The sequence below is a fragment of the Azospirillum brasilense genome, from assembly GCF_005222205.1.
Classification (GTDB): Bacteria; Pseudomonadota; Alphaproteobacteria; order Azospirillales; family Azospirillaceae; genus Azospirillum; species Azospirillum brasilense_G.
Genome location: NZ_CP032346.1, coordinates 1702880 through 1817103, shown reverse-complemented (window position 1 = coordinate 1817103; position 114224 = coordinate 1702880). Strand labels below are relative to the sequence as shown.

Annotated in this window: 99 protein-coding genes, 1 tRNA gene and 2 pseudogenes (2 of these 102 running past the window's edge); 59 read left to right on the top strand and 43 right to left on the bottom strand. The window is 69.4% G+C overall.

Features of this window, described 5'->3' with window-relative positions; translation table 11 throughout:
- The 10 genes from D3869_RS22205 to D3869_RS33205 all read left to right on the top strand — a co-directional run.
- Positions 1-1219 carry the 3' portion of an ATP-binding protein gene (locus tag D3869_RS22205; RefSeq protein ID WP_137141938.1) on the top strand. It extends 143 nt beyond the left edge of the window, so 1219 of the gene's 1362 nt are visible here — the last part of the coding sequence; the start codon falls outside the window, past its left edge; its stop codon occupies positions 1217-1219.
- A 17-nt stretch (positions 1220-1236) separates the two neighbouring features.
- A complete protein-coding gene (locus D3869_RS22200) occupies positions 1237-1569 on the top strand; it encodes an HNH endonuclease (protein WP_137141937.1) in 333 nt (110 codons plus the stop codon).
- 117 nt (positions 1570-1686) lie between these two features.
- A complete protein-coding gene (locus D3869_RS22195; protein WP_137141936.1) occupies positions 1687-2865 on the top strand; it encodes an NAD(P)/FAD-dependent oxidoreductase in 1179 nt (392 codons plus the stop codon).
- Positions 2866-2931: 66 nt separating this feature from the next.
- On the top strand, positions 2932-3099 hold the full coding sequence (locus D3869_RS33210) for a hypothetical protein (RefSeq protein WP_175426549.1): 168 nt from the start codon (positions 2932-2934) through the stop codon (positions 3097-3099).
- Positions 3100-3199: 100 nt separating this feature from the next.
- Positions 3200-3451 (top strand): hypothetical protein, encoded by a 252-nt coding sequence (locus D3869_RS22190; protein WP_094303270.1) that lies wholly within the window; start codon positions 3200-3202, stop codon positions 3449-3451.
- A gap of 105 nt (positions 3452-3556) precedes the next feature.
- A complete protein-coding gene (locus D3869_RS22185; protein WP_035677092.1) occupies positions 3557-3871 on the top strand; it encodes a hypothetical protein in 315 nt (104 codons plus the stop codon).
- An 80-nt stretch (positions 3872-3951) separates the two neighbouring features.
- The gene (gene treZ / locus D3869_RS22180; protein ID WP_137141935.1) at positions 3952-9591 is read left to right on the top strand and encodes a malto-oligosyltrehalose trehalohydrolase; all 5640 of its coding nucleotides are present in this window, start codon (positions 3952-3954) and stop codon (positions 9589-9591) included.
- Between the two features lie 129 nt (positions 9592-9720).
- Entirely contained in the window at positions 9721-12489 is a 2769-nt protein-coding gene (gene treY / locus D3869_RS22175) for a malto-oligosyltrehalose synthase (protein WP_137141934.1), read from the top strand.
- 5 nt (positions 12490-12494) lie between these two features.
- The gene (locus tag D3869_RS22170) at positions 12495-12974 is read left to right on the top strand and encodes a cupin domain-containing protein (RefSeq protein ID WP_247895842.1); all 480 of its coding nucleotides are present in this window, start codon (positions 12495-12497) and stop codon (positions 12972-12974) included.
- Between the two features lie 192 nt (positions 12975-13166).
- Positions 13167-13325 carry a hypothetical protein gene (locus D3869_RS33205; RefSeq protein WP_175426548.1) on the top strand — a complete coding sequence of 53 codons (159 nt, stop codon included), beginning with the start codon at positions 13167-13169 and terminating at the stop codon, positions 13323-13325.
- Between the two features lie 77 nt (positions 13326-13402).
- Here the strand turns inward: D3869_RS33205 and D3869_RS22165 are convergent, their stop codons facing one another.
- Positions 13403-13891 carry a response regulator gene (locus D3869_RS22165; protein ID WP_137141932.1) on the bottom strand — a complete coding sequence of 163 codons (489 nt, stop codon included), beginning with the start codon at positions 13889-13891 and terminating at the stop codon, positions 13403-13405.
- 213 nt (positions 13892-14104) lie between these two features.
- Between D3869_RS22165 and D3869_RS22160 the strand changes: the two genes are divergently transcribed.
- Positions 14105-14323: a hypothetical protein gene (locus tag D3869_RS22160; protein ID WP_035683641.1), complete on the top strand. Its 219-nt coding sequence runs from the start codon at positions 14105-14107 to the stop codon at positions 14321-14323.
- A 10-nt stretch (positions 14324-14333) separates the two neighbouring features.
- Here the strand turns inward: D3869_RS22160 and D3869_RS22155 are convergent, their stop codons facing one another.
- A complete protein-coding gene (locus D3869_RS22155; protein WP_137141931.1) occupies positions 14334-14516 on the bottom strand; it encodes a hypothetical protein in 183 nt (60 codons plus the stop codon).
- 167 nt (positions 14517-14683) lie between these two features.
- On the opposite strand from D3869_RS22155, the gene D3869_RS22150 reads away from it, so the two are divergent.
- On the top strand, positions 14684-15385 hold the full coding sequence (locus D3869_RS22150) for a glutathione binding-like protein (protein WP_137141930.1): 702 nt from the start codon (positions 14684-14686) through the stop codon (positions 15383-15385).
- A 47-nt stretch (positions 15386-15432) separates the two neighbouring features.
- Here the strand turns inward: D3869_RS22150 and D3869_RS22145 are convergent, their stop codons facing one another.
- The 3 genes from D3869_RS22145 to yddG form a co-directional block, all read right to left on the bottom strand.
- Complete coding sequence (locus D3869_RS22145) at positions 15433-15996, bottom strand: histidine phosphatase family protein (protein ID WP_247895841.1); 564 nt, start codon at positions 15994-15996, stop codon at positions 15433-15435.
- Positions 15997-16119: 123 nt separating this feature from the next.
- Positions 16120-17892, bottom strand: coding sequence for an ABC transporter ATP-binding protein/permease (locus D3869_RS22140; protein ID WP_349017885.1), 1773 nt, complete (start codon positions 17890-17892; stop codon positions 16120-16122).
- Between the two features lie 81 nt (positions 17893-17973).
- Entirely contained in the window at positions 17974-18927 is a 954-nt protein-coding gene (gene yddG / locus D3869_RS22135; RefSeq protein ID WP_137141928.1) for an aromatic amino acid exporter YddG, read from the bottom strand.
- 138 nt (positions 18928-19065) lie between these two features.
- On the opposite strand from yddG, the gene D3869_RS22130 reads away from it, so the two are divergent.
- The gene (locus D3869_RS22130; protein WP_137141927.1) at positions 19066-19914 is read left to right on the top strand and encodes a DMT family transporter; all 849 of its coding nucleotides are present in this window, start codon (positions 19066-19068) and stop codon (positions 19912-19914) included.
- 19 nt (positions 19915-19933) lie between these two features.
- Here D3869_RS22130 and D3869_RS22125 read toward each other — a convergent pair whose 3' ends face one another.
- From D3869_RS22125 to D3869_RS22110, 4 genes are all read right to left on the bottom strand, one after another.
- A complete protein-coding gene (locus D3869_RS22125; protein WP_137141926.1) occupies positions 19934-20749 on the bottom strand; it encodes an FkbM family methyltransferase in 816 nt (271 codons plus the stop codon).
- Positions 20750-20809: 60 nt separating this feature from the next.
- Entirely contained in the window at positions 20810-21526 is a 717-nt protein-coding gene (locus D3869_RS22120; protein WP_137141925.1) for a hypothetical protein, read from the bottom strand.
- A 155-nt stretch (positions 21527-21681) separates the two neighbouring features.
- On the bottom strand, positions 21682-23391 hold the full coding sequence (gene ade, locus D3869_RS22115; protein ID WP_137141924.1) for an adenine deaminase: 1710 nt from the start codon (positions 23389-23391) through the stop codon (positions 21682-21684).
- Between the two features lie 105 nt (positions 23392-23496).
- Positions 23497-23766: a hypothetical protein gene (locus D3869_RS22110; protein ID WP_137141923.1), complete on the bottom strand. Its 270-nt coding sequence runs from the start codon at positions 23764-23766 to the stop codon at positions 23497-23499.
- 235 nt (positions 23767-24001) lie between these two features.
- On the opposite strand from D3869_RS22110, the gene D3869_RS22105 reads away from it, so the two are divergent.
- The 6 genes from D3869_RS22105 to D3869_RS22080 all read left to right on the top strand — a co-directional run bounded on the left by D3869_RS22105 (position 24002) and on the right by D3869_RS22080 (position 31782).
- The gene (locus D3869_RS22105; RefSeq protein ID WP_137141922.1) at positions 24002-25693 is read left to right on the top strand and encodes a methyl-accepting chemotaxis protein; all 1692 of its coding nucleotides are present in this window, start codon (positions 24002-24004) and stop codon (positions 25691-25693) included.
- A gap of 320 nt (positions 25694-26013) precedes the next feature.
- Positions 26014-27177 carry a hydrogenase small subunit gene (locus tag D3869_RS22100; protein ID WP_175426547.1) on the top strand — a complete coding sequence of 388 codons (1164 nt, stop codon included), beginning with the start codon at positions 26014-26016 and terminating at the stop codon, positions 27175-27177.
- Between the two features lie 9 nt (positions 27178-27186).
- Entirely contained in the window at positions 27187-28257 is a 1071-nt protein-coding gene (gene hybA, locus D3869_RS22095) for a hydrogenase 2 operon protein HybA (protein ID WP_137141921.1), read from the top strand.
- Positions 28258-28269: 12 nt separating this feature from the next.
- Entirely contained in the window at positions 28270-29424 is a 1155-nt protein-coding gene (hybB, locus tag D3869_RS22090) for a Ni/Fe-hydrogenase cytochrome b subunit (RefSeq protein WP_137141920.1), read from the top strand.
- A gap of 18 nt (positions 29425-29442) precedes the next feature.
- Positions 29443-31149, top strand: coding sequence for a nickel-dependent hydrogenase large subunit (locus D3869_RS22085; RefSeq protein WP_137141919.1), 1707 nt, complete (start codon positions 29443-29445; stop codon positions 31147-31149).
- Between the two features lie 153 nt (positions 31150-31302).
- The gene (locus D3869_RS22080; RefSeq protein ID WP_137141918.1) at positions 31303-31782 is read left to right on the top strand and encodes a HyaD/HybD family hydrogenase maturation endopeptidase; all 480 of its coding nucleotides are present in this window, start codon (positions 31303-31305) and stop codon (positions 31780-31782) included.
- A 25-nt stretch (positions 31783-31807) separates the two neighbouring features.
- On the opposite strand, the gene D3869_RS22075 is transcribed toward D3869_RS22080, so the two are convergent.
- From D3869_RS22075 to D3869_RS22065, 3 genes and pseudogenes are all read right to left on the bottom strand, one after another.
- Positions 31808-32812 (bottom strand): MBL fold metallo-hydrolase, encoded by a 1005-nt coding sequence (locus D3869_RS22075; protein WP_137141917.1) that lies wholly within the window; start codon positions 32810-32812, stop codon positions 31808-31810.
- 179 nt (positions 32813-32991) lie between these two features.
- Positions 32992-33351, bottom strand: a pseudogene (locus D3869_RS22070) (MBL fold metallo-hydrolase); the annotation flags it as partial.
- Positions 33352-33584: 233 nt separating this feature from the next.
- Complete coding sequence (locus D3869_RS22065; protein ID WP_094304822.1) at positions 33585-34187, bottom strand: HupE/UreJ family protein; 603 nt, start codon at positions 34185-34187, stop codon at positions 33585-33587.
- A gap of 237 nt (positions 34188-34424) precedes the next feature.
- Between D3869_RS22065 and D3869_RS22060 the strand changes: the two genes are divergently transcribed.
- The 10 genes and pseudogenes from D3869_RS22060 to D3869_RS22015 all read left to right on the top strand — a co-directional run bounded on the left by D3869_RS22060 (position 34425) and on the right by D3869_RS22015 (position 44135).
- Complete coding sequence (locus tag D3869_RS22060; protein ID WP_137141916.1) at positions 34425-34697, top strand: HypC/HybG/HupF family hydrogenase formation chaperone; 273 nt, start codon at positions 34425-34427, stop codon at positions 34695-34697.
- On the top strand, positions 34694-35395 hold the full coding sequence (gene hybE, locus D3869_RS22055; RefSeq protein ID WP_137141915.1) for a [NiFe]-hydrogenase assembly chaperone HybE: 702 nt from the start codon (positions 34694-34696) through the stop codon (positions 35393-35395). Before D3869_RS22060 ends, hybE begins: the two co-directional genes overlap by 4 nt.
- Positions 35392-36591 carry a nickel-dependent hydrogenase large subunit gene (locus D3869_RS22050; protein ID WP_137141914.1) on the top strand — a complete coding sequence of 400 codons (1200 nt, stop codon included), beginning with the start codon at positions 35392-35394 and terminating at the stop codon, positions 36589-36591. Before hybE ends, D3869_RS22050 begins: the two co-directional genes overlap by 4 nt.
- A gap of 3 nt (positions 36592-36594) precedes the next feature.
- The gene (gene hypA / locus D3869_RS22045; protein WP_137141913.1) at positions 36595-36936 is read left to right on the top strand and encodes a hydrogenase maturation nickel metallochaperone HypA; all 342 of its coding nucleotides are present in this window, start codon (positions 36595-36597) and stop codon (positions 36934-36936) included.
- On the top strand, positions 36936-37907 hold the full coding sequence (gene hypB / locus D3869_RS22040) for a hydrogenase nickel incorporation protein HypB (protein ID WP_137141912.1): 972 nt from the start codon (positions 36936-36938) through the stop codon (positions 37905-37907). The genes hypA and hypB overlap by 1 nt, the downstream gene beginning before the upstream one ends.
- A pseudogene (gene hypF, locus D3869_RS22035) lies at positions 37856-40170 on the top strand (carbamoyltransferase HypF). Before hypB ends, hypF begins: the two are co-directional and overlap by 52 nt.
- Positions 40143-40397: a HypC/HybG/HupF family hydrogenase formation chaperone gene (locus tag D3869_RS22030; protein ID WP_137141911.1), complete on the top strand. Its 255-nt coding sequence runs from the start codon at positions 40143-40145 to the stop codon at positions 40395-40397. Before hypF ends, D3869_RS22030 begins: the two are co-directional and overlap by 28 nt.
- 28 nt (positions 40398-40425) lie before the next feature.
- Positions 40426-41472: a hydrogenase expression/formation protein HypE gene (hypE, locus tag D3869_RS22025; protein WP_137141910.1), complete on the top strand. Its 1047-nt coding sequence runs from the start codon at positions 40426-40428 to the stop codon at positions 41470-41472.
- Positions 41473-41646: 174 nt separating this feature from the next.
- Positions 41647-42369, top strand: a complete 723-nt coding sequence (locus tag D3869_RS22020) for a sugar transferase (protein WP_137141909.1) — start codon at positions 41647-41649, stop codon at positions 42367-42369.
- A gap of 317 nt (positions 42370-42686) precedes the next feature.
- Complete coding sequence (locus tag D3869_RS22015) at positions 42687-44135, top strand: S41 family peptidase (protein WP_137141908.1); 1449 nt, start codon at positions 42687-42689, stop codon at positions 44133-44135.
- Between the two features lie 221 nt (positions 44136-44356).
- Here D3869_RS22015 and D3869_RS22010 read toward each other — a convergent pair whose 3' ends face one another.
- Together D3869_RS22010 and D3869_RS22005 are read right to left on the bottom strand one after the other, a co-directional pair.
- On the bottom strand, positions 44357-44926 hold the full coding sequence (locus D3869_RS22010) for a cold-shock protein (RefSeq protein WP_094304834.1): 570 nt from the start codon (positions 44924-44926) through the stop codon (positions 44357-44359).
- Positions 44927-45169: 243 nt separating this feature from the next.
- Complete coding sequence (locus tag D3869_RS22005; protein ID WP_137141907.1) at positions 45170-45667, bottom strand: YchJ family protein; 498 nt, start codon at positions 45665-45667, stop codon at positions 45170-45172.
- A 168-nt stretch (positions 45668-45835) separates the two neighbouring features.
- Between D3869_RS22005 and D3869_RS22000 the strand changes: the two genes are divergently transcribed.
- From D3869_RS22000 to D3869_RS21985, 4 genes are all read left to right on the top strand, one after another.
- Positions 45836-46612 carry a cyclic nucleotide-binding domain-containing protein gene (locus D3869_RS22000; protein WP_247895840.1) on the top strand — a complete coding sequence of 259 codons (777 nt, stop codon included), beginning with the start codon at positions 45836-45838 and terminating at the stop codon, positions 46610-46612.
- The gene (locus D3869_RS21995; RefSeq protein ID WP_137141905.1) at positions 46609-47283 is read left to right on the top strand and encodes a ribonuclease HII; all 675 of its coding nucleotides are present in this window, start codon (positions 46609-46611) and stop codon (positions 47281-47283) included. The genes D3869_RS22000 and D3869_RS21995 overlap by 4 nt, the downstream gene beginning before the upstream one ends.
- 90 nt (positions 47284-47373) lie before the next feature.
- Positions 47374-48459: a site-specific DNA-methyltransferase gene (locus D3869_RS21990; RefSeq protein ID WP_041812428.1), complete on the top strand. Its 1086-nt coding sequence runs from the start codon at positions 47374-47376 to the stop codon at positions 48457-48459.
- 133 nt (positions 48460-48592) lie between these two features.
- On the top strand, positions 48593-48976 hold the full coding sequence (locus D3869_RS21985) for a dihydroneopterin aldolase (protein WP_247895839.1): 384 nt from the start codon (positions 48593-48595) through the stop codon (positions 48974-48976).
- 4 nt (positions 48977-48980) lie between these two features.
- Here the strand turns inward: D3869_RS21985 and D3869_RS21980 are convergent, their stop codons facing one another.
- The 3 genes from D3869_RS21980 to mutY all read right to left on the bottom strand — a co-directional run bounded on the left by D3869_RS21980 (position 48981) and on the right by mutY (position 53541).
- On the bottom strand, positions 48981-51500 hold the full coding sequence (locus tag D3869_RS21980; protein WP_137141903.1) for a PAS domain-containing sensor histidine kinase: 2520 nt from the start codon (positions 51498-51500) through the stop codon (positions 48981-48983).
- A 158-nt stretch (positions 51501-51658) separates the two neighbouring features.
- Positions 51659-52420, bottom strand: coding sequence for a DUF1194 domain-containing protein (locus D3869_RS21975; RefSeq protein ID WP_137141902.1), 762 nt, complete (start codon positions 52418-52420; stop codon positions 51659-51661).
- Between the two features lie 38 nt (positions 52421-52458).
- Complete coding sequence (gene mutY / locus D3869_RS21970; RefSeq protein WP_137141901.1) at positions 52459-53541, bottom strand: A/G-specific adenine glycosylase; 1083 nt, start codon at positions 53539-53541, stop codon at positions 52459-52461.
- Between the two features lie 156 nt (positions 53542-53697).
- Between mutY and D3869_RS21965 the strand changes: the two genes are divergently transcribed.
- The 3 genes from D3869_RS21965 (at position 53698) to D3869_RS21955 (ending at position 58455) form a co-directional block, all read left to right on the top strand.
- The gene (locus D3869_RS21965) at positions 53698-54177 is read left to right on the top strand and encodes a DUF721 domain-containing protein (protein WP_137141900.1); all 480 of its coding nucleotides are present in this window, start codon (positions 53698-53700) and stop codon (positions 54175-54177) included.
- A gap of 107 nt (positions 54178-54284) precedes the next feature.
- The gene (locus D3869_RS21960; protein WP_247895838.1) at positions 54285-54968 is read left to right on the top strand and encodes a DsbA family protein; all 684 of its coding nucleotides are present in this window, start codon (positions 54285-54287) and stop codon (positions 54966-54968) included.
- 25 nt (positions 54969-54993) lie between these two features.
- Entirely contained in the window at positions 54994-58455 is a 3462-nt protein-coding gene (locus D3869_RS21955; RefSeq protein ID WP_137141899.1) for a chromosome segregation SMC family protein, read from the top strand.
- Between the two features lie 13 nt (positions 58456-58468).
- On the opposite strand, the gene D3869_RS21950 is transcribed toward D3869_RS21955, so the two are convergent.
- On the bottom strand, positions 58469-59488 hold the full coding sequence (locus D3869_RS21950) for an endonuclease/exonuclease/phosphatase family protein (protein WP_137141898.1): 1020 nt from the start codon (positions 59486-59488) through the stop codon (positions 58469-58471).
- A gap of 244 nt (positions 59489-59732) precedes the next feature.
- Here D3869_RS21950 and D3869_RS21945 point away from each other — a divergent pair, with 244 nt between their 5' ends.
- The 4 genes from D3869_RS21945 to D3869_RS21930 all read left to right on the top strand — a co-directional run bounded on the left by D3869_RS21945 (position 59733) and on the right by D3869_RS21930 (position 62821).
- On the top strand, positions 59733-60878 hold the full coding sequence (locus D3869_RS21945) for an NAD(P)/FAD-dependent oxidoreductase (RefSeq protein ID WP_137142052.1): 1146 nt from the start codon (positions 59733-59735) through the stop codon (positions 60876-60878).
- Between the two features lie 26 nt (positions 60879-60904).
- Positions 60905-61366, top strand: a complete 462-nt coding sequence (locus tag D3869_RS21940) for a hypothetical protein (protein ID WP_247895837.1) — start codon at positions 60905-60907, stop codon at positions 61364-61366.
- A 160-nt stretch (positions 61367-61526) separates the two neighbouring features.
- Positions 61527-62225, top strand: coding sequence for an OmpW/AlkL family protein (locus D3869_RS21935; protein ID WP_137141896.1), 699 nt, complete (start codon positions 61527-61529; stop codon positions 62223-62225).
- A 161-nt stretch (positions 62226-62386) separates the two neighbouring features.
- Complete coding sequence (locus tag D3869_RS21930) at positions 62387-62821, top strand: CBS domain-containing protein (RefSeq protein ID WP_137141895.1); 435 nt, start codon at positions 62387-62389, stop codon at positions 62819-62821.
- Between the two features lie 91 nt (positions 62822-62912).
- Here the strand turns inward: D3869_RS21930 and D3869_RS21925 are convergent, their stop codons facing one another.
- The 5 genes from D3869_RS21925 to D3869_RS21905 form a co-directional block, all read right to left on the bottom strand.
- Positions 62913-63557, bottom strand: a complete 645-nt coding sequence (locus D3869_RS21925; protein WP_014198344.1) for a response regulator — start codon at positions 63555-63557, stop codon at positions 62913-62915.
- 448 nt (positions 63558-64005) lie between these two features.
- Entirely contained in the window at positions 64006-65796 is a 1791-nt protein-coding gene (locus tag D3869_RS21920; protein ID WP_137141894.1) for an acyl-CoA dehydrogenase C-terminal domain-containing protein, read from the bottom strand.
- Between the two features lie 17 nt (positions 65797-65813).
- Entirely contained in the window at positions 65814-68147 is a 2334-nt protein-coding gene (locus D3869_RS21915; RefSeq protein WP_137141893.1) for a 3-hydroxyacyl-CoA dehydrogenase/enoyl-CoA hydratase family protein, read from the bottom strand.
- 27 nt (positions 68148-68174) lie between these two features.
- Complete coding sequence (locus D3869_RS21910) at positions 68175-69338, bottom strand: thiolase family protein (RefSeq protein WP_137141892.1); 1164 nt, start codon at positions 69336-69338, stop codon at positions 68175-68177.
- Positions 69335-69817, bottom strand: coding sequence for a MerR family transcriptional regulator (locus D3869_RS21905; RefSeq protein ID WP_137141891.1), 483 nt, complete (start codon positions 69815-69817; stop codon positions 69335-69337). The genes D3869_RS21910 and D3869_RS21905 overlap by 4 nt, the downstream gene beginning before the upstream one ends.
- Before the next feature lie 321 nt (positions 69818-70138).
- Here D3869_RS21905 and D3869_RS21900 point away from each other — a divergent pair, with 321 nt between their 5' ends.
- On the top strand, positions 70139-70321 hold the full coding sequence (locus D3869_RS21900; RefSeq protein ID WP_035678585.1) for a hypothetical protein: 183 nt from the start codon (positions 70139-70141) through the stop codon (positions 70319-70321).
- A 90-nt stretch (positions 70322-70411) separates the two neighbouring features.
- On the opposite strand, the gene D3869_RS21895 is transcribed toward D3869_RS21900, so the two are convergent.
- The 5 genes from D3869_RS21895 to D3869_RS21875 all read right to left on the bottom strand — a co-directional run bounded on the left by D3869_RS21895 (position 70412) and on the right by D3869_RS21875 (position 79391).
- Complete coding sequence (locus tag D3869_RS21895) at positions 70412-75277, bottom strand: alpha-2-macroglobulin family protein (protein ID WP_137141890.1); 4866 nt, start codon at positions 75275-75277, stop codon at positions 70412-70414.
- Between the two features lie 186 nt (positions 75278-75463).
- Positions 75464-77092 carry a sensor histidine kinase gene (locus D3869_RS21890; RefSeq protein WP_137141889.1) on the bottom strand — a complete coding sequence of 543 codons (1629 nt, stop codon included), beginning with the start codon at positions 77090-77092 and terminating at the stop codon, positions 75464-75466.
- A gap of 146 nt (positions 77093-77238) precedes the next feature.
- Positions 77239-78402, bottom strand: coding sequence for an aminotransferase (locus tag D3869_RS21885; protein WP_137141888.1), 1164 nt, complete (start codon positions 78400-78402; stop codon positions 77239-77241).
- A gap of 107 nt (positions 78403-78509) precedes the next feature.
- A complete protein-coding gene (locus D3869_RS21880) occupies positions 78510-78827 on the bottom strand; it encodes a hypothetical protein (RefSeq protein WP_137141887.1) in 318 nt (105 codons plus the stop codon).
- 105 nt (positions 78828-78932) lie between these two features.
- A complete protein-coding gene (locus tag D3869_RS21875) occupies positions 78933-79391 on the bottom strand; it encodes a hypothetical protein (RefSeq protein ID WP_137141886.1) in 459 nt (152 codons plus the stop codon).
- Between the two features lie 156 nt (positions 79392-79547).
- On the opposite strand from D3869_RS21875, the gene D3869_RS21870 reads away from it, so the two are divergent.
- Both D3869_RS21870 and D3869_RS21865 read left to right on the top strand, forming a co-directional pair.
- Positions 79548-80399: a fumarylacetoacetate hydrolase family protein gene (locus D3869_RS21870; protein ID WP_137141885.1), complete on the top strand. Its 852-nt coding sequence runs from the start codon at positions 79548-79550 to the stop codon at positions 80397-80399.
- A 32-nt stretch (positions 80400-80431) separates the two neighbouring features.
- Entirely contained in the window at positions 80432-81703 is a 1272-nt protein-coding gene (locus tag D3869_RS21865) for a hypothetical protein (protein WP_137141884.1), read from the top strand.
- A gap of 148 nt (positions 81704-81851) precedes the next feature.
- Here the strand turns inward: D3869_RS21865 and D3869_RS21860 are convergent, their stop codons facing one another.
- The 3 genes from D3869_RS21860 to D3869_RS21850 are packed head-to-tail and all read right to left on the bottom strand — an operon-like array spanning position 81852 to position 84750.
- The gene (locus D3869_RS21860) at positions 81852-82865 is read right to left on the bottom strand and encodes a TRAP transporter substrate-binding protein (protein WP_094304861.1); all 1014 of its coding nucleotides are present in this window, start codon (positions 82863-82865) and stop codon (positions 81852-81854) included.
- A 30-nt stretch (positions 82866-82895) separates the two neighbouring features.
- Positions 82896-84176 carry a TRAP transporter large permease gene (locus tag D3869_RS21855; RefSeq protein ID WP_137141883.1) on the bottom strand — a complete coding sequence of 427 codons (1281 nt, stop codon included), beginning with the start codon at positions 84174-84176 and terminating at the stop codon, positions 82896-82898.
- Between the two features lie 34 nt (positions 84177-84210).
- Positions 84211-84750 (bottom strand): TRAP transporter small permease, encoded by a 540-nt coding sequence (locus tag D3869_RS21850; RefSeq protein WP_137141882.1) that lies wholly within the window; start codon positions 84748-84750, stop codon positions 84211-84213.
- A 458-nt stretch (positions 84751-85208) separates the two neighbouring features.
- Between D3869_RS21850 and hexR the strand changes: the two genes are divergently transcribed.
- Positions 85209-86093 (top strand): transcriptional regulator HexR, encoded by an 885-nt coding sequence (gene hexR / locus D3869_RS21845; protein ID WP_137141881.1) that lies wholly within the window; start codon positions 85209-85211, stop codon positions 86091-86093.
- Positions 86094-86177: 84 nt separating this feature from the next.
- Here the strand turns inward: hexR and D3869_RS21840 are convergent, their stop codons facing one another.
- Complete coding sequence (locus D3869_RS21840; RefSeq protein WP_137141880.1) at positions 86178-87404, bottom strand: metallochaperone AztD; 1227 nt, start codon at positions 87402-87404, stop codon at positions 86178-86180.
- 229 nt (positions 87405-87633) lie between these two features.
- On the opposite strand from D3869_RS21840, the gene dusA reads away from it, so the two are divergent.
- Positions 87634-88623 (top strand): tRNA dihydrouridine(20/20a) synthase DusA, encoded by a 990-nt coding sequence (gene dusA / locus D3869_RS21835; protein ID WP_137141879.1) that lies wholly within the window; start codon positions 87634-87636, stop codon positions 88621-88623.
- Here dusA and D3869_RS21830 read toward each other — a convergent pair.
- Positions 88604-89062 carry a DUF3429 domain-containing protein gene (locus tag D3869_RS21830; RefSeq protein WP_137141878.1) on the bottom strand — a complete coding sequence of 153 codons (459 nt, stop codon included), beginning with the start codon at positions 89060-89062 and terminating at the stop codon, positions 88604-88606. The genes dusA and D3869_RS21830 overlap by 20 nt on opposite strands.
- Before the next feature lie 4 nt (positions 89063-89066).
- The gene (locus tag D3869_RS21825; RefSeq protein WP_137141877.1) at positions 89067-89693 is read right to left on the bottom strand and encodes a glutathione peroxidase; all 627 of its coding nucleotides are present in this window, start codon (positions 89691-89693) and stop codon (positions 89067-89069) included.
- A gap of 179 nt (positions 89694-89872) precedes the next feature.
- On the opposite strand from D3869_RS21825, the gene D3869_RS21820 reads away from it, so the two are divergent.
- On the top strand, positions 89873-91024 hold the full coding sequence (locus tag D3869_RS21820) for an MFS transporter (protein ID WP_137141876.1): 1152 nt from the start codon (positions 89873-89875) through the stop codon (positions 91022-91024).
- A gap of 350 nt (positions 91025-91374) precedes the next feature.
- Positions 91375-91608, top strand: coding sequence for a hypothetical protein (locus D3869_RS21815; RefSeq protein ID WP_137141875.1), 234 nt, complete (start codon positions 91375-91377; stop codon positions 91606-91608).
- A gap of 3 nt (positions 91609-91611) precedes the next feature.
- Here D3869_RS21815 and D3869_RS21810 read toward each other — a convergent pair whose 3' ends face one another.
- Positions 91612-94260 carry a DUF3772 domain-containing protein gene (locus D3869_RS21810; protein ID WP_247895836.1) on the bottom strand — a complete coding sequence of 883 codons (2649 nt, stop codon included), beginning with the start codon at positions 94258-94260 and terminating at the stop codon, positions 91612-91614.
- 268 nt (positions 94261-94528) lie between these two features.
- Between D3869_RS21810 and D3869_RS21805 the strand changes: the two genes are divergently transcribed.
- A complete protein-coding gene (locus D3869_RS21805; RefSeq protein WP_109068907.1) occupies positions 94529-94711 on the top strand; it encodes a hypothetical protein in 183 nt (60 codons plus the stop codon).
- A 440-nt stretch (positions 94712-95151) separates the two neighbouring features.
- On the opposite strand, the gene D3869_RS21800 is transcribed toward D3869_RS21805, so the two are convergent.
- Positions 95152-95331 carry a hypothetical protein gene (locus D3869_RS21800; protein ID WP_247895835.1) on the bottom strand — a complete coding sequence of 60 codons (180 nt, stop codon included), beginning with the start codon at positions 95329-95331 and terminating at the stop codon, positions 95152-95154.
- A 213-nt stretch (positions 95332-95544) separates the two neighbouring features.
- Here D3869_RS21800 and D3869_RS21795 point away from each other — a divergent pair, with 213 nt between their 5' ends.
- From D3869_RS21795 to D3869_RS33975, 3 genes are all read left to right on the top strand, one after another.
- On the top strand, positions 95545-95751 hold the full coding sequence (locus D3869_RS21795; protein WP_247895834.1) for a hypothetical protein: 207 nt from the start codon (positions 95545-95547) through the stop codon (positions 95749-95751).
- Positions 95748-96059 carry a hypothetical protein gene (locus D3869_RS21790; RefSeq protein WP_137141872.1) on the top strand — a complete coding sequence of 104 codons (312 nt, stop codon included), beginning with the start codon at positions 95748-95750 and terminating at the stop codon, positions 96057-96059. Before D3869_RS21795 ends, D3869_RS21790 begins: the two co-directional genes overlap by 4 nt.
- A gap of 194 nt (positions 96060-96253) precedes the next feature.
- Positions 96254-98386 carry a hypothetical protein gene (locus D3869_RS33975; protein ID WP_247895833.1) on the top strand — a complete coding sequence of 711 codons (2133 nt, stop codon included), beginning with the start codon at positions 96254-96256 and terminating at the stop codon, positions 98384-98386.
- A gap of 101 nt (positions 98387-98487) precedes the next feature.
- Here D3869_RS33975 and D3869_RS21775 read toward each other — a convergent pair.
- Positions 98488-98574: transfer RNA gene (locus D3869_RS21775), tRNA-Leu, on the bottom strand.
- Between the two features lie 479 nt (positions 98575-99053).
- Between D3869_RS21775 and D3869_RS21770 the strand changes: the two genes are divergently transcribed.
- The 7 genes from D3869_RS21770 to D3869_RS21740 all read left to right on the top strand — a co-directional run bounded on the left by D3869_RS21770 (position 99054) and on the right by D3869_RS21740 (position 106766).
- Positions 99054-99746 carry a FadR/GntR family transcriptional regulator gene (locus D3869_RS21770; RefSeq protein ID WP_137141871.1) on the top strand — a complete coding sequence of 231 codons (693 nt, stop codon included), beginning with the start codon at positions 99054-99056 and terminating at the stop codon, positions 99744-99746.
- 44 nt (positions 99747-99790) lie between these two features.
- Positions 99791-100795, top strand: coding sequence for a zinc-binding alcohol dehydrogenase family protein (locus D3869_RS21765; protein WP_137142049.1), 1005 nt, complete (start codon positions 99791-99793; stop codon positions 100793-100795).
- A gap of 221 nt (positions 100796-101016) precedes the next feature.
- A complete protein-coding gene (locus D3869_RS21760; RefSeq protein WP_247895937.1) occupies positions 101017-101925 on the top strand; it encodes a C4-dicarboxylate TRAP transporter substrate-binding protein in 909 nt (302 codons plus the stop codon).
- 58 nt (positions 101926-101983) lie between these two features.
- Positions 101984-102454 carry a TRAP transporter small permease gene (locus D3869_RS21755; protein ID WP_137141869.1) on the top strand — a complete coding sequence of 157 codons (471 nt, stop codon included), beginning with the start codon at positions 101984-101986 and terminating at the stop codon, positions 102452-102454.
- Complete coding sequence (locus D3869_RS21750; RefSeq protein ID WP_137141868.1) at positions 102451-103725, top strand: TRAP transporter large permease; 1275 nt, start codon at positions 102451-102453, stop codon at positions 103723-103725. The genes D3869_RS21755 and D3869_RS21750 overlap by 4 nt, the downstream gene beginning before the upstream one ends.
- Positions 103726-103776: 51 nt before the next feature.
- The gene (locus D3869_RS21745) at positions 103777-105264 is read left to right on the top strand and encodes a UxaA family hydrolase (protein WP_137141867.1); all 1488 of its coding nucleotides are present in this window, start codon (positions 103777-103779) and stop codon (positions 105262-105264) included.
- A 32-nt stretch (positions 105265-105296) separates the two neighbouring features.
- The gene (locus D3869_RS21740) at positions 105297-106766 is read left to right on the top strand and encodes a tagaturonate reductase (protein ID WP_137141866.1); all 1470 of its coding nucleotides are present in this window, start codon (positions 105297-105299) and stop codon (positions 106764-106766) included.
- 77 nt (positions 106767-106843) lie between these two features.
- Here the strand turns inward: D3869_RS21740 and D3869_RS21735 are convergent, their stop codons facing one another.
- The 6 genes from D3869_RS21735 to D3869_RS21705 form a co-directional block, all read right to left on the bottom strand.
- A complete protein-coding gene (locus D3869_RS21735; protein WP_137141865.1) occupies positions 106844-107269 on the bottom strand; it encodes an NUDIX hydrolase in 426 nt (141 codons plus the stop codon).
- 129 nt (positions 107270-107398) lie between these two features.
- On the bottom strand, positions 107399-108412 hold the full coding sequence (gene dgcN / locus D3869_RS21730) for an N-acetyltransferase DgcN (protein ID WP_137141864.1): 1014 nt from the start codon (positions 108410-108412) through the stop codon (positions 107399-107401).
- 34 nt (positions 108413-108446) lie between these two features.
- On the bottom strand, positions 108447-110522 hold the full coding sequence (locus D3869_RS21725; RefSeq protein WP_137141863.1) for a TRAP transporter permease: 2076 nt from the start codon (positions 110520-110522) through the stop codon (positions 108447-108449).
- A 236-nt stretch (positions 110523-110758) separates the two neighbouring features.
- The gene (locus D3869_RS21715) at positions 110759-111745 is read right to left on the bottom strand and encodes a TAXI family TRAP transporter solute-binding subunit (protein WP_137141862.1); all 987 of its coding nucleotides are present in this window, start codon (positions 111743-111745) and stop codon (positions 110759-110761) included.
- A 135-nt stretch (positions 111746-111880) separates the two neighbouring features.
- The gene (gene fghA, locus D3869_RS21710; protein WP_137141861.1) at positions 111881-112732 is read right to left on the bottom strand and encodes an S-formylglutathione hydrolase; all 852 of its coding nucleotides are present in this window, start codon (positions 112730-112732) and stop codon (positions 111881-111883) included.
- A gap of 7 nt (positions 112733-112739) precedes the next feature.
- A complete protein-coding gene (locus D3869_RS21705; RefSeq protein ID WP_137141860.1) occupies positions 112740-113858 on the bottom strand; it encodes an S-(hydroxymethyl)glutathione dehydrogenase/class III alcohol dehydrogenase in 1119 nt (372 codons plus the stop codon).
- A gap of 131 nt (positions 113859-113989) precedes the next feature.
- On the opposite strand from D3869_RS21705, the gene D3869_RS21700 reads away from it, so the two are divergent.
- A protein-coding gene (locus D3869_RS21700; protein WP_137141859.1) for a LysR substrate-binding domain-containing protein crosses the window boundary here: on the top strand, positions 113990-114224 show its 5' end (the start). The gene runs 668 nt beyond the window's last position; the window shows 235 of its 903 coding nt (coding positions 1-235); the start codon lies at positions 113990-113992; its stop codon lies off the right edge, out of view.

Here is a 114224-nt window from a genome sequence, read left to right as displayed (position 1 = left end):
CACCTGGATCTTCTACGACCGGCACTGGGACACCATGACGAACCGGCTGGCCTTCGCGGTGGCCGGCGACATCGCCATGGTCATCGGCATGCTGGAGCACGACCCGACCCCGGAGGGACGCAACTGGACGCTGGCCGCCACGGCGCGCAGCACCGACCTGATCGTGACTCTGGAACCCGGCAGCACCCTGCCCGAGCATCCGCAGAAGCTGCGCGGGATGCTGGAGAACACGCTGAGCAAGGCGCTGCACGAGCGGGTGCGGCGGCCCTTCGCCATCAACACCCGGATCACCCGCGAATGGTACGAGATCCGCGTGCAGATGCCGGACGGCGTGCTGTCGGTGATGTCGCCGGAACGCCGCCTGTTCAGCCCGACCAGCTACATCTTCATCCTGTGGATGGTCGGCTCGGCCCTGGTGCTGTTCACCGTCGCCATCATCTTCATGCGCAACCAGATCCGCCCCATCAAGCGGCTGGCCGCCGCCGCGGACGCGCTGGGCAAGGGGCGCGACGTGCGCAACTTCAAGCCGGAGGGAGCGACCGAGGTGCGGCAGGCCGCCGTCGCCTTCCTGCGCATGCGCGAGCGCATCCACCGCCAGATCACCCAGCGGACGGAGATGCTGGCCGGCGTCAGCCACGATCTGCGGACGCCGCTGACCCGCATGAAGCTGGCGCTGGACATGATCGGCGACGGGCCGGAGGTCGAGGAGCTTCTGACCGACGTCACCGAGATGGAGACGATGATCGAGGGCTATCTGGCCTTTGCCCGCGGCGAGGGGACGGAGACCGTGCAGCCGACCGACCTGACGCGCATCCTCAACGAGGTGGTCTCCGGCGTCCGCCGCGAGGGGGCGGAGGTGGCCCTGGCGGCGCCGGACGGGCTGACCCTGCCGCTGCGCCCCAACGCGACGCGGCGCTGCCTCGCCAACCTGCTGTCCAACGCGCGGCGCCACGGCGACCGCATCTGGGTGCGGGCGGAGCGGGAGGACGGCTTCATCGACATCCTGGTGGACGACGACGGGCCGGGTATTCCCCAGGCATCGCGCGACGACGTGTTCAAACCCTTCTTCCGCTTGGACAGCTCCCGCAACCAGGCGACCGGCGGCGCCGGGCTGGGGCTGACCATCGCCCGCGACGTCGCCCGCAGCCACGGCGGCGACATCACGCTCAGCGACAGCCCCTACGGCGGCCTGCGCGTGCTGATCCGCCTGCCGGTGTGAGCCTCACAGGAGACACCATGCCCGTCAGCTCCGACGAATACCGCCTCATGGACGTTCTGCAGGGCGGGCGCTGCTTCTATTGCGGGGAGCCGATAGGAGCCAAGGCGACCTTCGACCATCTGATTCCGCTGGCCTATGGCGGCCTCGACGCGGCGCCGAACGTCGTGCTGGCGCACCGCCGCTGCAACCAGCGCAAGGCCGACCGCCTGCCGACGCCGGAGGAGATCGACCGCTTCGTCACCGAGCGCCGCCGCAGCCAACTGGGCGTCTGGCCGCCGCTGCTGGCCCTGCGCGACGCCGAACCCGGCGACGAGTGGATGACCGTCGCCCGCGCCATCGCCGGGCTGTGAGCGCCGGGCTGTGAGCGCTGGGCTGTGAACGCCTGCCCTCCTGAGCCCTCTTGACGGCGGCCCCGCCTTCTGGCCCGATCACCGGAACGATAAACATAGTTAATTCGGGAGCGTTCGATGGCGGATCGGTACGACGTCGTGATCGTCGGCGGTGGTGTGATGGGCTGCGCGGTCGCCTATTTCCTGGCGAACGACCCCGGCTTCGGCGGCACCGTGGCGGTGGTGGAGCGGGACCCGACCTACCAGCGCGCCTCCTCCGCCCTGTCGGCCAGCTCGATCCGTCAGCAGTTCTCGACCCCGGCGAACATCGCCCTGTCGCAATTCGGCCTGTCCTTCATCCGCAACGCGACGGAACATCTCTCCGTGGAGGGCGACCCGGTGGACCTGGGCCTGCGCGAGCCGGGCTATCTCTATCTGGCGACCGGGGCCGGGGCGGACATTTTGCGCCGGAACAACGCCATCCAGCTCTCCTGCGGCGCCGACGTCGCCCTGCTGTCGCCGGAGGAGCTGGCCGCCCGCTTCCCCTGGCTGTCGGTGGAGGGGATCGCGCTCGGCTCGCTGGGCCTGTCCGGGGAAGGCTGGTTCGACGGCTACAGCCTGATGCAGGCCTTCCGCCGCAAGGCCAAGGCGCTGGGCGTCGCCATGATCGCCGGGGAGGTCGCGGGCATCGACACCGCCGACGGCAAGGTCGCCGCGGTGCGTCTGGCCGACGGCCGGCGGCTGTCCTGCGGGGTGGCGGTCAACGCCGCCGGGCCGCAGGCCCGCCGCGTCGCCACCATGGCCGGGGTGGACCTGCCGGTGGCGGCGCGCAAGCGCTGCGTCTTCGTGTTCGACTGCCGCGATGAGCTGCCCGGCTGCCCGCTGGTCATCGACCCATCCGGCGTGTGGTTCCGGCCCGAGGGCAAGCAGTTCATCTGCGGCGCCCCGCCGCCCGCCGACCGCGACCCGGACACCGACGACCTGACGGTGGAGCACGACCTGTTCGAGGAGATGATGTGGCCGGCGCTGGCCGAGCGCGTGCCCGCCTTCGAGGCGATCAAGGTCACCAACGCCTGGGCCGGATTCTACGAATACAACGAGATCGACCAGAACGCCGTCATCGGGCCGCATCCGGAGCTTCGCAACTTCCTGTTCTGCAACGGTTTCAGCGGCCATGGGCTGCAACAGGCGCCGGGGGCCGGGCGCGGGCTGGCGGAGCTGATCGCGACCGGCGCCTATCGCAGCCTGAACCTGTCGGCCTTCGCCTACGACCGTCTGGTGGAGAACCGCCCCCTGCTGGAGACGAATGTCATCTGAGGGAACGGGCGCGAGCCCGGCCGGTTGTTGGGGGTGACCTTTCCGAACGGAGCATGAGGCCCCCCAATGAAGCAGCCCCACACCGAAGAGACCGTCAAGCACACCGACGACCAGCAGAACACCGGCAACCACAAGAAGCCGGACGCCCCCGACGCCAAGGGCGCCGACCGCTTCGGCGGCACCCGCAAGGGCGCGGAGAACGTCGAGCCGACCAAGGACAACGCTGGGGACTGACGCTGGGGACTGACCCCGGCCCGAAGGGCTTGCACCGGCGGGGATGGACGTGCCACATCCCGTGGCGCGTCCATCCCCATCCAGGCCGGGAAACCCTCCCATGGCTCACGCCATGTTCAAACGCTACAAGGTTCTGTTCACCCGCCCCCTGCCCGGCCTGCGTCCGGGCCGGCCCGAACGCGACGCCATGGTGGAGCGGGTCAAGCGCTTCGCCAGCCAGAACGGGATGGCCGGCGACCTTCACGCGATCGCGCCCAACGCCGGCTTCGGCATCCTGGAAATCCAGTGCACGGACAAGCTGGCCCGCCGCCTGAGCGACCTGTCCGAGGTCGAGTCCGTGTTGGAGGCGTAAGCGCCTCTACCTCCCGTTCAGTTGACGGGGCATCGGCTTGCGGCGGCGGCACAACGGGCCATTTTCAGTGTTTTAAAGCACAGATGCCGTCAGGAGCGTGCCTTCATGAATCCCCGGTTGCTCGCCGAGGTGCTGGAACCCGTGCTGAACGCCGCGGAGAAGGATGACGCGGCGATGCTCGACGCCGTGAATCTGTCGGCGGAGGCGCTGGCCGCGCTCGGCGCGGTCATCCTCGACCGCGACGGGCGCCCGGCCGACGGCGTGTCCGACGAACGCGCGGTGGTCGCCGCGCTCAACACCCACGCCCACACGCTGATGCAGTGCGGGCGGCTCGACGACGTGGTCGAGGCGCTGCAACTGGCCGAACGGATCGGCCGATTGGGCCGCCTGCCCCACCATCCGCGCATGTCCGACGGCTAGCCACCTACGGTTAGGCGGGAGGAACACCGAACCGCCCCGGTTGTTGTGCGAGCCGTGCCGCCCAACAGGGGAGACGTGTCTTGCCGACAGCGCCCAAATCGAACGCTTTTTCCGGCCCCATCGAGGGCGAGGCCCTGTCCCTGCTTCAGGACAAACTGCTTCCGGGCTTCCTGACCGGACGGCGTTGGTACGCCGCAAAGGACGCCGGCACGCCCACCGTGCGCATCGTCGATGCGCTGCCGCTTCCGCTGGCCTCCGGCTCCGCCCAGCTCTGCCTGCTGCGGGTGGAGGCCCCGGGGCGCGAGCCGCAGCTCTACCAGCTTCCCCTGGTGCTCGACCGCGACGGCAAGGCCGACGGCGCGGACCCCTTCGTCATCGCCGGCCCCGATGCGCTCCCCTGGACGGGCAGCCTGCGCGACGGCTACGGCGACGAGGAGGTGGTTCGCGCCTTGCTCGACGGCATCCGCAAGGGCGGTGAGAACGGCGGCCTGCGCTATGGCCGCAGCCGCGCCTTCGACTCCGTGAAGGGCGCGCTGGACGGCGGCGCCCCGCTGCGCTGGACCGGGGTGGAGCAATCCAACACCTCCGTCCGCGTCGGCGACGCGGCGATCCTGAAGGGGCTGCGCAAGCTGGAATCCGGCACCCATCCGGAGCTGGAGGTCGGGCGCTTCCTGACCGAGGTCGCCAACTTCCGCAACACCCCCGCCCTGCTCGGCTGGGTGGAGCGCACGGGTGACGGCGAGGCCGCCACCCTGTGCATCCTGCAGGAGCTGGTCCCCGACGCCCGCGACGCCTGGAGCCACGTCACCGCCGCCCTGGCGGAGCGCGTCGAGCGCTTCGACGACGACAAGGCGGACGACGTCGCGCTGATGACCGTCATGCGCCGGCTGGGCCGCCGCACGGCGGAGATGCACCGGGCGCTCGCCACCCCCGGCGGCGGTGACGCCTTCACGCCGGAACCCGTCACCCCCGCCATGCTTTCGGGCTGGGCGGACGGCGTGCGCAGCCTCGCCCGCCGCGTGCTGGGCCAGCTGCGCGAGGCCGCCCCGCGGCTGAACGCCGACATCGCCCCCTACGCCGCCTCCCTGGCCGACAGCGAGGCCACGGTGATGCGCCAGATCGCGACGCTGACGCCCCGGCGCGGCGACTTCCACGCCATGCGCCTGCACGGCGATTATCACCTGGGGCAGGTGCTGGCCGGCAAGGACGACCTGTTCATCGTCGATTTCGAGGGCGAGCCGATGCGCCCGCTGGCCGAACGGCGGGCCAAGCACTGCATCCTGCGCGACGTGGCGGGAATGCTGCGCTCCATCACCTACGCCGCCGCCGGGGCGCGGGCCGCCCTGCCCGACGGCCTGGACGAGACGGCGCGCGGCGCCCGCACCGCCTGGCTGAACTGGTGGGAGGGGGAAGCCGCATCCGCCTTCGTCGCCGGCTACCGCGAGGCCATCGGCGATTGCCCGGGCTGGCCCGCCGACGCGGCCACCGCCACGCAGCTTTTGAAACTCTTCCTGCTGGAGAAGGCGCTCTACGAGATCGGCTACGAGCTGGCGAACCGGCCCGACTGGCTGGCCATCCCGCTGGCCGGCGCCATCGGCATCCTCGGCGCCGACGCCGGGCCGGAGGTCGCCGACCGCGCGTCCGGCCCGGTCGGGCTGGCCGCCCCCGGCGCCACCCGTATTGGCGAGGCGCGGGCCCATGCCATGCCCTTCGGCGCGCAGGTGCAGCCCGACGGCTCCGTCCGCTTCACGCTGTGGGCGCCGGGGACCGAGCAGGTCTCGCTGTGGCTGGAGGACACCCAGGCCCTGCTGCCCATGGTGCGGCGGGCCGACGGCTGGTTCGAATGGACCACCGCCCAGGCCCAGGCGGGCAGCCGCTACCAGTTCGAGCTTCCCGACGGGCTGCGCGTGCCCGACCCGGCCTCCCGCCACCAGCCGGAGGACGTGCACGGGCCGAGCGAGGTGATCGACCCCACCGTGTTCCACTGGTCCGACGCCGCCTGGACCGGGCGCCCCTGGCACGAGACGGTGCTGTACGAGCTTCACGTCGGCACCTTCACCGAGGAAGGCACCTTCCGCGCCGCCATCGACAAGCTCGACCACCTCGTGGAGCTGGGCGTCACCGCCATCGAGCTGCTGCCGGTGGCCGATTTCCCCGGCGCCCGCAACTGGGGCTATGACGGGGTGCTGCCCTACGCCCCGGACGCCGCCTACGGCCGGCCGGAGGACCTGAAGGCGCTGGTCGACGCCGCCCACGCCAAGGGGCTGATGGTCTTCCTCGACGTCGTCTACAACCATTTCGGGCCGGACGGGAACTACCTCCACGCCTACGCCAAGGCCTTCTTCACCGACCGGCACAAGACGCCCTGGGGCGACGCCATCAACGTCGACGGGCCGCGCAACGCCACGGTGCGCGACTACTTCATCCACAACGCGCTCTATTGGATCGAGGAGTTCCACATGGACGGGCTGCGCTTCGACGCGGTCCACGCCATCCTCGACGACAGCGACAAGCTGTTCCTCCAGGAGCTGGCGGAACGCGTGCATGACGCCGTGCGCTGCCGCCGCCACGTCCATCTCGTTCTGGAGAACGACGAGAACGAAGCCCACCTGCTGGAACGCCATCCGGAGGGCGACCCGCGCTGGCACACCGCGCAGTGGAACGACGACCTGCACCACTGCCTGCACGTCTGGGCGTCCGGCGAGGACGCCGGCTATTACGCCGACTACGCCGGCGACGCGGTGAAGCTGGCCCGCGCCATGGCCGAGGGCTTCGCCTTCCAGGGCCACGCCTCCTCCTACCGCGGCGGCGAGGCGCGCGGCGAGCCGTCGGCGCACCTCCCGCCGACCGCCTTCGTCACCTTCATCCAGAATCACGACCAGATCGGCAACCGCGCCTTCGGGGACCGCATCACCCGCTTCTCGCGACCCGAGGCGGTGCGGGCGGCGACCTCGCTCTATCTGCTGGGGCCGGGCATCCCGATGCTGTTCATGGGCGAGGAGTGGGCCTCCGAGCGCCCCTTCCCCTTCTTCTGCGACTTCGCCGACGAGCTGGCCGAGGCGGTGCGCAACGGCCGTCGGGAGGAGTTCGCCAAGTTCCCTGAATTCCAGGACCCGAAGGTGCGCGACCGCATCCCCGACCCGACCGCGCCGGAGACCTTCCAGTCGGCCAAGCTCGATTGGGACGACCGCGACACGGGCGAGCATGGGGAATGGCTGGACTGGTACCGCCGCATCCTGGCGGTGCGCCGCAAGGAGATCGCGCCGCGGTTGGAGAACGCGCCCGGCGGTGCGGCCGCCCACGAGGTGATCGACGGGCGGGGCATCCGCGTCTCCTGGCGGCTGGGCGACGGCAGCCGCCTGCATCTGCTCGCCAACCTGTCCGAGACGCCGGTGGAGGGCATGGGCGAGGCCGTGGGCCGCGTCCTGTGGACCGAGGGCGACGGCCTCGATTCCGGAACCATGGCGCCGCGGTCCGTCCTGTGGACCATCGAGGAGACGACGGCGCTCGACCGGCTCGGCGAGCGGATGGGGATCGAGACGCACTACACCGGCGCGTCGGGCGAGACCGTCCAGGCGTCGGAGGGCACCATCCGCGCCCTCCTTGCCGCCATGGAGGTGGACGCCGACGACCCGGAGGAGGCGCTGGCGGCGCTGGAGCGGAGCGAGCTGGCCCGTCCCCTGCCCCCGGTGGCGGTGCTGCGCATCGACCGCCCGCCCTTCTCGGTCACCGTCACCCTGCCGGCGGGCAGCGGGACGCTGCGCTGGACCCTGACGCTGGAGGAGGGCGGCGAGCGCGGCGGCGAGGCCGATTTCGCCGATCTGCCGCTGGTCCGCAAGGCCGGTGCCGAGGGGCAGCGCTTCGAGGTGCGGCGCCTTGACCTCGGCGCGGCTCCGGCGCCCGGCTATCACCGGCTGCGGCTGGACGTGGACGGGCTGCGGGCGGAGCATCCCGGTCTGGAGACGACGGTGATCGCCGCCCCCGCCACCTGCCACCTGCCCGCCCCGCTCCAGATGGGTGAGCGGATCTGGGGCCTGTCGGTGCAGCTCTACGCCCTGCGCTGCGCCGGGGATTGGGGGATCGGCGATTTCGGCGACCTCGTCAACGTCGCGGAGATGGCGGCGGCGCGCGGGGCGGGCATCGTCGGGCTGAACCCGCTGCACGCCCTGTTCCTCGACAACCCCGATCAGGCCAGCCCCTATTCCCCGGCCAGCCGCCTGTTCCTCAACCCGCTCTACATTGACGTGCTGGCGGTGCCGGAGCTGATGGGCTGCGCCGAGGCCCGCGACCGGATCGCGGATGAGGCGTTCCTGCGGGACGTCAAGGCGGCGGAGGCCGCGCCGCTGGTCGACTACGCCGCCGTGGCGGCGCTGAAGCTGCCGGTCCTGGAACGGCTGTTCGCCCATTTCCAGGCGGAGGGCAGCGAGGAGCGGCGTCGGGCGCTCGCCGCCTTCCGGGCCGAGCTGGGCGAGGGGCTGGAGCGCTTCTGCACCTTCCAGGCCCTGCGCGAGCGTTTCGCCAAGGACGGCACGCCCGACTGGCGCCGCTGGCCGGAGGAGTATCGGGACGCCGCCTCCCCCGCCGTCCGCCGCTTCGCCGAGGAGCAGTGGGAGCGCATCGACCTCTTCGTCTGGCTGCAATGGCTGGCCGACAGCCAGTTGCAGGCGGCGGCGGAGCGGGCGCGGGAGCGCGGGATGGCCGTCGGCTTCTTCCGCGACCTCGCGGTCGGGGCGGACAGCGGCGGGGCGGAAACCTGGGCCGACCCGCATGTGGTGGTGGCGCAGGCCCATGTCGGCGCCCCGCCCGACCTGTTCAACCCGGCCGGGCAGGACTGGGGCCTGCCGCCCTTCCACCCCCACGCCCTGCGCGAGGGCGGCTATGCCCGCTTCATCGAGCTTCTGCGCGCCAACATGCGCCACGCCGGGGCGCTGCGCATCGACCACGCCATGGCGCTCCAGCACGTCTACTGGATACCGGAGGGGCACCCGCCCTCCGAAGGGGCCTACGTCGCCTACCCGATGGACGACCTCCTCGGAATCCTGGCCCTGGAGAGCCAGCGCAACCGTTGCCTCGTCGTCGGCGAGGATCTGGGCACCGTGCCCGAGGGATTCCGCGAGCGCATGGCGGAGGCGGGTGTCCTGAGTTACCGGGTGATGTTCTTCGAATGGACCGAGGATGGCGGATTCCGCGGCCCCGACGACTACCCCTACGCGGCGCTCGCCACGGTGGGCAGCCACGACCTCGCCACGCTGCGCGGCTGGTGGGAGGGGCACGACATCACGCTGAAGGAGGAACGCGGCCTCTACCCCGCCGACGGCGAGGCGGAGCGCCAGCGCGACCGCCGCATGGCCGAGCGCGCCCGCCTGCTGGAGGCCCTGACCGACGCCTTCCTGCCGCTGCCCGCCAGCTTCGGCCCCGACAGCCCTTACAGCGAAGCGCTCGGCCACGCGGTGCACGCCTTCCTGGCCCGCACCGGCTCGGCCATCGCCATGGTCCAGATGGACGACCTGACCGCCGAGCTGGAGCAGGTCAACCTGCCCGGCACGGTGGACCAGTACCCCAACTGGCGCCGCAAGCTGCGCCTCGCGCTGGAGGACATGGCCGACGGCCCGCAGGCCGGCGCCATCGCCGCCATCATGGCCGCCGCCCGGCCGGCCGCGGTGGCGGCCGCTCGCCCCTCTCCCGCCCCGGGAGAGGGTGGCGCCGGAGGCGCCGGGTGAGGGTACAGCCGAGGATCAGCCCGTTGCCCGTCGCCGGTACCCTCACCCTCCCGCCGCTCCGCGGCGGGCCCCTCCCTCTCCCGGGTCGGGAGAGGGGCTTTCACCGTTCCTGATTCAGGAGACCAACCCATGGCGGCGGACGCCGATAAGCCGATCCCCCTGGCCACCTACCGCGTGCAGCTGCGCGCCGAGTTCGGCTTCGACCGCACCGCTGGAATCGCCGACTACATGGCGCGGCTGGGCGTCAGCCACCTCTACGCCTCGCCCTACATGAAGGCGCGGCCGGGCAGCACCCACGGCTACGACATCGTCGACCACAACGCCCTGAACCCGGAGCTGGGCAGCGAGGAGTCCTTCCACGGCATGGTGGAGGCGCTGAAGCGCAACGGGCTCGGCCAGATCCTCGACTTCGTGCCGAACCACATGGGCGTCGGCGGGTCGGACAACGGCTGGTGGCTGGACGTGCTGGAATGGGGGCCGGACAGCCCCTACGCCGGCTACTTCGACATCGAGTGGGAACCCGACCGCCGCTACCTGCACGGCAAGGTGCTGGTGCCGCTGCTCGGCGACCAATTCGGCGCCGTTCTGGAATCCGGCGGGTTGGAGCTGCGCTTCGACAAGGAGACGGGCGGCTTCGCCGTCTGGGCCTACGACACCCACAAGCTGCCCATCCGGCCCGCCGATTACGGCACGATCCTGGGCGACGACCAGCCGGACCTGGAACGCATCGGCGACGCCTTCCGCCATCTCGATCAGGTGCGCCCGCACCAGATCCGCCGCGCCAACGCCCTCAAGGCCGAGCTGGCGGCGCTGGTCTCCGAGAAGCCCGACGTGGCCGAGGCCGTGGAGCGGCGGCTGAAGCGCTTCCGCGGCGAAGAGGGCGAGCCGGAGAGCTGGCGCCGCCTGACCGACCTGATCGCCGCCCAGAACTGGCGCGCCGCCTATTTCAAGGTGGCGGCGGACGATATCAACTATCGCCGCTTCTTCAACATCAACGAGCTCGCCGGCCTGCGCATGGAGGAGCGGGAGCTGTTCGACGTCGCCCACCGGCTGGCCTTCAAGCTGGTCGACGACGGCACGCTGGACGGGCTGCGCATCGACCACATCGACGGCCTCTACGACCCCAAGGGCTATTGCGAGCGGCTGGCCCAGGCGACGGAGCGGCCCTTCTATCTGGTGGTCGAGAAGATCCTGGCCCGCCACGAGCGGCTGCGCGAGGACTGGCCCATCGACGGCACCACCGGCTACGAGTTCGCCAATCTGATGGGCGGGCTGCTTGTCGACCCGAAGGGCGAGGAGGCCTTCACCCGTCTCTACGCCGACTTCACCGGGCGGCGCGAGAGCTTCGACGAGGTGGTGCGGACGAGCAAGATCCGCATCATGGACAGCGAGATGGCCAGCGAGCTGCATGTGCTGGCCCGGCAGGCCTCGCGCATCGCCCGCGCCAACCCGCGCACCGCCGACTTCACCGCCAACATCCTGCACCAGGCGCTGAAGGAAACCATCGCCCGCTTCCCCGTCTACCGCACCTATGTGGACTGGCGCGGCGTGAACGAGCTGGACCAGCGGAGCATCGACTGGGCGATCACCCAGGCGCGCAAGGCCGACCCGAACACCGACGGCTCCGCCTATGATTTCCTGCAAAGGCTGCTGACCACCGATCTGGTGGCCCAGCCGCGCAGCGGTTACAGCCGCCAGCAGGTGCTGCGCTTCGCCATGCGCTTCCAGCAATACAGCGGTCCGGTGATGGCCAAGGGGCTGGAGGACACCGCCTTCTACCGCTACAACCGGCTGGCCGCGCTGAACGAGGTCGGTGGGCATCCCGAGCATTTCGGGGTCAGCGTCGCCAACTTCCACCACGCCAACGCCGAGCGGGCGGAGCGCTGGCCCCACGCCATGCTGGGCAGCACCACCCACGACACCAAGCGCGGCGAGGACACCCGCGCCCGCCTCTACGCCCTGTCGGAAATGCCGGAGGAGTGGGAGCGGCAGATCCAGACCTGGAGCCGCCTGCTCCGCGCCCGCCGCGGCGACGTGGAGGGCACCGCCCCGCCCGACCGCAACGACGAGTATCTGTTCTACCAGCTCCTCGTCGGCGCTTGGCCGGCGGAACTGACCGGCGCGGACCCGGCCAGCCTCGACCCGCAGGCGATGACGGAGTTCGCGGAACGCCTCGCCGGCGCCATGACCAAGTCGATGCGCGAGGCCAAGGTCCACAGCACCTGGGCGGCCCCCGACGAAGCCTATGAGAGCGCCATGACCAGCTTCGTCCACGACGCGCTGGACGTGACGCGCAGCACCGCCTTCTTCGACGCCTTCCTGCCCTTCCAGGAGCGCCTCGCCCGCATCGGCATGGTCAACGGGCTGACCCAGACCCTGCTGAAGCTGACCAGCCCCGGCGTGCCGGACATCTACCAGGGCTGCGAGCTGTGGAACTTCAGCCTCGTCGATCCCGACAACCGGCGCCCGGTGGACTACGACGCCCGCCGCCGCCTGCTCGACGAGGTCGAGGGGGCACCCATCGGCGGCCTGCTGGAGCGCTGGCAGGACGGCGCGGTGAAGCTCTCGCTGACCCGGCGCGCCCTGGCCCTGCGGGCGGCCATGCCCGACCTTTTCGCCAAGGGCGAGTACCTGCCGCTGGAGGCGACGGGCGAGCGGGCGGAGCATGTGGTGGCTTTCGCCCGGCGGTTGGGCGACGACACCGTCGTGGTCGCCGCCCCGCGGCTGGTGGGCGCGCTGGGCGAGACTCCGGACTGGGGCGACACCTCCGTCCCGCTGCCGCGCGGGCAGCGCTGGCGCAACGCGCTGACCGACGGGACGCTGGAGGCCGCCGACGCGGTGACCGCCGCCGATCTCTTCCGCGACTTCCCCGTCGCCCTGCTGGTGCGGGAGGGGTGAGTTCCATGGACCGCAACCCGCCGCCGCGCCGGACGCTCGTCCCCATCGACCAGAGGCTGATCGGGGAACACCCCGGCAAGCCCGCCGTCTTCGGGACCGTGCTGTCCGGCGACCCTCAGGAAACGTTCCTGAACCTCTACGACGGCGGCGGGGAGCGGTTCGCCTGCGGGGTCTGGCAATGCACGCCGGGCACCATCGCCATGGCCGACTGGCCGTACGAGGAGTTCTGCGTGCTGCTGGCCGGGCGGGTGGTCATCACCCCCCGGGACGGCGCACCGCGGGAGCATGGGGAGGGCGACGCCTTCGTCATTCCCCGAGGCTTCACCGGCGTCTGGGAGGTGCGGGAGACGATCCGCAAATATTACGCGATCGAGAAGCCGCTCGGCCCCCGCGCCGCCGCCCGTCACCTGTTGCGCGCCCCGCTGTCGCTGGCCCGGCGGCTGTTGCGGCGGGGCGAGCCGGCCCTGGCCCGCGGCGGCTTCTGAAAGAGAGCCCTTAAAAGGGAGCATCTGACAGGGCTGCCCCACAAAATACCCGATTTCTTCGGTCGGGATTGATCGAATCCCTCCGCCACGCGTTATTCCAAAGGACAGGCGCCCGAACCGAGAAACGAGAGGCGCCTCACCGGACCATTCCTGCACGACGGGACGCGACCACAGACGGACGGGAGATAAGTCATGAGCGATCATCGCCAGTGGGTCGAGCTGGACCCCAGCAACGGCTCCGAAACCACCAAGCCGCAGGACGGACAGTCCGTCGCGGCGCCCGCGCAGAACTCCGCCCAGCCGGCGGAAGCGCCCGCGCCGGGCGGTCCGGAAGGCTCTCCGGACCGCTGACGGTCACCGCGTCAGGTCACTGTTCGAAACATCGGAAAACGGGCATCGGAAAAACGGCAGGGCGGGGCCTCAGGGTCTCAGCCCTGCCGCCGCATGGGCTGCTGCACGGGTTGCGGCGACGACTGGGGCGCCGGCCGCGGCGCGGCGGCGGACAGGCGCTCGGGCCGCCCGAACAGCTCCAGCGCCGGCGGGATCGAGGACGGGCGCAGCCCCGCCAGGATTTCACCCACAGCCCCGACCGCGTCGACCAGCGCGTCGGGCATCACCGGTTTGCGCAGCAGGCCGACCGCGAAATCGCGCGCCTCCTCGCCGCGGTGGTCGAAACCAGTGATCAGCAGGGAGGGGATGTTGTGCTCCTCCCACAGTTTGCGGGCCAGCGTCAGCCCGTTCTCACCCCCGGCCAGATAGACGTCCACCAGGGCAAGATCCGGCTGTTCCCGGACCCCCAGCCGCGTCGCCTTGGCGGCGTCGCGCAGGGGGCCGACGACCGTGTATCCGGCATTCTCCATCACGGCCTTGATGGCGGGCCCGATCAACGGATCGTCTTCGACGACGAGCAACTTCACGGCATCTGTTCCTTGTTGGCGGACGGCGCGGGCCGACGTGGCCCGCAGCGCCCATGTTTGTCGATGCGGTGCATCAATCAAGGGGCTGATTGCGCGCAATGAGCGAGCCGGCGCGGAACCGAACGGGCAGTGCCATAGGGAGAAGCGAACCCGCCGCCCACTTTGCGTGTTTGAAACAGTCCAAGCGTGATGCAACCTCCGTGGGAGTCCTGCATGAAGTTCATCGAATTCACCGACCGCGCCGGGGCACCGGTCCTGATCAACGCCGCGGGCGTTCTGTACCTGCGCGGCACCGAAGGGGAGCGGACCGAGATCACCTTCGCCGGACGCTCCGAACCGCTGGTGGTCGCCGCCCCGCTGGACGAGGTGGCCCGGACGCTGGAAGACGCCACGCCGATACCGCCCGACCCCACCCTGGCGCTCGTCTCCTGACGGGCCGGCCTCACACGTCGTAGATCGGGCCCGGGGTGGATTTGTTGGCGCCGCCGCGCTTCTGCTCTTCCTTTTCCGTCAGTTCGGCCTCGCCGCCCTGGTCCGGCTTGACGGTGCCATCCTGGGCCTCGTCGATCCGGTCGTCCTTTTGTCGGGGCTGGCGCTGGGTGGCGGGATTCCGGTCTTCGTTCATGACGGTCCTCGTTCTGGTTGTTGGTTCACCGTTCTCAACATTCCGCGGGCCGCGACGTTGCGCCCCTCGCCTGCCCCTTCCGGAGGGCTGATGCGCGCACGGCGCGGGTTGCCGGAAACCGCGCTCTCCATCACTTTTCGGGGCGCAGACAAACCGGAAGGACCGCCATGATCGACCTTCACTATTGGCCGACCCCCAACGGGCACAAGATCACCCTGTTCCTGGAGGAAGCCGGGCTGGACTACACCATCCATCCCGTGGACATCTCGGCCGGCGACCAGTTCAAGCCGGAATTCCTGGCGATGTCGCCGAACAACCGCATGCCGGCGATCGTCGACCGCGCCCCGGCCGACGGCGGAGAGCCGGTGTCCGTCTTCGAATCGGGCGCGATCCTGACCTATCTGGCGGAGAAGACCGGCAAGTTCCTGCCCGCCGACACGCGCGGCCGCAAGACGGTCCTGGAGTGGCTGTTCTGGCAGGTGGGGGGCCTCGGCCCGATGGCCGGGCAGAACCACCATTTCGTGCAGTACGCGCCCGAGCAGATCCCCTACGCCATCGACCGCTATGTGAAGGAGACCAACCGCCTCTACGGCGTCCTGAACAAGCGTCTGGCGGGCCGTGCCTTCATCGCGGGGGACGCGCTGACCATCGCCGACATGGCCTGCTACCCGTGGATCGTCCCGCACGAGCGGCAGCGCCAGAACCTCGCCGACTTCCCCGAGCTGAAGCGCTGGTTCGAGGCGATCCAGGCCCGCCCGGCGACCGTCCGCGCCTACGAGAAGGGCGCGGAGCTGGCCAAGCGCCCGTCGGTCACCGATGAGGGCAAGAAGATCCTGTTCGGCCAGACCGCCGCCAACGTCCAGAAGTAGGGTCCGGTCGGCATCCGCGAACCCGACCAGGTCAAGGGCTCCGTGCGCTACTCGGAGCCCTTGACCTGGATGCGGCCCTCGACGGCCGGCGCGCCCGTTCCGTTGGCCCGCAGCACCACCGCCTCGGCCGAGGCCGGAAAGACGCCGGTCAAGGCGGTGACGACCACCTGATGGGTGACCAGCACGACCGGCGCGCCGTCGGCCGGCAACCCGGCCAGGAACCGGCGCAGCGTCGCCATCTGCGCCTCCTGCTCCTCCCGCCGCTCGAAGAAGGAGTTGAGCGCCGGAAGCTCCTGCACGGGGCCGACGTCGAGAAGCCGGGCGGTCTCCAGGCAGCGGCACCACTGGCTCGAATGGACGGCGGCCGGCCGGTCGGCGATCCTCCGCAACAGGTCGCCGGTGCGGCGGGCCTGCTCACGGCCGTTTGCGTCCAGGTTGCGTTGGGTCGCGCAGTCGCGGAGCTGGAAGCCCGGTGGATCACCGACTCCGGGCGCCTCCGCGTGCCTCATGAGAAGGATCAGCCCCTTGGGATCGACCGCCTCCGGATTCGCCGCCCGAGCCGGCGGAGCGGAGCCGGCGATCACACAGGCGATCACGATGGCCGCCACCATGGCGGGGAGCGACCTGCAGCGGACAACCCTCGGCATCGGAACCACGGCGGTTGGTGACGGGACGACAGCGATATTGATCGCGCGGGCCGGAGGCCAAGCCCGCCCCACGGCCGGGCGCGGCGTTCAGCACCCGACCAGTTCCCCCACCCCGTCACCGCCCTGTCCCACCGTGACGGTCCGGTCGTGATGCGCCGGCAGGCTGGACCGGTGGCCGACGCTGACCACCGTCGTGCCGGGCAGGCGCTCGGCCAGCAGGCCGTAGAGCCGCGCCTCCGTCGCCGGATCGCAGGCCGACGTCGCCTCGTCCAGGAACAGCCAGCCGGGCCGGTGCAGCAGGGCGCGGGCGAAGGCGACGCGCTGCTGCTCGCCGCCGGACAGGCGCTGCGCCCAATGGTCCTCCTCGTCCAGACGCTCGGCGAAGGCGCTCATCCCCACCGCGTCCAGGGCGGCGCGCACCGCCTCCGCCTCGAACGCCTCCGGTGCCGAGGGGTAGGCGACGGCGGCGCGCAGGCTGCCGATGGGCATGTAGGGCTTCTGCGGCAGGTGCATGGCGTCCGCCCCGGCGGGCAGGCCGATGCGCCCGCGCCCGAACGGCCAGAGCCCGGCCAGCGCGCGGAACAGCGTGCTCTTGCCCGAGCCGGACGGGCCAGTGATGAGCACGCGTTCCCCCGGCTGAACCGTCAGGTCGGCGCGCAGCAGCGGCGCCCCGCCCAGCGGCAGGGCCAGTTCCACCCCCTCCACCCGCAAGGCGCCGTCCGGCCCGGCGGCGCGGTCGATCCGCGGCGCGGTGTGCGCCGTCCGCCGGACCTCCCGCACCGCCTCGTGGAAGCCGATGAGGCGGCTGGTCGTGGCGTGCCAGTCGGTCAGGCTCACATAGGCGTCGATGAACCAGGACAGGGCGTCCTGCACCTGCCCGAAGGCCTGCGCGGTCTGCGTCAGCGCGCCCAGCGGAACCGCGCCGGAGAAATAGCGCGGCGCGGCGACCAGGAACGGGAAGATGATCGCCACCTGCCCATAGGCCGAGGTGAACCAGACCAGCCGCTTCTGCGTGCGCATGATCGCCCACCAGTTGTCCACCACGCGGGCGAAGCGCCGGGCGAAGCCGTGCCGCTCCTGCGCCTCGCCGCCCTGCAGGGCCACGCTCTCCGCGTTCTCGCGCAGGCGAACGAGCGCGAAGCGGAAGTCGGCCTCGTATTTCTGCTGGTCGAAGCTCAGCCGGGCGAGCGGGCGGCCGATCCGGTGGGTCAGCCACGTCCCCGCCACCGCGTAGGCCAGCGCCACCCACACCATGTAGCCGGGGATCGTCAGCTCCACGCCGAACAGCGCGACGCTCACCGTCCCCGACAGGCTCCACAGCATCACCAGGAAGGAGACCAGCGTGACGAGGTTGGTCAGGAAGCCCAGCGACAGGCTCAGCGTCAGTTGGACGAAGCCGCGCAGATCCTCGGCGATGCGCTGGTCCGGGTTGTCGGCCGGCGTGCCGGCTAGCTGGAGGCGGTAGTAGGTCTGGCCCTCCATCCAGTCGCCCAGACAGCGGTCGGTCAGCCAGCGCCGCCAGCGGATCTGCAGCATCTGGTTCAGGTAGAGCCGGTACACGGCGACCGCGATGGAGACCAGCGCCAGCCCTCCGAACAGCAGGAGTTGATCGACGAAGGCGCCCTGGTCCTTGTCCTGGAGCGCGTTGAAGATGGCGCCGTTGACCTCGGTCAGCTCGACCGTGATGAAGACCACGGCCAGATTCAGCGCGACGATGGCGGCCAGCAATCCCCGCGCCGCCCAGCGCTCCTCCGACGACCAATAGGGGCGGGTCAGCGTCCAGACGTCCCGCAGAAAGCGGAACAGCGCGGCGGCGCGTTTTGGATTGGCCTCGGTCGGCATGGCGGGCTGGTCCGGCAAGGAAGGAACCGTCCCTGTCGAATAGCACCGCGCCGCATGAAAAGCCTATGAATTCGCTGTCACCGTCCGGCCGGGGACACCCTACCGGTCGCCACGCAGAACGTCGCGGCTGGCCAGCACGGCGCCGCCCATGATCAGGGCGCAGGCCGCCCAGACGGTCCAGCCCCCCGCCGCCTGCCCGAACAGGATCAGCAGCAGCGTGGAGGTCAGCGGCGTGGCGTAGGACAGCACGCCCAGCGCCCGGATGTCGCCGCGCTTCACCCCATGGTCCCACACGAAGAAGGCCGCGCCGACCGGCCCGATCCCCATGGCGAGCACCGCCAGCCACTCGCCGCCGGATGGCGCCACCGTCGTCTCGAACAGCAGGTGCGACAGCCCGGCCAGCACCGCCGTGGCGAGGCAGAAGCCGCCGACCGCCTCGGTCGGGACATCGCCGAAGCGGCGCGACAGCACCGAATAGGAGGCCCAGAGCACCGCCGCGGCCATCGCCGACAGGTAACCCGGCGTGTCCCCGGCGTCGAGCGACAGGCCGCGCGCGCCGCCGGTCACGATCAGCACGGTCCCGGCCAGCCCGCACAGCGCGCCCAGCACATGGCCGCGCTTCAGCCGCTCCCCCGGCAGCAGGGCGGAGAACAGGACGATGAGCAGCGGCCACAGATAGTTCAGCAGATTGACCTCGACCGCCGCGCCGGGGGCGAGGCGGAAGGCCAGGAAATAGAAGAAATGGTAGCCGAACAGCCCGGCGACGCCGAGCAGCCAGACTTGCCAGGGCTGGCGCAGCACGCCGATCACGTCCTTGCCCCGCGCGGCCCCCGCCGCCGTCCCGACGACGAAGGCGACGCCGAAGGACATCGCCACGAGCTGGAACGGCGGAATGGTCCCCGACAGCGCGGTCAGCAGCGCCAGCGTGGACCACATCAGGATGGCCAGACCGCCGATGGCGGTGGCGCGGCGGACCGCGGCCGGGTCGGACGCCGCGGCGGTCGGGTGGTTCCGGGGCAGAAGGTTTTCGGTTGGGAGGCTATCGGTCGACATGGCGAACGCTTAGCGCAAAGAAGGACGGCAGGCAATTGGACTGTCCGGCACCGAACCTGTGCGTGTATCCTGCCGCCCGGCGGGCCGCAGGCCGCCCCTCCGCCCGCATCGTCCCCTCCCCCGACCACGGCTCCCCTCTTGCCCACCGAAGCCCTTCTCGCCGTCCTGGCCGGCGCCCTTCTCCATGCCGGCTGGAACACCGCGCTGAAGGCCGGCGGCGGCAACGCCTCCGACGCGGTCCTGGTGGTCGCCGGTTCCGCCTTCATCGCCCTGCTGCTGCTCCCCGTCGTTCCGGCGCCGTCGCTCGCCAGCGCGCCTTATCTCGGCGTGACGGCGGTGCTGCACGTCGCCTATTTCCGGCTGCTCGCCGCCGCCTACCGCGACGGGGCGATGAGCCACGCCTATCCGCTGATGCGTGGCACGCCGCCGCTGCTCGTGGCGCTGTGCAGCGGCCTGCTGCTGGGCGAGGGGCTGTCCGCCGGCGCCTGGATGGGAACGCTGCTGGTTTGCGGGGGAATCCTCGGGCTGACCCTGCTGGGGCGGGGACCGGCCCTGTCGGGATCATGGCGGGGCAACGCCTGCGCCCTCGCCAACGCCCTGGTGATCGCCGCCTACACGGTGGTGGACGGCATCGGCGTGCGGCTGTCCGGCGCCCCGGCCGGCTACACGCTGTGGTGCTTCCTGCTGTTGAGCGTGCCCATGGTGGGCGGGGCTCTGCTGCGCGACGCGCGGGGCTTCCTGAGCCACGCCCGCCGGCGCTGGATGGTGGCGCTGGCCGGCGGGGCGGCCAGCATCGCCTCCTACGGGCTCGCGCTCTGGGCGATGACCCTGGCGCCGGTCGCCGTGGTGGCGGCGCTGCGCGAGACCTCGATCCTGTTCGCCATGGCGCTGGCCGCGCTGGTGCTCAAGGAGCGGGTCGGCCCGGTGCGCCTGGCCTCCGGCGTCGTCATCGTGCTCGGCGCCGCGTCGCTGCGCCTCGCCGCCTGATGGTCGACAGACCGTGCCCCTACTGGCGGATGGCGAGGAAATTCTGGTACGCGAAGATCTCGTCGAATTCGGAGTAGGCGGACAGGCGGTAAAGCCCGTCCTTGACGATTTTGCAGACGGCGAAGCCGTCCAGCCGGCTCCAGAAGTCGCGCAGGAAAGTCCGGGAATCGAGATTGCAGCCGCCGAATTCGAACTGGATGAAATCGACGGCTCGCCGGTCGAGAAGGCCGCGCGCTCCATCCAGGACGGCGATCTCGTGACCCTCGACGTCGATCTTGAGGAAATGAACGCGGTCGATGCCGGTCTCAGCGCAGAATCCGTCCAGCGTCGCCAGACGAACGGTTTCGCCGCTCCCGCCCTCCTGAAACTCGCGGATCGCGCGGTTGTGGAGGGACGCCAGCGTCGAGCCGGGCCGGTCGCCGTGCAGGATCGCCGCGCCGGCGCGGTCGGACAGGCCAAGGTTGACGGGACGGCAACGTCCGGGATAGCGCGCCGCCGTCTCGCACAGCGCGCGGAAGGCCGTCGGCGACGGCTCGAAGGACCACACGGTCGCCGCCGGGAAACGGTCGAGCGCCGCCGCCGTGTAGACACCGACGTTGGCGCCGACGTCGACGATCACGGCGTCGGCGTCCGGGACACCGCGCCGCGCCAGCTCGCCCTGAATATAGCGGAGAACCCCGGCCTCGCCGGTGGCCTGGATGTCGGCGTCGTTGACCAGCCCCATGCCCTTCAGGGCCTGCCGGTGGATCGCCCGGAAGAAATCCTGCTGGCCGGCCTTTCCCTGATGCTCCGCGACGTAGTCGGCGACGGCGCGAAACAGCTCTTCAGGGGTCATGGCGGCGTGGTCTCCGGCTTCGGCGGACCGGCAGTGTAGCCGCCGCCGGCGCCTCGCGCCTCAGAAAAGCCCGTTCAGCAGGGACCCGCGCCCGCTGTAGCCGCCGCTTCCGCCGGTGAGGATCCCCAGCGCGCCGGAGCTGGTCGTCGTGCCGCCGGTCAGCAGGGAGGTCAGGCGCTGGAGCTGCGGCGTCTGCTGGAGCGGGTTGTCGCCCTTGGCCGGCTGTTTGGCGATGGTGTCGTAGTCCTTGCTGTAGTCGCCCATGCGGAGCTGGAGGCCGTAGTTCTTCTCCTCCTTCGCCGCCACGCCCTTGTCGCGGGAGACGCGCAGCGTGTAGTCGCCACGGTCGAGCGACAGGGTGCCCGCCTCGAACTTCTTGTAGGCGTCGTAGGTGCCGCCGGCTTCGCTGTTGCTGTCGGCGATGATCTTGCCCTGCTTGTCCATCAGCTGGACGCGCACGCCGGTGTCGCCGACGCGGCCGAGGGCGACCTCGCCGGGCGTTGCCAGGTTGAATTTGTAGAAGTCCGCCGGATCGTTGGCGGCCAGAGTGCTGAGCACGTTCAGACGGCTGGTGTCCTTCACCAGCGTGCCGACGTTGGTGGCGAAGGGGGCCGCGTTCAGGGCGGACTTGCGGACGGTCTGCTCGTACTCCTGGACATCACCGCTGGGCTTGGCGTCGGTCGCCTGCTTGGCCTGCTCCTGGACGCGCTTCATCGCCGCGTCGATGGACGTCTGGATGCTCTGCGCCAATCCGCTGATGTCGCTCATTCCAACCATGGCACGCCCCTCCGACCGGCATTCTTCGCGTTCGTCGGGCCGCCCCTTGCAGACGGCGGGCCAAGTGGCTTTCCATGATTTTCAAAGGGTTGATCCGGGGCTCCCGCCGAAGGGGCCGGCAAGATCCGCACCCCGTCCGGCAGGAATTGCCGGGGTCACGCTTCCACAAGCGCGAATTTGTCGACATCCACCAGCCCGCGGTCGGTGATCTTCAGATGCGGGATCACCGGCAGCGGCAGGAAGGCCAGCTGCAGGAAGGGCTCGGCCAGCGGGCAGCCCATTTCCTTCACCGAGGCGCGCAGGCTGCGCAGGTGGCGCTCCACCGTCTCGAAGGGCTCCAGGCTCATCAGCCCGGCCAGCGGCAGGGCCAGTTCACCCACGACCTTGCCGTTGCGCACCGCGACGAAGCCGCCCTGAAGCTCGATCAGGCGGTTGACGGCGATGGCCATGTCCTCGTCCGACGCGCCGACCACGCAGATGTTGTGGCTGTCGTGCCCGACCGAGGAGGCCAGCGCGCCCTCGCGGAACTGGAAGCCGCTGGCGAAGCCGCGCCCGACATTCTGGTTGGTGCCGTGGCGGGCGAAGACGCAGATCTTCAGGATGTCGCGGTCGGGATCGGCCACCAGCTTGCCGTTCCTGGCCGGCACCTCCAGCCGCAGATGGGCGGTGATGATCTTGCCGGGCAGAACGCCGATCACCGACTGGACGGACCCGCCGGCGGGCACCGCGAAATCCTCCGCCGTCACCGGGTGGAGCTTGACGGAGCGCAGCCCCACCGGGCTGACCGCCGGGCGCCCGGCGAAGGTCTCCGGGGTCACCACCCGCCCGTTGCGGATGACCCGGTTGACCGCGCACTCCGCCAGATCGTCCAGCAGGACGAGGTCGGCGCGCTGCCCCGGCGCGATCAGCCCGCGGTCGAACAGGCCGAAGCCGCGCGCCGCCGACCAGGTGGCGGCGCGATAGACATGGGCCAGCGGGGCGCCGAGCCGGATCGCGCTGCGGATCAGATGGTCCATGTGCCCCTCCTCGGCGATGTCGAGGGGGTTGCGGTCGTCGGTGCAGAAGCCCAGGAAGGGCGAGGTTTCCGGCTGGATCACCGGGGCCAGCGCGTGCACGTCCTTCGACACCGACCCGTCGCGGATCAGCACCTGCATGCCCTTGCGCAGCTTCTCCATCGCCTCCGGCGCGCTGGTCGTCTCGTGGCAGTTGCGGATGCCGCAGGAGAGATAGGCGTTCAGCTCCCGCCCGCTGAGCAGCGGGGCGTGGCCGTCGATGTGGCGCCCGTCGAAGGCGGCCAGCTTGTCAAGCACCCCGTCCACCTTGTGGAAAACGCCGGGGAAGTTCATGAACTCCGCCAGCCCCAGCACCTTCGGGTGGTCCTTGTGGCGCAGCAGGTCCGCCGCCTCCAGCCGCGCGCCGGACGTCTCCAGTTCCGTCGCCGGCACGCAGGAGGAGAGCTGCACCCGCAGGTCCAGCGCCGTCCCCTCGGCGCAGTCCAGGAAGTAGCGCAGCCCCTTCTCGCCCAGCACGTTGCAGATCTCATGCGGGTCGCAGATCGCCGTGGTGGTGCCGCGCGGCAGGACGCAGCGGTCGAACTCCATCGGCGTGACGCAGGTGGATTCGCAATGGACGTGGGTGTCGATGAAGCCCGGGACGACGGTCAGCCCGGACCCGTCGATCTCCTCCACCCCGTCATAGGATTCGTAGGTGCCGACGATGCGGTCGCCGCACAGGGCGATGTCGCCCGCGGCGGTCTCGCCGGTGACGACGTTGAGGAAACGGGTGTTCTTGATGACCAGATCGGCCTTCGTTTCGCCCAGGGCCTGGCCGATGCGCGTCTTCAATTCGTCCCGGGTGACCGCCATCGCTCCGCCTCGCCCTGCCCGTTCCAAGTCTTCTTTAGGTAAATGGCCGGGGGGGACCCTTCAATCGGATTTTCCGTAACGTCAACCGCCCGGTCAGTCATGCGGTCAGTTATTGGGGCGACCCGCCAGTTCGATCGTTGGTCCGTTGCCGCGGTAGTCCGGGTAGTTCCAGTAGGTCCGCGGCTCGAGCCGGTAGGCTGGAAGGCCAAGGCCCAGCGTGTAGACCGGCCCGCTTGCGCCATAGCCGACCACGTAATCGCCCCCGTGGGACGAGCCACCCTCCCCGCATGCCGCCAGCATCAGAACCAGCATCAGAAGAAGTGCGGCAACGAAGAATTGAGCGATCCTTGCGACGACGGCCGCGATGGGTTTCATGATCCACCTGCCAAGTCCGACGCGTTGCCCCCCTATGAAGACGAACACGCCGCAACCTCGGATATTCCCGAAAAAATTAGTTCGCATCAAAAACAATATGCGTTTCGCCCAGTTCCTGCCCAATGATGACGCGGCAACGTGTCATAGAACGATTTAACGCTTCGGAAACCTATAGGCACCTCATTATCGTCATGCACAGAGGCGGCCCAAGACCGCCGCAATGGGGACGTCCAGCATGTTGAAAGCGCTTAAGAATCTAAGAATCGGGCCGAAGGTCTATCTTCTCGTGGGGCTGCAGGCGGCGGTGGCCGCGGTGACCGGCCTCATGGGGCTGGCCGCCATGCAGGATCTGGCCGGCAAGTCCGAGGCCATCGAACGCGCGTCGGACCGGCAGGTGCTCGGCGAGCAGCTCAACGGGCTCGTCCTGGCCGTCGTCATGGACTCGCGCGGCGTCTACATGGCCCGCGACCGCGCCGAGGTCGACAAGTTCGGCAAGCCCCTGCTGGACAATCTGAACACCCTCGGCGAGCGGCTCGGCACCCTGAAGCGCCTGACCCCGGCGGAGGGACAGGCCACGCTGGCGCCGGTGGCGGCGAAGGCCGAGGATTTCATCCGCTTCCGCACCGAAACGGTGCGCCTCGCCCGTGAGAAGAGCCCGGCGGACGCCCGGGCCTATGGTGACAACGACGCCAACCGCAGCAACCGCCAGGCGCTCAACGCCGCGATCCAGGCGCTCAGCGCCGATCAGGACGCCATGATCGACCGTCTGCACGACCAGTTGGAGTCGGCCCGCCGGCAGTGGACCACCCTGATGCTCGCCATCGGCGTCGGCGGCGTGCTCTTCGGCGTCCTGCTGGCCGTTCTGGTCGCCCGCGACATGATCGCGCGCCCCATCGCCCGGATGACCGCGGCGATGAAGACCATCGCCGCCGGCAACACCGGAGCCGAGGTGCCCGGCACCGGCCAGGGCGACGAGGTCGGCGACATGGCGGAGGCCGTCCTGGTCTTCCGCGACGGGCTGCGCCGCGCCAACGATCTGGCCGAGCAGGAACGCCGCGAGATCGACGTGCGCCGCCAGCGCCAGGAACGTCTGGAGTCCCTGACCCACGGCTTCACCCAGAAGATCGAGGGGCTGTGCCGCACCCTGAACGGGGAGGCCGACAACATCCGCAGCAGCGCCGAATCGCTGACCCATTCCGCCGCCGACGCCTCGCGCCGCAGCTCGACCGTCGCCGCCGCGGCGGAGCAGGCCACCGGCAACGTCCAGACCGTGGCGGCGGCGACCGAGGAGCTGTCCACCTCCATCGGCTCGATCAGCCAGCGCCTCGGCGAGGCCGCCCGCATCGCCAGCGAGGCCGAGCAGGAGGCCCAGCGCACCAACAGCACCATCCAGGGGCTCGCCCAGGCGGCGGAAAAGATCGGCGCGGTGGTCAACCTCATCACCGAGATCGCCAGCCAGACCAACCTGCTGGCGCTAAACGCGACCATCGAGGCGGCCCGCGCCGGCGAGGCCGGCAAGGGCTTCGCGGTGGTGGCGCAGGAGGTGAAGAGCCTCGCCAACCAGACCGCCCGCGCCACCGAGGAGATCTCCGCCCAGATCGTCGCCATCCAGAGCGAGACCCAGCAGGCGGTCGGCGCGATCAGCGGCATCGTCGGCACCATCGAGCGGATCAGCGACATCAGCACCAACGTCGCCGCCGCGGTGGAGCAGCAGGGCTCCGCCACCCAGGAAATCGCCCGCAACGTGCAGGAGGCCGCCATCGGCACGCAGGAGGTTTCCTCGACCATCTCCGGCGTGTCGCAGTCCGCCGACCACACGGGTGAGGCCGCCGGCGGCCTGCTGAGCGCCGCCAAGGGCCTGTCGGTTCATGCGCGCACCCTGCAAACCGATGTGGACGACTTCACCCGCCAGATGAAGGCGGTCTGACCCCCCTCGCCTTCTTCCCGGCCTTCATGCCGGGAAGAAGGCTTTTCCCGACGCATCCTTTCCGCTTATGCGCCCCTGGCGTTCGAAGCTTACCCGCCACATACCCAACTTGATGTAGATCAATGCCGCGCCCGCATCGAAACTGGTGCAATGCCGGCGAGCGTTTCGCGCCCAAATACCCCTACAATCGATAGGGATTACGCCGCACCATGGGTTTCCCGCATCGGGTTTCCCAGGACGCGCCGTGGCGTGCTGCGCATCCGGCGTCCGGCGACCGGGCGGCCAGCGGATCAATGCAAAAGGGTCTTTGGGGGAAAGTCATGCCCGACGGACATGTGGATCTCGACGCCGAGCACATCGGCGATCTCGACGAGTATGAGGGTGCGCTGGCCGGCCTGTCCCGCCGGGAATTCCTGGCCTACTGCACGGGCGTGGCCGCCACGCTGGGTCTCTCCCCCGCCTTCGGCGTGAAGATCGCCAACGCCGCCGTGGCGGCGCCGCGCCCGACGGTGATCTGGCTGTCGGGCCAGGCCTGCACCGGCTGCACCGAATCGCTCCTGCGCACCCACCACCCGTCGCTCGAGACGCTGATCCTCGACACCATCTCGCTCGACTACAACGAGACGCTGATGACCGGTTCCGGCCACCAGGCCGAGAACTGGAAGCAGCAGGCGATGAAGGACAATTGGGGCAAGTACCTGATGGTCACCGACGGCTCCATCCCGACGAAGGACGGGGGCGTCTACTGCAAGGTCGCCGGCAAGACCTACAAGGACGCCGTGCTGGAGTGCGCCAAGGGCGCGGCCGCGGTGATCTCCATGGGCTCCTGCTCCTCCTGGGGCGGCTGGCCGTCGACCGGCGTCAATCCCACGGGCGCCGTCGGCCTGAACGAGATCATCAAGGACAAGCCGGTCGTCTCCATCCCCGGCTGCCCGCCGAACCCCTACAACTTCCTTTCGCTGGTGCTGCATTTCGTCGCCTTCGGCAAGCTGCCGGAGCTGGACGACAAGATGCGCCCGAAGTTCGCCTTCGGCCGGCTGATCCACGAGAACTGCGAGCGCCGCCCGCATTTCGACGCCGGGCGCTTCGCCATGGAGTTCGGCGACTACGGCCACCGCCAGGGCTACTGTCTCTACAAGCTCGGCTGCAAGGGTCCGGAGACCTACGCGAACTGTCCGTCCATCGGCTTCAACGACGTCGGCCAGGGCACCTGGCCGGTGGGCACCGGCCATCCCTGCTTCGGCTGCACCGAGAAGGGCGTCGGCTTCACCAAGAGCATCCATGAGCTGGCCTCGCTGAAGTCGGTGGCGCCGCCCAACACCTACCCGGCGGTCGCCGTCGAGAAGGGCGAGGGCATGTCGGCCGGGGCCGCGGCGGTGGTCGCCGGCATCGCCGGCGCGGCGGTCGGCGCCGGCGCCGTCATCTCCAGCCGGCTCGGCAAGCAGGATGCGAAGACCGAATCCTCCTCCACCGCCGCCGAGTGAGGTGACGCCATGTCTAAGAACATGATGTCGAAAAGCAAGACATCGGTCTCACGGCGCGGCTTCCTGCGGAACGCGGTCAAGGGCAGCGCGGCGGCGGCCGCCGCGGCCTGCACCACCGTGGTCGCCGCCCCGCCGGAGGCCAACGCGCTGCAGCGCCCGCCCAAGCCGCTGCCGCCCGAGGCGGTCGGCCTGCTCTACGACAGCACGCTGTGCATCGGCTGCAAGGCCTGCGTGACCGCCTGCAAGGAGGTCAACCACATGCCGCCCGATGTCGGCCCGGCCCAGCAGGGCTGGAACGCCGGGGGCGGCGACAAGCCGATCTACGACAGCCCGGTGGAGCTGTCGGCCAGGACGCTGAACGTCATCAAGGCCTACAGCCACGGCACCGGCGCCACCAAGGACGCGGCGGAGAACGGCTTCGCCTTCATCAAGCGGCAGTGCCTGCACTGCGCCGATCCGTCCTGCGTGTCGGTCTGCCCGGTGTCGGCGATGACCAAGGACGCCAGGACCGGCATCGTCAACCACGACCCGAGCGCCTGCATCGGCTGCCGCTACTGCGTGCTGTCCTGCCCGTTCGGCGTGCCGAAGTACGATTACAACGACGCCTTCGGCGAGATCAAAAAGTGCCAGCTCTGCAAGCAGCAGCTCGCCAAGAACGAGCTTCCGGGCTGCGCCGACGTCTGCCCCACCGGGGCGACGCTGTTCGGCCGCACGGAGGACCTCAAGGCGGAGGCCAAGCGCCGCACCGCGCTGAAGGTGGGCGAACACGCGCACTACCCGCGCGGCGACATCGCCGGCAAGGTCGGCGGCCCGCGCGACGGCCATGAGAAGCTGGTCGAGGCGGCCTACCAGCCGCACATCTACGGCGAGAAGGAGCTGGGCGGCACCCAGTGCCTCGCGGTGTCCGCCGTGCCGTTCGACAAGCTGAACCTGCCCACCAACGTGCCGGAGAAGGGCTATCCGACCCTGTCGGAAGGCATCCAGCACACGCTCTACGCGGGCATGATCGCCCCCGCCACGGTGTTCGCCGGTCTCGCCTATCTGGCGCACCGCAACACCAAGAACCACACCGACGAGTGAGGGGGCCACGCCATGTCTTCGCAAGCTCATGAGCATCAACCGCTCGGCGGCCGGGTCCTCACCCTTCCCTTCCTGATCTGCGCCGCGCTGGTCGCCATTGCCGGCGTCATCCTGTTCCAGCGCTACACCCAGGGTCTGGGGGCGGCGTCGAACCTGAACGACGGCTATCCCTGGGGGATCTGGGTCGCCATCGACGTGGTGATCGGCTCGGCCTTCGGCTGCGCCGGCTACGTCATCGCTCTGCTCTGCTACATCCTGAACCGCGGGGAGTATCACCCGCTGGTCCGTCCGGCGGTGCTGGCCAGCCTGTTCGGCTACGGCCTCGCCGGTCTGGCGGTGCTGGTCGATCTCGGCCGCTACTGGAACTTCTACCACATGATGCTGCCGTGGTACGCGCAGCCCAACTCCGTGATGCTGGAGGTCGGCCTGTGCGTGGCGACCTACACGCTGGTGCTGGTGGTGGAGTTCGCCCCCGCCTTCCTGGAGCGCTTCGGCATCGAGGGGCTGCGCGCCAAGCTGAACCGGGTGCTGTGGGTCTTCATCGCGCTGGGCGTCCTGCTGCCGACGATGCACCAGTCGTCGCTCGGCACCATGATGGTCATCGTCGGGCACAAGCTGTCGCCGCTGTGGCAGTCGCAGATGCTGCCGGTCTTCTTCCTGCTGACCGCCATCCTGATGGGCTTCGCCATCGTGGTGTGGGAGTCGGTGATGGCTTCGCTGAACTTCCGCCGCCCGATGGAGACGCCGGTGCTGTCGAAGCTGGCGGGTCTGATGCTGGTCGTCGCCTCGCTGTTCGTCGTGCTGCGCTTCGTCGATCTGATTGTGCGCGGCCAGATCGGCCAGATCTTCGGCGGGCCGCAGTCCGGCTGGTTCGTGGTGGAGATGGTCCTGATGATCTCCGGCCTCGCGCTGCTGATCCCCAAGGCCAACCGCAACCGGTCGCGGGCGCTGTTCCTGTCCGCCTCGCTTCTGCTGGCGGCGGGCATCCTCTACCGCCTGAACGTCTATCTCATCGGCTTCACGCCGGCGGTCGGCCCTTGGCACTACTTCCCCTCGGTCAAGGAAATCATGGTCACCGTCGGCGTCTTCGCGCTGGAGATCGCGCTGTATCTCCTCTTCGTGAAGAAGCTGCCCGTCATGCACGCCGTCCATCCCGAGCACGGCTGAGTTTAGGAGAGTTTCATTATGGCTCAGCGAGTTGTTGTTGATCCGGTCACCCGCATCGAGGGTCACCTGCGGGTCGATTGCGAAGTGGACGGCGGCAAGGTCACCAAGGCCTGGGCGTCGGGCCAGATGTGGCGCGGCATCGAACTGATCCTTCAGGGCAAGGACCCGCGCGACGCCTGGGTCTTCGCCCAGCGCATCTGCGGCGTCTGCACCACCGTGCACGCCATCACCTCCGTCCGCGCGGTGGAGAATGCGCTGAAGCTGGAGGTGCCGCTCAACGCACAGTACATCCGCAACATGATCCAGGGCGCCCACAACGTCCACGATCACATCGTCCATTTCTACCACCTGTCGGCGCTCGACTTCGTGGACATCGTGTCGGCGCTGAAGGCCGACCCGGCGGCGACCGCGAAGCTGGCCCAGTCGATCTCCGGCTGGCCGCGCAACAGCACGCAGGAATTCGCCACCGCCCAGAAGAAGCTGCAGGCCTTCATCAACTCCGGCCAGCTCGGCATCTTCGGCTCGGGCTACTGGGGCCATCCGGCGATGAAGCTGACGCCGGAAGCCAACCTGATGGCGGCGGCGCACTATCTCCAGGCGCTCGACTACCAGCGGCGCATGAACAAGGTGGTGGCGATCCTCGGCTCCAAGACCCCGCACATCCAGAACATGGCGGTGGGCGGCGTCACCAACCCGATCAACATGGACAGCCAGTCCACGCTGACGCTCGAAAAGCTGATGTACATCAAGCAGCTGATCGACGAGGTGGGCGACTTCATCACCCAGGTCTACATCCCCGACGTGGCGGCCATCGGCGCCTTCTACGCCGACTGGACGCAGTATGGCCGCGGCGTGGTGAACTATCTGTCCATCCCGGACATGCCGCTGGACACCAAGGGCACCGTCTTCGCCCTGCCCGCCGGCTACATCGACAACGGCGATCTCGCGAACGGCTTCACCCCGATCAAGGACTTCCACGACCCCTACTTCGAGAAGGGCGTGAAGGAGAGCGTGAAGCATTCCTGGTACCAGGGCGGCAAGGGTCCCCTGCACCCCTACGACGGCGAGACGATCCCGAACTTCACCGACTGGCAGGACGACGGCAAGTACAGCTGGATCAAGTCGCCGACCTTCTACGACAAGCGCGCCCAGGTCGGCCCGCTGGCCAACGTGCTGGGCATGTACGCGTCGGGCCACCAGCGCACGCAGTTCTGGGTCAACGCGGTGCTCGACGCGGTGTCGGGCCACCTCGGCAGCAAGGTCGGCGTCGACGCGCTGCACTCCACCATCGGCCGCCACGCCGCCCGCGCGGTGCGCTGCGTGGTCCTGCACGAGGAGTTGCAGAACCAGTGGAAGCTCCTGATGGAGAACATCGCGAAGGGCGACACCAAGACCTTCAACAAGCCGGTGTTCCCGAAGGGCGAGATCCGCGGCTTCGGCTTCCACGAGGCGCCGCGCGGCATGCTCTCGCACTGGGTCGTGATCGAGAACGGCAAGATCAAGAACTACCAGGCGGTCGTGCCGACCACCTGGAACGCCGGCCCGCGCGACGAGGACGGGAACATCTCGGCCTACGAGGCGTCGCTGCTCGACAACCCGGTGGCGGTGGCCGACCAGCCGCTGGAGATCATCCGCACCCTGCACAGCTTCGACCCGTGCCTGGCCTGCGCGGTGCACCTGACCGACACGGAAACCAAGTCGCACTATCAGGTGAAGGTCGTTTGATCCAAGCCTTCTGATCGGCCGAAAGCCCCTCTTCCCCGCGGAGGAGGGGCTTTTCGCGTCCCCCACGCCGGCCGATTGATCCAGTTCACGGCGGGCGGCACCGGTCCCGCTTCATCCTTCTGTTTCAAAATCGTCGAACGGAGTCTCCGCGCCATGTCCATCCTCGTCCTCGGCCTCGGCAACATCCTCCTGATGGACGAAGGGGTGGGCGTGCGCGCCATGGAGGCCTTCGACGCCGCCTGGAGCGTGCCCGACCACGTCAGCGTGGTGGACGGCGGCACCTGCGGCATGGACATGCTGGACCTGATCGCCAGCCACAAGCATCTGATCGCCGTGGACGCGGTGAAGACCGGCGCGCCGCCGGCCACCCTGACCGTGCTGCGCGGCGATGCGGTTCCGGCCTATTTCAAGGGCAAGCTGTCGCCCCACCAGCTCGGCCTCTGCGACCTGCTGGCTTCGCTGCGCCTGCAGGACGAGGCGCCGGAGAGCGTGACGGTGGTCGGCTGCGTGCCGATGGCGCTCGGCACCGGCCTGATGATGTCGCCGGAGATCGAGGCGGTGATCCCGCGGATGGTGGCGATGATCGTCGATGAGTTGGCCGGCCTCGGCGTGACCGCCACGCCCAGACCCTGAGCGTGGCGGCGCCGTTCACGTCATGTCAGCGGTCGGTGCGGATCGGGCCGAACTCCACCGGGACCCAGGCGTAGCCCTTGCCCTCGGTGCGGACATGGCCGATGCCGGGGAAGGGCAGATGGGCGCCGGCCACCCACAGCTTCTGCGCCGCGGCGTCGGCGAGGAGCTTCTTGCGGGACGCGACGGCCTGCTCCTTGTCGGCGTCGAACTCGATGACGACCTCCGGCCGGGCGAACTGGACGGAGTGGCTGTGCACGACGTCGCCCCACATCAGGATGCTGCGCTCCCCCGACGTGAAAAGATAGCCGCTGTGGCCGGGCGTGTGGCCGTAGGCCGCCACCGACTCCACGCCGGGAACGAGGCTGTCGCCGGGCTGGTAGGGCTTCAGCTTCCCCGCCGCCGCGTAGGGCGCCACCGCCGCGCGGGCCATGGCGAAGAAGGGCTGGCTGTCCGCCGGGGCCTTGGCCGCCACCTCCTCGCTCAGCCAGAAGTCGGCGTCGGCCTTGGCGACATGGACCGTGGCGTTGGGGAACAGCATGGCGCCGTCCGGGCGCAGCAGGCCGTTGGCGTGGTCCGGGTGCAGATGGGTCAACAGCACCGTGTCGACCTGTTCCGGGTTGTAGCCGGCGGCGCGGATGTTGTCGGCGATGAAGCCCAGCGCCGGGCCGAAGGCCTTGGCCGTCCCGGTGTCCACCAGGACGAGGTTCGCGCCGGTGTGCACGAGGAAGGCGTTCACCGCCGTCTGGACACCCGGCGTGTCGGCCAGGAACATACGGGCGAGCAGACTCTGGATGTCGTCGGCGCTGGCGCCGCTGAGGATCTTGCGGTCGAGGTCGATGAAGCCGTCATAGAGCGCGGTGACCTCGAAGTCGCCGATGGCCATGCGGTAGAAGCCCGGCGCCTGGGTCCGCTGCTGGCCCGGAACCTCCGCCAGCGCCGGCGCCGCGGGGACGAGGGTGGCGCCAACGGGAAGAGCGACGGCCAGGGCGAGCAGCGCGTTGCGCAGGGTGGCGAAGGTCGGCGGTGTCATCGGCAGGGTTCCCCTTCAGGACGGTCGGCGCCCAGCATGGCCGTCCTGGACGCGCCGGGGAAGCGTCCCGGGAGGAATGCGCCAAGCAACTGGATTCGCTTCGGATTTTCGTCGCCGGGACAATCGCGGAAGCGGCTCGGCGAGGCGACCCGCCGAGCCTGGACGCCGAATCGGGCCGCTCAGCGGTCGCTGCGGATCGGGCCGAACTCAATGGGAACCCAGGCGTAGCCGTCCCCTTCGGCGCGGACATGGCCGATGCCGGGGAAGGGCAGACGGGCGCCGCCGACCCACAGCTTCTGCGCCGCCGCCTCGGCCAGCAGCCGCCGGCGCGAGGCGATGGTCTCGTCCTTGTCCACGTCGAACTCGATCACGACCTCCGGACGGGCGAACTGAAGGGCGTGGCTGTGCACGGTATCGCCCCACAACAGGATGCTCTGCTCCTTCGAGCGGAACAGGTAGCCGCTGTGCCCCGGCGTGTGGCCGTAGGCCGCCACCGACTCCACGCCGGGCAGGAGGCTGTCGCCGGGCTGGTAGGGCTTTGCGCAGGCTGGCGAAGGTCGGCGGCGTCATCGGCGACACACGACCCCTGACTGGTCACTGACCAAGAAGGGCAGCTTTAAATATTCGGTTTGTGGCCAGGAGAAACGCCAGAAACGAACAGATTTTTGGGGAACTTTCGAGAAACCGCACAAAAAAAACCCGGCGAACCGTCTCGCCGGGCCTTCCTTTGGATCGGGCTTCTTGCCGCCCGCCCCTTTCGTCCGTCAGGCGATCAGCCCAGCGCGAGCAGCGCCACGCCGGCCAGACCGACCACGGCGCCCGTGCCGCGGAGCGCCAGGGCGCCCTTGCGGCCTTCCACCAGACGGCGCAGCGACAGGGCGGCGCCGATGCCCGCGCCGTGCAGCAGCGCCGTGGACAGGGCGAAGCCCAGGCCGTAGAGCAGCGGCTCCGCCGCCTCCGGCATCTCGGCGCCATGGGCGTGGCCGTGGAACACGGCGAACAGGGCGACCACGCCGGCGGAGGCGAGCAGCGGCAGGCGGGACTGCAGGGCGATCAGGGCGCCCAGAGCAACCACGGACAGGACGATGCCAAGCTCGACCTGGGGCAGGTCGATGCCGGCCAGACCGAGGAGGCCGCCGCCGATCATCGCGCCGACGAAGGCCGTCGGCAGCGCCCACAGGGCCTTGCCGCCGCGCTGCGCGGCCCACAGGCCGACGGCGACCATGGCCAGCAGGTGATCCCAGCCGCCGATCGGGTGCAGGAAACCATGGACGAGCCCGGCGTCGTGGGCGCCGAAGGTGTGGGCGAGCGCCGCGTTGGGCAGCGCGGCCAGGGCCGCCGCCGCGGTGGCCGACGCGAGAGCGAAACGTTTCATCCGTGAGAACCCCTGCTGTATCGTTGAGCGGCGCACGACCGACCCCTACCCCATCGCGCGCGAAGCGGTCGCCACTTTAGCAGAACCGTTCCGATTGGAAATGGCGGAGCGCTAGGAAATTACGCCGGACCGCATGTTTGACGCACATCAATGTGCGGATTCAACCCCCGGTCAAGATGCCGCAGTTGGACGGACGGCAATCCGATAAAGTTGGCTTCCCCGCGTGAGGGCGCGCGCATGTGTCTCGGCATTCCGATGCAGGTTCTGGAGACCGACGGCTTCACCGCGCTCTGCGCCGGCCGCGGCGAGGAGCGGCGCGTCAACGTCATGCTGATCGAGGAGGTGCCGGAGGGGGGCTGGGTGCTGGTCCATCTCGACCGCGCCGTCCGCCCGCTGGAGGTCGATGAGGTTGAGCCGCTGAACCGCGCGCTCGACGCCATCCTGCTGGCCGCGCAGGGGGAGAATGTGGACCATCTGTTCGCCGACCTCATGGGAAAGGTGGACGCGTGATCCCCGGCGCCCCCGAGGCCGGCTTCGCCGCCGACGCGCGTCCGGCCTGCGGGTCCTGCGGCGCGGTCTACGACCCGGCGGTGGGCGATCCGGGACGGGAGGTGCCGCCGGGGACGCCCTTCGGCGGCCTGCCGGATTATTGGCGCTGTCCGGATTGCGGCGGACCGCAGCATGGCTTCACCGCCCTCACGCCGTCGGGCGGTGATCCCATGGAGGCGCGCGTCGCCGCCCTGACCACCAGCTACCGCCTGATCGCGGAGCGCGACATGGCCGGCGTTCCCATCTGCAACGACGCCCTGGCCGTGGAGGCGCTGGGGTTCCGCCCCCATGGGCCGGGCTGGATCGGCTGCGTCATCGCCCCCTGGTTCCTCAACGCCGTGATGATCCCGCGCGATCCGGCCCTGTGGGCGGACCGGCGCGACGGCGACAAGATGGAGAACACCCTGCCCTCCGGCGCCTACCGCTTCACCGCGGCGCGGGTGGGCGTTCTGGGGACGCTCGCGGTGATTCCGCTCGCCTCGGCCATGAACGTGTTCGCCGATCAGGAGGACGCCCGTGCCGCCGCCGTCCTGGCGCTCGACCACCTGATGCGGGTGCCACGGCCGGCGCTGCCGTCCGATCAGCCGGGCGCCAGCGACAGGGAGGCGGCCAAGCCCGCCCTGTCCCGCCGCTCCCTGTTCGGGAGGGCGCGCCGATGAACGGGACGGGTGCCGGGCTGAAAGGCGCAGGGCTGGAAGGCGCCGGGCTGGAAGGCAGCGTGTCGGTGCGGCTGGAAACCGCCGCCGGGCGGGTGCGCGCCGTGTCGGTGAAGGTCCGCCGTCCGGCGGCCGCCCGCGCCCTGTGCGGACGCACGCCCGACGAGGCGATGCGCCTCGTGCCGCTGCTGTTCAGCCTGTGCGGTACCGCCCAGTCGCTGGCCGCGATGGAGTCCCTGGAGGCGGCACTCGGTCTCGACGCCCGCCCGCACACCACCGCCCGCGCCCTGCTGGCCGACGCGGAAGCCGCGACCAACCACGCGTGGCAGGTTCTGATGGACTGGCCGGCGCGGCTGGGCGAAGCGCCGCAGCCCAAGGAGCTGGCCCGCCTGCGCGCCGCGGCGGCGGCGATCCATCCCGCGCTCTACCCGGCCCGCGACGGGCTGCGTCCCGGCGGCGGTTCCCTGCGACCCGACCGCACCGCGCTGGCCGCCGCCATCGCCGCCCTGCGCGACGGGCTGGAGCGCGCCGTCTTCATCACCCTTCCCCCCGCCGACATGGCGGAACTGGAGCGCTGGGCCGGCACCGGCGAAACATCCGCGGCGCGGCTGATGCGCTGCGTCCTGGCGCCGGGCATGGCCGGTTTCGGCGCCTGCCGCGTGGCGGCGCTGGAACCACATCCGGCAGGGTGGTTTGGCGAACGGCTGTCCGCCGACGCGGCGTTTTCCGAGAGCCCCCGGCAGAACGGCGCCCCGGCCCACACCGGGCCGCTGGCCCGTCAGCAGGCGCATCCGCTGGTCGCCGCGCTGCTGGCCCGGCACGGCTCCGGCCTCGCCGCCCACGCCGCCGCCCGGCTGGTGGAACTGGCGGGACTGGCGGAGCGCTTGGCCTCCCGGGTGGACCGCCTCGACGACGCCGAACCGGCTCCGAACCCCGGCGCCACGCGGCGCGGCGCGGGAAGCGGCGCCGTCGAAACGGCCCGCGGGCGCCTCGCCCACTGGCTGCGGCTCGAGGATGGCCGCATCGCCGATTACCGCATCGCGGCGCCGACCGAATGGAACTTCGCCGCGGACGGGCCGCTGGCCCAGGGCTTGGACGGCACCGCGGCCGACGCGGGTCTGGCCGAGCGTGCCGGCCTGCTGGTGGCCGCACTCGACCCCTGCGTGGCCTGCGCCATCACGATTCAGGACGAGGACTGATCCATGCACGAGCTGGCGCTCAGCCAGGGCATCATCGACGTGATCCGCGATCAGGCGGCGGTCCAGGGCTTCACGAAGGTGAAGACGGTGCGGCTGGTCATCGGCACCCTGTCGCATGTCGAACCGCAGGCCATCGCCTTCGGCTTCGACGCGGTCAGCCGCGGCACCATCGCGGAGGGCGCCGTCCTGGACATCGAACGCCCGCCGGGTCAGGCCTTCTGCCTGTCCTGCGAGAAGCCGGTGCCGCTGCCCGAGCGGTCGGCCCCCTGCCCGGACTGCGGCGGCCACCAGCTCATGGTGACCGGCGGCGAGGAAATGCGCGTCAAGGAACTGGAGGTGGAGTGATGTGCACGGTCTGCGGCTGCGCCGAAGGCGAAACGAAAATCGAGGCCGGCCACGCGTACGGCCACCATCACCACCATGGTCATGACCATCCTCACGATCATGACCATGACCATGACCATGACCATGACCATCATCATCATCATCATCATCACGACCACAGCCACGAGCATGTCGGCCCGGACGGCAAGGTCTACCGGCACACCCACGGCGACGACCATGGCCACGGCCATGGGTACGGGCACGACCACGGCACCATCGACCTCGGCCGCGGCCCGGCGGGGACGGAGGTGCCGGGCCTGTCGCAGACCCGGCTGGTCGCCATCGAACAGGACATCCTCGCCAAGAACGACAGCTTCGCCGCGGTGAACCGCCAGCTTTTCGCGGCCAAGGGCGTGTTCGTGCTGAACCTGATGTCCAGCCCCGGTTCGGGCAAGACGACCCTGCTGACCCGCACGCTGACCGACCTGAAGGGCCGGTTCCCGATGGCGGTGATCGAGGGCGACCAGCAGACCTCCTTCGACGCCGACCGCATCCGCGCCACCGGCACGCCGGCCATCCAGGTCAACACCGGCAAGGGCTGCCATCTCGACGCCCAGATGGTCACCCAGGCGGTGGGGCGCCTGCCGGTGGAGACCGGCAGCGTCCTGTTCATCGAGAATGTCGGCAACCTCGTCTGCCCGGCCGGTTTCGACCTCGGCGAGGCGCACAAGGTCGTCGTGCTTTCGGTGACGGAAGGGGAGGACAAGCCCCTGAAGTACCCGGCGATGTTCGCCGGCGCCGATCTGCTCCTGGTCAACAAGGTCGATCTGCTGCCCCACCTGACCTTCGACGTGGCGCGCATGATCGCCTACGCCCGCCAACTCAACCCCGACCTGCGCGTGATTGAGGTCTCCGCGACCGCCGGCCAGGGGCTGGAGGAATGGTACGGCTGGATCGCGGAGGGGCTTGCCAAAGCAGTCGCCGCACGGTGAAGCGGCTGCGGCTCCGGGTCCGCGGACAGGTGCAGGGGGTCGGCTTCCGGCCCTTCCTGCATGGGCTGGCGCACCGCTTTGCCCTGACCGGCTGGGTTCTGAACGACGGGGACGGCGTGCTGGCGGAGGTGCAGGGCTATGGCCTGGAACGCCTCCTGACGGCGCTCGCGGAGGACGCCCCGCCGCTGGCGCGGATCGACGCGGTCGAAACGGAAGACCGCCCCGTCCACCCCGGCGAGGCGGGCTTCGCCATCCTGGCCTCGCTGGGCGGTGCGGTGACCACGGGGGTCGCCCCCGACGCCGCCGTCTGCCCGGCCTGTCTGGCCGAGTTGTTCGACCCGGCGGACCGGCGCTACCGCTACCCGTTCCTCAACTGCACCCATTGCGGCCCGCGCTTCACCATCACGCGCGCCCTGCCCTACGACCGGCCGCAGACCGCCATGGCGGGCTTTCCGCTCTGCCCGGACTGCGCCGCCGAATACGCCGACCCCGCCGACCGCCGCTTCCACGCCCAGCCGACCGCCTGTCCCGCCTGCGGCCCGCGCCTGTCCCATCCCATCGAGGCGGTGCTGGCCGCGCTGCGCGGCGGGCGGATTGTCGCCATCAAGGGGCTGGGCGGCTTCCACCTCGCCTGCGACGCGTTCGATGCGGCGGCGGTGGAGCGGCTGCGCGCGCGCAAGCAGCGCAACGGCAAGCCCTTCGCCCTGATGGTCGCCAACGCCGCCTCCGCCGAGCGGTTCGTGGCGGTGGGGGCGGCGGAGCGGACGCTGCTGGAGGGGGTGGCGCGGCCCGTCGTGGTGGTGCGGCGGCGGGTCGGCGCCCCGTCGCTCCCCGATTCCATCGCCCCCGGCCTCGCCTGGCTGGGGATCATGCTGCCCTACACGCCGATCCATCATCTGCTGTTCCACGAGGCCGCCGGGCGCCCCGACGGCACGGCGTGGCTGGAGCGGCCGCAGGACCTCGCCCTGGTCATGACCTCCGCCAACCCCGGCGGCGAACCGCTCGCCATCGGCAACGACGAGGCGCGGCGGCGGTTGGACGGCATCGCCGACCTGATCGTCGACCATGACCGCGACATCCTGATCCGCGCCGACGACAGCGTGATGCGGGTGGTGGCTGGCGCGCCGGCGTTCCTGCGGCGGGGCCGCGGCCATGCGCCGGTGCCCATCCGCCTGCCGCGCGCCGGGCCGCCGGTGCTGGCGGTCGGCGGGCATCTGAAGGCCACCGTCTGCCTGACCCGCGGCAGCGAGGCCTTCCTCAGCCAGCACATCGGCGACCTCGACAACGCCGCGACGCTGGCGTTCCTGGAGGAAAGCGTCGCCCATCTGCGCCGCATCCTGGCGGTGGAGCCGGTTGCCGTCGCCCACGACCTCCACCCCGACTTCCAGGGCACGCGCTTCGCCGAATCGCTCGGCCTGCCGACGCTGCCGGTCCAGCATCATCACGCCCATATCGCGGCGGTGCTGGCCGAACATGGCGAGGACGGCCCGGCGCTAGGGCTGGCGCTGGACGGGTTCGGGCTGGGGGCGGACGGCGGGTCCTGGGGGGGGAGATGCTGCTGGTGGAGGGGGCCGGCTTCACCCGCCTCGGCCATCTAGGGCCGCTGGCCCAGCCGGGCGGCGACGTGGCGGCGCGCCAGCCCTGGCGCATGGGGGCGGCTGCGCTGGCCCGCATGGGGCGCGGCGCGGAGATCGCCGGGCGCTTCGCCGCCTGCGGCCCGGCGGACGGCGTGCGGCGGATGATCGAGGCCGGCGTCAACGCACCGCCCACCAGCTCCTGCGGGCGCTGGTTCGACGCCGCCTGCGGGCTGCTGGGGGTTCGCGCGGTCGCCGGCTTCGAGGGCGAGGCGCCGATGGCCCTGGAATCGCTGGTCCGCCGCCCCACGGTGCTGGAGGGCGGCTGGCGGATCGACCGCGGCATCCTGGACCTCACCCCCCTTCTGGAAAGTTTGTTGCAGATCAATGCGCAGGAGGGGGCCGACCGGTTCCATGGCACCCTGGCCGCAGCGCTCGTCGAGTGGGCCATGCCGGAACTGGCGGCGCGCGGCCTCGACCGCGTCGCCTTGTCCGGCGGCTGCCTGATGAACGCCGTGCTGGCAGAGCGGCTGAACGCCGGCTTCGCGGCGCGCGGCGTCACCGCGCTGCTGCCGCGCCAGGCGCCGGCCAACGACGGCGGGCTCAGCCTGGGACAGGCCTGGGTCGCCATGCAGAGTTTGCTTCAGAAAGGACCGCCCCCATGTGCCTCGCCGTCCCCGCCCGCGTGATCGAGCTTCTGGAGGACGACCGCGCCACCGTCAGCCTGGGCGGGGTGAAGGTCGCCTGCTCCCTGGCGCTGGTCGAGGGGGTGGCGGTGGGCGACTACGTCATCGTGCATGTCGGCTACGCCCTGTCCAAGCTCGACCCGGAGGAGGCGGAGCGCACGCTCGCCCTGCTCGCCGAAACCGGCACCTTGCCGCCCGCTTCCCAAGACTCCACCGGCGCCGCCGCCTGAACCGCCGCCTGACTTCCTGGACCCCGCCATGACCGACCGACGTCTCTTCACCCGCAAGCTCGACCTCGCCAGTGGCGCCGTGGACATGAGCCACGGATCGGGCGGCAAGGCGATGGCCCAGCTGGTGCGGGAGCTGTTCGCCGCCGCCTTCGCCAACCCGCTGCTCGACCAGGGCAACGACCAGGCGGCCTTCGATCCGCCCGCCGGGCGCATGGTGGTGACGACCGACGGCTTCGTCGTCTCGCCCCTGTTCTTTCCCGGCGGCGACATCGGCTCGCTGGCCGTGCACGGCACGGTGAACGACGTCGCCATGGCCGGGGCGGTGCCGCTCTATCTGACCGCCGGCTTCATTCTGGAGGAGGGCTTCCCGCTGGCCGACCTGAAGCGGCTGGTGGACAGCATGGCCCAGGCCGCGCGCGAGGCCGGCGTGTCCATCGTCACCGGCGACACCAAGGTGGTGGAGCGCGGCAAGGGGGACGGCGTCTTCATCACCACCACCGGCATCGGCGTCGTTCCCCCCGGCGTCGCCCCATCCGGCGAGCGGGCGCGGCCCGGCGACGCCATCCTGGTCAGCGGCACCCTGGGCGACCACGGCGTCGCCATCATGTCCACCCGCGAGAATCTCAGCTTCGAGACCGACATCCGCTCGGACAGCGCGGCGTTGCACGGGCTGGTCGCCGGCATGGTCGCGGCGGTGCCGGACGTGCATGTGCTGCGCGACCCGACCCGCGGCGGGCTGGCGACGACGCTGAACGAGATCGCCCACCAGTCGGGTGTCGGCATGCTGCTGCGCGAGGCCGCCATCCCGTTGAAGGCGGAGGTCGCGGCGGCCTGCGAACTGCTGGGCCTCGACCCGCTCTACGTCGCCAACGAGGGCAAGCTGATCGCCATCTGCGCGGCGGAGGACGCCGATCGCCTGCTGGCGGCCATGCGCGCCCATCCGCTGGGCACCGAGGCCGCCATCATCGGCACGGTGGTCGAGGATTCCCACCGTTTCGTGCAGATGGAGACCCGCTTCGGCGGCAAGCGCATCGTCGACTGGCTGTCCGGCGAGCAGCTTCCTCGCATCTGCTGAGCCTCCGCTTCCACCGAACGGGGCACCCCGTCGGCCCCGTTCCCACCACCCGGCGTACCGCAATGGAACTGCGGCGGATCGGTCCAGCCGGGGGACCCCGGACGCGCCTCGCGCGTTGCCTCCCCCGGAAGGCGGTCGTGTTTCCGTCAGCCGAATTGTGAGTACGGGGGATCGATGGGTATTCCGCAGTCCATCCAGTTGGGTGCTGCACCGCTGGAGCCGGCGACGCTCGCCGGCACGGCGTCCGCCGCGGACCTGGTCGCGCGCTTGCCGGCCACCGAACCGCTGCACCGCAACCGGGTGAAACGGGCCTTCGACCTCGTCGGGGCGGTCGCGCTGATCCTGTTCTTCGGGCCGCTGATGCTGATCGTCGGGCTTCTCATCACGCTGGATGGCGGCCCCGCCGTGTTCGGCCACCGCCGCATCGGGACCGAGGGCCGGGACTTTACCTGCTTGAAATTCCGCTCGATGGTCGTCAATGCGCCGGAGGTCTTCGAGAAGCACATCGAGTCCGACCCGGAGGCCCGCGCCGAGTGGGAGGCCACGCGCAAGCTGCGCAACGACCCCCGAATCACCTGGATCGGCCGCTTCCTGCGCCGCACCAGCCTGGACGAGCTGCCGCAGCTCTTCAACGTTCTGACCGGCGACATGAGTCTGGTCGGCCCGCGCCCCATCGTGCAGGAGGAGGTGGCCCGCTATCACGTCTGCTTCCCCTTCTACATGCGGTGCCGCCCCGGACTGACCGGGTTGTGGCAGGTCAGCGGCCGCAACGACGTGGATTACGGACGGCGCGTCCAGCTCGACACCGCCTATCTGCTGGGCTGGAGCCTGTGGGGCGATATCCGCATCCTGCTGCGCACGGTCGGCGTGATGCTCAGCGGAAAAGGTGCCTATTAAGGCGTAGAATCCCCGCGCCGCCGCCCTCCCCCGCCCGGAGAGTGGCGGCGCGGCGGGCGGAGACATATATCCTAATCGACGCGAGGCGACGGGTCCCGCGGCACCAGGGGCCAGGATTTGAGATTGCCCGGTCAACGTGCTAGGTTGCGGATGGACGACCGGCGGGACCGGCCGCAAGGCTATGTTCCGCTGTACAAACGCACATATGCACCGGCCTTGGGCGTCCGGCAGGCGAAACCCCTGGTACAATAAGGCTTGCAGTCGCGTTGATGGCTTTGATTCCGCCGGCCGGGCCGGTCAGTCAAGAGGGGCGCAGGATGGCGAAACTGCTGGCGGCGCTGTTGCTGCTGATGGTGGCGATGGGACCCGCCTGCGCGGTGGTGCCCGCCTCCCGCGCCGACACCAGCATCGCGCTGGACCATTACCGGCAGGAATTCGCGAAGGCCAAGGGAACCTCCTCCCTCCCCTCCCCGGCGGACCGCAACTACCTCCTGTTCTCCGATGTCCTGCGCCGCGTGCTGGCCGAGCATGTGAAGCCGGGCACGCCGCAGGTGCTGGTCGAAAAGGCCGTCGCCGGCCTTCAGAAGAAGAAGAAGGAGGAGCCGGGGGCCACCGACCGGGTGCTGACCGAGGCGGCGCTGGACGCCATGCTGACCTCCCTCGACCCCTATTCGGCCTTCCTCGATTCGGAGCATTTCCGCTACATGCGGGAGCAGACCCAGGGCGAGTTCGGCGGGCTGGGCATCGAGGTGACGATGGACGAGGACAGCGGCCTGATCCGCGTCGTATCGCCCATCGACGGTTCCCCCGCCGCCCGCGCCGGGCTGCGCACCGGCGACCTGATCGCCCGGATCGACGAGGCGCAGGTCAAGGGCATGAACCTGCGGGATGCGGTGGCGCGCATGCGCGGCCCGGTCGGCACCTCCGTCGCCCTGACCATGCGCCGCAACGGCGGGACCAGCGGCAACGGCGGCCCCGACGCCCCGTTCCGGGTGTCGCTGACCCGCGCCATCGTGAAGATCCAGCCCGTCCGCTACCGGCTGGAGGGCGACGTCGCATACATCCGCATCGCCGCCTTCAACCAGCAGACCTCCCACGCGCTCGACGACGCGGTGGAGGAGATGCGCCGCCAGGCCCATGGCCGGCTGGCCGGCGCGGTGCTGGACCTGCGCAACAACCCCGGCGGCCTGCTCGACCAGGCGGTGAACGTCGCCGACCGCTTCCTGGAGGCGGTGGACATCGTGTCGGTGCGCGGCCGCGATCCGGACGAGAACCGCCGCTACACCGGCACGCCGGGCGACCTGCTGGCCGGGCTGCCCATCGTCCTGCTGATCAACAGCGGGTCGGCCTCGGCCTCGGAGATCGTCGCGGGCGCCCTTCAGGACCACAGCCGGGCGCTGCTGTTCGGCACGCGCAGCTATGGCAAGGGGTCGGTGCAGACCATCTCGTCGCTGTCCGGCGACATCGGCATCCGACTGACCACGGCCCGCTACTTCCGCCCGTCGGGCGGACTGGTCGACTGCTTCGGCGTGTCGCCGAACCTGGAGATCAAGCCGGCCAACGACAACAGCGAGGAAACCCACCCCGACCCGGCGACCTGCGATCCGCACGCCACCCCGCCGCCGCCGCCGCGCGCCTGGCGGATCGAGGATCTGTGCCCGGACGTGGCCGCCGCCCCGTCGAAGCCGGACGCCGACCGCCCGCTGGACTGCGCCGTCGCCGCCATCCGCACCCGCCTGATGGGCACGCTGATCGGGCGGCCGTAACCGCCGCCCCTCCAACGAGATCAACCCCTCCAACGAGATCAACGATGGGATCAAACAAAAAAGCCCGCCGCTCCAGTGGAGCGGCGGGCTTTTTCTTTGTGCCCCGCGCACCGTCTCGGACCCCATGGGCGGGTTGAGACAGTGAAGGGAATGGTGCTGCTTCCGCGACCGGGCGTGTGGGGATGGGTCCGCCCCGCCCCCTCACACCCGGTTGTTCGACGTCAGACCACTTCGACGCGCTGCGCTTCCGGACCCTTGACGCCCTGGCGGACGGTCACCCGCACCTGCTCGCCGTCGGCGAGCACGTCGAGGCCCGAACGCTCCAGAGCGCGGATGTGGACGAAGATGTCCTTGCCGCCGGTGGACGGGGCGATGAAGCCGAAGCCCTTCGACACGTTGAACCACTTCACGGTGCCGTCGACCGTCTCCTCGGCGCCGCCGCCGTAGCTGCTGCCGCCGCCGTAGCCGCCGCCGTAGCTGTCGCCGCGCGGAGCGCGCGCCGCCGGGCGCGGGGACTCGCTGGCGGTCGAGGTGTCGACGTCGTGGATGGTGGCGACCTGCGGGCCCTTCGGGCCACGGGACAGGTCACAGGTGATGGTGGCACCCTCGGGCAGGCTGTCGTGTCCGCAGAACTGCAGAACCGTGGAATGCAGGAAGGCATCCGGCGAACCATCTTCGGGCGTGACGAAGCCGAAGCCCTTGGTCGCGTTGAACCACTTGACGGTGGCGCGGATGTTGCGCTGGGTGATCTCGGGAGCGCGGAAGCTGTTGCGCTGCGGACGGTCGAACATACGTGGTCTCATCTGTCGTGATAGGCCATGCCCCAACCGGCGGAACATGGCCCCCCGAAGATGATCCGTTCCGCAGCGCTTTTCAATTGAGATCGCGCGCGCCGGAAAGAAAGATTCGGCCAAAACGCGGCCAAAGGCCGCCCGGCGGTCACCGGGCGACCAAAAATATCGCAATTGCTGTGAGAATCGGCGGATTGCCGATCAAAAGCGGCCCCTCACGACCGCCCCCTCACGACTGCGCCGTCAGGCCGCCCCGCAGCACTTCTTGTACTTCTTGCCGCTGCCGCAGGGGCAGGGATCGTTCCGGCCGACCTTGGGGCCGCTGCGCGGGCGGGCGCCCAGGGTGCCGTCCACATAGTACCAGCGGCCGCCCCGCTTGGTGAAGCGGCTGGTCTCGTGGTGCTTCTGTGGCTTGCCGTTCATGGTGAAGTGGGCGACGAACTCGACCACGCCCTCCTCGTCCTGCGCCCCGCCGGCCTCGGTGCTGCGGACCTCGAGGCCGGTCCACTGGCTGTTGGCGGCCCAGGTCTCGATCTCCTTGCGGTCGAAGTCCTCGCGGGTCTCCGGCAGCAGCGTTTCCTGCAGGTAATCGATCTTCCCGCAGGCGAAGGCCGAATAGCGCGACCGCATCAGCGCTTCGGCGGTCGGCGCCGGCGCGCTGCCGTCGAGATAGGGGCCGCAGCAGGCGTCCAGGGGCTTGCCGGAACGGCAGGGGCATTCGGTGGTGGCGGTGGTGGTCATGACTTCCGGCCTCTCGATTTGAGGGCGCCATGCATAGCGCAGCCGACGCGCCCCGCCAAGCGTCACGGCCGCCACATGTCGACCGCGGCAAATTCGCCTGAAGCGGATCGGCATTCGCGCTAATCTCCATGGAACGCGGGCGGCCGGCCCGGAGCGATGGAACCGGTGATGACCAGAAGCGGACCCGACCTTCCCACGCGGCGCATCGCCGCGGACACCGTGCTGATCCGGCAGGGCGAGGCCGGGGACTGCGCGTGGCTGATCCAGTCGGGCGAACTGGAGATTCTGCTGGACGGCCCGGAGGGTCCCCGCCGCCTGGGCAGTGTCGGCGCCAACGCCATCGTCGGGGAGATGGCTCTGCTGGACGATGGGCTGCGCAGCGCCACGGTGCGCGCCGTGACCAGCGTCGAGGCGGTGGAGCTGTCGCGCGAGACCTTCCGCGCGCTGCGCGGCCGCTGCCCGCCGCTGGCCTCCTATCTGCTGGAAAGCCTCGTCGCCGCGATCCGCCGCAGCTACGGCCTGTCCCAACCCGAGCGGCAGAAGGGGGGCGCCGCCATCCGCTCCTCCGATTCCTTCGCCACGGTGGCCGACCGCCGCATGTTCCGCAGCGGCCACAGCTTCTTCCGCCAGGGGGACGAGGGAACGGCGGCCTACCTGATCCAGTCCGGCTCGGTCGGCGTTCGGCGCGACGGCGCCGACCTCGGCGTGCTCGGTCCGGGGCGCATTTTCGGGGAGTTGGCCCTCCTCGCCAACCGGCCGCGCGCCGCCACCGTCGTTGCGCTGGAGGCCACGGTCTGCGAAATCATCCGCAAGGACCAGTTCGCCAAAGCCATCGAGACGATGCCGCCCATCCTGCGCTCGCTGACGCGCATCTACATCGAGCAGCTCTCCGGCGGACGGTTCCTGCCCCACCACGCCGAACCCGCAAGAACCGACACCCCATGACGTCCAAGGCCACCATCAAGACCGTCCGCCCGAAAGCTGTCCGCCCGCAGCCCGACCTGTCCTTCGAGACCTCGCTGGGCCAGGGGCGGCTGGTCTGCGGCATCGACGAGGTCGGTCGCGGCCCGCTTGCCGGGCCGGTGGTCACCGCCGCCGTGGTGCTGCCGGCGGGCGGACTGCCCGACGCGCTGGCCCGCGCCATCAACGACAGCAAGGCGCTGAGCCTGCGCGCCCGCGAGGCGCTGGAGCCGGAGATCCGCGCCCACGCCCTGGCCGTCGCGCTCGCCGAGGCGTCCGCGGCGGAGATTGACGCGCTCAACATCCACAAGGCCACGCTGCTGGCCATGAAGCGCGCCTACGAGGCGCTGCCTGGCGAGCCGCCCGCCGTCGCGCTGATCGACGGCAAGTTCAAGCCCGCCCTGTCCTGCCTGATGGAGGCCATCGTCAAGGGCGACGGGCGCAGCCAGTCGATCGCCGCCGCCTCCATCGTCGCCAAGGTGGCGCGCGACCGCGAGATGATGCGGCTGGCCGAGCTTCACCCGGAATATGGCTGGGACCGCAACGCCGGCTACCCGACGCCGGAGCATCTGGAGGCGCTGCGCCGCCACGGCGTGACGCCCCACCACCGAGTCACTTTTGCACCAGTCCGCGCCCAAATCGAACGGGCCGGCTGACCGCCGCGATTCCGGGGCAAGAAATCAGTTGACGGCGACTCGGCGGCGAATCATTGTCGCAACGACTGATTCGCTGTTTTGGTTTCGTCAATGCTCCCCCTGAACAAAATTCTCGTGGGCGATTGCATCGCCCTCATGAATGAAATGCCGGCTGAATCGGTGGACCTTGTCTTTGCCGATCCGCCTTATAACCTCCAGCTGGGGGGCGAACTCTTGCGCCCGAACCATTCCCGTGTTGACGGGGTGGAAGAGGACTGGGACAAGTTCGAGGATTTCGAGACCTATGACCGCTTCACGCGGGACTGGCTCGCCGCGGCCCGCCGCATCCTGAAGCCCGAGGGATCGTTGTGGGTGATCGGCAGCTACCACAACATCTTCCGTGTCGGCGCCACGCTGCAGAATCTGGGCTTCTGGATTCTGAACGACATCGTGTGGCGCAAGACCAACCCGATGCCGAACTTCCGCGGCACGCGCTTCGCCAACGCGCATGAGACCATGATCTGGGCCTCGCGCGAGAAGGACGCCCGCTACCGCTTCAACTACGACGCCATGAAGGCGCTGAACGACGATCTGCAGATGCGCAGCGACTGGCTGCTGCCGATCTGCAACGGGGCGGAGCGCCTGCGCGACGAGGACGGCCGCAAGGCCCACCCGACGCAGAAGCCGGAATCGCTTCTCTACCGTGTCATCCTGTCCTCCTCCCGCCCCGGCGACACGGTGCTGGACCCCTTCTTCGGCACGGGCACCACGGGTGCGGTGGCGAAGCGGCTGGGCCGCAACTGGATCGGGCTGGAGCGCGATCCAACCTACGCCAAGGCGGCCACCGCCCGCATCGAGGCGGTGGAGGAGGCGCCCGACGCCGCCGTTCTCGACACGCCGCCGAAGCGGTCCGCCCCGCGCATTCCCTTCGGCTGGGTGGTGGAGCGCGGCCTGCTGCGCCCCGGCACGTCGCTGTTCGACCTGCGCCGGCGCGTCGTCGCGCGGGTGCGCGCCGACGGCACGCTGATCGGCGCCGGCCCGCGCGGCGAGCATCGCGGGTCCATTCATCAGGTGGGGGCCGCCATGGCCGGCCTGCCGGCTTGCAACGGCTGGACCTTCTGGCACTACGAGGACGGCGGCGACCTGCGTCCCATCGACGTGCTGCGCGAGCGCATCCGCTCCGAAGCCTCCGCCTGATTTTCGGCACCGGACGGGGATCGGGGCGGCCATTGACGCCGCTCCGTTCCCGCGCGTTCGGCATTGGAGCCCCTCATCGCACGCCGCCCGCATGCCTTGGCAGGACGGGGACGGCGTGATAGGCGTGTGCGCCATGAACAAGCTCTTCGCCACCGTCACCGCTCCGGCGCCCCGTTCGGCCCCGGCGTCGCTTTCCACCCGTTGCTTCGTGCGCGATCTGGTCATGGATGCGCTGATCGGCGTCTATGCCCACGAACGGATCAAGCCGCAGCGCATCCGACTGAGCCTCGACCTTGAGATCGCCGCCCCCGGCGTCACCGGCGAGGACATGGCGGCGGTGGTGAAGGGGTTGGTCAGCCAGGGCCACGTCACCCTGATCGAAACGCTGGCCGAACGGATCGCCGAGCGCTGCCTGTCCGACGAGCGGATCGCCAGCGTCAAGGTGAGGGTGGAGAAGCTGGACGTGTTCCCGGACGCCGCCAGCGTCGGCGTCGAGATCGAGCGCGCCCGGGCCTGACCCGTCAGGCGGGTTCCCTCTCCTCCACCGCGACGCGGCCGGCCGTGACAGCGGCGGCCGGAATGACGTCACGGCCAGGGGCCGGCGTGCCGGATGATGCGGCCAATGGCAGATGGATGGTGAAGCGGCAGCCGGCCCCCGGCTGCGACGCCACGGCGATGCGCCCGCCGAGAGTCCCCGTGACGATGTCGTAGACGATGTGCAGGCCGAGCCCGCTGCCGCCTTCGGCGCGGCGCGTGGTGAAGAAGGGCTCGAAGATGCGCTCGATCTGGTCCGGCGGAATGCCGCGGCCATCGTCGGCGATGTCCAGCATGACGCTCGTCGCGCCGGCGTCGGGCGGACCGCCGGTGCGCACGGTGATGGCGATGGTGCCGGGCGCATCGGGCCGGAAGGCGTGCAGCAGGGCGTTGATGACCAGATTCGACACGACCTGCGACAGGGCGCCGGGATAGCTGTCCATGACCAGCCCGTCCGGACAGTCCAGCGTCACCCGATGCCCGGTGCCCTTCAGTTGCGGTGCCAGGCTGCCGAACACGCCGTCGAGATAGCCGCGCAGTTCGAACCGGCGCCGCGCTTCCGACGCCCGGTCCACGGCCACCTGCTTGACGCTCTCCACCAGGGTGCAGGCGCGCTCCAGGTTGCTCAGGATGATGGAGGCCCCCTCCTCGACCCGGTCCACGAACTCTTCCAGATCGCGGCGGCGCAACTGCCCATCCGTCATGCCCGCCTTGAATTGCCGAGCCTGCTCGGCAAGATGGCTGGTGGCGGTCACCCCGAGTCCGACGGGCGTGCTGATCTCATGGGCCGCCCCGGCCACCAGAGCCCCAAGCGACGCCAGCTTCTCCGCCTGGATGAGGCTCCTTTGGGTCCGATGGAGATCGTGCAGCGCGCGTTCCGCCGCCTCCTTCGCGGCGAACAGCGTCTTTTCGGCGTATTTGCGCGCGGAGATGTCGCGAAGCGCCACGAACAGCGAGTCCACGCCATCGTGATCCATCGCCATCGCCGACAGCGCGCCCCAGAAGGGGCGCCCCTCGGCGGTGATCAGCCGCGTCTCGACGTCGGGCAGCCGCCCGCGCCGACACACGCCGTCGGCAATGGCCTCCCAGTCTTCCGGCGCCTCCAGGAAGTTTGGCATCGCACGGTCCAGCAGGGCGGAGCCGGGGGTCTCCAGAAGGTCGGCGCTGGGTGCGTTGGCGAACAGGATGCGCCCGTCGGTGCGCCGCGCGATGACGATGGGAAAGGGCGAGGACTGCAGAATGGCGCTCAGCCGTCCCTCGTTCGCCCGCGAAACCGCGGCCTCACGGCGCAACGCGCCGAACGCTCCGGCCAGCCCCTCGACCGCCGTCCCGATTCGCGCGAACTCTTCCAGCGAGGCGGGCGGTGGCGCCACGGTTTCCGGGGTGTCCCGCAAGGCGTCCAGCGTGTCGCCGAGGCGCAGGAGCGGAGCCGCCACATGGCGCAGCAGCAGCAGCGTCACGCCACCCAGCAGCAGGGTGACCGCCGCTCCCCCCGCCAACCCGATCCACCACCCGCGCCAGCCATCGGCGACGACGCGGTCCATCATGCCGAGCGCGGTGAAGGCGGCGTCGCTCGGCAGGCTGGCGGCCAGAGTCTCCAACGGTCGACGGGCAAGATCGCCGTCCGCCCGGACCTGGGCCAGCACGGACAGGCGGCCACGCTGCAGGTCGGTCACCGCGCGCGCCGATGCGAAGCGGTCCAGGACGATGGCAAGGCGGTTGGGCTGCGCCGCCGGCCCCGTCTTCATGCTGGAGAGGCTGTCCAGGAGGGTTTGCTGGTTGCGCAGCCGCTCAAGGACCTCGCTGTCCAGCAACGCGAGCCGCTCCGCCGTGTCGCTGGCCGCCGCCAGCCCGTAGAGCCGACGCAGGTGGTACAGGTTGCTGAGAAAAGCGTAATCCTGGACCGCCTTGTCCGGCTCCGCCAGCAGCGCCGTGGCGTCGGCCAGCGCGCCGTCCACCCCCGCCAGCTGCTCGCCGATGCTGACGGACAGCGCGTCGAGCAGGTCGGCATGAAGACTGCCGCGCCGCAAGACGGTCATCGTCTGGTCGAGCGTGTCGAGGGCTTTGGCATCCAGCACCCGGGCGAACCGGCCGGCCAGCGCCTCCGCCTCGTCCATGGCGGCGACGCGGCGGGTGCGGTCGCGGCTGTTGAGGATCACCTCGGCCAGCCGGCCCAGGTCCGCAACGGCCAAGGCGTCGCGGTGCTGGGCGCCCGCGCGCGGCATGATGGCGGTGCGCGCCTCCTCCGCAAGGCCGGCGACGCCGAGGAAGGTGGACCCGACCAGCGCTGTCAGCGCCCCCAGTGTCAGCACGGCGGCGACGGCCAGGACCATCGCCACCACCGGCAGACGGGGTTTGCGCCCGCCGCCGCCGGCCGCCGCCGACGGAGCGCCGGACGGGCAGGCCGCGCCACAGGCGACGGTTCGTCCGGCGACCGCCGCACCGGCCGCCGCCACGATGTCCGCGACCGCGAAGTCACCCGGATCCACCGGCTTCCGATTGTCCATCCCGCCGCTCCCAAGCGCCGCGAAGGACGCCCCGCGCTCAGAAGGACACCCAGAGCGACGCGCCCGAAATGCGCTCTGCACGCAACGGTAAGGTAGCCTGATCCGGCTTCATTCCTCCAGACGATTTTCCAAAATTCGGAGCCGCCGAGCCATGGCGTTCAGAAATTATCAGCGACGATAACCGAATATGGCGCGGGAAGAGCGGCGATCTCCTGGATGAGTTTCTGCCGGAGAGCCTCGACGAAACTGCCGCGGTCCATCGCCGTCTTCACGAAAGCATTCACGCCGCCGACGACGTTTTCCTGATAGTACTCCTCCAGCCACGGAAACTCGTCGAGAATGGCCAGCGCGTTGATGGTGATCCCCTGCCGCTCGACCCGGTCGCGGACTTCCGCGGGGTCCGGGCCGCTGTTGGAAAAGCCGTTCGACACGATGTCGATCACCTTGCGCGCGGCATCGAAGCCGTTGCCGGCGAACAGCTTCGCCGACTCCGCGATGGCGTTGCCCAGCGCCGTGGAGTCGCCCTGGAAGCCGCGCGGCGCCTTGTCGATCCGGTCCGCGAAGGCGGCAACCTCCTCCGCGCTGGTCAGGGGCGTCCAGGGCACCAGGACGCGCAGGCTGTGCGGGCCGGAGAAGACCACCAGGGTCGCCGCCACGCCGCCCGCGGTCACCGCGTCGCGGACGTCCGGATCGCGGAAGGCCGCGGCGTGGCCCTGCAACTGGAATTCCAGGTCACCGTCGGTGATGGAGGCCGACCCGTCCACCGCCAGAACCAGCTCCAGGGCAACGCGGCGTCCGGCGGGGGCCGGGGCCTTCTTTGCCTTAAGCTCCGTCCTTTGGGGCGTCTCCGCCCGCAGGGGCCCGGCAAGCCATGCGCCGGCCAGGAAGGCCGGCAGGGCCAGGATCGTCCGCCGCCTCATCTCGCTCCGTCCATTGTCCGTTCATGCGTGCGCCCCGTCTACGCGTGAGCCAGGGCGTGGCGCACCACCTTCATCATGACGGAAGGGAGGGCCTGCCCGCCGAGCCGGTCCACCGGCACCCACAGCCCCTCGGCCATCCGCCAGCCGTCGCCGGCCTTGGCCGCGACGACCTCAAGGTCGAGGTGAAAATGGCTGAAAGTATGGCGGACCACGCCCGGCAGCCGGCGCCAGGACAAATCCAGCGGCGCCGCCGCCGCGATCTCCGCCTCGGTCGGCGCGTGGCCGGCCCAGGGGGTGGAGGGCACCTCGGTCATGCCGCCCAGCAGCCCCTCCTCCGCCCGGCGGCGCAGCAGCACGGCCCCCTCCGGGTTCAGAAGCCAGAAGGCGACGCCGCGCCGGGTCGGCTTGTCCGCCTTGGCGGCCTTGCGTGGAAGCTGCTCCTGGATGCCGGCGGCACGGGCGGCGCACCAATCCGACCAGGGGCAGAGCATGCATTTCGGCTTGCGCGGCGTGCAGACCGTGGCGCCGAGATCCATCATCGCCTGGGCGTAGTCGCCGGGCCGCTCGTCCGGCGTCAGGAGGGCGGCCAGCGCGCGCAGCTTGGGCTTCACGCCGGGGAGCGGTTCCTCGACGGCGAACACGCGGGAGACCACCCGCTCCACATTGCCGTCCACCACCGTCGCCTTGTGGCCGAAGGCGATGGCGGTGATCGCCGCCGCGGTGTAGGCGCCGACGCCCGGCAACTCCAGCAGAGCCGCCTCCTTGTCGGGGAAGCGCCCCGCCCGCTCCGTCGCCACCACCTGCGCGCATTTGTGCAGGTTGCGCGCCCGCGCGTAGTAGCCGAGGCCGGCCCAGGCCACCAGAACGTCGTCCAGCGGCGCCGCCGCGAGGTCGCGCACCGTCGGCCAGCGCTCCGTGAAGGCGCGGAAGTAAGGCGCGGCGGCGGGCACCGTGGTCTGCTGCAGCATGATCTCCGACAGCCAGACCCGGTAGGGGTCGGCAACCTCCCCCGGCTTGGCGCGCCAGGGCAGGTCGCGGCGGTTGTGATCGTACCAGGAGAGCAGCCGTTGGGCGGCGTCCCTGGGGGCGTGCTTGGAGGCGGTGTGGGAAGGCGTCGTCATGGCGGCAAGACATAGGGCGAACCCGGACACCGATAAAGGGCCGCCGATAAAGGGCCGCCGATAAAGGAACACCCGCGGGGGCGCTGGCGAAGCCCTGCCCGCTTGCGCTAGGGTGCGCGGACCATCACCAGGAAGCCCCGACCAGGAAGCCTTGACATGAACGGACCGCGGCGAATCGGCCAGACCGTCCCCGAGGTGGCCGGAAAGGCGCTGGGCAAGCGCGGGCTGGCCTTCGGCTCGCTCATCAACGACTGGCCGTCCATCGTCGGCCACCAGTTGAGCCTGCGCACCGCCCCCGACAAGCTGAGCTTCCCGCGCGGCAAGCGGGAGGACGCCGTCCTGCACATCCGCGCCATGGGCGCCATCGCGCTGGAGCTACAGCATCTGGAACCGCAGATCGTGGAGCGGATCAACAGCTTCTTCGGCTACCGCGCGGTGGCGAAGATCAAGCTGATCCACGCCGCCCCGCTGACCATACAGAAGCCGGTGGTGCGCCCGCGCGACCTGACCATGGATGAGGAGCTGTCGGTGATGACCACCACCGCCACGGTGGAGGACGAGGAGCTGCGGGCCACGCTGGAGCGCTTCGGGCGGTCGCTGCTCGCCCGCCCGCGTCCGGCGCCGCGACGCCGCTAGCCACCAAGGATCCCTTGGGGCGGGAGCCGGCTCGGGCTGGGCCATACTCTTGCCGCAAAAGGGGAGTTTCGATTATACCATCAACATCTGGTAGGGATGAGGCCAAAGTGAACCGCAACCTTTTGGGCATCGTTGCTCTGATCGCGGTCGGCATGACGCTGATCATCGGGCTCGCCGTTGCCGGCTCCCGGCCGTCGAACGGGCAGACTCTGCCCGTGCAGACGGCACCGGTGCAGACGGCGCAGGCTCCCGCCGCTTCGACCGCCGATCTGCTGGCCGACCGGGTGCTCGGCAACCCCAACGCGCCGGTGACGATCCTCGACTATTCGTCGATGACCTGCCCGCACTGCGCCGCCTTCCACACCGAGACGCTGCCGAAGATCAAGGAAGCCTACATCGACACCGGCAAGGCGAAGCTGATCTTCCGCGACTTCCCCTTCGATCAGGCGGCGCTGCGCGCCTCCATGCTGGCCCGCTGCGCCCCGGCGGAGCGCTACTACCCGCTGCTCGACGTGCTGTTCAAGAGCCAGGGCCAGTGGAGCCGCGCCGCCGACCCGGTCAAGGCGCTGGCCCAGTACGGCAAGCTCGCCGGCATGAGCGAGCAGGTCATCAACGCCTGCATGGCCAACCAGGCGCTGGCCGACGGCATCCTGCAGAGCCGTCTGGTCGGCCAGGACAAGTACAAGGTGGAGGCCACCCCGACCTTCGTCCTCAACGAGGGCGCGGCCACCATCAGCGGCGCGCAGTCCTTCGAGACCTTCGCCGCCGCCATCGACAAGCTGGTGAAGTAAGGACCGGGCAGAAGGCTTCGATCCCGTGCACTTCACGCGCCTCCGCCTGTCCGGCTTCAAGTCGTTCGTCGACGCCACCGATCTGGTGATCGAGCCGGGCATGACCGGCATCGTCGGCCCCAACGGCTGCGGCAAGTCGAATCTGGTGGAGGCGCTGCGCTGGGTGATGGGGGAAACCTCCGCCAAGCGCATGCGCGGCGACGACATGGACGACGTCATCTTCGGCGGCACGGCCAATCGTCCGGCGCGCAATCTGGGCGAGGTCGCCCTCCTCATCGACAACCGCACCCGCACCGCCCCCGCCGGCTTCAACGAGCACGACGAGCTGGAGGTGACGCGGCGGATCGAGCGCGGCAACGGCTCCGACTACCGCATCAACGGCAAGCTGGTGCGCGCCCGCGACGTCCAGCTCCTCTTCGCCGACAACGCCTCGGGCGCCGCCTCCCCGGCGCTGGTCAGCCAGGGCAAGGTCGGCCAGATCATCAACGCCAAGCCGCAGGACCGCCGCATGCTGCTGGAGGAGGCGGCGGGCATCACCGGCCTGCACTCCCGCCGGCACGAGGCGGAACTGCGGCTGAAGGCGGCCGAAGCCAACCTCATGCGCCTCGACGACGTGATCGGGGCCATGGACACCCAGCTTCAGAGCCTGAAGAAGCAGGCGCGGCAGGCCGCCCGCTACCGCAACCTCTCCGAACAGATCCGCAAGGCGGAGGCGGTGCTCTGGCACCTGCGCTGGATCGCCCATGAAGGCGAGCTGGCGCGCGCCCGCGGCGCCTTCGCCAAGGCCGAGGGCGCGGTGCGGGAACTGATGCTGGCGGTCACCCAACTCACCACCCGCCGCACCGACGATGCCGCCGGGCTGCCGGAGAAGCGCCAGGCCGAAGCGGCCGCCGCCGCCGCCCTGCAACGGCTGGTCATCGCCAAGGAGCAGCTCGACGCCGAGGAGAAGCGGGTCGCCGAGCAGCAGCGCGCCCTGCTCTCCCGCCTGCAGCAGATCGCCGGCGACCTCGGCCGCGAGGAGGCTCTGGCCGCCGACGCCGGCGACGCGCTGGCCCGGCTGGAGGCCGAGCGCGACCGCCTGCTGGAAGCCCAGGCCGACGAGGAGATGCTGGAGGAGGCCGCGCGGGAGGCGCTGGCCGATGCGCGGGAAGCGGTGGACGCGCTCGACCGCGAGTTGACCCGCCTGACGGAGCAGACCGCCGCCGACGAGGCGCGCCGCGCCGCCACCCAGCGGCAGGTCGCTGATTTTGAAACGCGGGCCTCCGGGCTTGCCCGGCGCCTCGCCGAGCAGCAGGCGCAGCGCGACGCGCTGGAGCGCGAGATCGCCGCCCGCGCCGACGTGGCCGAGTCCGAGCTGGCCGTCGAGCTGGCCGAACAGCGGCTGGAGGACGCCCGCGAGGCCGCCGAACGGGCCGAACGCGCCAAGACCGACGCCGAACCCGCCCAGGCCCGCGCCCGCGAGGCCCTGCAGGCCGCCGAATCCGCCCGCGCCAAGCTGAAGGCGGAGGAAAAGGCGCTGGCCGAGCTGTTGTCCGCCGGGGCGGGCGACCTGTTTCCGCCGCTGGTCGACGCGGTGACCGTTACCCCCGGCTATGAGGGCGCCCTGGCGGCGGCGCTGGGCGACGCGCTGACCGCGCCGCTGGACGAGGCCGCCCCGGTCCATTGGCGTCCCCTGCCGCCCTACCCCGACGCCACTCCCCTGCCCGCCGGGGCCGAGCCGCTGGCCGACCGCGTCCAGGGACCGGAGGCCGTCGCCCGCGCCCTGTCGCACATCGGCGTGGTGGCCGACGACGACGCGGGTGCCGCCCTGGCCGCTGGTCTCGCGCCCGGCCAGACCTTGGTCAGCCGCGACGGCGGGGCGTGGCGCTGGGACGGGCTGACCGTGCAGGCCGGCGCGCCGACCGCCGCCGCCGTCCGCCTGAAGCAGCGCAACCGCCTGAACGAGCTGCGCGGCGAGCTGGACCTCGCCGACGAGCGGCTGGAGGTCGCCCGGGACGCCCTGGACGAGGCCAAGCGCGCCGTCGAGGAGGCCGCCCAGGCCGACCGCCGCGCCCGCGACGCGGTGCGCGAGGCCTTCGCCGGGGTGACCGCCGCCCGCGACCGCCACGCCAAGCTGGCCCGCGAGGCCGACGCCGCCGCGTCGAAGCTGGCGGCGCTGGTCGATGGCATCGCGCGGCTGGAGACCGACCGGCAGGAGGCCGAGGCCGCCCTGGAGGAGGCGCGGGAGCTGCTGGACGCCCTGCCCGACCCGCGCGAGGGCCGCGACGCCGTCAACGACCGCCGCGCCACGCTCGCCGAGCACCGCGCCGTCCTGGCCGAGAAGCAGAACGCGCTGGACCGCCTGACCCGCGAGGCGCAGTCCCGCCGCCAGCGCTTGTCCGCCATCCAGCAGGACGTCGCCTCCTGGGGCACCCGCTCCGCCGGGGCGGGCGGGCGCGTGGCCGAGTTGAAGGAGCGCGCCGCCGCCGCCGAAACGGATCTCGGACAGTTGCAAAGCCGCCCGGCGGCGATCGAGGCCGACCGTCAGGCCCTGCTCGGCCGGATCAGCGAGGCCGAACGCGCCCGCAAGCGCGCCGCCGACGCCCTGGCCGAAGCGGAGAACCGGCTGGCCGAAACCGAGAAGCTTCTGAAGCAGGCCGAATCCGGGCTGGCCGACGCCCGCGAGGCCCGCGCCCACGCCGAGGCCGCCGTCTCCGCCGCGCTGCAGAACGGCCAGACCCTGACGGAGCGCATCGCCGAGCGGCTGAACTGCCGCCCCGAGCAGACCCGTGCCGCCGCCGATCTCCCCCCCGACGAGGCGATGCCCGACGTGGCGGTCGTGGAGTCGCGCCTCGACAAGCTGACCCGCGAGCGGGAGAACATGGGGCCGGTCAATCTGCGCGCCGAGATCGAGGCGGCGGAGCTGGAAACCCAGATCGGCACGCTGCAGACCGAGCGCGAAGATCTGGTCAGCGCCATCGCCCGCCTGCGCCAGGGCATCGCCAGCCTGAACCGCGAGGCGCGGGAGCGTCTGGTCGCCTCCTTCGACACCGTGAACCGCAATTTCCAGGAACTGTTCATCCGCCTGTTCGGCGGCGGCAAGGCGCATCTGGAGCTGGTCAACGCCGAGGACCCGCTGCAGGCCGGGCTGGAGATCTACGCCAGCCCGCCGGGCAAGAAGCTGCAGGTGTTGTCGCTGCTGTCCGGCGGCGAGCAGGCCCTGACCGCGCTGTCGCTGCTGTTCGCCGTCTTCCGCTCCAACCCCGCCCCGATCTGCGTGCTGGACGAGGTGGACGCGCCGCTGGACGAGGCCAATGTCGGCCGCTTCTGCGATCTGGTGGAAGACATCGCGCGAGAGGGCAACACCCGCTTCCTCATCATCACCCACCACCGCCTGACCATGGCCCGCGTGGACCGGCTGTTCGGCGTGACCATGGTCGAGCGGGGCGTCTCGCAACTCGTCAGCGTGGACCTGCAGAAGGCCGAGGAACTGCGCGGCGCGGCGTGATTACCCGCTCCGGTTATGGTGCGAACCCAGCTTCGTAAAGAACCGGCCGATGATCCGACTTGGTCGATGGCAAAACCTCAATTATTTTGCAACTGACGCCGCTACCGTGAATGGCATAGTCAAGGGTTCCTCCACTGTTTTGGGTAGGTTCATTCGGCGCACATATCTTCGTATATTCTTCTAGAAATCGTCCATTTTCCAGTTTTCCCTTCAAAATATCATTAGATAACAATGGGTTGTAATTGAAATCACCAACCACTATCCATTTTTTATTGTGCATTCTGATCATCGTTTTTATTAAATTTTCAATGTATGCAGCCTTTTTTGCATCCTTGTTTGATGCTGGCGCGTGCACTGAATAAACTGGCAAACCACGATAGGTCAAACCAAGAATTGGCCTATGAAAGACACTGTCTGTTATGTGTATTTTCCTATCTTCTATATCCACAGCATCCTCTTCTTTGCACATTATTCCGATCGAACATCTTGAGTTGCCCCTCAAATCAACCACACCACCCCATGCATTGAGCAGCTCTTCATAACTTTGCTTTTCCCACTTCTTCATCTGATCCCACACATAATACTCTTTGGTCTTATTCTGATAAGAACTGCTTTGATCATAAACTTTTTCTACGTATAATTTTATTTCCTTAAGGTATTTTTTCGCGATTCTACGCCGCCAATCACAATGGAATCTTTTATAGGATTTCAGGAGTGATATGTGATTAAAGCATCCTGCCTCTTGAACACAAAAAATATCAATTTTGTTTTTTACATATTCAACGATTTGGCTATCATAATATTTTTGGTATTCATTATAATTTTCGTTGCAATATTCGAATATTCTAAAAAATAATTCTGCTATCTTATCTCTGTCCCATCCAAATGTATTGTATCCACAAATCACCATACTCTTAATTTCAGCAGAATTCTCTATTTCGATCTTAGCTCCACTGTCATGCTTGTTGTTCATTGAAACGGATTCCCTCCCGTTTTTTTGTCCAAACACCCCAGAAGCAAAAGCTCTATCCATGACAGCAACCCCCATGTCCATTGAGCATTGATGAGGGTATTTATATTATGGGCAAGCTGCAGCATTGATGAACGTTTATTATTATTATTTTTCTTCACGCGAATTCTTGTCACAAAATCGAACAGTACGCACGTTGAACGAGCCGACGGCGAGAAGGCGGTTGCGTTCGGCAGCCGTCCGGATAGGTTGTCCAAGAGATCGCGCTTCTTCCGAGCGAACGACGGCAAAAACGGGCTGGAGCATGATGGAACGGGTGGATTTTCTGGTGGTCGGCGGCGGCATGGCCGGCGCCTCGGCGGCCTACGAACTGGCGGCGCACGGCAGCGTCGCCGTGCTGGAGCGGGAGAGCCAGCCCGGCTACCACTCCACCGGCCGGTCGGCGGCGCTCTACACCCAGACCTATGGGCATCCGGTCGTCCGCGCGCTGACGGTGGCGAGCTGGGATTTCTACATCAACCCACCGGAAGGCTTTTCGGAACATCCCCTGCTGACGCCGCGCGGCGTCCTGCTGATCGGACGCGCCGACCAGACCGCAGCACTCGACCGCGACTTCACCGAGGGCCGCCGGCTGACCCCGACCGTCGAGCGGCTCGACCGTGCCGAGACGCTGGCCCGCGCGCCCTTCCTGAACCCCGATTACGTGGACGGCGCGGTGTGGGAACCGGAGGCCATGGACATGGACGTCCACGCCATCCACGGCGGCTACCTGCGCGGGCTGAAGGCACGCGGCGGCCGGCTGGTGACCGACGCCGGGGTGACGGCGCTGGAGCGGCGCGACGGGCTGTGGATCGCCACGACCCCGGCGGGCGCCTTCGCCGCCCCGGTGCTGGTCAACGCGGCGGGGGCCTGGGCCGACGGTCTGGCGGGAATGGCCGGGGTGAGCCCCATCGGGCTGGTGCCGAAACGGCGCACCGCCATCACCTTCGATCCGGTGTTCCCCGACCCGGCGGACGCGGCGGGACTCGCCGGCTGGCCGATGACCATCGATGTGGACGAACAGTTCTACATGAAGCCGGAATCGGGCCGGCTGCTGCTCTCCCCCGCCGACGAGACGCCGGTGGAGCCCTGCGACGTGCAACCGGAGGAGATGGACATCGCCATCGCCATCGACCGCATGGAACAGGCGGTGCGGTTTTCCGTTCGACGTATCACGCACAAATGGGCGGGCCTGCGCAGCTTCGTCGCCGACAAGGTGATGGTGGTGGGCTACGACGATTCCGCGGACGGCTTCTTCTGGCTGGCCGGCCAGGGCGGCTACGGCATCCAGACGGCGCCGGCCATGGGCCGCACCGCGGCGGCCCTGGCGACCGGACACGGCCTGCCGCCGGAGGTCGCGGCGCTCGGTGTGCGTGCGGAGGATCTGGCGCCGGCCCGGCTGCGGCGCCCCTGACGGGAGGCACGGCAATGCGCGGAGCGATGACAAGGATCGGTTTCGGTGCGGCTCTTCTGGCCGCCGGCCTTCTGGGCGGCTGCGCCAATCCGGCCGCCGATCAGGCGATGGTCGCGCAGAATGCGCTGATCGGCATGCCGAAGCAGACGTTGCTGTCCTGCGCCGGAGTTCCGGAACGGCAGGCCACCGCCGGGGACCTGGAATTCTTCACCTACCGCAGCAACCGGCTGTATTCCTACCCGACTTGGGGCGGCTACGGCGGCTACTGGGGTTATCCCTACGGGGGATGGGGCGGCTACGGCTACGACGTGACCAGCGTCGATTGCGAGGCGACCTTCACGCTGCGCCACGGCGCGGTGGAACGCATCGTCTACGGCGGGTCGTCCAGCGGCGGAAGCCGACTCGGCCAGTGCTACGTGATCGTACAGAACTGCCTGGGGCAAGTCCCCTCACAGTCCCCACAACCCGCCATGGCGCCAGCGCGTTAAGAGTTCCAGTCCATGCGACAACTCGTCGCTGTTGCAAGGCCGCCTCACTATGACGTTTTGGTTGAGTCGGCATAGCAACCCCACAAAAACTCTGGTAATACATCTCCAGGCATCAAGCCAAAAAAACGACATCAGCTAATTCTGCCCTGGAGCGAATCCCATGACTTTCCTGAAGCGCGCCGCCGCCGCCCTGCTGGCGACCACGGCTCTTGCCGCCGTTTCCTCCCCGTCGCTGGCCCAGGATTTCAAGGGCAAGTCCGCCGGTGACATTCTGGTGCGCGCGCGCGCCCTGGCCGTGATCCCGCAGGAGTCGGGTGACCTGATCCACCAGGGCACCACCAACATCGGCGAGGCCCGGATCAACAACGACTACATTCCGGAACTCGACTTCTCCTACTTCGTCACGGACAACATCGCTCTCGAGCTGATCGCCGGCACCAGCCGCCACAACGTCAAGGGCTCGATCCTGCCGGGTCTCGGCGGCTCCGTGGACGTGGGCAAGGTGTCGCTGCTGCCGCCGACCCTGACCGCGCAGTACCACTTCTTCCCGAAGGAGCGCGTCAGCCCGTATGTCGGCGCTGGCATCAACTACACCCTGTTCTACCGTGAAGACGCCGCCAACAAGGCGAACGGCATCGGCCTGCGCATCGTCGACACCGACTACGAGAACCGCTTCGGCTGGGCCCTGCAGGCCGGCGTGGACGTCGCCCTGACCGGCAACTGGTCGCTGAACCTCGACGTGAAGAAGATCTTCCTGAAGACCGACGTCACGGCGCAGACCAACCTGGGCACCACCGTCCGTTCGGACGTCAAGATCGACCCGTGGCTGGTCGGCCTGGGCATCGGCTACCGCTTCTGATCGGCACCTCCGGGGCCTCCCACGGGAAGCCCCGCGCGACCTGGGTTTCAGGCCGGCTACTCCGAAAGGAGTATCCGGCCTGTTCCTTTTTGCGACTTCCTAGAGAAGCGACAGTGGGTGAGCATTCCCTTTCGTGAATCCGCGCGGGAGGAAGCACAACCATGCACATTGCCGCCGTCTTGAAAAGGAAGGGCACGGAGATCATCACCGCCAGTCCGGACGACCGGATCGACGCGGTCGCCCGCAAGCTCGCCCATCACAAAATCGGTGCCGTCCTGATCATGAAGGACGACGGCCGGCCCGCCGGAATCCTGTCGGAACGCGACATCGTCCGCGCCGTGGCCGCGGATGGGGCCGCCGCCCTGGAGCGGCCCGTCGGCGACCTGATGACCCGCGACCTCGTCACCGGAAGCCCGGCCGACACGGTGTCCCAGATCATGGGCGTCATGACGCAGCGCCGCATCCGCCATCTGCCGATCCTGGAGAACGGCGAACTCGTCGGGCTGGTCAGCATCGGCGACATCGTGAAGGCGCGGCTGGACGACGCGGAACTGGAGGTCGAATCCCTGCGCGGCTACGTTGCCGGAATGGGCTGAGGCCCACGCCACCATCCCTTAAACGAAAACGCCCGCGGGATCGTCCGCGGGCGTTTTCAAAGTCGGGCGGCCGGACGGTCAGATCTGATGGTCAGGCGGAATGCGACTGCGGGAAAGCCATGGCGGCCTGGGTGCGGTTGCGCACACCCAGCGACTTGAAGATCGCCGTCATGTGGATCTTCACCGTGCCCTCCGACAGGCCCAGTTCATGGGCGATCTGCTTGTTGGACTTGCCTTCGCGCAGGCGGTCCAGAACCTCGCGCTGACGCTGGGTCAGCAGATGGTCGAGCTGCGGGTCGCTGGGCGGGATGGCGCCGACGCGCACCTCGGCCTCCCCCGATTCACGCAGCACGGTCGGCGGCACATAGACGCCGCCGGAAAAGATGAGATCCAGCGCGCTGAGCATGATCTTCACGCTGGAGGATTTCGGGATGTAGCCTGCGGCGCCGTGCTCCAGCGCGTCGCGGACGTCGTGATGCGCTTCGGACGCCGACACGACCACGACCTTGGAGTCGGGCTGCTTTCCCCGCAGGTCTTGGATGCCGGAGAAGCCGGGCCAACCGGGCATGCGCAGATCGGTCAGGACGAGATCGTAGGTCTCGCCCTTGCCAGCCTTTTCCAGAAGCTCATCAAAATTGCTGGCTTCTTCAAAGCTGGCACCCTCCTTCAGCTGCTCCAGCAGCCTGCGCAATCCCTCCCGGAAAAGCACATGGTCGTCTCCGATCAGGATTTTCATCTGGTGGTGCCCCCGTACTCAGTGCTTTCAATGGTCCGAACGTACAGCCCTGACACAAGGCCAGTGTTCCGACCTTCAGTTTCGGAAAAAATGCAGGTCATTTTCAAGCATCATATGACCCAATTCCAAAAGGGATAGAAAGTCCTTATGCAGGGTAATGTCACATCAGATGTACCACGATTCGGTGGGGTTGGACAACCCGAATTTAACTTTTGTCTCATTGAAGGCTCCGAGCAATGGCGTTGCTGCGCTACAGCAATATCCATTTCGCGCATCGTTCAAACATGACGAAAGTGAGCACGAATGTATCAAGCCATAGGCTTGCTCATCAGAAAGAACCGTCGTTTTCGTACTTTCTATCTTTCGCATCTCTCGAAACGAGGAAGCCGGAACCGGTGCAGCATACACCGATCCCGGCCCAAAGACATAGACCCCGTAAGGCTGATCCTCAGAAGGCGGCCTCCTCCATCTCCATCAGAGGCTTGGACCCGGCCATGATGGTGATGAACAGCGCGTTCGTCTGCGGCAACAGTTTCGCCGTGTAGAATCGGGCCGTCCTGATCTTGGCCTCAAGAAAGGCCGCGTTGCCCTCCCCTGCCGCCAGCTTCGCCTGAGCGGCCTTGACCATCCTCAGCCACATCCAGCCGAGCGCCACCAGACCGAACAGCCGCAGATAGTCGGTCGCGGCGGCTCCCGCCTCCTCCGGGTCCTTCAGCCCCTTCTGCGCGATGATGGCGGTCGCCTGCTGGAGCTTGGCGAAGGCCTTGGCCAGCGGCAGGACGAACTCGCCCAACTCCTCGTTTTCCATGTCGGCTTCGATCTCGGCGCCGACGGGGTGGAAGAAGCGGCGCAGCAGCCGGCCCATGTCCTGCGGCAGCTTGCGCCCCACGAGGTCCAGCGCCTGGATGCCGTTGGTGCCCTCGTAGATCTGGCAGATGCGGGCGTCGCGGACATACTGCTCCACGCCGGTTTCCCAGATGAAACCATGCCCGCCATGCACCTGCACGGCGATGTTGGCCGACTCGAAGCCGATGTCGGTGAACAGCGCCTTGACGATCGGCGTCATCAGCTGGACGAATTCGTCCGCCTCCTTCCGCGTCTTTTCGTCGGCGTGCTTCTCCGCCACGTCCAGCTTGTAGCCGACCAGCGCGCCGAGCGCGCGGGCGCCCTCGGTGTAGGCGCGGGCGGTCAGCAGGTTCCGCCGCACGTCGGGATGCACGATGATCGGATCGGCCGGCTTGTCGGGATGCGCCGTGCCCTTCAGCGAGCGGCCCTGGAGTCGTTCCCTGGCGTAGGCCACCGCGTTCTGGTAGCTGACCTCGGCAACCCCCAGCCCCTGGATGCCGACGGCGAGGCGGGCCGCGTTCATCATCACGAACATCGCCCGCATGCCCTTGTGCGGCTCGCCGACCAGCCAGCCGGTGGCGTCCTCGAAATTCATGACGCAGGTCGCCGAGGCCTTGATGCCCATCTTGTGCTCGATGGAGCCGCAGGCGACGCCGTTGCGCGGGCCGACCGTGCCGTCCTCCCTGGGCAGGAATTTCGGCACCAGGAACAGGCTGATGCCGCGCGTCCCGGCCGGCGCGTCGGGCAGGCGCGCCAGCACCAGATGCAGGATGTTCTCGGTCAGGTCATGCTCGCCGGCGGAGATGAAGATCTTCGTGCCGGTGATCTTGTGGCTGCCGTCCGCCTGCGGGACCGCCTTGGTGCGGATCAGCCCCAGGTCGGTGCCGCAATGGGACTCGGTCAGGCACATGGTGCCCGCCCAGGTGCCGTCGACCAGCCGGCCGAGGAAGCGCTGCTTCAACGCCTCCGACCCATAGGTGGAGAGCGCGTTGTAGGCGCCCAGCGACAGGCCGGGATACATGCCGAAGCTGAGGTTGGCGGAGCAGATGAACTCCTCCAGCATGGTGTTCACCAGCTTGGGCAGCCCCTGCCCGCCATAGGCCGGGTCGCAGGACAGGCCCTGCCAGCCCGCCTCGATGTAGGTGGCGTAGGCCTCCTTGAAGCCCTTGGGCGTGCGCACCACGCCGTTCTCGAAGCTGCAGCCCTCGCCGTCGCCGGACTGGTTCAGCGGGAACAGCACCTCCTCGCACAGCTTGGCGCCCTCCTCCAGGACCTGGGCGATCAGGTCGGGGGTGGCGTCCTCGTAACCCGGCAGTTCGGCCAGCTTGCCCGCCCCGACGATCTCGTCGAGGACGAAGCGGACATCCTCCAGCGGAGCCTTGTAGATCGGCATTGCTCAGTCCTCCCCCATCAGTTCCGCAGCGGCTTGCCGGTGGTCAGCATGTGTTCCACCCGGTCGATGGTGCCCTCGGTGCGCACCAGTTCCATGAAGGCCTTGCGCTCCAGCGCCAGCATCTGGTCCTCGGTCACCGGCTGGGTGACGTCGGCCTTCGGCCCGCCGGTCAGGATGCCGGCCAGCTTGCCGCAGACGACCATGTCGTGCGGCGTCGCCTTGCCCTGGAGCGCGAAGCCTTCGAGGAACAGCTCCAGCGCGGCCCGCCCGTTGGGGCCGGGCAGCGTGTAGGTGACCTTCTCGGGCGGGGTGTAGTTCGCCGCCAGTTCCAGCGCTTTGGCCTTGGCGTCGGCCAGCAGGCGGTCGCGGTTCATGGTGATGCCGTCGCCGGGGCGCAGGTACAGCAGATCCTTGGCTTCCGCCGCCGACTTGGCGACCTTGGCGAGGCTGATGGTCTCGAAGGCGCCGGCGATCGGCGGCATCGGCCCCTTCGGCGTGCGGGGGTTGGCGGCGTGGCGGGCCAGCATCTCCGTGCAGCCGCCCCAGCCGGGGATCAGCCCGACGCCGACCTCGACCAGCCCCATGTAGGTCTCGGCGTGGGCCTGGACGTGGTCGGAATGCAGCAGAATTTCGCAGCCGCCGCCGAGCGCCATGCCGCTGGGCGCCGACACCACCGGGAAGGGGGCATACTTCAGGGCGCGGTAGGCGCGCTGGCCGCCCTCCACCAGCTCCTCGATCTGCGGCCACAGCCCGACGTTCAGGGCAAACAAGGCGAGGCCGAGGTTGGCGCCGACCGAGAAGTTGTCGGACTCGTTGTGGATGACCAAGGCCTTCCAGTCGCCCTTCCCGTCGCCGATCAGCTTCATCGCCTTGCCGTAGGCGGCCATGATGTCGCCGTCCAGCGCGTTCATCTTGCTGGTGAACTCGACGCACAGCACGCCGTCGCCGATGTCCCACAGGCTGGCCGAGCTGTTCTTCCACACCGGCTTCGACGCCCGCTTGATGTCGGACAGCAGCAGAACGCCGTCGGGACGCACCACCGTGTCGTAGAGGCCGGCGGTGGTCAGGTGCTGGAGCTTGCCGTCCTCCACCCGGTAGAAGGGCCGCCCGGCGGCCTGTTCGACCAGCGGCGGGACGGGAATGCCCTCGCTGCGGCAAAGGTCGGCGAACCAGGCGGTGCCCAGCCGGTCGATCAGCTCGAACGGGCCTTGCTTCCAGTTGTAGCCGAGCCGCATGCCCTCATCGACCGCGACGATGCTGTCGGCGATCTCCGGCACCAGCGACGCGGCGTAGGCCAGCGTCTGGGCGAGCACCCGGCGAGCGTACTGCCCGGTCCTGTCGGGGAAGTCGGCCAGCGCCCGCAGGTCGCGCCCGGCGGCGGACACGCTCTCCAGCTTCGGCTTGTCGGAACGGCGGTAGGCGCCGGTGGACAGGTCGATGGCCTCCTTGACCTTGGCGCCGCCCTCGCGGTTCAAGCGGTAGAAGCCGCCCTTGCCCTTGCGGCCGGTGTAGCCCTCCGCGATCATCTTGGTGATGACGGGGTGCTCGCGGAAGGCGGCGCGGTAGGGGTCGTTCTCCGGCAGGGTCGTCAGCAGGCTCTTGGCGATGTGCGGCATCAGGTCCAGCCCGACGAGATCGACCAGACCGAACACGCCGGTCTTCGGGATGCCCATGGGGCGGCCCACAATGGCGTCGGCCTCCTCCACCGTCAGGCCGAGATCGACGGCGGCGTTGATCGCCGTCTGGATCCAGTAGACGCCGATGCGGTTGGCGATGAAGCCCGGCGTGTCCTTGCAGCGGACCACACCCTTGCCCAGCGCGCGGTCGCAGACGTCGGCGACGGCGGCCAGCGCGTCGGGCCGGGTGGCCTCGCCGCCGACGATCTCCAGCAGCCGCATGTAGCGCGGCGGGTTGAAGAAGTGGGTGATCAGGAAGTCGCGCTTGAAGGCGTCCGACTGCCCCTCGACCAGCACGCCCAGCGGGATGGTCGAGGTGTTGGACGACACCACGGAGCCTTCCTTGCGCACCGGGTCGATGCGGCGGTAGAGGTCGGCCTTGACCGCCGGGTTCTCGACGATGGCCTCGACGATCCAGTCGACGTCGGCCAGCAGGGCGAGGTCGTCCTCCAGATTGCCCGGTGTCACCAGCCTGGCGTTCTTCGGGTGCATGAAGGGCGCGGGGTCGGTCTTCAGAAGCCTCTGGATGGCCCCCTTGGCGATGGCGCTGCGGTCGTCACCCTCCTTGGCGGGGATGTCGAGCAGGACGACGGGGATGCCGGCGTTGGCGAAATGGGCGGCGATGCCGCTGCCCATCACGCCGGAGCCGATCACGGCGGCGCGTTTGATCTGCATGGTTGGTGCCTCCCTGTCCCGCCGCCGTCAGACCGCTTCCAGAACCGTGGCGATGCCCTGGCCGCCGCCGATGCACTGGGTGGCGAGCGCGAACTGCTTGCCCTCGCGCTTCAGCAGGGCCGCCGCCTTGCCGGTGATGCGGGCGCCGGTGGCGCCGAGCGGGTGGCCGAGCGCGATGGCCCCGCCGTCCAGGTTCACCTTGGCCGGGTCGATGTCGAGGTCGCGCATGCAGGCGATGGCCTGCGCGGCGAAGGCCTCGTTCAGCTCGATCACGTCGATGTCGCGGATGGACAGGCCGGCGCGCGCCAGCGCCTTCTGCGCCGCCGGGACCGGGCCGAGCCCCATCACCTCCGGCGCGCAGCCGGCCACCGCGACGGAGCGGATGCGGGCGAGGATCGGCAGGCCGTTGGCCTTGGCGTAGGCCTCCGTCGTCACCAGCACCGCCGAGGCGCCGTCCGTCAGCGGGGAGGAGGTGCCGGCGGTGACCGAACCGTCGGCCAGGAAGGCGGGCTTCAGGCCGCTCAGCGTTTCACCGCTGGTGCCGGGGCGGATGCAGCCGTCGCGCTCCACGAGGCCGGCGGCGGTCTGGATGGCGACGATCTCCTCGGCGAGGCGCCCGGCCTGCTGCGCCGCGGCGGCCTTGGCGTGGGACTCGGCGGCCATCGCCTCCTGGTCGGCGCGGGAGATCCCGTAACGGCGGGCGACATTCTCCGCCGTGACGCCCATGGAGCAATAGGCTTCCGGATACTGGTCCTTCAGGCCCGGATGGGGCAGCGGGTTGTAGCCCATCATCGGGACCCGGCTCATCGACTCGATGCCGCCGCACAGGAAGACCTCGCCCGCCCCCATCTGGATGGCGCCGGCCGCCTGATGGATCGCCTGCATGGAGGAGCCGCAGTAGCGGTTGATCGTGGTGGCCCCGGCGGTCAGCGGCAGCTTCGCCAGGAAGGACACGGTGCGGGCGATGTTCATGCCCTGCTCGCCTTCGGGGAAGGCACAGCCGACGACCACATCCTCGATGTCCTGCGGGTTGACGCCCGTGCGCTCGACCAGCGCCGCGGCGACATGGGCCAGCAGGTCGTCGGGACGCACCTTCGCCAGCTCGCCCTTGTTGGCGAAGGCGAAGGGGGAGCGGGCGTAGCCGGCGATGACGACCGGATTGGCGGGCGTGGTCAAAGGCGCCGAGGTCATGGTTGCGTGTCCTCCGTGGTCTGCGTCTCCGTGATTCCGTTCTTGCGGAAATGGTCGGAGATCTGGGTGTCGATGATGCGCAGCTCGCCCAGCGTCTGCTGGACGTCCTGAAGCTGCCGTTCCAGGTCGGCGATGCGGCGGCGGGCGATGCGCTGCATGAAGCGCATCTGCTCCTTCTGGATTTCGTCCGCGTCGTAGAGGGTGAGGAATTCCTTGATCTCGGCGAGGCTGAAGCCAAGCCGCTTGCCCCGGCAGATCAGCGCGAGGCGCGCGCGGTCGCGGTGGCCGTACACCCGGGCGGTGCCGTCGCGCTCCGGCGCCAGCAGCCCTTCGTCCTCGTAATGGCGGATGGTGCGGTGGGTCAGCCCGAACTCGTCAGCCAGCTCACCGATGGCGAAGGAGCGCCCGGCGCCGTCCGCGCCGGGAGCGAGTCCGTCGTCGCGCGCGCCCAGCCCCATCAACCTCGCGGGTTGCGACATCCTCCCACCCTTCCCTTGATCGTCATTGCCCTTGATCGTCATTGCCCTTGATCGTCATGGGTTGACGTTTACGTAAAGGTAAGGCGCTTGCCATTTGCTGTCAAGCGGGCGGCCCGCTCTCTTTCCGCTGTCCAAGGCGGGGGTGCGGCGCGGGCGCGCTGTGACAGCATGCCACGGGCGATGAGCCTGCCCAGCTATGGCAGGCTCGGGTCATTCAACAAAAAAAGCCGCCGGCGAACCCGGGCCAGGAATGGCCGGGCGCAACGGCCGGTTACAGGGCAGGACAAACCGGAGTCACGGCAAGCAGGGTTGGGACAGCCGATGTCGTCGCGCGCCATCGTATCGCTGGGCGTCTGGATACTCGCCATGGTGCTGATCGGCACCCTGACGGTCGGGGTCGCGTTGCTGTTCTACGTGGCGCTGACCGCCTTCTTCGCGGTCGTGGTGGCGATCCTGATGCTCGTCACCCGGCAGCGCGACGACGAGCACAAAAAGATCGTCTGAGACCGGCGGGGCCGGCAAAACCAGTCCGGTAAAAGCAAAAGCCCCACCGCCCGCGCGCGGCGGACGATGGGGCTTTTCCGTTCGGTCCGCTCACTCCGGCAGGACGCGCAGGCGCGACGCCGCGGTGCGGGCCGACTGGTGCGGGCGGTAGAGATCCTCCACCACGGCGCCGGGCTGGGCGTAGTCGCCGGGCGTCACCGCGCGCACCAGATAGACCAGCCGGAAGCGCGGCGCCTGCTTCGTCATGTCCAACGCGGCGACGAAGCGGTCGTCGCGGTAATCGACGGCGCGGGGCGCGGTCAGCTCGCCCAACCAGGACAGGTCGCCCAGCGGCGCCCCGCCCCCGGCGAAGCGGGCGGCCTCGATCTCGAAGCCGGCGGGCAGCGGATCGGACACCAGGACCTGCCGGTCCACCGGATCGGAGGCGCTGCCCTCCAGGATCACCACCAGCCGGTCGTTCGGACGGACGGCGCCCGGATCGGCGGGGCGGCCGGTCATGTCGAACAGGCTGCGGGTCACGGTCATGCCCTGCTCCTCCGCCCCCGGCGCCGCGTCGGCAATGCCGGACACCGACAGGATCTGGCGCAGCGGCTCGCCCCCGGCGTTGCGGATGGCCGGCGGAGCCGCCGGGTCGATGCGCTGGAACAGCGGCTTGACGCCCTCGGCGACCTGCTCGGCCCCCTGCGCGTCCTTCTGGGCGATCTTCATCGCCGGCGCCCGGTCAATGAGCGCCTTGGCCGCCTGGAGAAGCCACGCCTGCTCCTGCACGCCGGTGGTGCGGACGGCGGCGTAGGTCTTGGACAGGCGCTCGGTCGCCTGGGTCAGACGCTCCCGCTCGACCACGCCGCTCTCGCCCATCAGCGCCACCACGCCGGCCTCGTCGCGCAGGGACGAGCCGTAATCGCGCAGGCTGGCCGACACGACGCGGGCGCCGGACAGCCGCCCGAAGGCTTCCGCCGCGCGGTCCTTGTCGCCCAGCGCGGCGATGGCCGTGGCCACCTGGGCGCGGGCGAAGTCGGTCTGCAGCTTGTCCCAGAAGGTCTCCTGGAAGTAGCGGACGGCACCGGCGTCGATCATCTTGGCGCGGGCCAGCACATAGAGCGCGTAGGCGCGGGCCGGCTGCTCGTCGGCCTCCACCCAGGCGTTGTCGAGCGCGCCGCGCAGCCCGTCCAGCCCCTTGCGGTAGGGCCCCTCCGGCACGCGGTAGCCGGCGGCCTTGGCGCGGCCCAGGAAGTCCAGGGCGTAGGCGGTCAGCCAGGAATCGGCCTCCCCCTTCGGCGACCAGGCGGCGAAGGCGCCGTCCGTCCGCTGGAAGGTCAACACCCGGTCCACCGACCGCTGCACCCGCGCCTTCACCCGCTCGTCCGAGGCGACGCCCAGCGCCACCGCCACGTCGCCCAGCGACAGCAGTGGCAGCGCGCGGCTGGCCGTCATCTCCAGCCCGCCGGGGCCGCCGCGCTCCAGCGCGGTCAGCAGGCCGGGAATGTCGAGGTCCGGCAGGTTGCCGAGCGACAGGGCCGCCGTCGCGGTCTCCGGACGCAGGCCGTTCAGCAGGTCGGCGGGCAACTCGACGCTGCGCTCCGGGGCCAGCATGGAGGCGGTGCGGCGGGTGACCAGCGGCGAGGCCGGACGCACCGGGATTTCCCACTGGCGCGTGATACGCAGGCCGTCCGGCCCGGTCACGTCGAGCGCGATGTGGCCCGTGCCGACGCCGTTGGCGGTCAGGACCCGCCCGGCGGTGGCCCGCTTGCCCTTGCCCAGCTCGGGCACGGCGATGCTGCCCTCGCTGAGCGACACGGCACCGCTGGCGATCAGGGAGATGGTGTAGGCGCCCGCCGGGCCGGCGACGTTGTCGAGCGTCACCGGGACCACCGCCCGGTCCCCCGGCGCCAGGAAGCGCGGCAGGCCCAGGTCGGCCAGCACCGGATCGGCGACCAGCATGGAGGATTCGGAGCGGCCCAGCTTGTCCCCGCTCCACGCCACGGCCATCAGGCGCAGCCGGCCCTGGAAGTCGGGGACGTCCAGCGGCACCGCCACCTTGCCCTCCGGCCCCACGGTCAGCACGCCGGAGAACAGGGAGACGACGCGCTCCGACTTCTGCGGAACGGTGACGCCGACCTGACGCAGCCGCGGGGCGGCGCCGGGGCGCGTGCGGGCGGCGTCGAGGACCGCCGGATCGATCAGCCGCCCGAAGGAATCGCGCAGTTCCACGCCGAGGCGGCGCTTGCCCAGATAATGGTCGATCGGGTTCGGCGAATGCTGGTCGGTGAGCTGAAGCACGGCGTCGTCCACCGCGGCGACCGTTACATAGGCCGGCTGGCCCTCCGGCGCGCCCTCCACCACCACCTCCGCGGTGACGGAGCGGCGGGGCTCGGTCTGCGCCGGGGCGGCGACGCGCACGTCCAGCGCCCGCTCGTCCCCGTCCACCGCCAGCCAGGACAGGCCGACGGCGCGGCGCGCCACGCCCTTCGACGGGCCGCCCGCGGCGTCCGGTGCGCCGAAGGCGGTCGCCAGCACATAGACGCCGCCGGTCCAGGTCGGATCGACGGGGATTTCCAGGAAGGCGCCCTCCGGCCCGATGCGGCGGGTGGAGGCGTGGCGGATCTTGCGATCGGCGACGGTGATCAGCACCTCGCTGTCGTAGGGCGGCTTGACGTAGACCCAGGCGGTATCGCCGCCCTTGTAGGCAGGCAGCATGACGGTCACGTCCACCTGATCGGGACGCTCGCCGGCGGTCGGGGTCATCCACCAGCCGGCGGCGAAGCGCAGGCTGCTCGCCACGCCGGTCTTGGGGTCGAACACCTCCAGCCGGTAGCGGCCGGCGGTCACCGGGGCCTCCACCGAGCCCGGCTTGGCCGCCTGGGCGGCGAGCGTGCCGCCGGTCACCCGCTGGTCACGCACCGTGACCTTGTAGTCCCAGCGCCCGTTCGCCTCGAACCAGGCGTAGTCGTACTCCTCCTCGAACAGCTCGTAGGAGAGGTCTTCCTTGTCCATCGGCTGGCCGTCCGGCCCGACCGCCACCACGTCGAATCCGGCGGTGGCGCCTTCCGGCACCCCGTCGCCCTCGAAGCGCGGGCGGATGCCGACGGCGAAGGGCTGGTGGCGCACCGGCAGGACCAGATCGCGGCTGACCGAGCGCCCCCCGATGTCGAGCAGGGTGGCCCGGACCACCGCCTCCAGCGGCTTGGTGCTCTCCGGCGCCTTGGGCAGCGCGAGATCGGCCTTGGCTTGCCCGTTGCGGTTGGTGGTGAAGCCCGGCAGGTCGCTGCGCAGCGGCTTCACCTCCTCCTGGGCGAGGCCGAAGCGGTAGCCGGGCAGGTTCGGGTAGGGATTCGCCGCGGCGCGCAGCGTCACCGCCAGCTCGCCCGGCAAGCCCGCCGCCGGGGCGCCGTAAAGGAAATGCCCGTCGATGGTCAGGGTCGTCTTGCCGTCCGCCGGAAGCTCCGCCGCCTCGGCCGCCAGGGCGACCTCGAGGCGCGGCGGCACGAAGTCCTCGACCAGGAACTCGGCGCGGCCCAGCACCGGACCCATCGTGTTCGGCTGGCTCCCCGCCTCCGGCTCGCCGTGGGCGGTGACGGCCCAGGTGCCGGTCATGGCGTTGGCCGGAATCTCGACGCGGGCGGCGAAGCTGCCGCCGCCGGATTCGGCGAGCGGACGGCGGTCCACCTCGAAGCCGTCGGGGCGCTGGATCTTCAGCGTCACGGGACGGCCGGTGACCGGCTTGGCGTCGGCGTCGCGCAGCAGCATCGCCAGATGCACCGTCTCGCCGGGGCGGTAGATGCCGCGCTCGGTATAAAGGAAGGCATCGGGCTGGCCGGGGACCGGACGCGCCGGGACCACCGCCGCAACGCCGCCCGGCGCCGCGTTCGGCGCCCCGCCCGGCGGCGGCGCGTTGGCCAGCGTCGGCGTCACGAGGTCGAGGAAGCCGAAGTCCCCCGCCCCGCGGTAGGCGAACAGCGCCTGCACCGGCTCCCGCCCGGCGGCGCGCAGCGCGGTGAGGTCGAATCGCGCCAGCCCGTCCGCACCGGTCAGCGCCTTGCCCAGCTCCTCGTTGTTGCGGGCGAGCAGGCGCAGTTCCACGCCGGCCTCCGGGGTCGCGCCCTTGACGGAGCGGGCGAAGACGACCAGCGCGTCCTCGCCGGTGATGGCGTTCAAACCGAGGTCGGAGACGACGAACCACTGGGTCGCCTTGTGGTCCCAGCCGCCGGGCTTGATGTCCTCGGTGCTGGCCACGGCGATGTAGACGCCCGGCTCCAGCCGGCCCAGCACGGCGTCGATCGGAAAGGGCGTCACCACCGCCTGGTTGCGGCTGTTGCTGATCGCCATTTCCCCGCGCCACACCTCCTGGCCGGAGCGGTCGAGGATCTCGCCGACCTCGTGGTCGGACATCTGCTGGCCGATGCGGCCGAAATAGATCTTCTCCACCAAGCTGCGGTCGTTGATGCGCAGCACCTGGAGCTTCGCCCGGTCGAGGTTGATGGAGCGCAGCGGCAGCCCGTCGGCGCCGATGCGCGGCAGGATGTAGCCCGCCCCGCGGAAGGCCAGCGCCGGCTTGCGGTTCGGCACCTCGATGTCGCGCGCGTCGGGGTTGGGCAGGCGCTTGCCGTCGCTGCCCGGCAGCCCGTCGCGCAGGGTGATGCGGTAGCTCTGCCCGTGCTTCAGCCCCTCGACGCAGAGGGTGCGGTCGCGCGCCACGGCGGTCCCGTCGAAGGCGGCTCCACCACCGGCCACCCCATTGCCGACGGGCGTCACCTCCACATAGTCGCGGTAGTTCACCGCGCGCGACTTCTCCAGCCGGTCGGTGAAGGTGAAGCAGGCCTGCGGCACGTCGCGCTCCGCCACCACCTCGGCGGAGGACACGCCGAAGGGCACCGGCTCGGGCGGCGCGTCGGCGGCGATGACGGGGGTTGAGGACGCGACGAGGACGGCACAGACACGCGCCACTGCACGCAACATTCGATCTTCCCTGGACCAGCCGCCCGGCGCGGCGCGCGCGGGCCTATGCGAAAACTTGGGGCCTGCGAAAACACCGTTTTCGGCAAACCGGCGCGGAGTATGCCGAAGCGCCCCTGGTTTCGCCACGGCTTTGCGCCCCCGCCCGGAAAATCCCGCAGGGTGGACGGGGAGCGGATCAGGCCGGGATCAGCCGGCGAATTCCAGCGTGAACTGGCTGCCCTCGCCGGGCCGGCTGTCGATGCACAGGCGTCCGCCATGGGCCTCCATCAGCGACTTGACGATGGACAGCCCCAGCCCGCTGCCCTGCCCGGGAAGCGCCACATGCACCTCGGCCTGCCCGAAGGGCTCCGCGGCCTGATGGAGTTGCTCCGGCGTCATGCCGATGCCGTTGTCCGCCACCCGGACGCGGCACCCGCCGTCCGGCCCGCCGCCGACCGTCACCAGGATGCGCCCGCCGTCCGGCGTGAAGGTGACGGCGTTGGCCAGCAGGTTCAGGAGCATCTGCTTCAGGGCGCGCTGGTCCGCCGAGACGCTGTGATGCCCCGGCTCGACGTTCATGTCGAGCCGGATGCCCTTGGCGTCGGCCTGCGGCGCGACCACGCGGAACGCCCATTCCACGACCGGAGCGACGTCGAGATCCTCCGGATGCAGGGGCAGCGTTCCCGCCTGGAGCCGCGACAGATCCATGATGTCGTTGATCAGCCCCAGCAGGTGCCGCCCCGATTCATGGATGTCGCGGGCGTAGTCGGCGTAGCGCCCGCCGGCCTGCGGCCCCAGCATCTGGTCGCGGATGACCTCGGAGAAGCCGAGGATGGCGTTCAGCGGCGTGCGCAGCTCGTGGCTGACGCGGGCGAGGAAATTGCGGTTCAGGGCCAGCGCGGCGCGCAGCCGCTCCGCCGTGCGGTGCTGCAGCAGAAGGAACAGCGTCACCAGCAGAATGGACGCGGTCAGGATCGCCGCCAGCAGGAACAGCGTGTTGCGCAGATCGGCCACCGCCGCCTCGATGTCCGCCTGTGCGACGCCGACCGTCGCGACCAGCGGATAATTCTCCACCAGGCGGTAGGCGAAGGCACGCAGGACGCCGTCGGTCTGCGACTCCTGCCAATAGACACCGGCGAGCGACCGGCCCAGCTCCTTCCACAGGCGGGACTGGGGGATGGCGAGGCCGACCGCCTCGACGCCGCGCGACGCCCCGCGGGCGCGGATCACCTTGTCCATCCCGATCAGGGTCACCACCCCCTGCGGCCCCAGATTGGCCTGCTGGTAGAACTCCCCCAGGATGTCGGGGTCGATGTTGGCGATCACGAGCCCCGCGAAGCCGCCGTCCCCGTCGGTCAGCCGTCGGCTGAAGCGCAGAAGCGGCCCGCCGCCGGTCGTCCCGGGAAAGGGCGCGCCGATGTGCATCAGGTCGCGGCCGGTGCCCTGGTGGAAAGCGAAAGCGGTCTCGTCCCGTTCGTTCGCCCGCCCACCCGGCCCTTCGCTGCGCAACAGCACGGTCCCGTCGGCGTCGAGCAGGGTGAAGTGATGGATCAGCGTCGGATCGTAGAGCGTCTGGTCGAGGAAGCTGCGGACGCCGGGCAGGCCGCTCTCCCCGAACTCCAGCGCCAGGGAACGCAGCGTGATGTCCACCTCGTGCACCGCGCGGTGGGTGCTCTTGGCGAAGGCGCGGACCATGATCTCGGCCTTCGCCACCGCCTCCCGCGTCTGGCCGTCAAGCAGTTCGCGCACCACCTGCGCGTGGGCTCCCCAAACCACCGTGATCGCAACGGCGGCGATGGCGAACACGCACCAGCGGAACGAGATCGGCAGGCGCATCCCGGTCTTTCCACAGGCGGTCCACCGGGCGGTCACGGACAAGGATCCGTTCCGGCCCGGTATCGACCCTAGATCAACAGGGGTATCACGCCATCGAAGGTCCCGGCAAGCCTCTCCATCCCGCGTTGACGGCGCAGGGCCTCACATCATTTCCGCGAGAAATAGGCGTTCAGCCGCTCAACCGCTCCGTCGAGAATCTCGTCCTTCTTGGAGAAGCAGAAGCGGATGAAACTGCGCGGCGCGTCCTCGACGAAAAAGGCCCCCACGGGGATCGCCGTGACCCCGGCCTCGGCGGTCAGGCGGCGGCAGAAGTCCTCGTCGTTGCCGTCGAAGCCGAAGGGCGACACGTCGGCGACCACGAAATAGGTGCCGGCGGACGGCAGCACCTCGAACCCAACGGCGCGCAGCCCGTCGGCCAGCCGGTCGCGCTTGGCCTGCAGCCCCGTGGCCAGCCCGGTGAAGTAGGCGCCGTCCTTGCCCAGCCCATAGGCGACCGCCGCCTGGAGGTTGGGCGGCGTCGTGAAGGTGATGTACTGGTGCGCCTTGACGACGGGCTGGAGCAGATGCGGGGCGCCGGTGACGTAACCGACCTTCCAGCCGGTCAGCGAGAAGGTCTTGCCGGCCGAGCCGATCTTCAGGCAGCGGTCGCGCATGCCGGGCAGGGTCATCAGCGGAATGTGTTCAAGCCCGTCGAAGATGATGTGCTCGTACACCTCGTCGCAGACGGCGAAGGCGTCGAAGCGCTGGACGAACTCCGCCAGCAACTCCAGCTCCGCGCGGGTGAAGACCTTGGCGGCGGGATTCAGCGGGTCGTTGATGAGGACGAGCTTGGTCTTGGACGAAAAGACCGCCTCCAGGTCAGCCCGCGTGAAGCTCCAGTCCGGGGCCTTCAGGCTGACGAAGCGCGGCACGCCGCCGGCCAGCCGAACGATCGGCAGGTAGCTGTCGTACATGGGCTGGAACAGCACGACCTCGTCGCCCGGATTGATGAGGCCGAGCAGGCTGGCGGTCAGCGCCTCGGTGGCGCCGGAGGTCACCATCACCTCGGTCTTCCAGTCGATGTCCAGCCCGTAGAAGCGCTTGCCGTGCGCGGCCACCGCCTGCCGCAGCTCCGGGGTGCCCATCATCGGCGGATACTGGTTCCACCCGTCGAGGACCGCCTTGGCCGCCACGTCCAGCACGTCGGCGGGGCCACGCTCGTCGGGGAAGCCCTGGCCGAGATTGATCGCCTTGTGCTCGTCCGACAGGCGGGACATCACCTCGAAGATCGTCGTGCCGTAGCTCGACAGGATTGCGTTGCCGGACTTCACCTTTGAGCCTCCTGACCACCGAAGCGGACAGGAATGCCGCAGCCGGCCGGCGCTGTCCAGCGCCCCGTCCGCAGATCCGCCCGGCGGTGACGGACAGGCAGCGACAGTCAGGCGGTGGCGGCGGCCTTGGCCCTGGCCGCGTTGCGGCGGTGGCGCAGCTTGACGCGGATGCGCTCGACGGGGCTGAGCAGGCGGGGATGGCGGCGCTTCAGCCGCACGAACAGGCGGCGGGCGTCGGCGGAGTTGCGCAGCAGGATCACCCCGCCGGCAAGCGCCACCGGGAAGCCGAACGGTCCCGGCAGCGGGGACATCAGGGCGCCCAGTCCGATCAGGCTCCACCCCGTGCCGATCAGCGCGAGTTGCCGGACGCGGGCGAGCGTGGGCCGGGCAAGCAGCGAGCGGCGGATGGCGGCGCGGCGATGCATCGGGGCTCCTCCTCCTGTGCTGCAAGCCATATGGGGGCATACGGGCACAGGGGAAGAGGACGGGGGATGTGACTTTTCGGGGGAGGCGGCGGGGAAAGGGGGGTGTCAATGCAACGGGGCGCCGCCGCCGGGAGGCCCCAGGACGAACAGCGCGGCGGTGACCTCCGCCGGCGCGGGCGCCCATTCGAAGTCGCGCATCAGCTCGTTGCGGGCGGCATCCGCCCGTTCCGCCAGGGCGTTGCAGTCGGTGCACCCCGTCCGCCGGACCGGTCGGCGGCAGCGCCGGTCGGCGCAGCTTTCCAGCATCAGGCGGATCATCCGCTCCCGCTTGGCGGCGTCCACGAATCCCGACTGGTCGAAATACAGCTTGGTGAAGGCGACTTCGGTCACCGTGGGCGCGGCGCCCTGCTTGCCGACCAGCACCGCCGACACCAGTTCAACGCAGCGACCGGCGTAGTCGGGGATCGGCGCCGTGCCGTCGTCGGCGCGGTCGTACTGGCGGCTCGGCAGCTCGACCAGCCGCCCGGTCGGTTCCTTCACGAGGTAACGGCGCCACACCGGCATCTCCGCCTCCCGTCTGGTTTCCCCATGGGCTGAAAAAAGGGTACACCAGACCGGACCGCGACGGAACAGCCCCTTTCCGGCTTCGGCCGGAACCGGACAGCACTCACCGGAGGAGAGGCGCGGCTCAACCTTCGGGAACGGGAAGGGTTTAGCCTGATGAAACTTCTGCGATTCGGCCCGCCGGGCCATGAGCGTCCGGGCCTTCTGGACCGCAACGGCGTGATCCGCGACCTGTCGGGCGTGGTGTCGGACATCGGCCCGTCCACCCTGACCGAGGATGGGCTGGCCCATCTGCGGACGCTCGACACCGACCGGCTGGCCCAGGTGCCGGACGGGACCCGGCTCGGCCCCTGCGTCGCCGGCGTGTCCAAGGTGGTCTGCGTCGGGCTGAACTACCGCGCCCACGCCGCCGAATCCGGCCTGCCCGAGCCGGCGGAGCCGGTGCTGTTCATGAAGGCGACCACCTCCATCTGCGGCCCCAACGACCCGGTCCAGATGCCGCGGGGCGCCACCAAGCTCGACTGGGAGGTCGAACTCGGCATCGTCATCGGCCGCACCGCCCGCTACGTCGATCAGGCCGACGCCTTCGACCACATCGCCGGCTATTGCGTCCTCAACGACGTGTCGGAGCGCGCCTTCCAGACCGAGAGCACCGGCCAGTGGGTCAAGGGCAAGAGCGCCGACAGCTTCTGCCCGATCGGCCCCTGGATGGTCACCCGCGACGAGGTGCCCGACCCGCAGGCGCTGCGCCTGTGGCTGGAGGTCGACGGCCAGCCGATGCAGGACAGCACGACCGCCGACATGATCTTCGGCGTCGCCGAGATCGTGTCCTACATCAGCCGCTTCATGACCCTGCTGCCGGGCGACGTCATCGCCACCGGCACGCCGCAGGGCGTGGCGCTGGGCCGCGGGCCGAACCATCCCTGGCTCCAGCCCGGCCAGACGATGCGCCTGGGCGTCGAGGGGCTGGGCGAGCAGCGCCAGTCCGTCCGCGCCTTCGAAGGCTGAGCGGCGCCGGGACCGGAATGGGAGAATCTTCGATGAAGCGAAAGAGCCGTCTGGCCGCGTGGCTGCTCGCCGCCGGTGTCGGCACCCTGGCGGCCTCCGGGGTCGCGTCCGGCGCCGCCCGGGCCGAGGATGGCACGGCGGCGCTGGCCGGGAAGACCTGCGGCACGCTGGAGTCGCGGGTGGCGGAGATCCCCGGCTCCGGCCCGGTGTTCCTGCGCAGCTACGACAGCAGCTTCGGCGTCGGCCAGACGTCGGAGCTGCCGCTGCGCGAGGCCGCCTTCACCTACGACAACGCGCTGGCCGTCATCGCCCTGGTCGCCTGCGGCAAGACCGAGCCGGCGCTGCGCATCGGCGAATCGCTGCTCTCCGCCGCCACGCTGGACCGCGCGCGGCGCCAGGGTCGGCTGCGCAACACCTACCGCGCCGGCGCCCAGACCCAGAAGCCGATCCCGCCCAACGGCTGGTGGGACGTCACCGCCAACCGCTGGTTCGAGGACGCCTATCAGGTCGGCTCCGCCACCGGCAACGTCGCCTGGGCGGGGCTGGCCCTGATGACTCTGGGCGAGGCGACCGGCGAGGAGCGCTTCCGCAACGGCGCCGCGGAGCTGGCCCGCTGGGTGGTGGCGAACACCGCCGACCCGCGCGGGCCGGGCGGCTTCAACGGCGGCGTCCAGGGCTTCGACGACAAGCCGCAGGCCCTGACCTGGAAGGCGACGGAGCACAACACCGACCTCGTCGCCCTGTTCGGCTGGCTGGAGCGCAGCGGCACGGCCGGCGATTGGGCCGGGCCGGAGAAAGCGGCGCGCGGCTTCCTCGACCGCATGTGGGCGGACGGCGGCGGGCATTTCCCCACCGGCACGGCGCCGGACGGGGTGACCGTCAACCGGGCCACGTCCGGCCTGGACGCCCAGCTCTGGCCGCTGCTGCTGCGCGGCGCGCCGGAGGCGTGGCGGGCGGCGCTGGATTATGCGGAGAAGGCCCACGGGGTCGACGGCGGTTTCGACTTCAACGACGACCGCGACGGGATGTGGGTGGAGGGCACGGCGCAGGCCGCGCTGGTCTACCGCCTGCTGGGCCGGTCCGACGAGGCGCAGCGGCTTCTGGCCGAGGTCGGCAAGGAGGTCAGCCGCGGCGGCCATGTCTGGGCGACGCGCGAGGACAGCATCACCACCGGCCTCGCCATCGGGCCGGACAGCACTACGGACGATTTCCGCTATTACCGCCGCCCCCACTTGGCGGTGACGGCCTGGACGGTCCTGGCCGCCGTGGGCTGGAACCCGTTCACCGGCGAACGGGTGAAGTGAAGAAACTCCTTCTCCCCTCCGGGGAGAAGGTTGGGATGAGGGGACGCCCGCAGGGCGGATACGCACTGCAATGAGGTTGAGTTTCCGGCCTACGGCCGCCCCCTCACCCTGACCCTCTCCCCAGTGGGGAGAGGGGAAAACTCGAGGCTTACTTGCGGACCTTGTTGATCTCGCCCTGCAGTTCGTTCAGCAGGTCGGCGCCGCCGTCGGCGGCGAACTTGTCCATGGCCGGCTTGACCATCTCACGCATGCGGCCCAGCTCGGCGTCGCTCAGCTCGTTGATCTGCATGCCCTTGTCCTTGAGGTAGGCGATGCTCTGCTTCGACGCCTCGCGGCTGTCCTTGCGCTCGAAGTCGCGCGAGGCGACGGCGGCCTCGTTGATGATCTTGCGCTCGTCGTTGGACAGGCCGTCGTACCAGCGCTTGGAGGCCAGCACGATCCACGGGCTGTAGACGTGCTTGGAAATGGTCAGGTACTTCTGGACCTCGTAGAACTTCGAGGACTGGATGGTGGTGACCGGGTTCTCCTGGCCGTCCACGGTGCCGGTCTCCATGGCGGTGAACAGCTCGGAGAAGGACAGCGGCACGGCGTTGGCGCCGAAGCCGTTGAACATGTCGATGTAGACCGGGTTCTGCATGACGCGCAGCTTGATGCCCTTCAGGTCCTCGACCTTCTCGACCGGGCGCTTGCTGTTGGTCAGGTTGCGGAAGCCGTTCTCCCAGTAGACGAGGCCGACGAGGCCCTTGTCGTTCAGCTTGGCCGCCAGCTTCTGGCCGAACGGGCCGTCGAATACGGCGTCGGCCTCCTGCTCGTTGTTGAACAGGAACGGCAGATCGAAGACCGCGAAATCCTTGACGATGCCGACCAGCGTGGCGGTCGAGCCGACCATCATCTCCTGCGCGCCGCCGATCAGGGCGTTCTGCATCTGGATGTCGCTGCCCAGGCTGGCGTCGGCGAAGCCCTTGACCTTCAGCTTGCCGCCGGAGCGCTTGGACAGCTCCTCGACGAAGAACTTCACGGCGCGGCCCTGGTTGCTGCTCTCCGACAGGCCATAGCCGAAGCGGATCAGGCGCGGCTTGATGTCCTGGGCGGAAGCGGCGACGGGGGCGAGGATGGCGGCGGCAAGGCCGGTCGCCAGAAGGACGGAACGGAGCAGCTTCATGGGTCGGTTCTTCCCTGTAGCGTGTTGTGATTAATGGCGGAACAGAGTCAGCGGGGCCGTGACGATCTCCGGAACGGCGATCAGCAGGCACAGCAGAAGCATGTAGGTCAGCAGGAACGGCCAGATGCCGCGCGTGGCGCTTTCCAGCGAGATGCGGGCGACGCCGCACACCACGTTCAGCACCGTGCAGACCGGCGGATGGATCAGGCCCAGCGTGCCGGTCAGGACGAACATCACGCCGAAATAGGTCGGGTCGATGCCCGCCGCCGCGGCCAGCGGGGTCAGCACGGGGCCGAGCACCAGGATCGTCGGCGTCAGGTCCATCACCGTGCCGACGGCGAGCAGCAGCAGCGTGATGGCGACCATCAGCAGCTTCGGCTCGTGCAGCAGCGGGGCCAGCATCTCGTTCATCTGCTGCGGCAGGTCGGCCAGCGTCACCATGTAGGACGACACCAGCGCCGCCGCGCACAGGAACATCACCGTGCTGGTGGTGCGCGCGGCCTGGACCAGCAGGGGGACCAGATCCTTCAGCGTCACCTGCCGGTAGACGAACAGCGCCACGACCAGCGAGTAGACGGCGGCGACCACCGCGGCCTCGGTCGGCGTGAAGATGCCGCCGCGCAGGCCGCCGATGATGATGACCGGCAGGGCCAGCGCCCAGACGCCCTCGACCAGCGCGGTGCGGCGCTCGCCCCAGCTCGCCTTCGGCTGCAGCTTCACGGTCATGCCGCGCACCACGAACATCCAGGTGATGACCAGACCGGCGCCCATCAGCAGGCCGGGCACGATGCCGGCCATGAACAGGCCGCTGATCGAGGTGTTGGTGGTCACGCCGAAGATGATGAAGGGCATGCTGGGCGGGATGATCGGGGCGATGATGCCGCCCGACGCGATCAGGCCGGCGGAGCGCGGCACCGGGTAGCCGTTGTCGCGCATCATCGGGATCAGCAGCGTGGCGAGCGCCGCCGTGTCGGCGATGGCCGAACCGGACAGGCTGGCCAGCATCACCGACGCGCCGATGGTCACGTAGCCCAGGCCGCCGCGGATGTGCCCGACGAGGCTGACCGCGAGGTTAATGATCCGCTGCGAGATGCCGCCGGCGTTCATCAGCTCGCCGGCCAGGATGAAGAAGGGCACCGCCATCAGCGGGTAGTTGTCGGCGCCGCTCAGCATGTTCTGGGCGACGAGCTGGGCGTCGAAGAAGTCGAGATGCACCATCAGCGCCACGCCCGTCAGCATCAGGGCGAAGGCGATGGGCATGCCGAGCAGCATCAGGCCGAACAGCGAGGAGAGGAAGACCGCAAGGGCCATGGAACGGGCTCCGCTTTCAGAAGGCCGGACGGAATCAATGCTCGGCGATGGCGCCGCCCTGCGGGGCGGTGACGCCGTGGGGGTCGCCGTTGCCGGGGATGTGGGCCGTCGCGTCGCCCGACAGGATCTTCCAGAGGTTGGCGATGATCGTCAGCGCCATGGCGATCGCCGGGAAGAATCCCGCGGCGGCGTAGAAGGCCATGGGGAAGCTGAGCACCGTGGAGCGCGTCTCCATCCCGATCAGAAGCTGGAACCAGCTCCCCTGGATGAACAGCCACAGCGCGTAGATCATCAGCAAGTGGCTGATCACCGCGCAGGCCCGGCGGACGCGCGCCGGCAGGCGGGCCTGGAGGATGTCCAGCCCCAGATGCTGTTGGCGGCGCAGCGCCAGCGTCGCGCCCAGGAAGACCAGCCAGACGAACATCAGGCGGGCCAGCTCCTCGGCGGCGACGATGCCGCTGTTGAAGCCGTACCGCAGAACCACGTTGCCGAAGACCAGCGCCACCATCACGGCGAGCATCAGCGCCATGATCCATTCGGTGACCATCTCCAGCGCTTCCACCATGCGCTTCATGCACACTCCTCGGCCCGCCTCGCGGCGGGGCTCACCTGATCGGAAGGGGCGGCGGCAGGGGACGGCGCGGGAAGGCACGGGCGGCGCGACGCACCGGCAGCGGGGCCGGGCGGCGGGTCGGGGTTCCTCCCACTTGGTCTCTTGCCGGGGTCTCTTGCCGGGACCTTGAATTTTCTGTGTCGGAAAATAGAGGAGTCCCGCAACCGAGTGAAGAAGATTTTCTTCATAACGGCGCTGAAACCGCCCGACGATGGGCATAGCGACGAAAATTATCTTCACAAGCCACGCCGCCCCGCATAGCTTGGGGATCACGGGAAGCGGCGCGACGAACTCCGCCAAAAGGCCAGGGCAAGCTGTGCCGTTGGCACCGGCGGTGGTACGGTCCGCCGCCCAAAGACGCCCCGGGACCAAGCATGCCGGGGACCAGAAACGCTTTTAGGGATGGACGGTCCGTTTCGATGCTCCAGCCGGTGAACATCCTCGATCACATCCGCGGCCGCCTGCCGGAGCTGAAGCGTTCCGAGGCCCAGGTCGCCGACATGGTGCTGGCCGAGCCGCAGAAGGTCCTGGGGCAGAGCATTACCGTGCTGGCCCAGGCCGCCGGGGTCAGCGAGGCGACCGTCGTCCGCTTCTGCCGCAGCATCGGTTGCGCCGGCTTTCCCGATTTCAAATTGCGGCTGGCTGAGGGGCAGGCCCGCGGCACCCCTTTCGTCAGCCAGGACGTGGCGCCGGACGACGAGACTCCGACCGTTGCGCGAAAAATCTTTTCATCCGCCGCCGCCGCGCTGAACGACGCGGCCGGCGCGCTCGACATGGCGGCGGTGTCCCGCGCCGTGGAGCTGCTGGCCGATGCCTCCAGCATCCTGTGCATCGGCACCGGCGCCTCGGCAGTGGTGGCGGAGGATGCGGCGCACAAGTTCATGCGCTTCGGCATGGCGGCGCAGGCCAGCGCCGATCCGATGATGGTCCGCATGCTGGCGGTTAATCTGGGGGCGCGCGGGGTCCTGCTGGCGATCTCCAACACCGGGCGCACCATCATGGTGACGGAGCTGGCGCAGATGGCCCGCGACCTGGGCATCCCGGTCATCGCGATCACCGCGCCGGGTTCGCCTCTGGCCGCGGTGTCGTCGGTCGCCATCGGCCACACGCCGGTCGAGGATGCGGAGATCTACACGCCGATGGCCTCCCGCCTCGTCCATCTGGCGATCATCGACGTGCTGTCCACCGGCGTGGCGCTGAAGCTCGGCGCCGAGGCGCGCCACCATCTGGCCAAGGTGAAGGCCGTGCTGTCCGGCACCCGCTCCTCCCACGGCAAGCCCGCCCGAAGCCGCCATCGGGCGTGATCGGCCCGGCCCGCCGGCCTCCCCGGCTTGACCGGAGGGAGGCGGGCGGCCCGGGCCGTCGACAGGCTGCCCGCCGGACCGCCGTCAGTGCCGCGCCCCGGATCCGCCGACGGCGACGATGGTGTAGGGCGTGCCGGCCACAGGGATCGTGCGCTCCTCCCGCAGCGTCTCGGTGGAGACCACCCGCAACAGACCCTTGAGCGGGTCGGTCACCACCACGTGGTCGCCGGCCACCGCCAGCCGCGGCCGCGGGTCGCGCCAGTGGCCGTCCATCGAATAGGGGGCGGTCAGTTGGACGCTCGCCTCGATCGCGCCGGACACGATGTTGAGCCGATGCAGCCGGCCGTCCTCGGTCAGGATGTAGGCTTGGTCGGCCTTGGCGTCGTCCAGCACGAAGTCCACGCGGCGGGTCGGCAGGTCGATCTTGCGGAAGCTCGGCGCGTCGCCCGGCTCGATGATGACGACGGCGCGCGGCCCGTAGTTGCCGAGGAAGAACTGCATCGCCGTTCCGCCCTTGAGCGTCGAGACGTTGCCGTCCCCAAGCGCGGCGGTGGACACATGGCGCAGAGTCGGCGGCTGCGAGCCACCGGCCGGGTGGGCGAAGACGAGTCCGTCCTTGCAGCCGAAGGCGAACACGCCGGCCGACTGGGCCTGTCCGTGCACCGCCGGGCAATTCACCACCCCGCCGACCGGCTTGCCCTGCGCGTCGATGACCTTGAGGCCGACGCGCGGCTTGTCGGGATCGTCGTTCGGGACCGAAACGACAAGGAACTCGCCCATCGGTGCGGCAAGGCCATGGTGGGCGGCGCCCGGCTTCAAATTGCGGGCCTTGACCGTCCCTTCCAACAGGTCGCTCTCCCGGAACAGGGCGATGTCGCCCGTGCCGTCATCGAACAGCGCGATGGTGCCGGAACCCTCCACGACGTGGGCCGGCTTGGTCCCCGTGATCACGGTGGGCAGGAGCTTGGCGCCGTCGACCGTGATGTCGGCGTGGTCCCCGTGGTCCTCGAATGACAGTCCGGTGCTGATGACCGCGACCTTTCCGGCATCGCCCTGAACGGCGAAGACGGTGCGGCCGCTGGCGCTGCGCGCGAGGGCCGGCGATTGGTCGAGCCGGAAGGCTCCCGCGCTCGCTCCGTCCTTGAGATCGACGGCACGGACGACCCCGTCGGCGTGATCGCCGATGAACAGGCGGTGGTGCGTCGCGCTCCCGGCGTGCTTGTGGTCGTCGGCCAGGGCCGCACCGGCGGCGAGGCCCCCGGCCGTGGCGCCGATCCACAGCAGCGTCGAGAGAATGGGCAGGCGATTCATGTGCAACCTCGTTGTCAGACCCTAGCGGAGCGGTTTGGGAGGCGCGGCACACCCGCCCGCCGCGCCAGGGGCAGGCGGGTGGCGCCCCACAAGCGCGCGTAACGTTATAACGTTACATTTCTTTGGCGCAACCTCCCTTCCGTCTCCGGGGTGGGTCCGCCCTTGCCATTCGCGCCCGCTTCGTCCAATTGATGCGCCGCCGTTCCCGATTCACAGACAGTTCCTGCCCATGCCCGCCATTGCCCTCAGCGTCGCGCCGATGATGGACTGGACGGACCGCCATTGCCGGACCTTCCATCGTCTGCTGTCCAAGAACACGCTGCTCTACACCGAGATGGTCACCACCGGCGCCATTCTGCACGGCGACCGCGAGCGGCTGCTCGGCTACGACGCGGCGGAGCATCCGGTGGCGCTCCAGCTCGGCGGGTCGGACCCGGCGGAGCTGGCGGCCTGCGCTCGCATCGCCGAGGAGTGGGGCTATGACGAGGTCAACCTGAACGTCGGCTGCCCGAGCGACCGCGTGCAGTCGGGCCGCTTCGGCGCCTGCCTGATGGCCGAACCCGATCTGGTCGCCCGGCTGGTCGGCGCCATGCGCGAGGCGGTGTCGATCCCCGTCACCGTGAAGTCGCGCATCGCCATCGACGAGATGGAGGAATGGCCGACGCTGGACCATTTCGTCCGCACCGTGTCCGCCGCCGGCTGCACCCACTTCATCGTGCACGCCCGCAAGGCGTGGCTGAAGGGCCTCAGCCCCAAGGAGAACCGGGACATCCCGCCGCTGCGCTACGACCTCGTGCACCGGCTGAAGCAGGAGAACCCGCAGCTCACCATCGCCATCAACGGCGGCATCCGCACCTTGGACGAGGCGGAGAGGCATCTCGCCACGCTGGACAGCGTGATGATCGGGCGCGCCGCCTACGAAACCCCCTACATCCTGGCCGACGCCGACCGCCGCCTGTTCGGCGGGGAACCCGGCCCCGACCGCTACGCGGTGGTCGAGGCGATGGCGGCCTACGCCGAGGAACGGATGCGCCGGGGCGCGCCGCTGTCGGCGATCACCCGGCACATGCTGGGGCTGTTCCAGGGCCTGCCGGGCGCCCGCGCGTGGCGGCGCCACATCAGCGAGAACGCCCACCTCCCCGGCGCCGGGCCGGAGGTGCTGCTAAAGGCCGCGGCGCTGGTGCCCCACCGCGACGCGGTCATGCAGCGAGCGGGATGAGCGCGGCGAGCGTCAGGCAGACGACGATGGTCAGGCGGGTCCGCAGCGTGCCGAACCAGCGGGGATAGCGCCCGTCCGCCGCCGCGCTGCGGTCCACCGCCCAGGCGAGGAGGAAGGACAGGATCAGCGCCGGCACCGTCAGGCCGGACGGCAGCAGGGTGGCGCCCCACCCCAGAAGCGACGGCGCGACTCCCCAGGCCAGCCACGCCGGCCCGCTCGTCTCGCCGTCCCGTCCTGCGAGGATGCGGCCCCAGTGGATGGCGCCGATGAAGGACAGGATCGACACCGCGTAGACGACCACCGCCCGCACCACGGCGGCCTGCCCGCCGCCCTCCGCCATCCAGGCCAATGCGGTGCCGCCGACGAAGGGGATCAGCCCGCCGTAGGACAGCAGCCGGACGACCGAGGCCCGGCGCTCGTCGAAGGGCAGCGTGTCCATGCGCTTACGGCTTCGGAGAGGATTGGGCCAGCGCCTTGTCCACGGCCGCGGTCAACGTGGCGGACTCCGGCGTGACCGAGCTGCCGAACCATTCCAGCAGCCGCCCGTCGCGCCCGATCAGGATCTTGTGGAAGTTCCAGCGCGGCACGCCCTGCGGCCCGGTGACCGCCGCCGCCCAGCGGTAGAGCGGATGGGCCTGCGGTCCGGTGACGGACTGCTTCTCCATCAGGGGAAAATCGACGCCGTAGTTGAGTTCGCAGAAGGACGCGACCTGGGCGTTGCTGCCGGGCTCCTGCCCGCCGAAATCGTTGCTCGGCACACCCAGCACGACCAGCCCGCGGTCGCGCCGCCCGGCCCAGAGCGTCTGCAGCCCCTCATACTGGCCGGTGTAGCCGCATTGCGACGCCGTGTTGACCACCAGAACCGCCTTGCCCCGGAAAGCGTCGGGCGCGAGCGTGCCGCCGTCGATGGACGGCAGGGGCAGCGCCGCCCAGTCGAGCGCATCGGACGCCGCCCGGCTGCCGTCCGCCGCCTCCGCGTTGGGGACCGCCGCGGACAGCATCAGGGCGGTGGACAGCATCACGGCGGCAAACCGGGCGGTGGATTGGGCGGCATTGCGGATCGGTGGCATGGCGGTCTCCCGGTCGGCGGCTCTGGTCTGTACGTCCTTGTCCTATACGGCGGCCGAGGCGTGTCGGATCATGCACGCGCATGGGTGCCATGGCCATCTTGCCGTGCGTCGGACGGGCGCGTCTGCTTTAGGGTTGCCCCTCCGCACGCCCCAGACCATAGACCGGCCGACGCCCTCCCATGCGCCTTCTCATCCTGATGCTCGGCCTCGCCGGCTTCGCCAGCGCTTTCTCCCTGCGGACCACCGACCCGATGCTGACCGTCATCGCGTCGGATCTCGGCATCGGCGTGGCCGAGGCGGCCCTGCTCTCCTCCGCCTACACGCTGCCCTACGCGGCGATGCAGCTCATCCTGGGGCCGGTCGGCGACGCCATCGGCAAGACGCGGCTGATCCGGCTGTCGCTGGTCGTCCTGACCATCGGCGTGGCGCTGTCGGCGGTGGCGCCCGGCTATTACACGGTCCTGGCCTCGCGGATGCTGGCCGGCGCCTTCGCCGGGGGGATCATTCCGGCCTCCATGGCGCTGATCGGCGACCGGGTCGTCTACACGGAGCGGCAGTTCGCCATCAGCCGCTTCCTGCTGGCGGTCATCCTCGGCCAGATGTCCGGCTCCGCCGTGGCCGGCGCCCTGTCGGAGGTGGCGGGCTGGCGCACCGTCTTCGCCCTGGCCGCCGTGGTGACCGGCCTGATCGCGCTGACCGCCGCCCTGCTCCTGAAGGGCGAGCGGGAGGAGCGGCATCCGCTGTCCATGGCCGACGCGCGGGCGCGCTACGCCTCCGTCCTGGCGAATCCGGTGTCGGTCTGGGTCTTCGCGACGGTGGCGGCGGAAGGGCTGCTGATCTTCGGCGTCTTCCCCTTCGTCGCCCCCATGCTGGCCCGCCACGGGGCGGAGGGCGCCTTCGAGGCCGGGGTGACGCTGGCCGCCTTCGCCATCGGCGGAGTCGTCTACAGTTTTGTGGTGCGGCGCCTGCTCGGCACGCTCGGGCAATGGGGGATGATGGGGGCCGGCGGCTTGGTGGCCGGAGGGTCCTATCTGGCGATGCTCGCCCCGGTGCCCTGGCCGGTGGTGTCGCTGCTGTTCCTGGTCGCCGGATTCGGCTTCTACATGCTGCACAACACGATGCAAACCCAGGCGACGGAGCTGTCGGCGACGGCGCGCGGGTCGGCGCTCGCCCTCTTCGCCTCCTCTTTCTTCCTGGGGCAGGGAATCGGGCCGGTGGTCTACGGGGCCGTCGCCCATCAGGTCGGGCTGCCCGCCCTGTTCCTGTTCGGCGGCGCGCTGACCATGCTGCTGGGCGTCGGAGCGGTGCGGCTGATCCGCCGGCCAACCTGAGAGGGCCGGCCTGACTGATATGTCAATATTTCGGATATCCCCAGATTCTGTGGATAACTCTGTTGGCGAATCGAGGGGTAACCGAAGGGATCAATGGTCCCTCAAGGGGTCCGGCAGAAATGCCTTATTTTTAGGCACATTAGAAAACCGCGCCGATCAAGGATTTTTCAGGCGCCGGGGTTGCGTTCGCCCCTGATCCGGCGGCTGCCCCGCCCGGCAACGGGAGTCAAGCGAAGGATGCGCGCGCCTGTGAACAACTTTCCTTGACAGGGCCTGCGGGCCACGGCAAAGGGCTGTTTCCGGCGCTGCGACGACTTGCGCGCCACCGGTCCGCGGAGCAGTCTGGCGCCATGTTCACCGTCAGCGAGAGCGAAGCCGAAACGATCCGCCGGGCCTTCCACGACCGCGGGGAATGGTCCGCCGTGGTGGAACTGCGCCGGCTGTTCCCGGTCTTCGCCAACAACCCGGAGGCGCTGCGCTGCGTGCGCGCCATCGCCGGCTGGCACCCCCTGCCCGCCCCCGCCGCGACCCCGTCCAAGGTGACCCCGCTGCGGCGCCGCAAGCCGGCGGAGCCGCAGCCCTGAGACTCACGTGGCGGTGCGCGGCCCGCGCTCGGTGAGGGTGTCGGCCAGCGGCACGACCTTGCCGCCGTCGGCCACCACCTGAAGCTCCGGCACGCCGGCCTGGGCGCGGCGCTCGGCCAGAAGGACCTCCAGCATCGCCTCGACCTTCGGCATGTGGACGGTCTGCTGATCGAAGGGCATCTGGATGCCTTGCTCGCGGAACTGCTCCAGGATGCGCATGCGCAGCTCGTTGCGCACCGGGATGATGTGCTCGGTGTTGGCGACGAAGCAGCGCAGCTCGAACTCCGGCCCGCTCGGCCCGAAGTCGCGGAACATCACCACCGGCTCCGGGTTGCGCAGCACCTGGGCGTGGCCGTAGCCGATCCTCAGCAGCATCGCGTAGACCTGCCGGGCGTCGGTGTCGTAGGTGATGCGGACCTTGATCTCGATGCGGGTGGTCTTGTCCTTCAGCGTCCAGTTGACCACCGACTTGGAGATGAATTCCGAGTTCGGGATGATCACCGAGGCGCGCTGGAAGGTCTGGATCTCCGTCGCGCGGACGCTGATCCGGCGCACGGTGCCCTCCAGCCCGTTGACGACCACCCAGTCGCCCACCTTCACCGGCCGCTCCACCAGCATGATCAGGCCGGAGATGAAGTTGCTGACGACGTTCTGCAGGCCGAAACCGATACCCACCGACAGGGCCGACGCGATCATGGCGAGGCTGGACAGGTCGAGCCCCAGCGTGCCGACCGACATCAGCACCGCCATGGTGGTGCCGAGATAGCCCACGCCCATGCGGATGGAGTTGCGCACGCCGTCGTCCATGTTGACGCGGCCGAGGATGCGCTCGTCGAGCTGGCGCTGGATGAAGCGGGTCACCGCGACGACGACGCCCAGCACCATCAGCGCCGACATGATGTCGCCCGGCGCGATGCGCACGCCGCCCACCGTGACGCCGCTGAGGAAGCCGTCGGCCAGCCCCTTCATCTCCGACAGGGTCATGCCGGTCAGCGGCAGCAGGAAGAAGGCCGCAACGGTCAGCAGCAGCCCGTCGATCACCGTCCGCCCGGCCTGCCCCAGCATCCGCCGGCCGCGGTCGGTGGCGATCACGATGTCGCGCACCTCGGCCACCTGCCCGCTGCCGCGCTCCAGCAGGACGCACAGCAGCTCGCGCAGGACGCCGCGCGCCACCAGCAGGACGCCGCCGATGATGAGCGTGGTCAGCATCAGCTTCGAGGCGTAGATCGCGCCCACCAGATAACCGGCGCCCGAAGCGACCAGCGAGGCCAGGGTCACCGCGCCGATCAGCAGGCGCAGGCGCAGCCCGACGACCCGCGGACGGGCGGGCGGCGCCTCCTCGGCCTCCGCGGCAGCGGGAGTCGCGGCCGGCGGCGGCAGGGTGACGTCCAGTCCGGCCCCGGGCGTCGGCTCCGGGCACCCGCAGTCGTCGGTCGCCTCGGCCTCCGGCGGCGGGGCGGCGAGCCAGAGATGGTCGGGGTAGAGGAACAGCAGCGACACGGCGATCAGCGCCATGGTGCCGAAGCCGGTGATCGAGCGCAGCTCCGGCGGGGTGAACATCCCCTCCGACAGGGCGATGCCGGTGCCGGCCAGCGCCAGCCCGATCATGACGAGCGGGACGCGGCGGACCAGACGCCGCGCGCTGTCCGGGTCGAGGTTGGCGAGCTGCCAGGACGGATGGTCGGGCGCCAGGGTGGCGCGGGCGACGCCGGTGACCAGGAAATAGGCGGTCAGGCCGCCCGACACCCCGACCACCAGAGCGGTCAGCGGGCCGGCGTCCGCAGCGTCGCGCAGCAGCCCGACCAGGGCGCCGCTCAGCACCAGCGTCGGAACCAGCGGCACCAGGCAGCGGGCCAGCGCCTCCACCGCCATCGCCACCACGCGCTGGCGGTAGCTGGGCCGCTCCTCCAGATCGCGGTGGCCGTAGCGGCGCAGCAGCACCCGGCGCACCGGCCAGGCGACCAGGAACAGGATGGCGGCGAGCGCGCCCAGGCCGTACAGGCGGCCGCGCCACTCGTCGTCGCCCATGACGATGCCGAAGGCCCGCGCGATGCGCTCCTGCACATAGGCCGTCTGCTCGGGCAGGGCGGCCCAAGTGGCGGGCAGCAGCGGCACCGGGCCGCGCCGGACGATCTGCTCGGTGAGCTGGGTCATGCGCTGGTCGGCGGCGGTGCGCAGCAGGATGTCGGCGCGCGTGACGATCAGCTCGGTCTGCTTGGTGCGCCCTTCCGCCTCGCCGATGGTCTGGGTCAGGCGCTTGCGCTCGGCGGCGATCCCGGCCTCCTCCGGGGGAGCGCCCTGGGCCGGCGGCGGACCCAGCGCGTCCAGCATGCGCTGGGCGGTGTCACGGGCGGTCGACGCGGCGGCCCCGGCCTCTCGGACCTCGTGCTGGATCTTCGCCAGATCGGCGCGCAGGGTCTCATATTCGGTGTTCGCCAGATCCCCGCCGGCGATGCGGTTGGCCGCCCGCTCCAACGCGTTCTGCCATTGCGGCAGTTTCGTCTTGAAGTCCGCCGCCGCTTCCGCCGCCGGGGCGGCGGATTGGGCAAAGGCCGAGGGCACGATGGTGCCGGCGGCAAGCGCGCCGCACAGCATCAGGGCTGCCAGGAGCCGGCCGGTCCGGCGGCGGAGAGCGGAGGAAATCTGGATCACCGTTCGAAATCTCGTGTTGGCGAAAGGCGGCCACCCCGGCGAACCGGGAAAAGGGATACCTATACTCTTCGGTGTCGCGGCAAAAGTATGGCACGTCGTGTCACCAGGATGTGACAGGGAGCGGCGGACGCGCGGACCGGCGCGGCCGGACCGACGGCGTCCGGCCGGTTTTATCGTTTCGTGCGCCTGCCTTCCGATTGGGCATGGCGTGGTTGCGCGTCTTGATGATAGAGGTTGCGTATCGTCGCTTCACACGCACGTCATCATCATGGCCGGCTTGACCGACATCGACCGCACCCTGCTCCGCACCGCGCTGAAGGCCGCCAAGCGCAACGACGTTCCCTCCGTCGGAATGCCGACCGAAACGCTGGAACGGCTTCTGGAGTATCTGGCGGTTCTGGAAGGCGCGCAGACCGGCGCGCGGACCGAGGGCAACCCAGGGGCGAGCTGACTCCCCCGCAACCATTGCCTGACCGGCGGTGGCGGGGCATCCAAATCCCACGCTGCATACTATCGTATGCCAACCGCATGGTGCCATGCCAGCGCCCACACGGAACGGCACGTTGTGACATTGGATTTGAGTCGCAACCGAAGCTCGACGCCTCCCATCAAAAGAAGTAATACTTTGGGACCCAATCTTTTCGGCGGACGTTCGTATTGTGCCAGTTTGCCACACCGGAATGCGGTCATGCCTGTCGCGCGATCAGGCTCGTCCGCGAACACAGCCGCGGTCCCGTGGGGTTGGACGCGCGCGCCTATCTGATCCGGGTCGAGCGCCGGCTCATGCAGTTCCATTGCGGCGCACCGCTGGGCATTCCAGCGGAGCCGCCGCCCCGCGAGGCCGCCGAGTAGCCGTCCGGACAAACCCGGACCGTCACGGCTCCACGGCCATCAGTCCCGACCGCCGGGGGCTTCGGGCCGGCCGCGGTCCGGTTCACGGCCGCGGTCGCGGTCGCCGTCCGATGCCTCGTCGCGTTCCCGTTGGCGCTGCCATTGATCGAACTTCTCGGGATCGGTCACCAGATCGATGACGGACGGCTTCCGGCTGCCGTTGTCCTGCTGTGCGGGCATGAACACCTCCATCGTTGCACCACACCTGTCCTTTTGCATCATCAACAGCGCAAAGGGCCCGGCGCACCAAGCCCCGCAAGGGGAGAACCCCGCAAGCACAGCCCTGCTCCTTTGGCGTCCGGTTTTTGACACAGCACACCCCCGGCCGAATCCTTAGCCTGCGACGACGATCAAGACACAGTCGGGGGCGGGATGCTGCGGTTGGGAACACGGGTGAGGTTTGCGGGCCAGGAGGCCCTCGTCGTCGCACGGACCCTTGCCGGTGAGCCGACCTACGACATCCGTCTGGACGACGGCCGTCTCATCAAATACGCCGCCGAAAGCGACCTGGAACCGATCGAGGGGGACGGGTCCGAATCCCCGCCCGCCTCGGCGCGGCCAACGGGCTCCGGCGGCTCAAATCCGGGGGGCATGCAGTGACCCGCGACGACTTCCCCTATTCGCTCCAGCCCTACGCCATGCCCGACGACGGCGGCGACGGGACGCAGGACAGCGACGCCTGGACGCTGGTGCTGTTCCGCGCCGCCGACGAGGCGGAGCGGCTGTGGTTCCGCGATCACGGCTTCGCCATGGAGGGCCGCCGCTGGGTCCGCCACGCGCCGGCTCCGGACGCCCCCACGGCGACGCCGGCCTCCGTCGACGCGTCCGCGGACGAGGACTTCGGAGACCGTGAGTCCGACGACCGGACGCCGACCGGCGGCGGACCCGCACCGGACGTCGCCGCCTGATCTTCCGTTCCGGCGTCCGCGGCCTGTTCCAGTGCCGGCGCCCCCGTTCGCGGACACGCACGCCCATGCCCGACAGCCTCGACTTCGACCGGAACGAGCTTGGTCCACTCCAGATGGGCCACAGGATCCCGTCCCCAGACGACCGGTCCCCAGATGACCGGTCCCCAGATGACCGGTCCCGAGACGATCGGCCCGTGGGCGAATCGGCCCAGAGCGAACCGGCCCAAGGCATTCCGGCCCAAAGCGATCCGCCGCCGGGCGATCGTCCCCGGCCCGCGTCCACCGTCCCGCAGACCGCCCTGATCCGGCGGCTGCGCCGGGCGGCGTCGGGCAATGTCCCGGCACCGGAAGGGGTGACGCTTCGCCAGGCCCAGCAGCGCGAGGTGATGGTCGGCGCCCATCTTACCCTGAGCATCGACTGGGCGACGGAGGTGGAGGTGCGGCTGGGCGCGGAGATGGTGCGCTTCGCCATCTACTGCCGCAACGCCGCCGAGCTGAACGCGACCTTGGCCCGCGACCTGGACGCCGAGGCCGCCTCGCTGGAGACGGCTCACCGTTTCGCCACGCTGCTCGGCCCGCTGGACGAGCGGGTCGAGGCGATGGCCGCGGCGGAGGAGCCGCTGCCGCCCCTGCCCTCGCTGCGCGGCCCTTACTACCTGCACGAGGTCTGCACCGGCTGCAACGGCGGCGGGGTGCGGGCCTGCGGCGGCGACGGCTGCCGCGGCGGCAAGGTCCGCTGCACCCACAGCGCGACGGCCGAGGCGCCGGACTGCCCGGACTGCGGCGGACGCGGCCAGCACCGTTGCCCGGTCTGCGCCGGCGACGGGGTGGTCGCCTGCGAGTCCTGCGGCGGGGTCGGGCAGTTCACCCACATCCATCACCCCCGCCTGACCGCCCACCCGTCCTACAGCCTCACCGCCCCGCCGGACGCCCCGGCGGCGGTCCGCATGGCGCTGGAGGAGGCCGGCTTCGCCGGTTTCGCCGCGCTCGCCAACCCCGCGCCCGCGACGGTGCGCCATTCCGGCACGCAGCTCCTCTACCAGCGCAGCGGCACGCTGACGGTGGTCGCGCTGTCCTGGGACTGCGACGGCGTGCCGTTCGAGGTGGAGACCGTCGGGGCGGACGGCGACTCCGCCCCCCTCCCCCCCTTCCTCGACACCGTGCTGGCCCCGGTGCTGGCGCGCGTCGCGGCCCTGCCGCCAGCCGACGCCTTCGCCCTGGCCGGCGCCTACCGGCTGACCCGCTCCGTCGCCGAAGCCGTGATGGACGGCCGGAACCCGGACGCCGCGGCGATCGTGGCCGACCATGAGGGCTGCGCCAGCCCTGCCTTCGTGAAGGACATCGCCGCCGTTCTGGCGGAACGCTTCGCCGAGACCAGCCGGACCGCCGTGGCGCGGAGCTGGATCGCCGCGGCCGGGCTGCTCGCCCTGGTTCTGCTGCTGGTGGCGGGGGTGGACGCTCCGGCCCTGCTGACCGGCGCGACGCCGGAACAGCCCGCCCCCGCAGCGCTGCGGCTGGGCTGGGACATCGGGCTTCCCATCGTAGCCGGGCTCGGCCTGTGGTTGCTGGTGCGCGGGGTGGTGCGCGGGGCCCTGGGCGCGGCCTTCGGCGGGCCGGTCCGCGCGCCGGACCAGGGCTCCTGGCCGCTTGTCCTGCTCTCCGCCGCGGCGGTGCTCCATCTCGGCCTGCTGACCTGGTGGAACGGCGGGCCGGGCTTCAGCCGGCTGAACCACCGGCTCGACGTGGAGGCGATCACCGAGGGCCGCGCCCCCCTGCCCGCCCCGCGCGTCCTGACGCCGGAGGAGCGGATCATGGCCGCGCAGCGGGCGCTGGCCCGTCTGGGGCGCTACGACGGGGCCATCGACGGCAAGATGGGCGAAGGCACGCGGACCGGGCTCGCCAGCCTGACCGGGCTGATCGACACGCCGCCGGGCGTGGCGCCCGAGGACCCGCTGGATCTGGCGGTGGCCATCGCGGCCGACCGGGTGGCCGTCAATGTCCGGACGCCGGAACTGCTGGTCGGGCCGGGCTGGAGCAACGCCACCCGCCTGCGCATGAGCCAGGACGACCAGGCGCAGGTCGCCGGCGCCTTCCTCGGCGCGCTCGCCGCGTCGGGTACGGAGCGGGCGTCCATGGGTCAGGAATGGATGTCGGGAGACCGCTTGCGTTCCGGCGTGGTCACCGTGACGGGGCGCATCGCCGACCCGAAGGACCGTGGCCGCCTGTGCTTCGGCCTGACCCACGTCGTCACCACCCCCGCCGGGCGGGACGCCGGAATGCCGCTGCGCACCTGCCGGACCGCCGGAAACTGGACCCTCGAGGAGTGACGGGGGACGAGGGGGCGAGGCCCGCACCTTGCGGGCATGAAAAAGGGGCCTGAGAAGGCCCCGATTTTCATTGTCGTCCGGCGATGCGCCGACGATAGGGATGGTGCGGTCGAGAAGACTCGAACTTCCACAGCATTTCTGCCACAGCGACCTCAACGCTGCGCGTCTACCAATTCCGCCACGACCGCGACTTCATCGTTCGAATGAACCGGGCACGAAAGCCCAACCCATTGAATTACCTTGCTTTCCTAAGCGGGACGTTACGCGGCGCCGCATCGGATTGCAACAACTTTCTCGGGGTGCGGCCAAGCCGCCGACCGACCGTTCCCGGCCCGCCCGCGCCCCCTTCCGTGCGCGCCGCGCCCTGTTATCGCATTCCAGGGGGATAAGCAAGCGGGATGCATCAACGGGGCGTGCCTGGCGACCGAGCGGGCGCGCGTCAACAGCCTAAGGTTTTAATCGGTTGGGGCACCAAGGACATCCAAGGGAAATCCCGGGTGACAGGCGCCGCATGACACGATGATGCAGCGCAAAAATTTGGCTTCATGCGTTAGCAGCGCTGTTTTCGACATTTTATGACTCCTTTTGCCGTTTTCCACCCGAAGCCGCGATGCTATCGTTCGACATCAGTTGTCCAATTGTTGGACCAAACTCAGGCGGCGCGATCATGAACGGCGTCTCAACCGTCAAGGCCATCTTCGAAGAGCTTCGCAAGGAGATCCCCGAGCGCTATCAGCCCGGCGATCTCTTGCCCAATGAGCGGCTGTTGGCGGAACGGTTTGGCGTCAGTCGCAACACCATCCGCGAAGTCATCATCTTCCTCGAAGCTTATGGCCTGGTGGAAAAGACGCAGCGCGGTCCGCGCGTCAGCAAGCCGGACATCGAGGCGATGTTCCGCATTCTCGATCAATGCTTCGACCGCAGCGTCAAGACCTGTCGGGAAGTCTTGCAGTTCCGCCGGATCATCGAGATCGGGGTGCTGCCCGAGGTGGTCCGGCACATCACCGACGCGGAGATCGACGGGCTCGACCGTCTGGCCGAGGACATGGAGCACCAGTTGACGGTGCGCGAGGCGGCGGAGGTGGACTTCCGCTTCCACGCCGCCATCGTCGCCGCGTCGCGCAACTCCATGTTGCAAAAGATGTATCAGGCGATGTCGCAGCCGATGATCTATTACATGGAGATCGGCAAGAGCAACGCGGTGATCGGGCCGACCACGGTCAATTATCATCGCCAGATCATCGCAGCGCTGCGCGAGCGCTCGGTCGGGAAGGCCGTCGAGGCCAGCAACGCACACTTCCATTTCAGCGAGAGCGTGTTCAACCAGGAGGCGCAGCCCTCGGCTACGCCCACGCCCTGAACACGTCCGCTTCCCAAAAAAGGACATCACTTGTGAAAGCACTGATGATCGAAGGCGTGGACGTCTGCGCGATCCACGAGGTGGCGGAGCCGACTCCCGGCCCCGGCGAGGTGCTCCTGGCCATCCGCCACGTCGCGCTGTGCGGCAGCGATCTCAGCACCTTCAAGGGCCTGAATCCGCTGGTTTCCCTGCCGCGCATCCCCGGTCACGAGATTGGCGGCGAGATCGCCGCCGTGGGTGAGGGCGTTCCGGCCGAATACTCGGTGGGCCGGCGCGCCATCGTCATTCCCTACACCGCCTGCGGCACCTGCCCGTCCTGCCGCAAGGGCCGGGTCAACGCCTGCCGCAGCAACCGCACGCTGGGCGTGCAGCAGAACGGGGGCCTGGCCGAGCGCATCGCCCTGCCCTACGGCAAGCTGATCCTGAACGACACGCTGGCGCCGCGCCATCTGGCGCTGGTCGAGCCGCTGTCGGTCGGCTTCCACGCCGCGGCGCGCGGCCGCGTCGAGGCGGCCGACACCGTTCTGGTGCTGGGCTGCGGCATGATCGGCATGGGCGCCATCGCCGGCTCCGTCCATCGCGGCGCCACGGTGATCGCCGTGGACATCGGCGAGGCGAAGACCGGTCTGGCCCGCCGCTACGGCGCCGCCCACACCATCGACGCCGCCAAGGAGGACGTGGCCGCCCGCGTGATGGAGCTGACCAACGGCGACGGCGCCGACGTGGTGATCGAGGCGGTCGGCCTGCCCGCCACCTTCACCCAGGCCATCGACCTCGTGTCCTTCGCCGGCCGCGTCGTCTACATCGGCTACGCCAAGGAGCCGGTGTCCTACAAGACGCAGTTCTTCAACCTGAAGGAGCTGGACATCATGGGGTCGCGCAACGCGACCTCCGAGGACTTCCAGGCCGTCATCCACTATCTCGAAACGCTCGACCACGCCCCCGACGACCTGATCTCCAAGGTCTTCCCCTTTGAGGAGGCCGACAAGGCCCTGCCCTATTGGGCGAAGGAGCGCGACACCACGGTCAAGGTGATGATCGAGCGCTGACCCTTCCGGCGGCACCCGCCGGGCGCTGCCAACACCAGAACTGCTACGGCGGGACATGCCGGTCCCGCCGCCGGGTCCGGCCATGTTCGGCGGGACCCGTCCCTGGGCCACGTCCGCAGACGGGCTCTCCGGCATCCACTATGGAGGAAATAACAATGAAGCGCTTTTTGGCGTCTGCCCTTGCCGCGTGCGTGCTGTCGATCGGTGCCGCGTCCGGCGCCATGGCCAAGACCGAGATCATGGTCGCCTATGAGAACAACCCGGGCGAGCCGCTCGACCGGGTGATGCATCACTGGGCCGACCTCCTGAAGGAGAAGAGCAAGGGCGAGGTCACCCTGAAGCTGTTCCCCAGCTCCCAGCTGGGCGCCAAGAAGGACGTGATGGAACAGGCGATGATGGGGATGAACGTCATCACCCTGTCCGACGTCGGCTTCCTGCAGGACTACGACGCCGACCTCGGCGTGCTGTTCGGCCCGTACCTGACCGACGATCCCCAGAAGCTCTTCAAGATCTACGAGAGCGACTGGTTCAAGAAGAAGGACGAGGCGCTGCGCAAGAAGGGCGTGCACATCGTCATGTCCAACTACCTGTACGGCGTGCGCCACATCCTCGCCAAGAAGCCGATCAACACGCCCGAGGATCTCAAGGGCATGAAGATCCGCGTCCCGAACAACGTGATGCAGATCAAGACGATCGAGGCGATGGGCGCCACCGCGACGCCGATGCCGCTGGGCGAGGTCTATCCGGCCCTGACCACCGGCCTGATCGACGGCGTGGAGAACCCGATCTCCGTGCTGTACGGCGCCAAGCTGCATGAGCAGGCCAAGTATCTCAGCCTCGTCGGCTATCTGACCAACACCTCGGTGTGGGTCGGCGGTGAGGCCTTCTTCAGCAAGCTGCCGGCGGACGTCGTGAAGATGGTCCACGAGACCGGCTACGAGGCCGGCCTCTACAGCCAGAAGCTGGCCGCCGAGCAGGACGCCGAGTTCATCGAGAAGATGAAGGCGGCCGGCGTCACCGTGATCCAGCCGGACCCGGCGCCGTTCCGCGAGGCCACCAAGGTCGTCTACACCCAGTTCCCGAAGTGGTCGGCCGGCCTGTACGAGCAGATCCAGAAGGACCTCAAGTAAAAATAAGCAAATCCGGGCGGGGTTACCGCTCCGCCCGGATCGTTTGGAGGAGTATGCCATGGAGTTGATCCGGCGTCTGCCATCGGTCGTCGCGGGAGGCGCGCTGGCCGCTCTGGTGGTGATGACCATTGCGGCGGTGTTCGCCCGCTACCTTTTCGACGCTCCGCTGCATTGGGGCGAGGAAATGTCCGGGCTTCTGATGATCTGGATCATCATGATCGGCGCTATTGTCGCCGAGCGCGACGGCCAGCATCTCGACATCCCGCTGTTCGTGGACCTGTTGCCCATCCGCATCCGGGCGGCGGTCGATCTGGCCGTCTCGGCCCTGTCGATCGTGGTTCTCGGCTATGCCGGCTGGCTCGGCTACCTGCTGGCCCAGAGCGCGCAGTACAAGCTGACGGAAATCCTCCAGATCTCCTGGTTCTGGATTGATCTTGCCGTTCCGGTCGGGGCGGCCGGCATCATCATTTATCTGCTGCGCCGCTGCTTCATCGACATCATGGTGATCGCGAAGGGGAACGCGCCATGAGCTGGCCCGTCATCATTCTCATCATGCTTTGCCTGTTCGCTTTGAACATGCGGCTTTACATTGCGATTTTTGCATCGGTTCTTGTATATTTCGTGTTTTTCAGCCCGGTTCCGGACCAGATCGCGGTGCAGCGACTGATCGGCGCCTCGCAGAATCTGTCCCTCCTGGCGATCCCGTTCTTCATCCTGCTCGGCACGCTGATGGACCACACCGGCGTGGCAAAGCGCCTGCTGCGCGTGGCCGACCTGCTGGTCGGCAAGTTCACCGGCGGCATGGCGCTGACCAACATCATGCTGAGCACGCTGCTGGGCGGCGTCAGCGCCTCCAACCTCGCCGACAGTGCCATGCTGACCCGCATGCTGGTGCCGGAGATGGAGCGCAAGGGCTACAACCGCGCTTTCGCCGCCGCCGTCACGGCATCGGGCGCGCTGGTGACGCCGATCATCCCGCCGGGCATTGCCCTGATCATCTACGGCCTCGTCGCCGACGTCTCCATCGGCGCCATGTTCATGGCCGGCATCCTGCCCGGCATCGTCATGGCGGCAATGCTGATGGCCGCCGCCTACATCGTGTCCAAGCGCAACGGCTATCCGCCGTCCCGCGACAGCTGGCCGACCCGGTCGGAGACCACCAGCGCGCTGGTCGGCGCCTGGCCGGTGCTGGTCCTGCTGGTCGCCATCATCGGCGGCATCCGCGCCAACATCTTCACCCCGACCGAAGCCGGCGCGGTGGCGGTGCTGATCGTCCTGGTGATCGGCTTCGTGATCTACCGCGAGATGCGTGTCGCCCATGTGGTGGACGCCCTGGTCGGCACCTTCAAGGCGACCTCGTCGGTGATGCTGGTCATCATGGCCTGCTCGGCGCTGGCCTGGATCCTGTCGCTGGAGCAAGCGGCGCAGCAGCTGGCGACCTACATCACGGCGCTGACCGACAACAAGTACGTCTTTCTGCTCATCCTCAATCTGCTTCTGCTCTTCCTGGGCATGCTGATCGAGGGCAACGCAATCCTCATCGTCATGGTCCCGCTGCTGATGCCGACGGTGCACCAGCTCGGCATCGACCCGATCCATTTCGGCATCGTGGTGATCGTGAACCTCGCGGTCGGCTGTCTGACGCCGCCGGTGGGCACGGTGATGCTGCTGGTCTGCAACCTCGCCAAGGTGAAGATCTCGGACTTCATGAAGCAGTCCACCCTGCTCTTCGTGGCGCTGTTCGTCGCTCTGATGATCGTCACCTTCGTGCCGGAACTTTCGCTGGTCCTGGCCCGCTAACCACTCCTGCCGCCCTCCCGCTTCCCTCGCTTCTCCCCCAAGGGGCCTGACATGTCGAAGTACCTGAAGATCCATTCCAGCGACACCGTCGCCGTCGCCTTGGAGCCTCTGGCCCAGGGCACCGCGATCGACGGTCTGGGCGTCGTCCTGCTCGACGAGGTGCCGCAGGGCCACAAGTTCGCCGTGGCGCCGCACCAGCCGGGCGACCGGGTCATCAAGTACGGCAGCGTGATCGGCCTCGCCAAGGAGGCGATCCCGGTGGGGCGACACATCCACACCCACAACATCGGAACGGCGCTGGGCGGCCTGCAGGACTACGCCTACGCCGGCCCGGCGGCCGAGGCGGCGCCGGCCAAGCGGGAGGCGCCGACCATCCAGGCCTTCGTCCGCGCCAACGGCGAGATCGGCGTGCGCAACGACCTGTGGATCATCCCGCTGGTCGGCTGCGTCAACGGCCTCGCCAAGAACGCGGCCAAGCGCTTCGAGAAGATGGGCCTGCTGCCCGAGGGCTCCCGCGTCATGGTGCTGGAGCATCCCTACGGCTGCTCGCAGCTCGGCGGGGACCTGGACAACACCCGCAACATCCTGCGCGATTTCGCCATCCACCCCAACGCCGGCGGCGTGCTGGTCATGGGGCTGGGCTGCGAGAACAACACCCGCGCCCTGTTCACCCAGGGCTTCGAGCATCCCGACCCGCGCCGCCTGCGCTATCTGACCACCCAGGAGGTGTCGGACGAGCTTGAGGCGTCGCTGGAGGCGATGACCGAGCTGGCCGCGGTGATGCGCGAGGACAAGCGCGAGCCGGTCGGCGCCGATCGCCTGCGCATCGGGCTGAAGTGCGGCGGCTCGGACGGCTTCTCCGGCATCACCGCCAACCCGTTGCTGGGCGCCCTCTCCGACTGGCTGTGCGGGATTGGCGGCGCCACCGTGCTGACCGAGGTGCCGGAGATGTTCGGCGCCGAGCATCTGCTGATGGAGCGCGCGGAAAGCCGCGAGGTGTTCGAGGGCGTCGTCACCCTGATCAACGACTTCAAGCAGTATTTCATCGACCACAACCAGCCGATCTACGAGAACCCGTCGCCCGGCAACAAGGCGGGCGGCATCAGCACGCTGGAGGAGAAGTCGCTGGGCTGCACCCAGAAGGCCGGCCTCTCCCCGGTGCGCGACGTCATCCGCTACGCCGAGCGCATCCGCAAGCCGGGCCTGACCCTGCTGGAGGCGCCGGGCAACGACGGCGTGGCGGTGACCGCCCTGGCCGCCGCCGGCTGCCACATCGTTCTGTTCACCACCGGCCGCGGCACGCCGCTGGGCGGCGTGGTGCCGACCATGAAGATCGCCACCAACACCGCCATGGCCGAGAAGAAGCGGCACTGGATCGACTTCAACGCCGGCCCCATCGCCGAGGCCACCGCCACGGTGGACAGCCTGCTGCCGTCCTTCATCGACAGCATCCTCGCCGTCGCCAACGGCAAAGAGGCGCGCAACGAGGAGAACGACGTCCACGACCTCGTGATCTTCAAATCCGGCGTCACGCTCTGAACCCCGCCACCCATCAGACAAGGACGCCGACCATGGAGCGCCTGAACGCATCCTTTCTCAACGGCCGGCCGCGCCCGACGACGACGCGGATCGTGCAATTCGGCGAAGGCAATTTCCTGCGCGCCTTCTTCGACTGGAAGGTCGACCGCCTGAACGAGGCCACGGGGAGCGATTGGGGCGTGACCGTCGTCCGCCCGATCGCCGGCGGCTTCCCGCAGACGCTGAACGAGCAGGAGGGCGTCTACACCGTCCTGTCGCGCGGCGTCGACGAGGCCGGCCGGAAGGTCTCGCAGGCCCGGCTGATCGGCTGCGTGCGCAACGAGATCGCCGCGCACGGCGAGTGGGCGTCGGTGCTGGAGCTGGCGCGCGACCCGAACGTCGCGGTCGTCGTCTCCAACACCACCGACGCCGGCATCGCCTATGTCCCGTCGGTGGCCTACGACGACGAGCCGCCGGTCTCCTTCCCCGGCAAGATGACCCGCTTCCTGCACGAGCGCTGGAAGGCCTTCGACGGCGCGCCGGAGTCCGGCCTGCAGATGCTCGCCTGCGAGCTGATCGACCACAACGGCGAGGAGCTGAAGCGCATCGTCCTGCTGCACGCCCGCGACTGGGCGCTGGAGCCGGCCTTCATCGACTGGATCGAAACGGCGAACGCCTTCTACAACACGCTGGTCGACCGCATCGTCCCCGGCTTCCCGCGCGCCGAGGCCGACGGGCTGCGCCGCGAGCTGGGCTACGACGACAGCTTCATGGCGGCGGCGGAGCTGTTCCACCTGTTCGTGATCGAGCGCAAGGAGGGGATGCCCGCGCTGCGCCTGCCGCTGGGCGAGCATGACGAGGGCACCGTCGTCACCGCCGACGCCACCCCCTACAAGGCGCGCAAGGTCGCCATCCTCAACGGCGCCCACACCGGCCTGTGCGCGCTGGCCCTGCTGGCGGGCGTCGAGACGGTGGGCGAGGCGGTGAGCGATCCCGCCGGGGCGCGCTTCCTCGACCGGCTGCTCAACGAGGAGGTCATCCCCTTCCTCACCCTGCCGAAGCCAGAGTTGGAGGACTTCGCGGCCGCCGTGCTGCGCCGCTTCCGCAACCCCTACATCCGGCACCTGTGGTACGACATCAGCCTGAACGGTCTCGTCAAGTACCAGACCCGCAACCTGGACCGGCTGCTCGCCTACCGGGAGCGGTTCGGCGCCCCGGCGCCGCTGATGAGCCTGTCGCTGGCCGCCTGGCTGGCCTTCTACCTCGGCCGCTTCCCCGGCGCCGACACACTGCCGCCGCGGGACTCCGCCGACATCGTCGAGCGCGTCCGCGCGATCGGCGCCCTGGACGACGGCACCCCGGCGGGGCTGGAGGCGATGGTCGCCGCCTATCTGGGCGAGACCGCCTTCTGGGGCCGCAGCATCGACGAGCGCTCGCTGCGCGCCCAGGTGATCGAGGACATCCGCTTCCTGACGGACGAGCCCTTCACCTTCGCCCGCCTCGCCGCGAGGCTGGAGCGCTGACACTGAAAAGGCCCCTTCCGCCGGCGCGGAAGGGGCCTTTTCCTTTGGGAACCATGGTGTCCGGCGCCGGTCCGGCTTCAGTCCGGCGGGATCCCCAGCCGCAGCAGCATCTCCACGAGGCCGCTTTCGCCGACGGCCAGGGCGGCCTGGGACGGGGTCAGCCAGCGGCGCTCGCGCTGGCCCTTCTCGGGCCACTCGTCCAGCACCTCGTCGACCTCCAGCAGGAAGACGGTCACCGCGCACAGGACCGACTTGTTGACGCTGAGCCGCTTCATGTAGCGGAAGTTGCCGAAGGGCCGGTGGTCGACGGTGCCCCGCACCCCGGCTTCCTCATAGGCCTCCCGCGCCGCCATGGCGCAGGGTTTCACGCCCTCCTCCGCCCACCCCTTGGGGATGATCCACCGCTTGGTTTCCCGCGACGTGACCAGCAGGACTTCCGGCCGGCCGTTGCGAAGGCGGAAAGGAAGGGCGGCGTATTGGGTGGCGGGAGTGCGGTTGCTCATCATGTCCAAGTGGGAAGGCCGGGCCCGCGATCCAACTCGGCTGAACCGGATGGCGGGTGATCATTCATAGGACGATGGGCGGTGGTGCTCCGTACCGCCCATCGTCATCCTGATCATCCCCTATTAACGTTACGAGGTGGCAAATTCTTCCGTCAGACGGTCAACAATTTCGCCTATGCCGAACCGGATAGGATCACTGGCCGGAAGGCCGTGGGCCTTGGCCGCCGCCTCCAGGCAGGCGCGCGCCTCGTCCTCGCCGTAGGCCTTGGTGTTGATGGCGATGCCGACCGGACGGATGGCCGGGTTGGTCAGCCGTCCGCAGCGGATCGTCAGGTCGATGACCTCCTGGATCGACGGCAGCGGGTGCTGCACGCCGCGCATGGTGCTGCGGGTCGGCTCGTGGCAGACGACGAAGGCGTCGGGCTGGGCGCCGTGCAGCAGCCCCAGCGACACCCCGGCAAAGGACGGGTGGTAAAGCGAACCCTGCCCCTCGATCAGGTCCCAATGGGTCGGGTCGGCGGCCGGGGCGATCCACTCCACCGCGCCGGAGATGAAGTCGGCCACCACCGCGTCGATGGCGACCCCGCGGCCGGAGATGAAGACGCCGGTCTGGCCGGTGGCGCGGAAATCCGCGTCCATGCCGCGGGCGCGCATCTCCTTCTCCAGGGCCAGCGCCGTGTATTTCTTGCCGACCGAGCAGTCGGTGCCGACCGTCAGCAGCCGCCGCCCCGGACGCTTGGTTCCCTTGCCGGTGGCGAAGCGCTGATCGGAATGGCGCACGTTGAAGAGCTGGCGGCCGTGGCGCGCCGCCGCCTCGGCGATGGCCGGGATGCTCTCCAGCCGGGTGTGCAGGCCGCTCGCCACGTCCATGCCGGCCTCGATGGCCTGGACGATGACGCTCGTCCAATGCTCCGGCAGGACGCCGCCGGCGTTCACCACGCCGACCACCAGCGTGCGGGCGCCCTGCCCCGCCGCCGCCGCGATCGTCATGTCGGGGATGCCGAGGTCGGCCTTGCAGCCCTCCAGCCGGATCTGGCCGAGGCACCAGTCGCGCCGCCAGTCCACGATGCCCTGCGCCGTCTTGGCGCCGAGCTGGTCCTGAACGTCGCCGAGAAACATCAGGTAGGGATGGGGAATGTTCATGGTCGGGTCCTCTCGAAGAGAGCGGATGTTGTCTTTAGGCGGCTTCGGGCGTCAGGCGGCGGGCCGACATCTGGCGGAGCAGGACGGGCACGATCAGCGCCAGCCCCAGAAGCGACGAATACAGCTCCGGCGTCACCAGCAGAATGGCGGCGATGCCGAGCAGCAGCCGCTCCCACCCCCGCATGTGGGTCAGCAGCCAGCCGGTCAGGGTGGCGCCCAGGCAGACGATGCCGACGATGCAGCCGAGGAAGGCGATGAAGAAGTCCGGCCAGTTGAAGCCCGGCGCCACCAGAAGCAGCGACGGCGAGAAGACGAAGACGAAGGGCACCAGCGCCTTCGCCAGACCCAGCCGGAAGGCGGTGTTGCCGGTCTTGAAGGGGTCGGCCCCCGCCATGCCCGCCGCCGCGTAGGCGGCCAGCGCCACCGGCGGCGTGATGTCGGCCAGCACGCCGTAATAGAAGACGAAGAAATGCGCCACGATCGGCGCCACGCCGAGCAGGCCGAGCGCCGGCGCGGCGATGGTCGCCATGATGATGTAGTTGGCGGTCGTCGGGATGCCGCAGCCCATCAGGATGCAGACCACGCCGGTCATGATCAGGGTGAACAGCAGCGTCAGCCCCTTGGCGTCGGCCAGCCAGCCCGGCAGGAAGGCCCCGGCCCAGGCCGCCATGTCCCCCGCGGTGGAGGTGACGATGTAGGAGATCTTGAAGCCCACCCCGGTCAGCGTGACCACGCCGACGATGATGCCCACCGTGGCGGCGGCGGCACCGACCGCCAGCGCGTATTTGGCGCCGTCGCGCAGGCCGTCGAGAACCTCCCAGATGGTCATGCGCTTGCGCGGGTTCAGCAGGCCGACCGCGATGCACAGGGTGATGCCCCAGAAGGCGGCCATGTAGGGCGTGTAGCCGGCGATCAGGATGCCGATCAGCACGACCAGGGGGATGACCGTCGGCCAGTCGCGGCGGAAGGCCTCCTTCAGGTCCGGCATCTCGTCGGGGCGCAGGCCGCGCAGGCCGTTGCGCTTGGCCTCGAAATGCACTTGGACCAGAACGCCGAAGAAATGCATGAAGGCGGGGACGATGGCCGCCAGGATGATGGTCGTGTAGGGCAGCCCCAGGAACTCGATCATCAGGAAGGCGGCGGCGCCCATGATCGGCGGGGTGATCTGCCCGCCGGTGGAGGCCGTCGATTCCACGGCGGCGGCGAAATGCGGCTTGTAGCCCAGCCGCTTCATCGCCGGGATGGTCAGCGAGCCCACCGTCACCGTGTTGGCGACCGAGGAGCCTGAGATCATGCCGAACAGCGCCGACCCGAAGATGGCGACCTTGGCGGGACCGCCGGCGTAGCGCCCGGCCACCCAGGCCGCGCAGTCGAGGAAGAGCTGCCCCAGCCCGATGCGCGTGGCGAAGACGCCGAACAGCACGAAATGGAAGACGTAGGTCGCCACCACGCCGAGCGCGATGCCGTAGACGCCCTGCGTCGTCAGGTAGAGGTGGTCGACGAGCTGGGAGACCGTGGCGCCGGGATGCTTCAGCAGCCCGGGCATCTGCGGCCCCCAGATCGCGTAGCTCATGAAGATCAGCGAAATGATCGGCAGCGGCCAGCCGACCGACCGGCGGGTCGCCTCCAGCAGCACGATGATCAGGATGGAGCCGAGGATGACGTCGGTGGTGGTCGGGTTGCCGACGCGGAAGGCCAGATCGTCGAGCGGGATCAGCGGGACGTGCATCACCGCGACGACCGCGCCGATGGCCAGCGCCCAATCCTGAAGGCCGATGCCCAGCGGGCGCAGCAGCGTGCCCATCACCGGCTCGCCGTAGCCGCGCTTGGTGAAGGGGAAGACCAGGAAGACGAGGCCCAGCACGAAGGACAGATGGATGCCGCGGTGCTCCATCTCCGGCAGCAGGCCGAAGCCGGCGGTGTAGTAATGGAACAGCGACAGAATGATCAGCAGCCCGCCGACCAGCTTCCCCGCCAGCGGCGACAGCGGCCGGAAGCGGATTTCGGAGTCGAACTTCTCCTCCAACTCCCGCGCCTTGGCCTCGTCGAGTTCCATGGACGCGGAATCCAGCCGGATGTTGGATGGCGGATCGCGATGGGTATCGGTCATGGATGCTCCATTCCCCTCTTCCCTCTGGGGAGAGGGTTAGGGTGAGGGGGTTGCGCGTGTCGGGAAGTTCGGCAAAAGCGCATCCCCCTCACCGGCCCTTCGGGCCACCCTCTCCCCGCTTTCGGCGGACCGAAGGTCCGCCTGCCGCGTCAGCGCAAACGACGTTTGCGCGTGAGCGGAGGGGAGAGGGCTATGCTGGTCGGATGCGGCATGAGAAAATGTAAGGAGAGCGCGTCTTACTTCAGGACGCCCTGTTCCTTGTAGAACTTCTCGGCACCCGGATGCAGCGGGATGCCCAGACCGTTGGTCGCCGTCTGCAAGGTGACGAGCTTGCCCTTGGCATGGCCGGCCTCGAGCGCGGCGCGGCTCTTCTCGTTGTAGAGCGTCTTGACGATGTTGTAGACGAGGTCGTCCGGCTGCTTGGCGCTGGTCAGCCACTGGGCGTTCACGGAGATGGTCGGCGTCTCCGGAACGTCCTTGTAGGTGTTGGCCGGCACCGTGTCCTTGGCGAAGAACTGGTACTGGGCCAGCATCTTGTCGATTTCCGGCCCGGTGATCGGAACCAGTGAGATGCCCGACGAGGTCGCGAGTTCGGAGATGGCGCCGGTCGGGTAGCCGCCGACGAAGAAGTAGGCGTCCAGAGCGCCGTCGCGCAGGCGGTCGCCCGCCGGACCCGGCTTCAGATACTCCGCCTTCACGTCCTTCTCGGTCAGGCCGAAGGCGCCGAGCACGATGCGCGAATCGACCAGCGTGCCCGAGCCCGGCTCGTCCAGCGACACCCGCTTGCCCTTCAGGTCGGCGACCGACTTGATGTTGGCGTCCTTGCGGGCGACCAGATGGATGGTTTCCGGGTAGAGCGTGGCGATGACGCGCAGGTCCTCGACCTTGCCCTTGCCCTCGAACAGGCCGGTGCCGGTGTGGGCCCAGTAGGCGACATCCGACTGCGAGAAGCCCGACTCGGACGAACCACCGTTGATCGCGTTGATGTTGGCGACGGAGCCGTTGGAGGCCACCGCCGTCGCCACCAGACCGGGGACGCCGCCGTTGGTGCCGGAGATGACGTTGGCGATCAGACCGCCCACCGGATAGTAGGTGCCGGCGGTGCCGCCCGTGCCGATGCGGAAGAAGGCCGGGGTCTGCGCCACGGCGACGGTGGCGCCGATGGCGACCGCACCCGCGACGGCGGCGAAGGCCAGACGGCGGGTCTTGGACATGAACTTCACGACAACCTCCCAATTATTTCGCGTCGTAACGAAATGATGCCTTTGGGTCGGAGGCTTGTCGATACGAATGGGAGACCGGTCCGGACATACGGCCCATTCCGTGAATGGGTGGGCCGTATGTCCGGACGGAACGCGTCAGTCCGCCAGCAGCGCCGCCGCGTGGTGGCGCAGATGGTCGTCGATGAAGCTGGCGATGAAGAAGTAGCTGTGGTCGTAGCCCGGCTGCATCCGCAGGGTCAGCGGGTGGCCTGCCGCCTCCGCCGCCCGCTGCAGGTTCTCCGGCTTCAACTGCTTCTCCAGGAAGCTGTCGGCGTCGCCCTGGTCCACCAGGATCGGCAGCTTCTCGGTGGCGCGGCCCAGCAGGGCGCAGCTGTCCCACTCCAGCCACGCCGCGTAGTCGGTGCCGAAGAAGCGCTCGAACGCCTTCTCGCCCCAAGGAACGCTCGCCGGATTGCCGATCGGCGCGAAGGCCGACACGGCGCGGTAGCGGCCCGGGTTGCGCAGCGCGCAGACCAGCGCGCCGTGCCCGCCCATGGAGTGTCCGGAGATGGAGCGCCGGTCGGTCACCGGCAGTTCGGCCTCGACCAGCGCCGGCAGTTCCCGCACCACATAGTCGTGCATGCGATAATGCTTCGCCCAAGGCTCCCGCGTCGCGTTGACGTAGAAGCCGGCGCCCAGCCCGAAGTCCCAGGCGCCGTCCGGATCGCCGGGCACGTCGGGGCCGCGCGGGCTGGTGTCCGGCGCCACGATGGCGATGCCGAGTTCCGCCGCCATCCGCATGGCGCCGGCCTTCTGCATGAAGTTCTCGTCGGTGCAGGTCAGGCCGGACAGCCAGTAGAACACCGGCACCCTGCCCGACTCGGCCTGCGGCGGCAGATAGACGGCGAAGACCATGTCGCAATCCAGCACCGCGGAACGGTGCCGGAAGCGCTTGTGCCAGCCGCCGAAGCAGCGGTTCGCCGCGATCTGGGTCAGTTGCGACTCCATCCGGTCCTCACGGGTTGTAGAGGATGACGGAACGGATGCTCTTGCCCTCGTGCATCAGGTCGAAGGCCTTGTTGATGTCCTCCAGCCCCATGGTGTGGGTGATGAAGGTGTCCAGCTCGAACTCGCCCTTCAGGTAGCGCTCCACGTAATCCGGCAGCTCCGACCGGCCGCGCACGCCGCCGAAGGCGGAGCCGCGCCAGACGCGCCCGGTGACGAGCTGGAACGGGCGGGTGCTGATCTCCTCCCCGGCCCCGGCGACGCCGATGATCACCGACTCGCCCCAGCCCTTGTGGCAGCATTCCAGCGCCGCGCGCATCACCTTCACGTTGCCGATGCACTCGAAGCTGTAATCGACGCCACCGTCGGTCATCTCGACCAGAACCTCCTGGATAGGGCGGTCGTAGTCCTTCGGGTTCACCACGTCGGTGGCGCCGAGCTGCTTGGCGATCTCGAACTTGTCGGGGTTGATGTCGATGCCGATGATGCGCGACGCCTTCGCCATGACGGCGCCGATGATCGCCGACAGGCCGATGCCGCCCAGCCCGAAGATGGCGACCGTCGAGCCCGGCTCGACCTTCGCGGTGTTGCGCACCGCGCCCATGCCGGTGGTCACGCCGCAGCCGAGCAGGCAGACCTTCTCCAGCGGCGCCGCCTTGTTGATCTTGGCGACCGCGATCTCCGGCAGCACCGTGTATTCGGAGAAGGTGGAGGTGCCCATGTAGTGGAACACCGGCTGGCCCTTCGCCGTGAAGCGGCTGGTGCCGTCCGGCATCAGTCCCTTGCCCTGGGTGGTGCGGATCGCCTGACAGAGGTTGGTCTTGCCAGACAGGCAGAATTTGCACTTGCCGCATTCCGGCGTGTAGAGCGGGATGACATGGTCGCCCACCTGGACGGAGGTGACGCCCGGCCCGACCTCCTCGACGATGCCGGCGCCCTCATGGCCCAGGATCGCCGGGAACACGCCCTCCGAATCCATGCCCGACAGGGTGTAGGCGTCGGTGTGGCAGACGCCGGTGGCGACGATGCGCACCAGAACCTCGCCCTGCTTGGGCGCCGCGACCTCGACCTCTTCAATCTCCAGGGGGCGCTTCGCTTCCCAGGCCACCGCCGCGCGTGACTTCACCATCCCACCGTCTCCATGCGTTCGCGTTTCTTTGATGATCGACGTTAGCATTCCGCGCGCGTTGACAACGCTGCAATGTTGGAGAGGATTGTTGCCGTATGGGGATAATCGGCGCGGAATTGGAGGTTTGACGGGTGAGCCGCTGGGATGGCATCGACGAGTTCGTGGCGGTCGCCGAGTGCGGCGGCTTCTCCCGCGCGGCGGAGCGGCTGCGCATCTCCTCCTCGCAGGTCAGCCGGCAGGTGGCGCGGCTGGAGGACCGCTTGCAGGCCCGCCTGTTCTACCGCACCACCCGCAGCGTGACGCTGACCGAGGCGGGCCGCTCCCTGCTCACCCAGTGCCGCCGCCTGATCGAGGAGCGGGACGAGG

Bases quoted from the DNA above. Each gene is read 5' to 3' on its own strand.
- D3869_RS21915 (WP_137141893.1), bottom strand. From the start codon at position 68,147: ATGCAGATCAAACGCGCCGCCGTGATCGGCTCCGGCGTGATGGGCAGC.
- D3869_RS21760 (WP_247895937.1), top strand. From the start codon at position 101,017: ATGGCCAAGACCGAGATCATGGTCGCCTATGAGAACAACCCGGGCGAG.
- D3869_RS21900 (WP_035678585.1), top strand. From the start codon at position 70,139: ATGTCGTCGCGCGCCATCGTATCGCTGGGCGTCTGGATACTCGCCATG.
- D3869_RS22145 (WP_247895841.1), bottom strand. From the start codon at position 15,996: ATGGTGGCGGCCATCGTGATCGCCTGTGTGATCGCCGGCTCCGCTCCG.
- yddG (WP_137141928.1), bottom strand. From the start codon at position 18,927: ATGTCGACCGATAGCCTCCCAACCGAAAACCTTCTGCCCCGGAACCAC.
- D3869_RS21950 (WP_137141898.1), bottom strand. From the start codon at position 59,488: ATGGATAGAGCTTTTGCTTCTGGGGTGTTTGGACAAAAAAACGGGAGG.
- D3869_RS21975 (WP_137141902.1), bottom strand. From the start codon at position 52,420: ATGAGGCGGCGGACGATCCTGGCCCTGCCGGCCTTCCTGGCCGGCGCA.
- D3869_RS21895 (WP_137141890.1), bottom strand. From the start codon at position 75,277: ATGTTGCGTGCAGTGGCGCGTGTCTGTGCCGTCCTCGTCGCGTCCTCA.
- D3869_RS22075 (WP_137141917.1), bottom strand. From the start codon at position 32,812: ATGACACCGCCGACCTTCGCCACCCTGCGCAACGCGCTGCTCGCCCTG.
- D3869_RS22010 (WP_094304834.1), bottom strand. From the start codon at position 44,926: ATGTTCGACCGTCCGCAGCGCAACAGCTTCCGCGCTCCCGAGATCACC.
- D3869_RS21745 (WP_137141867.1), top strand. From the start codon at position 103,777: ATGTCGAAGTACCTGAAGATCCATTCCAGCGACACCGTCGCCGTCGCC.
- D3869_RS22020 (WP_137141909.1), top strand. From the start codon at position 41,647: ATGGGTATTCCGCAGTCCATCCAGTTGGGTGCTGCACCGCTGGAGCCG.
- D3869_RS22080 (WP_137141918.1), top strand. From the start codon at position 31,303: ATGTCCATCCTCGTCCTCGGCCTCGGCAACATCCTCCTGATGGACGAA.
- D3869_RS21990 (WP_041812428.1), top strand. From the start codon at position 47,374: ATGCTCCCCCTGAACAAAATTCTCGTGGGCGATTGCATCGCCCTCATG.
- D3869_RS22060 (WP_137141916.1), top strand. From the start codon at position 34,425: ATGTGTCTCGGCATTCCGATGCAGGTTCTGGAGACCGACGGCTTCACC.
- D3869_RS22105 (WP_137141922.1), top strand. From the start codon at position 24,002: ATGTTGAAAGCGCTTAAGAATCTAAGAATCGGGCCGAAGGTCTATCTT.
- hypE (WP_137141910.1), top strand. From the start codon at position 40,426: ATGACCGACCGACGTCTCTTCACCCGCAAGCTCGACCTCGCCAGTGGC.
- D3869_RS22120 (WP_137141925.1), bottom strand. From the start codon at position 21,526: ATGGTTGGAATGAGCGACATCAGCGGATTGGCGCAGAGCATCCAGACG.
- D3869_RS21905 (WP_137141891.1), bottom strand. From the start codon at position 69,817: ATGTCGCAACCCGCGAGGTTGATGGGGCTGGGCGCGCGCGACGACGGA.
- D3869_RS21825 (WP_137141877.1), bottom strand. From the start codon at position 89,693: ATGCCACCGATCCGCAATGCCGCCCAATCCACCGCCCGGTTTGCCGCC.
- D3869_RS21820 (WP_137141876.1), top strand. From the start codon at position 89,873: ATGCGCCTTCTCATCCTGATGCTCGGCCTCGCCGGCTTCGCCAGCGCT.
- D3869_RS33205 (WP_175426548.1), top strand. From the start codon at position 13,167: ATGAGCGATCATCGCCAGTGGGTCGAGCTGGACCCCAGCAACGGCTCC.
- D3869_RS21865 (WP_137141884.1), top strand. From the start codon at position 80,432: ATGAAGCGAAAGAGCCGTCTGGCCGCGTGGCTGCTCGCCGCCGGTGTC.
- dgcN (WP_137141864.1), bottom strand. From the start codon at position 108,412: ATGAACATTCCCCATCCCTACCTGATGTTTCTCGGCGACGTTCAGGAC.
- D3869_RS21740 (WP_137141866.1), top strand. From the start codon at position 105,297: ATGGAGCGCCTGAACGCATCCTTTCTCAACGGCCGGCCGCGCCCGACG.
- hypA (WP_137141913.1), top strand. From the start codon at position 36,595: ATGCACGAGCTGGCGCTCAGCCAGGGCATCATCGACGTGATCCGCGAT.
- D3869_RS21805 (WP_109068907.1), top strand. From the start codon at position 94,529: ATGGCCGGCTTGACCGACATCGACCGCACCCTGCTCCGCACCGCGCTG.
- D3869_RS22185 (WP_035677092.1), top strand. From the start codon at position 3,557: ATGAATCCCCGGTTGCTCGCCGAGGTGCTGGAACCCGTGCTGAACGCC.
- D3869_RS21815 (WP_137141875.1), top strand. From the start codon at position 91,375: ATGTTCACCGTCAGCGAGAGCGAAGCCGAAACGATCCGCCGGGCCTTC.
- D3869_RS22000 (WP_247895840.1), top strand. From the start codon at position 45,836: ATGACCAGAAGCGGACCCGACCTTCCCACGCGGCGCATCGCCGCGGAC.
- D3869_RS22195 (WP_137141936.1), top strand. From the start codon at position 1,687: ATGGCGGATCGGTACGACGTCGTGATCGTCGGCGGTGGTGTGATGGGC.
- D3869_RS22190 (WP_094303270.1), top strand. From the start codon at position 3,200: ATGGCTCACGCCATGTTCAAACGCTACAAGGTTCTGTTCACCCGCCCC.
- D3869_RS21800 (WP_247895835.1), bottom strand. From the start codon at position 95,331: ATGCCCGCACAGCAGGACAACGGCAGCCGGAAGCCGTCCGTCATCGAT.
- dusA (WP_137141879.1), top strand. From the start codon at position 87,634: ATGCCCGCCATTGCCCTCAGCGTCGCGCCGATGATGGACTGGACGGAC.
- D3869_RS21930 (WP_137141895.1), top strand. From the start codon at position 62,387: ATGCACATTGCCGCCGTCTTGAAAAGGAAGGGCACGGAGATCATCACC.
- hexR (WP_137141881.1), top strand. From the start codon at position 85,209: ATGCTCCAGCCGGTGAACATCCTCGATCACATCCGCGGCCGCCTGCCG.
- D3869_RS21870 (WP_137141885.1), top strand. From the start codon at position 79,548: ATGAAACTTCTGCGATTCGGCCCGCCGGGCCATGAGCGTCCGGGCCTT.
- D3869_RS21875 (WP_137141886.1), bottom strand. From the start codon at position 79,391: ATGCCGGTGTGGCGCCGTTACCTCGTGAAGGAACCGACCGGGCGGCTG.
- D3869_RS21920 (WP_137141894.1), bottom strand. From the start codon at position 65,796: ATGCCGATCTACAAGGCTCCGCTGGAGGATGTCCGCTTCGTCCTCGAC.
- hybB (WP_137141920.1), top strand. From the start codon at position 28,270: ATGTCTTCGCAAGCTCATGAGCATCAACCGCTCGGCGGCCGGGTCCTC.
- D3869_RS21725 (WP_137141863.1), bottom strand. From the start codon at position 110,522: ATGACCGATACCCATCGCGATCCGCCATCCAACATCCGGCTGGATTCC.
- D3869_RS22100 (WP_175426547.1), top strand. From the start codon at position 26,014: ATGCCCGACGGACATGTGGATCTCGACGCCGAGCACATCGGCGATCTC.
- D3869_RS21925 (WP_014198344.1), bottom strand. From the start codon at position 63,557: ATGAAAATCCTGATCGGAGACGACCATGTGCTTTTCCGGGAGGGATTG.
- D3869_RS21995 (WP_137141905.1), top strand. From the start codon at position 46,609: ATGACGTCCAAGGCCACCATCAAGACCGTCCGCCCGAAAGCTGTCCGC.
- D3869_RS22155 (WP_137141931.1), bottom strand. From the start codon at position 14,516: ATGAACGAAGACCGGAATCCCGCCACCCAGCGCCAGCCCCGACAAAAG.
- D3869_RS21750 (WP_137141868.1), top strand. From the start codon at position 102,451: ATGAGCTGGCCCGTCATCATTCTCATCATGCTTTGCCTGTTCGCTTTG.
- D3869_RS22150 (WP_137141930.1), top strand. From the start codon at position 14,684: ATGATCGACCTTCACTATTGGCCGACCCCCAACGGGCACAAGATCACC.
- D3869_RS22050 (WP_137141914.1), top strand. From the start codon at position 35,392: ATGAACGGGACGGGTGCCGGGCTGAAAGGCGCAGGGCTGGAAGGCGCC.
- D3869_RS22015 (WP_137141908.1), top strand. From the start codon at position 42,687: ATGGCGAAACTGCTGGCGGCGCTGTTGCTGCTGATGGTGGCGATGGGA.
- fghA (WP_137141861.1), bottom strand. From the start codon at position 112,732: ATGGAGTCGCAACTGACCCAGATCGCGGCGAACCGCTGCTTCGGCGGC.
- D3869_RS22085 (WP_137141919.1), top strand. From the start codon at position 29,443: ATGGCTCAGCGAGTTGTTGTTGATCCGGTCACCCGCATCGAGGGTCAC.
- D3869_RS22030 (WP_137141911.1), top strand. From the start codon at position 40,143: ATGTGCCTCGCCGTCCCCGCCCGCGTGATCGAGCTTCTGGAGGACGAC.
- hybA (WP_137141921.1), top strand. From the start codon at position 27,187: ATGTCTAAGAACATGATGTCGAAAAGCAAGACATCGGTCTCACGGCGC.
- D3869_RS21980 (WP_137141903.1), bottom strand. From the start codon at position 51,500: ATGGACAATCGGAAGCCGGTGGATCCGGGTGACTTCGCGGTCGCGGAC.
- D3869_RS21985 (WP_247895839.1), top strand. From the start codon at position 48,593: ATGAACAAGCTCTTCGCCACCGTCACCGCTCCGGCGCCCCGTTCGGCC.
- D3869_RS21860 (WP_094304861.1), bottom strand. From the start codon at position 82,865: ATGAAGCTGCTCCGTTCCGTCCTTCTGGCGACCGGCCTTGCCGCCGCC.
- D3869_RS22160 (WP_035683641.1), top strand. From the start codon at position 14,105: ATGAAGTTCATCGAATTCACCGACCGCGCCGGGGCACCGGTCCTGATC.
- D3869_RS22200 (WP_137141937.1), top strand. From the start codon at position 1,237: ATGCCCGTCAGCTCCGACGAATACCGCCTCATGGACGTTCTGCAGGGC.
- D3869_RS21770 (WP_137141871.1), top strand. From the start codon at position 99,054: ATGAACGGCGTCTCAACCGTCAAGGCCATCTTCGAAGAGCTTCGCAAG.
- mutY (WP_137141901.1), bottom strand. From the start codon at position 53,541: ATGACGACGCCTTCCCACACCGCCTCCAAGCACGCCCCCAGGGACGCC.
- D3869_RS21965 (WP_137141900.1), top strand. From the start codon at position 53,698: ATGAACGGACCGCGGCGAATCGGCCAGACCGTCCCCGAGGTGGCCGGA.
- D3869_RS22110 (WP_137141923.1), bottom strand. From the start codon at position 23,766: ATGAAACCCATCGCGGCCGTCGTCGCAAGGATCGCTCAATTCTTCGTT.
- D3869_RS22170 (WP_247895842.1), top strand. From the start codon at position 12,495: ATGGACCGCAACCCGCCGCCGCGCCGGACGCTCGTCCCCATCGACCAG.
- D3869_RS22065 (WP_094304822.1), bottom strand. From the start codon at position 34,187: ATGAAACGTTTCGCTCTCGCGTCGGCCACCGCGGCGGCGGCCCTGGCC.
- ade (WP_137141924.1), bottom strand. From the start codon at position 23,391: ATGGCGGTCACCCGGGACGAATTGAAGACGCGCATCGGCCAGGCCCTG.
- D3869_RS21765 (WP_137142049.1), top strand. From the start codon at position 99,791: ATGATCGAAGGCGTGGACGTCTGCGCGATCCACGAGGTGGCGGAGCCG.
- D3869_RS21850 (WP_137141882.1), bottom strand. From the start codon at position 84,750: ATGAAGCGCATGGTGGAAGCGCTGGAGATGGTCACCGAATGGATCATG.
- D3869_RS21755 (WP_137141869.1), top strand. From the start codon at position 101,984: ATGGAGTTGATCCGGCGTCTGCCATCGGTCGTCGCGGGAGGCGCGCTG.
- D3869_RS21855 (WP_137141883.1), bottom strand. From the start codon at position 84,176: ATGGCCCTTGCGGTCTTCCTCTCCTCGCTGTTCGGCCTGATGCTGCTC.
- D3869_RS21935 (WP_137141896.1), top strand. From the start codon at position 61,527: ATGACTTTCCTGAAGCGCGCCGCCGCCGCCCTGCTGGCGACCACGGCT.
- D3869_RS22005 (WP_137141907.1), bottom strand. From the start codon at position 45,667: ATGACCACCACCGCCACCACCGAATGCCCCTGCCGTTCCGGCAAGCCC.
- hypB (WP_137141912.1), top strand. From the start codon at position 36,936: ATGTGCACGGTCTGCGGCTGCGCCGAAGGCGAAACGAAAATCGAGGCC.
- D3869_RS21735 (WP_137141865.1), bottom strand. From the start codon at position 107,269: ATGAGCAACCGCACTCCCGCCACCCAATACGCCGCCCTTCCTTTCCGC.
- treY (WP_137141934.1), top strand. From the start codon at position 9,721: ATGGCGGCGGACGCCGATAAGCCGATCCCCCTGGCCACCTACCGCGTG.
- D3869_RS21830 (WP_137141878.1), bottom strand. From the start codon at position 89,062: ATGGACACGCTGCCCTTCGACGAGCGCCGGGCCTCGGTCGTCCGGCTG.
- D3869_RS21840 (WP_137141880.1), bottom strand. From the start codon at position 87,404: ATGAATCGCCTGCCCATTCTCTCGACGCTGCTGTGGATCGGCGCCACG.
- D3869_RS21890 (WP_137141889.1), bottom strand. From the start codon at position 77,092: ATGCGCCTGCCGATCTCGTTCCGCTGGTGCGTGTTCGCCATCGCCGCC.
- D3869_RS33210 (WP_175426549.1), top strand. From the start codon at position 2,932: ATGAAGCAGCCCCACACCGAAGAGACCGTCAAGCACACCGACGACCAG.
- D3869_RS21705 (WP_137141860.1), bottom strand. From the start codon at position 113,858: ATGGTGAAGTCACGCGCGGCGGTGGCCTGGGAAGCGAAGCGCCCCCTG.
- D3869_RS21940 (WP_247895837.1), top strand. From the start codon at position 60,905: ATGACAAGGATCGGTTTCGGTGCGGCTCTTCTGGCCGCCGGCCTTCTG.
- D3869_RS21880 (WP_137141887.1), bottom strand. From the start codon at position 78,827: ATGCATCGCCGCGCCGCCATCCGCCGCTCGCTGCTTGCCCGGCCCACG.
- D3869_RS21945 (WP_137142052.1), top strand. From the start codon at position 59,733: ATGGAACGGGTGGATTTTCTGGTGGTCGGCGGCGGCATGGCCGGCGCC.
- D3869_RS22125 (WP_137141926.1), bottom strand. From the start codon at position 20,749: ATGACCCCTGAAGAGCTGTTTCGCGCCGTCGCCGACTACGTCGCGGAG.
- D3869_RS21910 (WP_137141892.1), bottom strand. From the start codon at position 69,338: ATGACCTCGGCGCCTTTGACCACGCCCGCCAATCCGGTCGTCATCGCC.